Genomic DNA, 115,343 nt, shown 5'->3' on the forward strand with positions numbered 1-115,343 from the left:
CTACGACGCAGCAAGGCCGTTGTGGTGCGTGAGCGGCACGTCGTCGTGGCACGCAAGCGGGGCATGTCGTCGTGACCGCGAGCGGCATGCCGTCGTGGCGCGGGAGCGGCGATGCTGTCGTGGCGCGTAAGCGGCATCTCGTCGTGGCCCGCGAGCGGCAACGCGGTCCTGGCGGATAAGCGGCATTGTCGTCGTGGCCCAGGGCTGGAACCCCGGCGCCCGCTCGTGCTCGGCGGGCGGAATCGCACCGCCCCCACCCGATGATCGTCGGTTTGCCGGGGATCGGTGCCGGATGTGGCACCGAAGACCGGCAGAACGGTGATCATGGGCGTGGCAGCGGCCCGGCTACCCCGCGATCGGAGCCACCGTCGCACCGGTCAGCGCCTCCAGATCCGCCGGCGCCAGCTCGATCTCCAGCCCCCGCCGCCCACCCGAGCAGTAGATCGTCGGGAACTCCCGGGCCGACGCGTCGAGCACCGTCGGCAGGCGCTTGCGCTGCCCCAGCGGCGAGATCCCGCCCGCGACGTAGCCGGTGGCGCGTTCGGCGTCGGACACCTCGGCCATGACGGCCTTCTTCCCGCCCGCGGCCGCGGCGAGCGCCTTGAGGTCCAGCTGCGCGGACACCGGCACGATCCCGACGGTCATCGTCCCGTCGACCAGCGCGACGAGTGTCTTGAACACCCGCTGCGGGTCCTGGCCCATCAGCTCGGCGGCCTCCTCGCCGTAGCCGGCGCCGTCGGAGTGGGTGTAGGTGTGCAGCCGGTGCTCGACCTTCCGCTTCGTCAGCAGCGCCGTCGCCGGAGTTCCCTTGCCCGCCATGGCGCGAACGTACCCGGCCATGGCACGGACCTGCCCGCCTACGGCGCGGACCTGCCCGCCCACGGCGCGGACGTACCCGGGAATGCCGGGCGGCCCCACGTCGTTGGCGGGGACGTGAGCACAGCAGTGGTGGAGGCCCCCCGGGTGTCCGGATCGGGCCGCGTGCGGCGGCGCCCGGTACCCTCCGACGGGTCCGCCGCGCCGGTGAGCCGCATCGGCGCGCGGCCGTCGTCACTGGAGAGGGGACCCTTGTCGGACCAGCCGGAACAGCCGGAGCCGGATCAGGCCGCGCAGCCGGACGGCGCCGCACAGCCGGACGCCGAGGTGCTCGAGGCAGGCCCCGCCGACGAGGAGGGCAACCGCGCGCCCGAGGACGAGAGCGTCGAGGAGCGCACCGCCCGCTTCGAGCGGGACGCGATGCCGCTGCTCGACCAGCTCTACGGCGCCGCCCTGCGGATGACGCGCAACCCGGCGGACGCCGAGGACCTCGTGCAGGAGACGTTCCTGAAGGCCTACTCGGCGTTCGGCACGTTCCGCCGCGGCACGAACCTCAAGGCGTGGCTGTACCGGATCCTCACGAACACCTACATCAACGGCTACCGCAAGCGTCAGCGCCAGCCCGTGCAGTCGCCCACCGACGAGATCACGGACTACCAGCTGGCCCAGGCCGGTGAGCACAGCTCCACCGGGCTGCGCTCCGCCGAGGTGGAGGCCATGGACGCGCTGCCCGACAGCGACGTCAAGGAGGCGCTGCAGGCGCTGCCCGAGGACTTCCGGATGGCCGTGTACCTCGCCGACGTCGAGGGCTTCGCCTACAAGGAGATCGCCGAGATCATGGGGACGCCGATCGGCACCGTGATGTCGCGGCTCCACCGCGGCCGCCGCCAGCTGCGCGACACGCTCACCGACGTGGCGCGCGACCGTGGGTTCTCCCGCGGTGGCGCCGATGGCACCGACGGCGCCGAGAAGGCCGCCGACCAGGAGGTGACGGCATCGTGAGCGCCGACGACGCTCCGCTCGAGCAGAACCCGATGATCGAGCAGCGGGCCGACCGGGCCGGTTGCCGGGAGGTACTCGCCGAGGTCTGGCTGTTCCTGGACCGCGAGTGCGACCCGGACCGTCGCCGCGTCCTGCAGCAGCATCTCGACGAGTGCGCACCGTGCCTGTCCGAGTACGGCATCGACGAGAAGCTCAAGGCCCTGCTCGCCCGCAAGTGCGGCGGCGAGGCGGCGCCGGAGTCGCTGCGCGACCGGCTGCGTTCGCAGATCCGCTCCGCGGTGCTGGAGCAGGCCCAGGTGACCGTGGAGTCCGGGCCGGACGGCACGACCGTCTCCGTCGCGCACGAGCGCACCGAGGTGCGCCACTACGAGCGCTGAGCACCGGCTCACGCAGCACGCGACGACCTACACACGAGGAACGGGCGGGGACCGCAGCTGCGGTCCCCGCCCGTTCTCGTGTCCCGGACGACCGGGTCAGGCGACTCAGGTGTTCGGCTTCTTGCCGTGGTTCGCCTTGTTCTTCGCACGGTCGCGACGCTTGCGGGCACGCTTCGACATGATCGGCCCTCCTCTCCTGCTGGTCGGGGACGTTCCGCGGGGAACCCGCGGGAGCTCGTGTCCGTCGATTCTCGCATGTGGTGGGATGGGCGACCGTGACCACGCTCAGCGAGCTGCTCGCCGAACACACGACCATGGACGGCGACACCGCCGACCACCTCCAGCGAGTGGTCGGGGAGTGGCAGCTGCTGGCCGACATGTCGTTCGCGGACTTCCTGCTCTGGGTGCCGCTCGACGATCTCCACGCGAGCGGGGACAGCGGCCGCGCGTCGACCGCGCAGTTCCTCTGCGTCGCCCAGGCCCGCCCGACCACCGCGCCCACCGCGCACCCGGACGACGTCGTCGGCCGCCGCGCCGCGACCGTCGAGGTCGGGCAGCTGCGCCGGGCGGTCCAGGAGGGCCGCATCTGCCGCGACGACGACCCGCGCTGGCACCTGGAGGTCCCGGTCCGCCGGGAGACGATCCCGGTGCGCTACCGCGGCCGCACCGTCGCGGTGCTCTCCCGCGACACCAACCTCTCGACGCCGCGGGTGCCGTCGCCGCTGGAGATCGCCTACCTGGGCAGCGCGTCGGACCTGTGCCAGATGATCGTCGACGGCACGTTCCCGCCGCAGTCCGGCCCGCCCGGCTCGGCCGAGGGCAGCCCGCGGGCCGGGGACGGGCTCGTCCGGCTCGACGTGCACGGCAACGTCGCCTACGCCAGCCCGAACGCGCTGTCGGCCTACCACCGCATGGGCCACGCCAGCGACGTCGCCGGCGCCGACCTCACGACCGTCACCAAGGCACTGGTGCTCGACCCGTTCGACGCCAAGGAGGTCGCCGTCCGGATCGCCGACGCGCTGGAGGGCACGCCGTCGAGCCGGATGGAGGTCAAGGGCCGCCGGGCGACGATGCTGGTCAGGGCGCTGCCGCTGCGCCCGCGCGGGGACGCCGCAGGCGCGCTGGTGCTGGTCCGCGACGTCACCGACCTGCGCCGCCGCGACGCCGCCCTGCTCAGCAAGGACGCGACGATCCGGGAGATCCATCACCGGGTCAAGAACAACCTGCAGACGGTCGCGGCGCTGCTGCGCCTGCAGGGCCGCCGCAGCGAGTACCCCGAGACCAGCCGGGCGCTGGAGGAGGCCGTCCGCCGGGTCACCTCGATCGCTCTGGTGCACGAGGCGCTGGCGTACTCCGTGGCCGAGAACGTCGCGCTCGACGAGCTGCTGCCCAAGGTGCTGCCCGCGATCCGCGACGGCGCCACCACCGAGGCGAAGGCCCGGGTCCGGGTCGAGACCGGGTTCGGGTCGCTGCCTGCGGAGAAGGCGACCCCGCTGGTGCTGGTCCTGGCCGAGCTCGTGCACAACGCTCTCGCCCACGCCTACGACCCCGGCGTCGCGGGGGAGGTCGTGGTCAGCCCGAACCGGTCGGCCAAGCGCCTCGAGGTCTCGGTCGCCGACGACGGGCACGGCATGCCGCCGGAGTTCGACTTCGAGAAGTCCAAGGGGCTGGGCCTGCAGATCGTGCGGACCCTGCTGACCTCGGAGCTGGAGGCGACCATCTCGGTGACCGACCGGGAGACCGGCGGGACCGTCGCGCTCATCTCGGTGCCGCTCAGCGGCGGCTGAACCGCTGGTCGGCGGCGAATGGTGGCTGACCGTGGTGCACACCAGGACGAACGGTGACCCTCGGTGACCCGGGGCACGGGAAGGTCGATGAACGGCAGGGGATACGCTCTGAGCGTGACCGTCGATCCCGGTGCCGTGGTCGCGCCGACACCGTCGGAGACGGTCATCGCCGGGGTGGCAGATCACCCCGGACACACCTCGGGCCCGTGGCCGGTGGCGTCCGGCTACGGGCCCGAGGTCGGGGAGCTATCGAAGTGGAGCCGCGCAGGCGGCCCGGAGTTGCCGAGTACGAACGACTCAGGCGGTGCGGGCGCGCGGACGCGAGCCGCGGCGCTTCAGGGCGCGACGCTCGTCCTCGCTCATGCCGCCCCACACACCGGCGTCCTGGCCGGACTCCAGTGCCCACTGGAGGCAGGACTCGGTGACGGGGCAGCGCCGGCATACGCTCTTGGCCTCGGCGATCTGCATCAGGGCGGGGCCGCTGGTGCCGACCGGGAAGAACAGCTCCGGGTCCTCGTCGCGGCAGATCGCGTCGTGACGCCAGTCCATGGTTGCTTACTCCTCGTGCTGCGCGATCGGGGTCGCGCCGATCGTCATGTTTCGTCCGTGTTACGGAGCTTGTGAATACTTTCACGAGCTCCGGCGATGCTCAATGGGTTACTGCCTGCTGGATGCGTGAGGGGCCTCATAGGCCACGCACGACGGACCGGAATCCTGAGAACCACAGGGGTCCTCGGCCGGTCCCAAGCAACCAGTGTCCCCGCACGACGCCGTTTCGGCTACTCGAAACTTTGTCGCACCGAACACTCCGGGCGGCGGTGCCCGGCGTTCCCTCGCTTGCGTAGGGACCACCTTGGATCACCGGTTTGGCCTGGTGTAAGCCCCAACGGGACCGACGGTCCGCTCACATCGGTGAATGGCGTGGTTGCTCACCCCGGCGTGTGAGTCCCGCCTCGGAACTGCGGCGAACCGTCCGTCTCACACGACGACGCGTAACGCACCGGGCACGGAGAGGAACTCCACCTCGGTTCTCTCGCCCAGGTGGTCGCCGTCGAGCTGCAGGGCCAGCGGCCGGTCGCTGCTGATCCGTACCCGGGGAACGGCGTCGTGGCGCACGATGTTCCGCCCGTGCGGGTCGCCGTCGGGGGACAGGATCTGGCGCAGCACGCTCGCGATGACCCGCGGGCCGAGCCCGGTGAGTGCGAACAGGCCCAGCCCCCCGCCGAACGACGAGCGCGGGTTGGTCCGCACCGCACGCCCGGACAGGTAGGTCCACGGGTCGGTGTTGGAGACGAACGCCAGCCGCACGTCGTGCAGCGGGGCCGCGTCGGGCAGCTCGACGGTCATCGACGGCGGCCGGCGCAGCTGGGAGACGTACTGCGCGATCGCGGTCATCGCGTACCGGCTGGGGCTGGCCTCGTGCCCGTCGGCGCGGGCCCGCTCGACGGCGGCGACGACGTCGGCGTCCCAGCCGATCCCCGCGTTGAAGGTGAACCAGCGGTCGTCGGCGTGGCCGAGGCCGACGCGGCGCTGCCGGCGGGCGGTGAGCGCGGTGAGCAGCTGCCCGGTCGCCTCCACCGGGTCGCGCGGCATGCCCAGGGCGCGGGCGAACACGTTCGCCGAGCCGCCGGGGACGACGGCGAGCATCGCGGTGGCCTCGGCGTCCGGGCGGGGCGGGCCGTGCCCGGCACCGGTCTGCGCGGCGAGCAGGCCGTTGACGACCTCGTTGACCGTGCCGTCCCCGCCGAGCGCGACGACCAGCTCGACGCCGTCGGCGACGGCCGCGGCGGTGCCCTCCGCGGCGTGCCCGCGGTAGCGGGTCTGCAGCACGTCCAGCTTCAGCTCGCTGGCCAGCGCCTTGGTCAGCACGTCCCGCCCTGCGGCGGTGGTCGACGTGGCCTGCGGGTTGACCACGAGGAGAGCGCGCACGGCGCCGAGGGTAGGCGCCGGTCCTATCCTCGGTCCTCGTGGGTGAGCCCGTGGAGGAGACGACCGGCCGGGTGCCGGCGCCGCACAACGTGCGGATCGCCGGTGCGCTCGTGGCGCTGCAGGGGGTCGTCGCCGCCGTTGTGGCGGTGGTGCTGGCGGTGCGCGCGGTGGGCGACGGCGGCCCGCGGCTGTACTACGGCCTCGCCGAGGCCGGGATGTTCCTGCTGCTCGCCGCGGCCGTCGCCGGCGTCGGGTACGGGCTGGTCCGCGGGGTGCACGGCTGCCGGAGCCCGGCGATCGTGATCGAGCTGCTGCTGTTCGGCGTGGTCTACAGCCTGCTGGGGCCGTCGCACCAGCTGGTGTGGGGGATCGTCGTCGGGCTGGTGGTGCTGGCGACGTTCCTGCTGCTGATCAGCGAGCAGTCCCGGCAGTGGTCGATGGGGGACGAGTACCCGGGTCGCCGCGGCCGTCGGGAGCCCGGTCAGCGGGAGCCCGGTTCGCGGGAGCCCGGTTCGCGAGAGCACTGAGCGGCTCGCCGGTCAGCCGGAACGTCGTCCAGCCCTCGTTGGGACCGGCACCGATCGAGCGGTAGAAGCCGATCGCGGGCTCGTTCCAGTCCAGGACGTTCCACTCCAGCCGGGCGTACCCGTGCCGGGAGCACTCCTCGGCGAGTGCGGCCAGCAGGGCCAGGCCGTGTCCGGCGCCGCGGTGCGCGGGGGAGACGTAGAGGTCCTCGAGGTGGATCCCGGCGACGCCCTCCCAGGTGGAGAACGTGCGGAACCAGATCGCCAGTCCGACCACGTGGCCGTCCGCGGTGGCCACGTGCGCCCGGGCGCTCGGGTCGCTTCCGAACAGCGCGGTGTGCAGCTGGGCCCCGGTGAGCCGGCACTCGTCGAGCGCGTGCTCGTACTCGGCCAGGTCGTACACCAGCCCGACCATGGCGGCGACGTCCGCGGGCCCGGCCGGGCGGACGGTGCTGCTCAACGGGTCACTCCTGGGGCGGCGGGCAGTTCACGTGGTCGAGGCGCGGGACGCCCCGCTCGAACCCCAGCACGGTCACCCCGGCCGGGTCCAGCTTCACGTGCACGCCCGCGGCGGGCGGCAGGCCGATCCAGCGGACGGTCAGCACCCGCGAGAAGTGGCCGTGCCCGACCAGGACGACGTCGCCGTCGCCGATCAGGCGGCGGGCCTCGGTGAGCACGGCGTCGGCGCGGGCACCGACGTCGTCGGGGGTCTCGCCGCCGGGCCACGGCCCGTCCCAGACCGTCCACCCGGGCAGCGTCTCCCGGATCTGCGGCGTGGTCAGGCCCTCGTGGGCGCCGTAGTCCCACTCGGCGAGGCGCCCGTCGACCCGGTCGACGGTGAGCCCGGCGCCGGCCGCGGTGTCGCGCGCGCGGGTGCGCGGGCTCGACAGCACGTGTGCCGGGGGCTCCGTACCGCGCAGCGCGGCCAGCCCGGCCCGGGCGCGGGCGGCGGCGCGCCGGCCGGCGTCGGTCAGGCCGATGTCGGTCGCCCCGGTGTGGCGGCCGGTGGCCGACCACTCCGTCTCCCCGTGCCTGAGCAGGAAGATGCGGCCGGGAGGCTCAGCGTCGTTGCTCCGCCCGGCAGGATTGGCGTTCGGCTGGTCAGGTGGTTCTGCCGCCATGATCGCGACGCTAGCGTGATCGGGCCCGGATCGCCTGTCCACGGAGGACGCTCCCCCTACGGCGCCGCCGCTCACCCGAGCGAGGCGTCACTTCTGTGGCCCGGCGCCGTTGTCCGGGCAACGGGTCGGCTCTACCCAGGTCGTCCGCTGCCTCAGCTCCCCGAGGAGACACATGTCCCAGTCCAGCTCCCCCCGCGCCTCCGGGCGCCTCGTGGCCCGCCTGACGACGGGCCGCACCGGCCGCCGCCTGGCAGGCGCCGGGACCGCGGTCGGCCTCGCCGTCGCCGCCGCCCTCACCGCTCCCGTCGTCGCGTCCGCGGCGCCCGGGGCCCCGGCCGGCCCCGGCGCGATCGGGCCCGGCTCGCAGATCTCCACCCCGCAGCAGGGCGGCGCCGAGCTGTGCACCGCGAACTTCGTGTTCTCCGGCAACGGCAAGACCTACCTGGGTGCGGCCGCGCACTGCATGGCGGGCGAGAACTCCTCGCAGGGCGTCGACGGCTGCAAGGAGCCCGTCATGCCCGAGGGCGTCCGGGTCGACATCGCCGGGCGGGACGGCAAGACCTACACCGGCACCGTCGCGTACAACTCGTGGAAGGTCATGCAGGACAAGGGCGAGAAGGCCCGCGACCTGTGCACCTTCAACGACCTCTCGCTCATCGAGCTGAGCCCGGAGGCCGAGAAGGCCGTCGACCCGACCGTCCCGAACTTCGGTGGCCCGACGGCGCTGGACACCGACGGCACCAAGGACGGCGAGAAGGTCTACAGCTACCAGCCGAACCAGACCGCGCCGACGCCGAACAAGCAGGGCGTCAGCCTCGGCCAGCCGGACGGCCCGCGCACCCACGTCGTGCAGACGACTCCGCCCGGCATCCCCGGTGACTCGGGTTCCGGCTTCCTCGACGCCGACGGCAAGGCCTTCGGGGTGCTGTCCAGCCTGATGGCGCCGACCAGCTCCAACGGCGTCACCGACCTGTCGAAGGCCCTGGACTACGCCGCGGCCAACGGCAAGATCGGCAAGGTCTCCCTGGTTCCGGGCAACAAGCCCTTCACCCCGGGCAACGCCAAGCTGACCAAGCTGCCCAGCGGGTCGGAGCTGCCGCAGACGCCGCTGCCGGAGCTGCAGCCGCTGCCGCTCGGCTGAGCCCGCTCCTCCTGCGCACGGCGGGCCGTCCCGATCTCCGGGGCGGCCCGCCGTCGTGTGTGCGGGCAACGGCGCGGGCTCCGGTGCGGCAGTCCAGTACGGGCGTTCTGTGCGCAGACCCACTGGCACGTCGCGGCAGCGGTGGCGCCCGAGCCGTTATGATCGTCGGCGAGTACCCGACAGCCGAGACCGTCGCGGGGGCCGCATCCGTGCCCCGTCGCAGCGGATGGCCGTCCGGCACCGAGTCCGGCCGACGACAACCCGCGGCCCCGGTGCAGCGGCAGGCGCCCGAGCCGGGCGCCTCTTCCTCTTCCTGCCGTAGGAGTTTTTCCATGACGCTCGCCCAGGACCGTGCCCGGACCGCCCCGACGACCGCTCCCGGCCACGACGAGGTGTTCTCGGCGCACGAGGGCGGCAAGCTGTCCACCGGGCTGACGGCCCCACTGGCCGACGCCCGTGACCTGGCGATCGCCTACACCCCGGGGGTGGCCGAGGTCAGCCGCGCGATCGCCGCCGACGCGGCGCTCGCCGCGCGCTACACCTGGGCGCACCGGATGGTCGCCGTGGTCAGCGACGGGACCGCGGTGCTCGGGCTCGGTGACATCGGCCCGCGCGCCGCGCTGCCGGTCATGGAGGGCAAGTCGGCGCTGTTCAAGTCCTTCGCCGGGCTGGACTCGATCCCGCTGGTGCTCGACACCACCGACGTCGACGAGATCGTCGAGACCCTGGTCCGGCTGCGTCCGACGTTCGGCGCGGTCAACCTCGAGGACGTCGCGGCCCCGCGCTGCTTCGAGCTCGAGGACCGGCTGATCGAGGCGCTGGACTGCCCGGTCATGCACGACGACCAGCACGGCACCGCGATCGTCCTGCTCGCCGCGCTGCGCGGGGCGGCCGCGGTCCAGGGTCGCCCGCTGGACTCGCTGCGGATCGTCATCTCCGGTGCCGGTGCGGCCGGGGTGGCCTGCACCCGGATCCTGCTGGCCGCCGGCGCGACCGACGTCGTGCTGCTCGACTCGCGTGGTGTCGTCGACGACGGCCGGGGCGGGGTCAAGGCCGAGCTGGCCGCGGTCACCAACCCGCGCGGGGTCACCGGCGGCGTCGCCGAGGCCCTCGACGGCGCCGACGTCTTCGTCGGGCTCTCCAGCGCGAAGCTCCCCGAGGAGCTGCTGGAGACCATGAACGACGACGCGATCGTCTTCGCCCTGTCCAACCCGGACCCCGAGGTCCACCCGGACGTCGCGCGCCGGCACGCGGCGATCGTCGCGACCGGCCGCAGCGACTTCCCGAACCAGATCAACAACGTGCTGGCCTTCCCCGGGATCTTCCGCGGGGCGCTCGACGCGCACGCCCGCCGGATCACCGACCGGATGAAGCTGGCCGCCGCCGAGGCGATCGTCGACGTCGTCGCCGACGAGCTGGCGCCGGACCGGATCGTCCCCGGCCCGTTCGACCCGCGGGTCGCCCCGGCGGTGGCCGCGGCCGTCGCGCGGGCCGCGCAGGCGTAGCGCGCGGTCGTACGTCGATCCCGGGCCGCTCGCGTATGGAGCGCCGGGCACGCGATCACGGTGCGTGCACACGCAACCTCTGCGCCGAGCGTGATCATCGCGCTGTGAGCGGTCGGGCACGCTCGGTCGTCCGTGCGGGCACCGCTCGGCCCACCAAGGGTACCCTTCGGCCGTTCTGTGAGGCGCAGATGCCGACGGAGCGCGTCCGGTGTGGCGCAATTACTCCGTTCGGCCCTGTCACGGGCCGTGAATGCTGCCTCGATCGGGCTACCATCCCGGATCGCCCGGGACGGTGGCTCGTTGTGCGGGTGTCGGAGCCGAACGGGACGGGAGGCGGGCGTGGACGAGCTGGAGCCGCGCGCGGGTGAACGCGGTGGTGTGGCGCGGGGCGTGTTCGACGACCCCACGGCCGCCCCCACGCCCGGCGCCCGCGCCGCGCACTCCGACGTGCCGCTGCCGCCGTCGCCCGCCCTGGTCTGCGACGCCGAGGGCGTCGTCCGGCACACCAACGCCGCGCTGCGCCGCCTCGCCGGCTCCGCCGACCCGACCGGGATGCGGCTGCCGCAGCTGCTCGTCGGCCCGGACTCCGACGCCCGCCTGGTCCGCGCCGACCGCAGGCTCGCCCGGGTCAAGGTCGTGCGCTGGCCGCAGGGGGACAACACGGTCGTCCTGCTGACCGCGTTCCCGGATCCGACGCCGTCGCCGGTCGGGGAGGCGCCGACGCTGGACCTGGAGCGGGCCACCCGCTCGGGTACCTGGACCTTCGACCTGCAGGCCGGGACGCTGACCCGAAGCGAGGGGCTCGTCGAGCTCTACCGCGCGCTCGGCGTCCGCCCGGACGGCCCGGAGGGCCCGGTCGAGGGCGACCAGGTCGAGCGGGTCTGCCGGATGCTGCGCCGCGACTGCGAGCAGCGCGTCCCGGAGCAGTCCGGCGGCTCCGGGCCCGCCGCTGAGCCGGCCTCCGCCTCCGGGCCGCACGCGTCGGAGATCCGGCCCGACGGCGGCGCGGTGCTGTCCTGCCGCACCCGGGTCGACCGGACCCCGGGCGGTGCGCCGCTGCGGCTGATCGGGACCGTGCAGGACGTCACCGACCGCCGCCGCGCGGACTCGCGCGCCCAGCGCTCCGGGCAGCGCTTCGCCGACCTCGTCGCCACGATCACCACCGGCGTCGCGATGCTCGACGGCCGCGGCCGCATCGTCGACGCCAACCCGGCGCTGTGCACGCTGCTCGAGGCCGACCTGGAGACGCTGCGCGGCGTTCCGGCCCGCAGCCTGTCCGCGGACCCGCAGCACGTCCGCGCCGACGGGCTGCCCGAGTGGCTGCGCGACCCGTCCGATCCCGAGCCGACGTACCGGATCGAGAACCTGCCGCTGCTGCGCGCCGACGGCACCCGGGTCTGCTGCGAGGTCGTGGTCAACGCCGCTCCCTCCGACGACGGTCGCCCGTTCTGGCTGCTCGTGATCACCGACGTCGACGAGCGCCGCCGGGCCGCGGACCTGCTGCACGAGGCGGGCACCGTCGACCCGCTGACCCGGCTGCCCAACCGCACCGGGCTCCTGGAGATCACCGACCGGCTCCTCGACGAGGGCGATCCGGACCGGGTGGCCGTGGTCTGCGGTGACATCGACGACTTCGCCCGTGTCAACACCGGCCTCGGCCACGACGCCGGGGACGCGCTGATCGTCGAGCTGGCAGGGAAGCTGCAGCGCGAGCTGCCGGTCGGCTGCACCGCGGGCCGCCTGGCAGGCGACGAGTTCGCCGTCGTCTGCACCGACGTCACAGAGGCAGGCGGTGCCCGCGGTCTCGCCGGGCTGGTCGCGGAGCTCCTGCGCGGCACCGTCACCGTCGACGGGCGGCCGGTCACGCTCACCGCGTCGGTCGGCGTCGCGACCCGGACGGCGGTTCCGGAGGGCTGCCACGGGCACGTCACCGGTGCCGACGGGCTGCTGCGCTCGGCCGAGATCGCCGTCGGGCAGGCCAAGGAGCGGGGCCGCGGCGCCATCGCCGTCGCCGACCGCGACTCGATCGCCCCGGCCTGCCGGCAGCTGGAGCTGGAGGCCGAGCTGCGCGACGCGATCGCCAACGACGCGCTGCGCCTGGAGTACCAGCCGGTCGTCGGGCCGGACGGGTCGGTGCTGTCGGCCGAGGCGCTCCTGCGCTGGTCGCACCCGACGCGCGGCGAGATCTCCCCGGGGGAGTTCCTGCCGGTGGCGCTGCGCAGCGGGCTGCAGCGGGAGCTGGACCTCTGGGTGCTCCGCACCGCCGCCCACGAGGCCGCCACCTGGCCGCGGCACGGGCAGCGGGTCGCCGTCGCGGTGAACCTGGCCGGGCTGCTGCCCGCCGACCCCGGCTTCCTCGACGACGTCGCAGGCGCCATCGCCGGGTCCGGCCTGGACTGGGACCAGCTGGTGCTGGAGCTGGTCGAGACGAGCCTGGTCGCGCTGCCCCGCCCCGCGCTCGACGCGATGGGCGAGCTGGGCAGGCGCGGCGTCCGCTTCGCCGTCGACGACTTCGGCACCGGCTACTCCTCGCTGGCCAGGCTCAAGGAGCTGCCCGCGCAGATCGTGAAGGTCGACCGCGCCTTCGTCACCGGTGTCGGCACCGACCCGGCCGACTTCGCGCTCGCCCGTGCGGTCGTCGAGGTCGCCAGGGCGATGGGCCGCGCCACCGTGGCCGAGGGCGTCGAGACCGCCGAGCAGTTCCACGTGCTGCTCCAGCTCGGGGTGAACGCGTTCCAGGGCTGGCTGTTCGCCCGCTCGCTGCGGCCCGAGGACCTGCACCGGGTGCTGCGCGGCGGGGGCCTGCCCACCCCGGTCACGACGGCGACGCCGCCCGGTGGCACCCCCGGCGCCTACTGAGCGTCCCGGGCCCGGCGCCCGCGGTCACCACCGCGCCACCGACCTGTCCGGACACCCGCCCGTGACGGGTGGAGCGGTTCGCCCGCCGACAACGGTCGCGTTAGTGTGCTCCGACCACGCGGCCGATCCGGGCCGCGTGCCGAAGGCAGGGGGAGCCGGCGATGATCGAGTTCCGGGGCGTCACGAAACGCTTCCCGGACGGGACGGTTGCGGTCGACGACCTCGACCTCGTCGCCGACCAGGGCCGCATCACGGTCTTCGTGGGCCCGTCCGGCTGCGGCAAGACCACGTCCCTGCGGATGATCAACCGGATGGTCGAGCCGACCTCGGGCGAGCTGCTCGTGGACGGGCAGGACGTGCTCGCCGCGGACCCGGCCGACCTGCGCCGCGGCATCGGCTACGTCATCCAGCAGGCCGGGCTGTTCCCGCACCGCACCATCGTCGACAACATCGCGACGGTGCCGCTGCTGCTCGGGCGGGGCAAGAAGGCCGCCCGGGACCGGGCCATGGAGCTCATGGAGATCGTCGGCCTCGACACCTCGATGGCCAAGCGGTACCCGAGCCAGCTCTCCGGCGGCCAGCAGCAGCGCGTCGGCGTCGCCCGCGCGCTCGCCGCGGACCCGCCGGTGCTGCTGATGGACGAGCCGTTCTCCGCGGTCGACCCGGTGGTGCGCGAGAGCCTGCAGGACGAGCTGCTGCGGCTGCAGTCCGAGCTCGGCAAGACCATCGTGTTCGTCACCCACGACATCGACGAGGCGATCAAGCTCGGCGACAAGGTGGCGGTGTTCCGGGTCGGCGGCAAGCTGGCCCAGTACGACGAGCCGGGCGTGCTGCTCTCCCGCCCGGTCGACGACTTCGTCGACAACTTCGTCGGCCGCGACCGCGGCTACCGCGGCCTGGGCTTCCTCACCTCCGACACCATCCCGATCGGCTCGCTGCCGGTGATCTCGGTCGGCGACCCGCTGCCGCACGACGGGTGGGCACTCGTCGTCGACACCTCGGCGAAGCCGCTGGGCTGGGTCCGGGCCGGCGAGGGGCAGGTCACCGAGGACGCCCTGGTCCCCGGCGGGTCGCTCTACACCGTCGGCTCCGGCTCGCTGCGCGGCGCGCTCGACGCCGCGCTGTCCTCGCCGTCCGGGCAGGGCGTCGCCGTCGACGACAACGGCCGCGTCGCCGGCTCGGTCACCGCCGACGCCGTGCTGGCGGCGCTGCCCGCCGCCCGCGACGAGTCCGCCGCCTAGGCCGCGCGATGAACTGGGTCTTCCGCAACTCCGACCTCGTGCTGGACCTGGTCCGTGAGCACCTGGTGCTCTCGCTGCTGCCGGTGGTGATCGGGCTGGTGCTGGCCGTGCCGCTGGGCTGGATCGCCAACCGCCGTGGCTGGCTGCGCACTCTCACGCTCAACGCGGCCGGGTTCCTCTACACGCTGCCGTCGCTGGCGCTGTTCGTGTTCCTGCCGCTGATCCTCGGCACCCGGATCCTCGACGCGGTCAACGTGGTCATCGCGATGACCGTCTACGTGCTCGCGCTGCTGGTCCGCACCGTCGCCGACGGGCTGTCCGCGGTGCCACCCCGGATCATCGACTCGGCGACGGCGATGGGCTACCGCCCGGTGTGGCGGTTCCTGACCGTCGAGCTGCCGGTCGCGATCCCGGTCATCGTCGCCGGGCTGCGGGTCGCCGCGGTCAGCTCGATCAGCCTGGTCACGGTCGGCTCGGTGATCGGGTTCGGCGGGCTCGGCAAGCTGTTCACCGAGGGCTTCCAGCGGGAGATCCCGCAGGAGACGATCACCGGGATCGTGCTGGTGCTGCTCGTCGCGCTCGTCGTGGACGGGCTCCTGGTGCTGGGCGGCCGGCTGGCCACCCCCTGGGAGCGAGCGGGGGCGCACCGATGAGCTACCTCGGCTGGCTGTTCGACGCCGCGAACTGGTCGGGCCCGGAGGGCATCCTGGTCCGGCTCGCCGAGCACCTCGGCTACACCGCCCTGACGATGATCATCGCGATGGTGATCGCGCTGCCGCTCGGCGCGTGGATCGGGCACACCGGGCGCGGTGGCGTGCTCGTCGTCGGGTTCGCGAACGCGCTGCGCGCGCTGCCCACGCTCGGCCTGCTCGTCCTGCTGTTCCTGCTGGTCGGCCTGGGCCTGCTCGGCCCGCTCATCGCGCTGATCGTGATCGCGGTGCCGCCGCTGCTGGCCGGGGCCTACTCCGGCGTGCGCAACGTGGACCCGGCGATCGTCGACGCCGCCGAGGGCATGGGCATGCGCGGCACCGAGGTCCTGACCAAGGTGGAGCTGCCCAACGCGCTGCCGCTGATCCTCGGCGGGGTCCGCAGCGCCACCCTGCAGGTCATCTCGACGGCCACCGTCGCCGCCTACGTCGGCATCGGCGGGCTCGGCCGGTTCATCATCGACGGCCTGGGCCAGCGCGACTACGGCGCCATGATCGGCGGGTCGATCCTGGTGGCGCTGCTCGCCGTCGTGGCGGACCTGGTGCTGGGCGCGCTGCAGCGGCTGATCGTGTCGCCGGGGCTGCAGCAGAAGAAGGCGCCGTCCGGGAAGCCGCGGCTGCGGGTCATCCGCGGCGGCGCCGCCGACGACCGGGCGGAGGCCGCATGAGCGTCACCCGATCCGCGACGGCCCGGCTGGTGGCCGCGCTCGTCGTCGCCGCGTTCGTGCTGACCGGCTGCGGGGGCGACCCGCTGGCCGGGGGTGCCGACACCGACCCGGACGTCGTCTCGATCGGCTCCGGCAACTTCACCGAGTCCCAGCTGCTCGCCGAGGTCTACGCCCAGGCCCTGCGCGACGCCGGTGTCCAGGTCGAGAACCCGGTCGCGATCGGCTCCCGCGAGGCGTACTTCCCGGCGCTGCAGGACGGCTCGGTCGACCTCATCCCGGACTACACCGGCGCGCTGCTCACCTACCTCGACGAGAAGGCGACCGCGACCGAGCCCGGCCCGGTCTACGCCGCGCTGGGCAAGGCGCTGCCGCCCGGGCTGGTGCTCGGCAAGCAGTCCAGCGCCGAGGACAAGGACGCCGTCGTGGTCACCCGGGAGACCGCGGACCGGCTGAAGCTGCGCACCATCGCCGACCTCGCGCCGCACTGTTCGCAGATGGTCTTCGGCGGCGGCTCGGAGTTCCGCACCCGCTCCGACGGCATCCCGGGCCTGGCCAAGAACTACGCCTGCGCGTTCAAGGAGTTCCGCACCCTGGACTCCGGTGGGGTGCTGACCGTGGCCGCGCTCGCCGGGAACGACGTGCAGGCGGCGAACCTGTTCACCACCGACCCGGCGCTGCGGGAGAAGAACCTCGTGCCGCTGGCGGACCCGAAGGAGAACTTCGCCGCGCAGAACGTCGTGCCGGTGATGTCGCAGCGCAAGGCCTCCCCGAAGGTCCGCGAGGTGCTCGACCGGGTCTCCGCGGTGCTCACCACCGACGAGCTGCTCGCGATGAACGCCGAAGCCGCCGGGCCGGACAAGCCCGCGTTGCGTACCGTCGCCTCCGACTGGCTCGCTCGCAAGAACCTGGTGAACACCTCTCCATGAAGATCTCCTCGCTGTACCGCTACCCCGTGAAGTCGATGCTCGGCGAGACCCTCGGCGCGCTGGAGCTGGACGACCACGGGGTCGTCGGCGACCGGGCTCTGGCCCTGGTCGACGCCGAGGCGGGCCGGATCGCCTCGGCCAAGCAGCCCCGGCACTGGCGGGCGCTGCTGACCTGCCGCTCCCGGGTCGACGACGGCGCGGTCACGGTGACGCTGCCCGACGGGCGCACGCTGACCGCGGACTCCGGCAGCGAGGTCGAGCAGGCGCTGTCGGCGCTGCTCGGCCGGGCGGTGACGCTCAGCGCCCGCCGCAACGACGGCGCCGTCCTCGAGCGCCCCGAACCCGACGAGGTGCTGGCCGAGGGCCTGGACGCCGAGGTCGACGCCCCGTTGCTGGAGATGGCCGCGGGGGCGCCGGGCGGGCGGTTCGTCGACCACTCGCCGGTGCACCTGATCACCACCGCGACCCTCGACGCGCTCGGGGTGGACGCGCTGCGCTACCGGCCCAACGTCGTCGTCGAGACCCCGGAGGGCACGCCGCCGTTCGTGGAGAACGACTGGATGAGCCGCCCGCTGACCCTCGGCGCCGCCACGATCGTGCCGACCCTGCCGACGCCGCGCTGCGTCCTGCCGACCCTGGAGCAGGGCGACCTGCCGCGTGACCCGTCGGCGCTGCACGGCCCGGCGAGGCGCAACCGGGTCCCGGTCGAGGGCTTCGGGGACCTGCTGCCCTGCGCCGGGCTCTACGCCCGCGTCGAGACCCCGGGTGCGGTGCGGGTCGGCGACGTGGTCACCCTCGGCTGAGCAGGCGGCTCCGGCTCAGCCCGCGGCGACGGCGGGCGCGGCCGGGAACTCCGGCAGCGTCATGGCGACGGCCGCCTGCGCGACCGGATCCACGGCGCCCGCCCCGAACCGGGCGCGGGAGCCGATCCGCTCGAGCAGCGGACGCGCCCGCAGCAGGGCGTTGCGCCGCAGCAGCTCCCAGGTCGTCGACGGGTGCACCACCGACCGTCCGTTCCCGACGAGCGCCTGGTTGACCCGCACGAACTCGCGCATCCGCCGCTCGTAGGCGGGCAGTGCCGCCGCCGCGTCCGCGTCCGGGCGGGCGGCGACCTCGGCGGCCAGGACATAGGCCCCGACCACGGCCAGGCTGGTGCCCTGCCCGCTGAGGAACGACGGCGCGTACGCGGCGTCGCCGACGAGCCCGACGCGCCCGGAGGTCCACGACGGCATCCGGATCTGGCTGACCGTGTCGAAGTAGAAGTCGTCGGCGGCGCGCATCGCCTCCAGCGTCTCCGGCACCCGCCACGCCAGCCCGCCGAACGCGTCGGCCACCATCCGCCGCTGGGCTCCGGTGTCGCGGTGGCCGGTCCACGGAGCGGGCGCGCCGAACACGAGCACGGCCACGACGTCGTCGGCCGGGCCGCCCACGCCGTAGAGGGCGACGGTGCGGCCCGGCGTGTTCGCGAGCAGCGCCTCCCGGTCGAGGCCCGCGGCGTTCGGGGCGGAGAACCCGGCGTAGCAGAGCCCGAGGTCGTGGCGGAACCGCTCCTCCGGGCCGAACGCGAGCCGCCGGACACCGGAGTGGATGCCGTCGGCCCCGACGACCAGGTCGAACGTGCGCGACGCCCCGCTCGCGAACGTGACGCGCACGCCGCCGGGTCCGTCGTCGAGGGCGGTGAGGTGGTCGTCGAAGACGTACTCGACGTCGTCGCGGGTCGCCCCCCACAGCAGCCGGGCCAGCTCCCCGCGGGGGATCTCGACGGACCGGACCGGCGACTCGCCGGCGTCGCTGGTGGCGTCCTCGCCCGGGACCTCCGCGATCGGGTGCCCGTCGGCGGCGACGAAGGAGATGCGCCGGGTGCCGGTGCGGGCGGCCTCGACCGCGCCGAGCAGCCCCATCCGCTCGACGACGTCGACCGCGACGCCGCGCAGGTCGATCGGGTAACCGCCGCCGCGGACGCCGGGGGACCGCTCCACCACGGTCACCTCGGCGCCGGCCCGGCGCAGCCACCAGGCCAGCGCGGGGCCGGCCATGCTCGCTCCGGAGATCAGGATGTGGGTCATCGGACGCTCCTCACCGTTGCTGTCATCGCACCTACTTGCCGACCGGTAAGCTACTGACCGTGCGGCAGGTCGGCAAGGGTGGGATAGGGTTCACCGGTGCCCCGAGCCGACGTCGACACCCGAGCCGAGATCCGCGCGGCGGCCGTCGACCTGTTCGCCCGGCGCGGCTACGACGCGACGAGCCTGCGGGAGATCGCCGAGCGGATCGGCGTCACCAAGGCGGCGCTCTACTACCACTACCCGTCGAAGGACGCGCTGCTCGCCGACCTCGTCGACCCGATGCTCGACGGGCTCCGGGAGCTGGCCGCCGACCTGGCCGAGCACCCCGCCCGGGTTCGTGACCTGCTGGAACGCTACTGGGACTTCTGCCTGCAGCACCGCTACGTACTACGGGTCCTGGTGCACAACGCCTCGGTCGTGGGGCACACCGGCATCGCCGGCCGGATGATCCACTGGCGGGAGGGGATCGACGCCGCGCTCGCCGGGGGAGACGCGCCGGGGGACCGGGTGCGGGCCGTCGTCGCGCTCGGCGGGCTGCAGGACGCCGTCGTCCTCTTCGGCGACGACGAGCTGCCCGGCCTGCGGGAGGCCGCCGTCGACGCCGCCGAACGGGCGCTCGGCCCGCGCTGAGCCGGGTGGCTCAGGCCAGGCGCTGGTACACGTCGGTGACCAGCAGGACCAGGAACAGCGCCGACGAGATCCCCAGCACCGCGTTCGACAGCCACCCGTTGCGACCCTGCTTCGCGACCATGTTCGTGTTCAGCAGCAGGAGCAGCGTGATCGCCAGGAACGGCATGAACACCGAGCCGAGCACCCCGTAGACCAGGGTCAGCGCGAACGGCTTGTTGAACAGCAGCAGCACCATCGGCGGGATCGTCAGCCACACCAGGTACGCGCGGAACGGCAGCGACTTCTCCGCCTGCGCCGCCTCGTAGGCACCGGCCCGGCCGGTCCCCTCGCCCCGCTCGGCGGGCGGCTCCTCGCCGGGGACGACGGCGTTGACCTCGTTCGGCCCGATCCGCACCGCCTTGCCGTGCGGCAGCCGGATCGAGCGGACCCAGTCGGTGAACAGCAGCGAGACGCCGTTCCAGACGCCCAGCAGCGAGGTGAAGGTGACGGCGAGGAACCCGACCAGGAAGACCGTCCGGACGGCGCCGCCGTAGAGCTCGCCGAGCCGGTCGGCCAGCGTGAGCAGCCCGGAGTCGGACTCGGTGAGGTTCTGGCCCAGCAGGATCGTCGAGCCGACGACGAGCATGCAGATCACGAAGATGCCGGTCATGACGTAGCCGACGGCGTTGTCCAGGCGCATCATCGACAGCCACTTCGGGCCCTTCCAGCCCTTGGCGAACAGCCAGTAGCCGTACGCGGCCATGGTGATCGTGCCGCCGACGCCGCCGATCAGGCCGAGCACGTAGACCGTCGAGCCGGACGGGAGCCGGGGGATCAGGCCGTTCGCCAGCGCACCGAGGTCCGGCCCGACGAGGAACGCCACGAACACCACGCTGGCGAACTTCACCACGACCAGGACGGTCATGACCTTCTCGAACATGTGGTAGCGCTGCAGCCACACCAGCACCAGTCCGACGACGCCGGCGAGCATCGCCCAGTACTTCACCGACAGCCCGCCGAACAGCGCGTTGAGCGGCAGCCCGACCGCGGACATGGCGGTCGCGCCGTAGACGAAGCCCCAGACCACGATGTAGGCGCCGAAGAAGATCGTCGCCCACCTGCCGAGGCGGCGCCAGCCGTCGAGCATGGTGGCGCCCGAGGCCAGGTGCCAGCGTCCGACGGCCTCGCCGAGCGCGAGCTTCACCAGCGTGCCCGCGATCGCCGACCACAGCAGCACGGTGCCGAAGCTCGCCCCGGCCACCATCGTCGCGACGAGGTCCCCGGCGCCGACGCCGGTGGCCGCGGCGAGCAGCCCCGGCCCGATCGAGCGGAGCTTCGCCGAGCCCGTCGGCGGTTCGAGGAAGTCCGTCTGCTGCTCGGGACGGGCCATCGTCAGCCTCCGCATCACACCGCCGGACCCGGCCCGGTTTCACCCGGTTCGGGGGATCGGCGGAGATTGGACCACACATGCACGGGCCGGTCCCAGTGTCGATCAGTCCCGGTGTTGATCACCGCCGCCCTGCCCGCCCCGGGCGTAGTGATCACGTTCCGGCACCGTTGCGCGGTGTCCCGGGTGGTCGCACCATGGTGTCCGCGCATCGCCGGATAGGTTCCTGCGCGGCACCCGGGACCCCGGGGCCGTGGAGCATGCACGGAGGGCGGCAATGGCGAACATCGACGAGATCCGGGCCGGGATCGGACGCGCGAACCAGCAGGCCACGGAGAGCCTCGGCGCGCTGCGGCACGCCCGGCAGGCCATCGACGAGGCCGGGTCCGCCTTCGCACAGAACATCTACGGCACCGCCCAGAACGACGCCGACGACGCCCGCGCCCGGTTCGCCGCCGCCGCGGAGAAGATCGACGAGGTGGAGCAGGCGCTGCACGTCGCCATGCAGTCCGCCGACGACGTCGCCTCCCGGCTCTGAGCGCCGCGCCCGCCTGATGCCCCGCCGCCGCGACCGGATCCGTTCCGCGTTCGACCGCTTCCACCGGGCCGCGTCCGCCGCGCTCGGGGCCGCGGAGGTGCGCCGGGACCGGGCCGCGGCGGCGCACGCGGAGGCGATGGCGGAGCTGTGGCTGCGCGAGACCGGTGACGACGCGGCCCGCCGTGACCCCGGCCTGAGCCGGGTCCTGGCCAACCCGCGGCTGGCCGGCCCGGTCGGCCGGGTTGCCGAGGACCGCGCGCACGCCTTCGACGGCTGGCAGGACGTCTCGCCGCAGCTGCTGTCCGACATCGTCACCGCGGCCGCCCCGGGCGCGGCGGGCGACGACCCGGCGACCTGGGACGACGCCACCGGCGCCGCCGAGGCCGTGTCCGGGGCGCCGCAGATGTGGGCGCTGGGCAGCGGCAGCGTCGAGGGCGGGACCCCGTTCCGGGTCGGCGTCCCGCTGCTCGACGGCGCCCACCTGCAGATCGTGTCGACGCCGCGCTCGCGCGACCGCGCCGAGACGATGGTCGAGCAGCTCGTGCTGCGGGTGCTGCGGTACTACCGGCCGGGCGTGGTGAACGTGCACGTGTGGGACGTCGGCCAGCTCGCCGGTGCGCTGCCCGGTCTGTACCCGCTGACCCGTACCGGGCTGCTCACCGTGCACGACCCGACGCGGCTGGAGGCGCTGCTCACCCAGCTCGCCGACCGGATCCGCCGGGTGCAGACCCGGGCGCTGGCCGCCGGCTGCTCGTCGCTGGCCCAGCTGGCGGAGCGGACGGGGGAGCGGCCCGAGGCGTGGATGCTCGCGGTGCTCGTCGGCAACGGCCGGGAGCTGCCGGAGGAGGAGCTGCGTCAGCTGCAGCGGGTCGCCCGCGGCGGTATCGCGGCCGGGGTGGTGCTGGTGCTGCTGGACGTGCCGGTCGCGCTGCGCCGCCCGGTGGAGGCGGTGAGCTTCGGTGACCCGCCGGGCGTCGACCCCGACGACGTGCGCGCCGCGGTGCCGGTGCACACCTCGCTGACCGGGCCGCACGTGCTCGTCGAGCCCGAGACGCCGGTCCCGCCGGACGAGGTCACCCGGATCTGCGCGGCCATCGCCGACGCGCACGAGACCTGGCGCGGGCGGCTCGGCGCGTTCGCGGACCTGCTGCCGGAGAACCGGTGGTCGCAGAGCTCGGCCGACGGGCTGGTCACCGACGTGGGCTACGCCGACGGCGTCCCCACCGAGCTGCGCCTCGACGACCACTCGCCGCACGCGCTCGTCGGCGGGCCCAGCGGGTCGGGCAAGACGAACCTGCTGCTCGGCTGGATCTGCGGGCTCGCCGCCCGGTACGGCCCGGACGAGGTCGAGCTGTACCTGCTCGACTTCAAGGAGGGCGTCTCGTTCGCCCAGTTCGCCCCGGACCCCGACGGCTTCCGCGCCGACCGGCTCCCGCAGGCCAGCCTGATCGGTGTCAACATCAACACCGACCGGGAGTTCGGGCTCGCGCTGCTGCGCCACCTGGCCGAGGTCATGCGCACCCGCGCCGAGGCCGCGCGCCGGAACGGGGCGACGAAGCTGTCCGAGCTGCGCGCCGAGCTGGCCCACCGCGGCGTCGACGGGCCGGCCGCGCGGCTGCCGCGGATCGTCGCGGTGATCGACGAGTTCCAGTTCCTGTTCAGCGGCCGCGACGCCGTCAGCGCCGAGGCCACCCGGCTGCTCGAGGACGTCGCCCGGCGCGGCCGCTCGCAGGGCGTGCACCTGGTCCTGGCCAGCCAGGACGTCTCCGGGATCGACGCGCTGTGGGGCCGGTCGGCGATCTTCGACCAGTTCGTCCTGCGGATCGCGCTGCCCCGCGCACGGCGGATCCTCGCCCAGGACAACGAGGTCGCACTGGAGATCCCGCGCTGGCACGCGGTGATCAACCACGACTCCGGCGTCGAGTACGGCAACACGGTCGTCCGGGTGCCCGAGGCCGGTTCGCCGGTGGTGCGCGACGTCCAGACCAGCGCGTTCGAGCGTTTCCCCGACGCGCCCGAGCCGGTCGTGTTCGACGGCGCCCGCGCCCCCGCGCACGACGCGCTGGTCGCCCGGATGCCCGCCGGGGACGGCGTCCCGCGGGCGCTGGTCGGTCAGTTCGTCGACGTCCACGGCACGCCCGCCGCGGCGGAGCTGCCCGACGGGCCGGGCCGCAACCTCGGCGTCATCGGGCCGGAGGCGCGGGTGGCGGTGCCGCTGCTGTGCGCGGCGCTGGAGTCCTACCTGGACGGCCTTCCGGAGGTGCTCGAGCATGGTCCCGCCGCGCCCGGGGCTCCGGCCGAGGTCGTGCTCGCGCCGCTGAGCCCGGACTCGGTGACCGCCGCCGACGACCTGGCAGGCCGGCTGACCCGGCGCGTCGACAAGGTCCGCTCCGACGGGTTCGCCGAGCGCGTCCGCGAGCTGGCCGGGGTCGTCCGCACCCGGACCGGCACCGACGCGGAGTACCCGCCGGTGGTGCTGGTCGTGTTCGGCGCGGACGTCGCCGAGGCGATGCTGGACCGGTCGGGGATGGAGGACCTGCGCGCGGTGCTGCGGCACGGCCCGGGTGTCGGGGTGCACGTGTTCGGCTGGTGGCAGGGCGCGCAGCGGCTCAAGACGCTGCTGGCGCCACCCGGTGCCGCCGTCGAGGACCTGGGTGCCTGGGTGGCGACGGGCGTGCTGGGCGCGGACCTGGTGCCGTTGCTCGGCGGGCAGCCGCTGGAGTGGACGCCGGCGCCGGGGCGCGCGCTGTTCCTGGACCGGGCGCGCAGCTCGCGCCCGCAGCTGGTGATCCTGACCGATCGGAGCGACGACCGATGAGCACCGGCCGGCCGGACGCGGAGATGCCGGACGACGGGTCGCCGGGCGGGAGCCCGGCGGGCGCGGTGGAGCGCTACCGGGAGGTCGTCGCGCAGCTGGCCGGTGCCGTCGTCACCCTGCGGGAGCGCGACGCCGAACGCGCCGACGAGCTGCGCCGCACGCTGGGCCACACCGAGCACGAGCTGCGCAGGGCCGAGGAGACGCTGACGATCGCCCGCGGGATGCACGAGCTGCGCTGGGAGTCCGCGCTGCAGGTGCTGTGGTCTGCCGAGGAGCCGGGGCGTCCGAGACCCCGCCCGGACCACCGCGCCGACCCGGCCGCGCACGCCGACCTGGAGCGCGACGCCGACACCGCCCTGGAGGAGCTGCGCGCCTCCGGTGACCGCCGCCTGTTCCGCCGCCGCCGCTGAGCCCACCCGGCCGCCCGGCCGCCCGGCCGCTCGGCCGCTCGGTCGCTGCCGGCCACCGGCGACCGCCGCCGACCTTCCCGACGACGAGAACGCTCACCGGTCCCGGGACCGCGCACCCGATCAGGTGCGCGTCCGCGGAACCGGTGAGCGTTCGCGGGACGCGGCGTCAGCCCAGCGGGACCACGCCGAGCACCAGCGCCGTCGCGAGCATGACCATCGAGCAGACCGCGGCCCGCCAGATCACCTTGCGGTGGTGGTCGGCGAGGTCGACCTTCGCCAGCGACACCAGCAGGAGCAGCGCCGGGACCAGCGGGCTGGTCATGTGCACCGGCTGCCCGACGATCGACGCGCGGGCCATCTCGACCGGCGTGATGCCGTAGTGCCCGGCCGCCTCGGTGAGGATGGGCAGGATGCCGAAGTAGAAGGCGTCGTTGGTCAGGAAGAACGTCAGCGGCATGCTCAGCACACCGGTGATCACCGCGAACCAGCTGCCGATCGACGGCGGGACGGCCGCGACGATCGCGTTCGCCATCGCGGTCACCATGCCGGTTCCCGACAGCACCCCGACCAGCACGGCGGCGGCGAACACCATCGCGACGACCGACACGATCGACGTGGCGTGCGAGGTGACGGCCTTCATCTGGTCCTCGGGCTTCGGGAAGTTCACGACCAGCGCGATCGCCGTCGCCACGACGAACACCAGTGCCAGCGGCAGCACGTCCATGCCCAGCAGCACCAGCAGCGTGACGGTCAGCGCGAGGTTGAACCAGATCAGCTTCGGGCGCAGCGTCGGGCGGTTCGGGTCGAGGAGGTCCCCGGCGTCGGGGCCGTCGGTCGAGTCCGGGCCGTCGGTCGAGTCGGGGCCGTCGGTGGAGCCGGAACCGGAGCCGGAGCCCGGGCCGGAGCCCGCCGACCCGGGGAACGGGGTGCGGGGAGCCGGGAACGAGCCCCCGCCGACACCGGCCAGCGCCGGCTCCCGCACGGTCGTCATCTCCGCCGCGACGGCCTGCAGCGACCTCCCCGACGAGGCCAGCCGCGCCCGCTCCGAGCGGCCCAGGAACCAGGCCAGCACCAGCACGGTCAGCGTGGCCAGGACCATGCCCGGCACCATCGGGTTGAACAGCTCCGACGGCGACACGTTCAGCACGGTCGCGGCGCGGACGGTCGGGCCGCCCCACGGCACGATGTTCATGACGCCGTTCGCCAGGTTCGCGACGACGGCCAGCACCACCGGGTTCATCCCGAGCCGCCGGTAGATCGGCAGCAGCGCGGAGACGGTGATGATGAACGTGGTGGACCCGTCGCCGTCGAGGGAGACGACGCCGGCGAGCACCGCGGTCAGCACGACCAGGCGGACCGGGTCGTTGCGCACCGCGCGGAGCACGAACCGGATCAGCGGGTCGAAGAGCCCGACGTCGATCATCGTCCCGAAGAACGTGATCGCGAAGAACAGCAGCACGGCGGTCGGCGCGAAGTCCTTGACCGCCGACATGATCGAGTCGACCACCCCGCCGTCGTCGGGGGCCTGGGCGAGCCCGGTGCCGACGGTCACGAGTGCGAACGTCAGCGGCACCAGTACCAGCGCCAGGATCGGCGCGAGCCGCTTCGACAGGATCAGGTACATGAAGACCGCGATCATCGCGGCCCCGAGAACGACGAGCATCGGTGCTCCTCCTCCGGTGGTGGCCGAGAGGAACGGTAGGGGCGCGCCGGCGCGGGACGATGCTTGCGGACACAGCTCACGCAGTGGACACAGCGTGCACTGTGAAAGTTGTGGTCACGGCCACAGTGGAGTCGATCGTGGCGTGCCACGGTGGTGCTGTGGCACAGCGGGTGTCACTCGTCGTCGGCGTCGTCCCGGGCGAGGAAGCTGGACAGGCGCTCGACGGCGGTCTCGAACTGCGGGTTCAGATCGACGAAGGCCCGCAGCCGGTCGGCGAGCCACTCGACGCTGACCTGCTCGTCGCCCCGCCGCTCGACGAGCTCCTCGATGCCACGGTCGGTGAAGTACACGGCGGACAGCCTAGGACACGCGCGACGGAGGTACGGGTGGGCGCAGGAGTGGTCGTCGGGACACCGCTGGCGGTGGCCCTGGTCGTGCTCGTCGCGGTGGCCGCGGCCGCGGCCGCGCTCGGCGGGACGGGGACGGCCGGAGCGTCGGCGACGGCGGTGGCACGCGCGGTGCTGCAACTCGCGGCGGTGGCACTGGTGCTACTGGCGCTGGTGCGGACGTGGTGGGGGACCGCGGCGTTCGTGCTGCTCATGGTGGCGGTGGCCGCGTGGACAGCCGGGCGGCGGCTCACCCGCGGCGGTCCGGTCGCGGCGACGGCCGCGGCCGGGGCGGCGATCGTCGCGGGTGTGGCACCGGTGCTCGCGGTGGTCCTCGGCAGCGGTGCGGTGCCGTTCACCGGGATCGCGGTCGTCCCGGTCGCCGGGATCGTGATCGGCGGGGCGATGACCGCGACCTCGCTCGCCGGCCGCCGCGCACTGGACGAGCTGACCTCGCGGCACGGCGAGCACGAGGCCGCGCTGGCGCTCGGCCTGCTGCCCCGCGACGCAGCACTGCTCGTCGTCCGCCCGTCGGCCGGGCAGGCACTGGTCCCCGCGCTGGACCAGACCCGCACGGTCGGGCTGGTGACGCTGCCGGGCGCGTTCGTCGGCGTCCTGCTGGGCAGCGGGGACCCGGTACAGGCGGCCGCGGCGCAGCTGCTGGTGCTGGCCGGGCTGCTCGCCGCGGAGACCGTCGCGGCCCTGGTGGTCGTGGAGCTGGTCGCCCGCGGCCGGGTGCGCCGCGCCCCCGAGCACGCTTGATCCTGCCGCGGCCCGCACACAGCGGAACGGCCGGGTACGGGAGGAACCCGTACCCGGCCGCCCGGTGCCATGGAGATCAGGCCGCCGTGGAGGTCAGACCGCCGTGGAGATCAGATCTTCGAGAAGGCTTTCTCGATCAGCTCGGCCTGCTCGACCTCGTGCACCTTCGACGAGCCGGCGGCCGGGGCGGCCATCCGCCGACGGGACACCCGGCTGAACCGGCCCTGCAGCTCGGGCAGCTTCTGCGGCAGCTCCAGCCCGTAGTACGGCCACGCGCCCTGGTTCGCCGGCTCCTCCTGGACCCAGCGCACCTCCTGGGCGTCGGGGTAGCGGGCGAGGATCTCGGTGATCTGCTCGAGCGGCATCGGGTAGAGCTGCTCGATGCGGACCAGCGCGGTGCCGTCGACGGAGGTGTCGCCGTTCTTGCGGCGCTTCTCCTTCGCCGCGGCGAGCTCCCAGTAGATCTTGCCGCTGCACAGCAGGATCCGGTCGACGCCGCCGACCGGACCGGACTGCTCGCGGTGCTCCGGGTCGTCGATGACCGGCCGGAAGTGGCCCTCGGTGAAGTCCGAGATCGGGCTGACGACCTGCTTGGCGCGCAGCATCCACTTGGGCGTGAACACCACCAGCGGGCGGCGGACGCCGTCGAGGGTGTGCTGACGCAGCAGGTGGAAGTAGTTCGCAGGCTCCGACGGCAGCGCGACCGTCATCGAGCCCTCCGCGCACAGCGTCAGGAAGCGCTCGATCCGCCCGGAGCTGTGGTCGGGGCCCTGGCCCTCCAGGCCGTGCGGCAGCAGCAGCACGACGTCGGAGAGCTGGCCCCACTTCGCCTCACCGGAGGAGATGAACTCGTCGATGATCGGCTGGGCGCCGTTGACGAAGTCGCCGAACTGGCCCTCCCACATCACGAGCGCGTCCGGGTTGGCGACCGAGTAGCCGTACTCGAAGCCGAGCGCGGCGAACTCCGACAGCGCCGAGTCGTACGGCAGGAAGCGGGCCTGGCCCTCGGCCAGGTTGCGCAGCGGGAAGTACTCCGCACCGGTCCGCCGGTCGATCAGCACCGAGTGCCGCTGGACGAACGTGCCGCGCCGGGAGTCCTGGCCGGACAGCCGCACGAGCCGGCCGTCGACGGCGAGCGAGCCCATCGCCAGCAGCTCGGCGAACGCCCAGTCGATGTCGCCCTCGCGGGACATCTTCGCCCGCTTGGCCAGCACCGGCTCGACGCGCTTGTGCACCCCGAAGCCCTCGGGCAGCGTGCTGTGCGCGTCGCCGATCCGGTGGACCATCTCCAGCGGGATCGCGGTGTCGAGGTCGGCCGGGACGGTCTGCTCCTGCTCGACCGACGGCGAGACGACCGGCGGGGTCTTCTCGAGCTCACGCACCTCGTTGAAGACGTGCTCGAGCTGGTTGGAGAAGTCCCGCAGGGCCTGCTCGGCCTCCTCCATGGTGATGTCACCGCGGCCGATCAGCGACTCGGTGTAGATCTTCCGGACGCTGCGCTTGCCGTCGATGATGTCGTACATCGAGGGCTGGGTCATCGAGGGGTCGTCGCCCTCGTTGTGGCCGCGGCGGCGGTAGCAGATCATGTCGATGACGACGTCGTTGTGCCAGCGCTGCCGGTACTCCACCGCCAGCTTGGCCACCCAGACGCACGCCTCGGGGTCGTCGCCGTTCACGTGGAAGACCGGCGCACCGATCATCTTCGCGACGTCGGTGCAGTACTGCGAGGAGCGCGAGTGCTCCGGCGCGGTGGTGAACCCGACCTGGTTGTTGACCACCACGTGCACGGTGCCGCCGGTGCGGTAGCCGCGCAGCAGCGCCAGGTTCAGCGTCTCGGCCACGACACCCTGACCGGCGAACGCGGCGTCGCCGTGCATCAGGACCGGCATGACCGGGAACGCGCCGTCGCCCTTGTCGATGATGTCCTGCTTGGCCCGCACGATGCCCTCGAGCACCGGGTCCACGGCCTCCAGGTGCGACGGGTTCGCCGTCAGCGACACCGTGGTCTCGCCGTCGCCGAACATCCGGAAGTACTTGCCCTCGGCGCCGAGGTGGTACTTCACGTCGCCGGAGCCGTGCGCCTGCCCCGGGTCGAGGTTGCCCTCGAACTCGCGGAAGATCTGGCTGATCGGCTTGCCGACGATGTTGGCCAGCACGTTGAGCCTGCCGCGGTGCGGCATGCCGACGACGACCTCGTCCAGCTCGTCCTCGGCGGCCTTGTCCAGCACGGCGTCGAGCAGCGGGATGACGGTCTCGCCGCCCTCCAGGGAGAACCGCTTCTGCCCGACGTACTTGGTCTGCAGGAACGTCTCGAACGCCTCGGCGGCGTTGAGCCGGGACAGGATGTACTTCTGCTCGCTCTGGTCCGGCTTGACGTGCGGCACCTCGACCCGCTCCTCGAGCCACTTGCGCTGCTCGGGGTCGGCGATGTGCATGTACTCGATGCCGATGGTCCGGCAGTACGACGCGCGGAGCAGGCCCAGCACGTCGCGCAGCTTCATGTGGCTCTTGCCGCCGAAGCCGCCGACGGCGAAGTCGCGGTCGAGGTCCCACAGCGTCAGGCCGTGCGAGAGGACGTCGAGGTCCGGGTGCCGGCGCTGGCGGTAGTTCAGTGGGTCGGTGTCGGCCATCAGGTGGCCGCGGGTCCGGTAGGACTCGATCAGCTCGAGCACCCGGGCGGTCTTGTCGACCTCGCCCTCCGGGAAGTCCTGCACCCAGCGGATCGGCTCGTAGGGCACGCGCAGCGAGGCGAAGACCTCGTCCCAGAACCCGTCCTCGCCGAGCAGCAGGCTGTGCACCCGGCGCAGGAAGTCGCCGGACTCTGCGCCCTGGATGATCCGGTGGTCGTAGGTCGAGGTCAGCGTGATGATCTTGCTGACGCCGAGCTCGGCCAGCCGCTCCTCCGACGCGCCCTGGAACGCCGCCGGGTACTCCATCGCGCCGACGCCGATGATCGTGCCCTGGCCGGGCATCAGGCGCGGCACCGAGTGGTTGGTGCCCAGCGTGCCGGGGTTGGTCAGGCTGATCGTGGTCCCGGCGAAGTCCTCGGCGGTGAGCTTGCCGTCGCGGGCCTTGCGGACGATGCCCTCGTAGGCCGCCCAGAACTGGGAGAACGACATGTTCTCGCAGCCCTTGATCGACACGACGACCAGCGAGCGGTTGCCGTCCTTGCCGGGCAGGTCGATCGCGAGGCCGAGGTTGACGTGCTCCGGGGTGACCAGGGCGGGCTTGCCCTTGTCGTCCTCGCCGAAGTGCCGGTTCATGTTCGGGAACTCGCGCAGCGCCTTGACCAGCGCGTAGCCGATCAGGTGCGTGAACGACAGCTTTCCGCCGCGGGTCCGCTTGAGGTGGTTGTTGATGACGATGCGGTTGTCGGCCATCAGCTTGGCCGGCACGGCGCGGACGCTGGTCGCGGTCGGCAGCTCCAGCGACGAGGTCATGTTCTTGGCGACGGCGTTCGCGGCGCCGCGCAGCGGGGTGGTGGTCGCGCCACCCCCGTCCTGCGCGGGCTTCGCGGCCCGGGAGCCGGCACCGGCGGCGGGCTTCGCGCCGGCCCGGTCCTGCGACCCGCCGGCGGGGGCGGTCGGGGCCGGGGCGGCCGCGGCGGCGGTACGGGCGGGCTCGGCCCGCGGCGTCACCGGCGGGGGGACCTCGCGCTGCGAGCGGGTCGTCGCCGGGCCGCGCTCGCTCACGATCTTCTGCGACGGGCCGGCGGAGGTGTCGTCCTCGCCGCCGGTGTGCTCGTCGTCCTCGGTCGCCGAGCCACGGGTGACCCCGCCGGACGAGCGGGTGGGGGCGTCGCCGTTGCTCCCCGCGGTGCCTGCGGTGTCGTCGGTGTCGGCCGGGGGGCCTGCGCCGTTCGCGGCCGCTCCGCCCGATGCCTCGGCGTCGCGCTTCTCACCGCCCCGCCCGTAGTCGGCGAAGAACTCGTGCCAGGCCGGGTCCACGGCCGAGGGGTCCTCCTGGAAGCGCTGGTACATCTCCTCGACGAGCCATTCGTTCGGGCCGAATCCGCTCGCCTGATGGGAGGTACTGCTCGATGACACTCTGCGTCAACCGCCTTGGTAGCTGCTCGAATTGTCGCGACCGCGCACCAGGTTAGTCCCCCTCGTGCTCCGGCGAACCATCTGTGGTGTACCCGTCTCGTGACCGTGCCGTGACCATGCGAGTACATCCGGCCACCGGCGGTGGTCGGGAGGGCGCTGCGGGCGGCACGGGGCGGGGCGCGCGATCAGAAGCCGGGAGGAGCACCGAGGACGTCGACGACCGACGTGCTCGTCGCGGTCTCCGCGATGACGGTGCCGACCGGCGGCCCGACGCGGGCCGGGCGGCGGACGGTGTCGCGCTCGCCGGCGTACTGGCCGTCGACCGGGGAGATCAGCAGCTCGCTGCGGACCGGGCCGTCGTCGTGGACCAGGGTCGGGCAGATCTCGCCGTCGAGGTCCGCGGTCTCGCCGACGCCGACGGCGGGCAGCCCGCGCAGCGCGTCGTAGAGCACGGTGCGCAGCTCGGCGGGCACGGCACAGGTGCGCAGGGCGTCGACGGCACTCTGGAACGGGCCGGTGTAGCCGCGCCCGGGCGGGCTGTCGTCGATCAGGCGCTGCAGCAGGGCGTCGGGGTCGCGGGGCAGTGCGGCGAGGAAGCGCGGGGTGGGGTGCGACCACGAGCCCGGGCGGGCGGCGGGGAGGTGGCCCTGCAGCTCGGCGTAGAAGTCGCCGTGGGGGGCGCGGAAGCGGCCGGTGGGCCACTGGTCGGCCAGGGCGAATCCGTGGTCGACGGCGGCGGGCCCGTCCCCGCAGAGCCAGCGCATCCGGCCGGTCATCTCGCGGTCGAGCAGCCAGTCGTCCGACGGGTCGGCCGGGGTCCACTGCTGGAGCAGGTGCTCGGAGTAGTGCACGCAGAGCTCGTCACCGGCGAAGTAGGTGCCCATCCACCACGCGTGCGTGGCGGTGTGGCGGTACTGGCCCGGGGAGATCGGCTCGTCGGAGGTCCGGATGGCCAGCTCCAGCAATGCGCGCTCCTCCTCGTCGTGCCCGGGAGCGCGAGGACTCCCGGGCCGGTGCCCGCGTACGACGTCACACATTCTGTACGACCGGATACGAGCCGTGATCCGGACCCCCTCCCGCTGCGCCGAACGGCCCAGCAGAAGGACGTCTGACCGGGTGATTCATCACGACCGTCAGGACATCCAGCTCTTGAGCCGTTCGAAGGTGTGCGGCACGTCGGCGGTCATCGGGGTCACGTGCAGGTGGGTGATCCCGCTCTCCTGCAGGGCCGCGATCCGCTCGCGGACGTGACCCTCCGGCCCGATCAGGGTGACGCGGTCGATGAAGTCGTCGGGCAGCGCCGCCATCGCCTCCTCCTTCTTCCCGTCGAGGTAGAGGTCCTGGACGAGCTTCGCCTCGGCCTCGTAGCCCTGCTTGGCGAACACCGTGTTGTAGAAGTTCTTCCCGCGGGCGCCCATGCCGCCGATGTAGAGGGCGTAGAGCCCGCGGGCGGCCTGGCGGGCCGGCTCGAAGTACTCCTCCTCGAGCGCGCAGATCCCGCCACCGGTGATCTGCAGCGGGCCGAGCTCCGGTGTCCGTTTCGCGAAGCCCGCCTCCAGCGCGGGGCCGAAGACCTCCTGGATCCTCTCCGGCAGGACGACGTGCGGGAGCCACCCGTTGGCCAGCTCGGCGGTCATCTGCAGGTTCTTCTCGCCGAGCGCGGCCACCCAGATCGGGATGTCCGCACGCTGCGGGTGGTTGATGATCTTCAACGGCTTGCCGAGCCCGGTGCCCTGGTCCTCGGGCAGCGGGATCGGGTACAGGCCGTCGTGGGTCAGCTTCTCCTCGCGTTTCCACACCGTGCGGCAGATCTCGATGATCTCCCGGGTGCGGCCGATCGGCTTGTCGTAGCGGACGCCGTGGAAACCCTCGACCACCTGCGGCCCGGATGCGCCGAGGCCCAGGTTGAACCGGCCGCCGGACAGGGCGTCGAGCCCGGCCGCGGTCATCGCGGTCAGGGTCGGCGTGCGCGAGTAGATCGGCAGGATCGCCGAGCCGATCTCGAGGCGCTCCGTCTTCGCGGCCAGGTAGCCGAGCAGTGAGACGGCGTCGAAGCTGTAGGCCTCGGCGGCCCACACGGCGTCGAGCCCGGCCCGCTCCATGTCCGTGACCGCGTCGGCGTTACGGATCGGGTCGTCGCCGTAGGGGAGCACCGTGGAGAGCTTCACAGGTACGGGTTATCCGAGTGGTTACTCGCGAGTCAAGTCCCGGCCGTGTACGCGGTCGTTCCCGCGGCGCGGGCGGAACCCGACCCGGGATAGGGGGGATTACCGCACTGTCGGGCGGGTACCCCGTCGGCTTCCATGGGGCCATGACGATCGAGGCAGCACCTCCGGCACCCTCCCGTCCGGAACGCCGCGAGAAGGCACCGATCACCGAGGGGCAGCGTCCCGTCGGTGCGGTCTTCCTGATCGGGCTGTTCGTGACCCTCCCGACGCTCGCGCTGATCGCCGCCGTCCCGCTGGCCTGGGGCTGGGGTCTCGGCTGGCTCGACATCGCGATCGCCGCGGTCTTCTACGTGATCAGCGGCCTGGGCGTCACCGTCGGCTTCCACCGCTACTTCACCCACGGCTCGTTCAAGGCGAACACGCCGCTGCGCATCGCGCTGGCGATCGCAGGCAGCCTCTCGCTGCAGGGCAGCGTGCTCGACTGGGTCGGCAACCACCGCCGCCACCACGCCTTCTCCGACAAGGAGGGCGACCCGCACTCGCCGTGGCTCTACGGCACCGGCCCGAAGGCGCTGGCCAAGGGCTTCTGGCACTCGCACTTCGGCTGGCTGTTCGACCGCGACCTGACCAACATGCAGCGCTTCGCGCCGGACCTGGTCGCCGACAAGGGCATCCGCCGTGTCGACAAGGCCTTCCCGCTGATCGTCCTGGTGAGCCTGCTCGGCCCGGCGCTGATCGGCGGCCTGGTGACCATGTCCTGGTGGGGCGCGTTCACCGCGTTCTTCTGGGCCGGCCTGGTCCGCGTCGCCCTGCTGCACCACGTCACCTGGTCGATCAACTCGATCTGCCACATCTGGGGCGAGCGCCCCTTCGCCGCCCGCGACCGGTCCGCCAACGTCTGGTGGCTCGCGGTCCTGTCCTTCGGCGAGTCCTGGCACAACCTGCACCACGCCGACCCGACCTGCGCCCGGCACGGTGTGAAGAAGGGCCAGATCGACCTCTCGGCCATCACGATCAAGGGCTTCGAGAAGCTGGGCTGGGCGACCAACGTCCGCTGGCCCACCACCCGCCGCCTGGAGAAGCTCTCCACCAAGAAGAAGCAGGAGACCGCCGCCGCGGCCTGATCCTGCAGCGATCGTCACCCACGGCCCTCGCCGTCGCCTCTCCGGAGGCGGGGCGGGGGCCGTTTCGCGTTCGGCGGGGTTCGCCGGGTGCCGGTGTGCCACCGGGCCGGGTCGCTGCCGGCGATCACCAGAGCGTCGTGACGGCGGGGAACGCGGTGAGCGTCTCGTCCGCGGTGACCAGCGGATACGACCGCCGGATGCACTGCGCGGCGATCATGCGGTCGAACGGGTCCCGGTGCTCCCACGACAACGAGCCCGCGGTCAGTGCGTCGGCGGACGTGACCGGTAGCTCGCCGGCGCCGAGCAGTGCGAGGTGGTCGGCGTAGCCGTGCACGACGGCATCGGCGCCGCCGAGATTCCCGGGCCGGGCCTTCGTCGCGATCTCCCACGCGCTCGCGGCCGAGACGAGCAGGTCGTTGCGAGGGTCCCGGATCCGGGTGAGCGTGACCTCGGGGACCCGGCCGGGGTCGAGCAGCACCCACAGCAGCACGTGCGTGTCGAGGACGAGAGCCCCGCTCACTCCCAGCGGGCCAGTTCGTCGTCGGGCAGGGGGTCGGCGAACGACTCGGGGACGGAGCCCGCGACGAAGCCGACCCGGCGCGGAGCCGGCTCACCCTGGCCAGGCCGCGACCTGCGGAAACACCCGTGGGCGCGACCGCCACCGACCACACACCCCGTGGCGGGTTCCCACACCCGAAATATCGGGTGTGCCGACCGTCCGCGGGGTGCGCCGTGCGGCGCAGGGGTGTGCGAACCGCACCGCGGTGCTCACGTGCCCGGAGCACCCCCCCGGAACGCGGCGACGCCCGGGCCGGTTCTCCGGCCGGGGCGTCGCCGGGAGTGCAGTGCCGCTGGTGCCGCCTAGGCGGTCACGGCAGATCAGACGTCGAAGCGGTCCGCCATCATGACCTTGTCCCAGGCGGCGACGAAGTCACGGACGAACTTCTCCTGCGCGTCGGCGGAGGCGTAGACCTCGGCGACGGCGCGCAGCTCGGAGTTCGAGCCGAAGACCAGGTCGGCACGGGTGCCGGTCCACTTCTTCTCGCCCTTGGCGTCGAACGCCTCGAAGGCGTTCTGGTCGCCCTCGACCGACTTCCACTCGGTCTCCATGTCCAGGAGGTTGGTGAAGAAGTCGTTGGTCAGCGTGCCCACCTTGTCGGTGAGGACGCCGGCCGGGTTGTCACCGGTGTTGGCACCGAGGACACGCAGGCCGCCGATGAGGACGGTCAGCTCCGGGGCGTGCAGGCCGAGCAGGTTCGCCCGGTCCACCAGCTTGTACTCGGCGGGGAGCTGGTGCTCCTTGCCGAGGACGTTGCGGAAGCCGTCGGTCGTCGGCTCCAGGTGCGAGAACGACTCGACGTCGGTCAGCTCCTGGGTGGTGTCGCCACGGCCCGGCGTGAACGGCACGGTGATCTCGTGCCCGCCGTCCTTGGCGGCCTTCTCCACCGCCGCGGCACCGGCCAGCACGACCAGGTCGGCGAAGGAGATCTTCTTGCCGCCGGTCAGCGAGTCGTTGATCTCGGCCTGGAGGGACTCCAGCTTCGGGATCGTGATCGCGAGGACCTGCGGGTCGTTGACCTCCCAGCTGCGCTGCGGCTCGAGGCGGATGCGGCCGCCGTTGGCGCCGCCCCGCTTGTCCGAGCTGCGGAACGACGAGGCCGCGGCCCACGCCGTCTTCACCAGCTGCGGCACGGTCAGGCCCGAGTCGAGGACCTTGGCCTTGATGGACGCGATGTCGTCGGCGTCGACCAGCGGGTGGTCGACGGCCGGGATCGGGTCCTGCCAGAGCAGCTCCTCCTGCGGGACCCACGGGCCGAGGTAGCGCTCCTTCGGGCCCATGTCGCGGTGGGTGAGCTTGTACCAGGCGCGGGCGAACGCGTCGTTGAGCTCCTCGGGGTTCTCGTGGAACCGCTTGGAGATCGGCCCGTAGATCGGGTCGTACCGCAGCGACAGGTCGGTGACCAGCATGGTCGGCTTGCGCGTCGGCTCGCCGGTCTCCGGGTCCGGGTGGGTGTTCTCGGCGTCCTTGGCGACGAACTGCCAGGCGCCGGCCGGGGACTTCTCCAGCTCCCACTCGTAGCCGAACAGGTTGGCGAAGAACCCGCTGCTCCACTGCGCCGGGGTCGAGGTCCAGATGACCTCCGGGCCGGCGGTGATGGTGTCGCGGCCCTTGCCGGTGCCGTAGTTCTGCTTCCAGCCCAGGCCCTGCTGGGTGATGTCGGCGGCCTCCGGCTCCGGGCCGACGTTGCCGTCGACGTCGGGGTTGGCGGCACCGTGGGTCTTGCCCAGGGTGTGCCCGCCGGCGATCAGCGCGACGGTCTCCTCGTCGTTCATCGCCATCCGGCCGAACGTCTCGCGGATGTCGCGGGCGGCGGCGACCGGGTCGGGCTCGCCGTTCGGGCCCTCCGGGTTGACGTAGATCAGACCCATGTTCGACGCCGCGAGCGGCTTCTCGAGCTGCCGGTCACCGGTGTAGCGGGCGTCGTTGGCGAGCCAGGTCTTCTCCGAGCCCCAGTAGACGTCCTCGTCCGGCTCCCACACGTCGGCGCGGCCGCCTGCGAAGCCGAAGGTCTTCAGGCCGGAGATCTCCAGCGCACGGGTACCGGTGAAGATCAGCAGGTCGGCCCAGGAGATCTTGCGGCCCCACTTCTGCTTCAGCGGCCAGAGCAGGCGGCGGGCCTTGTCCAGGTTGCCGTTGTCGGGCCAGCTGTTCAGCGGCGCGAAGCGCTGCATGCCGGCGCCGCCACCCCCGCGGCCGTCGTCGACGCGGTAGGTGCCGGCCGAGTGCCAGGCCATCCGGATGAACAGACCGGCGTAGCTGCCGTAGTCGGCGGGCCACCAGTCCTGCGAGGTGGTGATGACGGCGTCGACGTCGCGGGCGAGCTCGTCGAGGTCGACGGACTCGAACTCCTTCGCGTAGTCGAAGTCGGGGTCCATCGGGTCGGCGATGGCCGGGTGCTTGCGCAGGATCTTGAGGTTCAGCGCGTCCGGCCACCAGTCGAGGTTGCCGCCACCCTCGGTGGGGTGCGGGATGCGGTCGGCGCCGATCGGGCAGCCGCCCTCCTCCTCACGGTTCAGGTCCTGGGCGATGGTCTGGCTGTTCTGGTCGTCAGACACGGGCGTCCCTTCCGGGTTCGGTGGTGGTGGAGCAGTCGGGGCACCTGCCCCAGTAGACGATCTCGGCTTCGTCGATCGTGAAGCCGTTGTCGTTCGAGGCATCGAGACACGGGGCCTCGCCGACGGCGCAGTCGACGTCGGCGATCGCCCCGCAGCAGCGGCAGACCACGTGGTGGTGGTTGTCGCCGACCCGCGTCTCGTACCGCGCGACCGAGCCCGATGGCTGGATGCGCCGCACGAGACCGGCCCCGGTCAGTGCCTTCAGGACGTCGTAGACCGCCTGGTGGGACACCTCGCCGATGTCGGTCCGCACGAGGCGGATGATCGACTCGGTGTCCGCGTGCTGGTTCGCGTGCACGGCCCCCAGCACGGCGAGCCGAGGACGGGTCACGCGCAGCGAGGCTGCGCGCAACGCGTTCTCGAAGTCCGTCGCGGTCGACACGCCATCGAGCTTGCCAGCATTCTGGAATCAGTCAAGTTAGGGCGTGTCTCAGTGTGAGACGGCCCGCAACGTCACCCGGACGGGTGGGGCGCACCCCGGGCGGGAGCGCCCGGCGGCGTCGGCGAGGATGGGGCGCAGCGCGCCGGTGCGCCCGCCGGGAACCGTCACCGCGGGGTACCCGGACGCGCACGACGCCAACACCCACCAGGAGGCGGGAGGCCACGTGCAGGAGGCTGCGCCGACCGGCCCGGGGCGGATCACCGTCGAGGGCCTGGGCAAGACGTTCGGCCCGGTCGAGGCCGTGCGGGACCTGTCGTTCACCGTCGAGCCGGGCTCGGTCACCGGGTTCCTCGGCCCGAACGGCTCGGGCAAGACCACGACGCTGCGGATGATCCTCGGCCTGGTCGTCCCGACGACCGGGCGCGCGCTGATCGACGGCGTCCCGTTCTCCGGGCTGGAGTCACCGGGCCGCGTCGTCGGGGCGGTGCTCGAGGTGCAGGGCGGGCATCCGCGCCGCACCGCGCGGGCACACCTGCGGGCGCTGGCCGCCGCGGTCGACGTGCCGGACACCCGCGTCGAGGAGGTCCTCGGCCTGGTCGGGCTGACCGACGCCGCGAACCGCCACGTCGGCGGGTTCTCGCTCGGCATGCACCAGCGGCTCGCGCTGGCCGCGGCGCTGCTCGGCGACCCGCAGATCCTGGTGCTCGACGAGCCGGGCAACGGCCTGGACCCGGACGGCATCGCCTGGCTGCGGTCGTTCCTGCAGGCCTTCGCGGCGTCCGGGCGCAGCGTGCTCGTGTCCTCGCACCAGCTGGCGGAGATGGAGCTGACCGCGCAGCGCCTGGTCGTCATCGACCGCGGGCGGTGCCGCTACGACGGCACGGTCGCCGACCTGCGCGAGGGCCAGGGCGGTCGGGTGCTGGTGCGCCCGTCGGACCCGGAGAAGCTGGCCGGGGCGCTGGTCGCGGCCGGGCTGAGCGAGGTCGACGCCGTCGACGACGGGTGGCTGGCCGTGTCCGGTGCCGACGCGGTGCGGGTCGGTGACCTCGCGCTCGACGCCGGCGTCGCCGTGCACGGCATGACCGAGGAACGGGTCGGGCTGGAGCAGATGTTCCTGCGCCTGCTGTCCGGGGAGGAGGCGCGATGAGCGCACCGATGACACCGGTGACGACGAGCGCGCGGCTCGGCCCGGCGAGCCGCTGGACCGCGGTCCTGCGGGCCGAGGTCCGCCGCACGCTGTCGGTGAAGCTGTGGTGGCTGCTGCTGGTCCCGGTGGTCCTGCTGGCGATGGCGATGAGCCTGTTCGGCGGGCTGCTGTCGCTGATGGTGCCCGCCGCCACCGACACCTCGGCGCTGCTGCTGCTCGGCGGGGAGGCGTCCACGATGACCGCGACGGCGATCGTCGCGGCCGCGTTCGGGGCGCTGCTCTCGGCGGGGGAGTACCGGCACCGGACGATCACCCAGTCGTTCCTGACCGGGGCCCGGCACCAGGTGCTGGGGGCGAAGGTGGCCGTCGCGGCCGTCGTCGGCGGGTTGTACGGGCTGGTCGTCGCGATCGTCGGGCCACTGGTCGGCGGCGCGTTGTTCGCCGGCCAGCAGCTGCCGTCGACCGGGGCGCTGGCCGGGATCGGTGCGCTCGGGATCGTGGTGTGTGCGCTGTGGGGCGTGCTCGGCGTCGTGATCGGGACGCTGGTGCCGAACCAGGCCGGGGCGGTCGCGCTGACCGTCGGGTACCTGCTGATCGGGGAGAACCTGCTGGCCGCGGCGCTGCGGGTCGGGTCCAGCCGCGGGGGCGACCCGTCGTTCCTGGCGACGCTGACGCCGTACCTGCCGGGCAACGCCGGGGACCTCGCGCTCTGGCAGGCCCCGGTCGACGCCGCGGGCGAGGGCGCGGACGCGCGCTCGGTGTTGGAGTTCATGGTCGGCGTCAGCGCCCCGCCGCCGGGCTGGGTGTCGATGCTGGTGCTCGTGGCCTGGACGGTCGTCGGGGTCGCTGCTGCCGCGTACGTCGGCGGGCGGCGCGACATCACCTGAGCCGCGTATTCCCGGGAGTGGGCGGGATCCCGGCTCCGGGCGAACTGTCGGTGCCCGGGCATAGCCTGGATCCGTGCCCCGTTCCCGACCCGCTCCCACCACCACCGCACCCGCTCCGCCCGGCTGGATCCGCAGGCTGGCGCGCGCCTGCCTGCGCCACCGCGGCGTGACCGTCGGCGCGCTCGTCGCGTCGATGCTCGGGGTCGGGCTGGAGGCGCTCGGCCCGCTGCTGGTGCGCGAGGGCGTGAACGGCGCCGTCGGCGGCGACCGGTCCGTGCTGGTCCCGGTCGTGGCCGGGCTGCTGGTGCTGGGGGTGCTGAAGTTCGCCGGTGCCTTCGTGCGGCGTTACCTGGGCGGGCGGATGGCGCTCGACGTGCAGCACGACCTGCGCCGGGCGGTGCTCGCCGCGGTGCAGCGGATGGACGGCGTGCGCCAGGACCGGCTGCGCACCGGGCAGGTCGCCTCGCGGGCGATCTCGGACCTGCAGCTGGTGCAGGGCTTCCTCGCGATGGTGCCGCTGTCGGCGGGCACCGTCGTGCTGCTGGTGGTCGCGGTGGCGGCGATGCTGTGGCTGTCGCCGCTGCTCACGGTGGTCGCGCTGGTCATGCTGCCGCTGGCGTTCTTCGCGACGCGGCAGGTGCGCAGCAGGCTGTTCCCGGCCACCTGGTCGGCGCAGCAGCGGGCCGCGGAGATCGCCCAGCAGGTCGAGGAGACCGTCACCGGCGTGCGCGTCGTGAAGGGGTTCGGGCAGGAGTCCCGCGAGGTCGCCTCGATGGAGAGCCGGGCGCGGCGGCTCTACGGCGAGCGGCTGCGCGCCGCGGCGCTGACCGCCCGGCTGAACCCGGCGCTGCTCGCGCTGCCCGGCCTCGGGCAGGTCGCGGTGATCGGCGTCGGCGGCCTGATGGCGGCGAACGGCTCGATCGACATCGGCACGTTCCTGGCCTTCACCGCCTACGTCGGGATGCTCGTCGGGCCGGCCCGGCTGATCGGCGCGCTGGTGGTGACCGGGCAGCTGACCCGGGCCGCCGCCGAGCGGGTCACCGAGATCGTCGACGCCGAGCCGGAGATCGTGGACCCGGCGCACCCGCGCGTGCTGCCCGCCGGGCCGCTCGGCGTCGAGCTCGACGACGTGCGGTTCGGCTACGACGCGGGGTTCGGCGGCGACGTGGGGTTCGGCGATGACGAGGCCTCCGGTACCGGCTCCGGGGAGGCTCCGGCACTGGACGGGCTGTCGCTGCGCGTCGCGCCCGGTGAGACGGTCGCGCTGGTCGGGCCGCCCGGCTCGGGCAAGTCCACGGTCGCGCTGCTGCTCCCGCGGTTCTACGACCCGCAGTCCGGTGCGCTGCGCCTGGGCGGGATCGACCTGCGCGAGCTGCGGCTGCACGACCTGCGTGCCGAGCTGGGGGTGGTGTTCGAGGAGGCGTTCCTGTTCAGCGACACCATCCGCAACAACATCGCCTACGGCCGTCCCGACGCCACCGACGACGAGGTGCTCGCCGCCGCCGAGGCCGCGCAGGTCGCGTCGTTCGTGGCGGACCTGCCCGAGGGCTACGACACCGAGGTCGGTGAGCGCGGGCTGACCCTGTCCGGCGGGCAGCGGCAGCGGATCGCGCTGGCCCGCGCCATGCTCACCCGCCCGAGGGTGCTGGTGCTCGACGACGCGACCTCCGCCGTCGACACCGCCACCGAGGCGGCGATCCACGACACGCTGCACGAGCTGACCGCGAGCGACGAGCGGACGACGCTGCTGGTCGCCCACCGGCGCTCCACGCTGGCTCTGGCCGACCGGATCGCGGTGCTCGACGCGGGGCGGGTCGTCGATGTCGGCACGGAGGACGAGCTGCGCGGGCGGTGTCCGCTGTTCCGGGACCTGCTGGCGACCGGTCCGGCCGACCGGGTCGGCGCCGCGCCGGCCGAGGAACGGGGCACGGCCCCGGCAGCCGGAGCCCGGGGCACGGCCGGTCCGGCCGAGGTGCCCGTTCCGGACACCTGCACGGTCGACGGCGGTGGTGTCACGCCCGCGCTGTGGCCCGAGCCTGCCGGGCCGGCCGACGCCGACCGCGGCCGCACGTCGGCCGCCGGTGGCGGGCCGAACGCCTGGGCCGGTGGCGTCGGTGCCACCCCCGAGCTGATCGCTGCGGTCGACGCGCTGCCCGAGCCCACCGAGACCCCGCGGCTGCAGGGGGCGGGCCACCCCGCAGGCAGCTCCCCTCCCGCGAAGACCGGCTCCGCAGGCACCGACCCCGCAGGAACCGACCCGCGGTTCCGGCTGTCCTCGTTGCTGCGCCCGGTGCGCGCGATGCTGCTGCTCGGGATCGCGCTGATGGTCCTCGACGCGCTCGCCACCCTGGCTCTGCCGAGCATCGCCCGGTTCGCGGTCGACGCCGGCATCGTCGGCGCCGCACCGCGGGTGCTGGCGGTCGCCGCGGTCGCCGGGCTGCTGATCGTGCTGGCCGACGCCCTCGTCGTCGGGTTCCAGACGCTGGTCACCGCGCGGGCCGGGGAGAGCCTGCTCTACCTGCTGCGGCTGCGCAGCTACGCCCACCTGCAGCGCCTCGGCCTGGACTACTACGAGCGCGAGCTGTCCGGCCGGATCATGACCCGGATGACGACCGACGTGGACGCCATGTCCACGTTCCTGCAGACGGGGCTGGCCCAGGCGGTCGTGTCGGTGCTGACGATCGGCGGCGTCGCCGTCGCGCTGGTGGTCACCGACGCCGAGCTGGCGCTGGTCGCGCTCGGCTGGCTGATCCCGCTGCTGGCGCTCGCGACGCTGGCGTTCCGCAGGTTCTCCTCGCGCGCCTACGCCGACGCACGGGAGAAGGTGTCGGTGGTCAACGCCGACCTGCAGGAGAACGTCACCGGGGTCCGCGTCGCACAGGCCTACGTCCGCGAGGAGCGCAGTGCCCGCCGCTTCCGGGAGCGCTCGGACGCCTACCGCCGCGCCCGGCTGCGCGCACAGACCTGCATCGCCGTGTACTTCCCGTTCGTGGCGCTGCTGTCCGACGTCGCGTCGGCGGTGGTGCTGGGGGTCGGCACGTACCGGATCCTCGCGGGGGACCTCACGCCCGGCGTGCTGACCGCGTTCCTGCTGTACCTGACGCTGTTCTTCGGCCCGGTGCAGCAGCTGTCCCAGGTGTTCGACGGCTACCAGCAGGCCCGGGTGGGCCTGGACCGGATCTCGGACCTGCTGCGCACCCCGACGTCGGTGCCCGACCACCCGTCGGACCCGGTGGCGGTACCGGCCCGGCTGCGCGGCGACGTCGAGCTCGACCACGTGTCGTTCCGCTACTCCGGCGCCGGCGCCGCCGCCCTCGACGACGTGTCGCTGCGCGTCCCGGCCGGGGAGACCGTCGCGCTGGTCGGCGCCACCGGCGCCGGGAAGTCCACGCTGATCAAGCTCCTGGCCCGGTTCTACGACGCCGGCGAGGGCGGCGTCCGCGTCGACGGCGTCGACGTGCGGCGCTACCCGCTGGAGGGCTACCGGTCCCGGCTCGGTGTCGTCCCGCAGGAGGCACACCTGTTCACCGGCGACGTCGCCTCCAACATCGCCTACGGCCGCCCGGACGCGCCGCCGGAGCGGATCGAGGCCGCCGCCCGTGCGGTCGGGGCGCTGGATCTGGTGCGCTCGCTGCCCGCCGGGTTCCGGACATCGGTCGGTGAGCGCGGCCAGGGCCTCTCGGCCGGTCAGCGGCAGCTCGTGGCGCTGGCCCGCGCCGAGCTCGTCGACCCGGACCTGCTGATCCTCGACGAGGCCACCGCGGCGCTGGACCCGGCGACCGAGGCGACCGTGCTGGAGGCGGGGGAGAAGGTGGCACAGCGGCGGACGTCGTTCGTCGTCGCGCACCGGCTGCAGACCGCCCGGCGGGCGGACCGGATCGTCCTGCTGGCCGGGGGCCGGATCGTCGAGGAGGGCACCCACGACGAGCTGATGCGTGCCGGTGGGCGTTACGCGGCGCTGTGGGAGGCGGGCGAGCTGGCTCCGGAGCCGGACAGCCCGCTGACGCCCCAGGGCTGAGCTGAGCCCGGCGCCCGGGGCGACGGGAAGAGCCCGGGCGCCGGGACGACTCGGGCGAGGCGCCGGGACGGCGTCAGGCGAGCAGGCGTTCCACCCGGGCGGCGACGGCGCCGCGGCGCGGGTCGTCCGGGTCGAGCAGCTCCAGCAGCTTCTCGTGCGCCTCGAGGTCGTCGGCACCGAGCGGGTGCCCGGTGAAGCGGTGCAGCAGCCCGGCGTCGCCGGAGGCGAGCACGGCGTGCCGCAGCCCGGCGGTCAGCTCGTCGCGCAGCTCGCGTACGGCCGGGGCCTCGGAGCGGGGCAGCAGCTCGCCGTGGCAGGCGTCGAGCGCGTCGGCGGTGCGGCCCTCGCGCAGCGCGTCGCGGACCTGCAGGAAGTCGGCGTCGGGCACGGCGGCGAGCCGGTAGGGGCGGGTCTGCAGCAGCTCGGTGCCGAGCGAGGACCGCAGCCGGTGGATCTCGCCGCGCACCGTGGTGGGGTTGCCCTCGTCGCCGTAGAGCATGAGCGTGAGCTGCTCGCCGGACAGGCCGTCCGGGTGCAGCGCGAGCGCGGTGAGGATCTCCGCCGGGCGCAGGGTCGCGGCGGCCTCCTCGCCGTCGACGGTGATCCGGGGCCCGGCGCCGCCGGTGAACCGCAGGCCCAGCGTGGTCGCGCCTGCGGAGGCGACGACGCGCCCGCGGCGCCGCGACGGTGGCACCAGCAGGTAGCCCTCGCCGAGCTCCTCGACGGCCATCTCGCGGCCGTCGCCGAGGTCGACCCGGTCGCTGCCCGCGACCAGCCGGATCCGCTCGGGGAACCGGCCGTAGGGCTCGCTGGCGATCACCCGCCCGGACGGCGACAGCAGAGCGCTCTCCACGCCGCGCAGCTTCGCCAGGTGCGGCATGTTCTTCACCCGCAGCCGCTCGTCGGCGATGGCCAGGCGCACGCGCAGCTGGTTCTCCGCGAGGTGCGCGGTCGCGGTGACCAGCTGCACCAGCGCCGGGTGCACGGTGTGCAGCGGCCCGGAGATGTCGATGGCGCCGATCGTGTCGCCGGTGTCCGGGTCGTGCACCGGGGCCGCGACACAGGTCCAGTCGTGGAAGGTCCGCACCAGGTGCTCGGCGGAGTGGATGCGCACCGGCTCGTCGACGGCCAGCGCGGTGCCCATCGCGTTGGTGCCGATGGCGTCCTCGCTCCAGCGGGTGCCCTCCATCAGGCCGACGTCGTCGGCGGAGTGCAGCAGGCCGTGCGCGCCGTCGCGCCAGAGGATGTGCCCGTCGGCGTCGGTGACGAGCATGACGTGCATGGCCTCGTCGGCGATGCTCACCAGGGTGGTGCGCAGCAGCGGCAGCACCCCGTGCAGCGGGTGGTCCTCGCGGATCGAGGTGACCTCGTCGGCGTCGTAGACGACCGGGGGCAGCCGGCTCTCCGGGTCGATCCGGGCGGCGAGGCTGCGCTGCCAGGAGTCCGACACCACCGAGCGAGGAGAGCCGGTCCGCCCGCCGGAGCCGAGGTCGTCGTCGTAGATGCGGCGCAGGCGTACGGAGTCCGCGACGAGCTCGTCGGCGGACGGCGATCCTTCGGCATCGAACATGAACGCCTCCGTCCCACGGCCCGGGCGCCCACAGCCCGGGCGCCCGGCCCTGGTCGTCTCCGGCCCCGCACCGTCGCGGGGTGTCCTCGCCCGGAGCCACCCGGGCCCTGGGGCACGGGAAGTGTCCCGGGCCGCCGGCCCCGTGCCGTCACGGGTCCACCACCCGGGGTCACCGGGGCCTCCGATCATACGCACGCGGAGCGCAACGTGCGGGCAACGTCACGATTCCTACGGTGCCACCGGATCGCCACGGCGGCGGTCGGCCGCTACACCCTCCGGAGGACAGCGATGACGCTCGAAGCCGTTCGTCAGGCGACGACCACACCGCGCACCTCGGGGTCGTCCCCCTCGGCCCGGGGATCCGACGGGGCCGACGTCGTACGGCGGGCGGCCCGGGTCCTGGTCGTGGACTCCGAGCCGGTCGTGCGGCACGGGCTGCGCGCGCTGCTCACCGCGGAGCCGGACCTCGCGCCGGCCGGTGAGGCCGCCTCCCCGCGCGACGCGCTGATGGCCGCCGAGCGCACCCGCCCGGACGTGATCGTCGTCGACATCGAGTTCGCCCGCGACGACCGGCCCGGCACCGACCTGGTCCGGGCGCTGCTGGAGCGCTGTCGCGGCGCCAGGATCCTCGTGCTGACCGGCTGCCGCGACCGCGAGTCGATGATGCGCACCGTCCGCCTCGGGGTGCACGGCTACCTGCGCAAGGGTGCGGACACCACCGAGATCGTCCGTGCCGTGCGCGCCGTGCTGCGCGGCGAGGGCGTGTTCGACCCGGGCACCGGGGCCGCGGGACCGCTGCAGGTCCTGCGCGAGCCGGACCCCGCCCCGGCCGCGGCGACCGCCGACCTCTGCAAGACCTCGCTGCTGACCGACCGGGAGAACCAGGTGCTGCGGCTGCTCGCGGTGGGCCTGTCGAACCGGGAGATCGGCACCCGGCTGCGGATCTCCGAGGCCACCGTGAAGTTCCACGTGCGGAACCTGCGCGACAAGCTCGAGGTCCGCCGTCGTACCGAGATCGTCTACACCGCCGCGCGGCAGGGCATCGTCTAGCCCTCGCGACACCGGCCCGCCGGGCCGGGGTGCGGAAGTGGTCCCGCCCCGGTCCGTGCCCCTCCCTGATCGACGGCACCGATCCACGCCCCGTGATCCACCGCCCGTGATCCACGCGGTCTGCACCTCGTTCACCTGAGGGCCATGTTCTCCTCACCCGTACGGAGGACAGGGCTGATGGGATGCGCTGAACCGGACACACCGAGCGAACCGCTCACCCGGCGCGTACCCACCACAGGAGGACGACCGTGGCCCCGTGCTGCCCCGACCAGGCCCCCGGCGAGACCGGGACACCCACCCTCACCCTGCTCGACCGCGTCCGCGGCTCCCACGCCCGGCAGGGGCTGACCTGTCGCTACAAGTGCGGCGACGCGTGCGCGAAGCCGGAACCGAACCCGTCGTCGAACGGGTACTTCGGTGACGTCCTGCAGTCGGTGCTCGACCGGCGGGGCGTGCTGCGCGCCGGTGCCGTGCTGGGCCTGACCGCCGGTGCGGCGTCGCTGCCCGCGACCGCCGCCGCGGCGCCCGCACACCCGCTCGGTGCCGACGCCGCCGCTCCGGCGGCGCCCGGGAAGCCGGGGACCCCGCCGCGGGGCCTGCGCTACGAGACCGTCGCCCCGAACCTCGACGACGCCGTGCGCGTCCCGCGCGGCTACGCGGACAACGTCGTCGTCCGCTGGGGTGACCCGCTCTTCCCGGACGCCCCCGAGTTCGACTACGACAAGCAGACCGCGGCCGCGCAGGAGCGCCAGTTCGGCTACAACAACGACTTCTGCGGCCTGCTGCCGCTCGGCCGCGACCGCTGGATCATGTACTCCAACAACGAGTACACGATCGAGCCGCTGATGTTCCGCGGCTACGACGAGGACGCCCCGACCGACGAGCAGATCCGCATCGGCATGGCCGCACACGGCGGCAGCCTCGTCGAGGTGCGGCGCGACCCGCGCAGCGGCGAGCTGCACCACGACCGCGCCGGGAAGCTCAACCGGCGGATCACCGCCACCACCGAGTTCACCCTGGCCGGGCCGGCCGCCGGGTCGGAGTTCGTGAAGACGAGTGCCGACCCGGACGGGCGCACCGTGCGGGGCATGGTCGGCAACTGCTCCGGCGGCGTGACGCCGTGGGGCACGTTCCTGTCCGGCGAGGAGAACTTCAACGGCTACTTCGCCTCCGGCGCGATCGACGCCCGCGCGAAGCGCTACGGCTTCGAGGAGGGCCCGTCCGAACGCAAGTGGGAGCGGCTGGACCCCCGCTGGGACCGGGCGAAGGAGCCGAACGAGGGGAACCGGTTCGGCTACGTCGTGGAGATCGACCCGATGAACCCGTCGGCGCGGCCGGTGAAGCACACCGCGCTCGGCCGGTTCAAGCACGAGGGCGCCACCATCCGGCTCACCCGCGACGGCCGCCCGGTCGTCTACCTCGGCGACGACGAGCGCTTCGACTACGTCTACAAGTTCGTGTCCGACAAGGCGATGAAGAAGGGGAACAGCCGGGCGGCCCGCGAGCACAACGCCACGCTGCTCGACTCCGGCACGCTCTACGTCGCCACGTTCACCGGCGACAGCCCCGCCGCGGAGATCACCGGGGACGGGAAGCTGCCGCGCGACGGGCAGTTCGACGGCGGCGGGGTGTGGAAGCCCCTGGCGTCGACGACGAAGTCCCACGTGCCGGGGATGAGCGTCGCCGAGGTCTTCGTGTTCACCCGCGAGGCGGCGGACAAGGTCGGCGCGACCAAGATGGACCGGCCGGAGGACATCGAGCCGAACCCGCGGACCGGCACCGTCTACATCGCCTGCACCAACAACTCCGACCGCGGCAAGGCGGGCAAGGCCGGCGCGGACGAGGCGAACCCGCGCAACGCGAACAAGCACGGCCACGTCATCGAGCTGACCGAGCGCGGCCACGACCCGGCGTCGACCCGGTTCGGCTGGGACATCCTGCTGGTCTGCGGCGCGCCCGACGACCCGTCGACCTACTTCGGTGGCTACGACAAGTCACAGGTCAGCCCGATCACCTCGCCGGACAACCTGGCGTTCGACTGCTACGGCAACCTGTGGATCGCCACCGACTCCACCCAGGCCCTGAAGATCAACGACGGGCTCTACGGCGTCGTGCTCGACGGCCCGCAGCGCGGCTCGACGCGGCTGTTCGCCAGCGTGCCGCTCGGCTCGGAGTGCTGCGGCCCGGTCGTCGAGGAGACGTTCGTGCTGGTGTCGGTGCAGCACCCGGGCGACGTCGACGGCGCGTCGGCGGACCAGCCGGCGTCGCACTGGCCGGACGGCGGTGCGTCCCAGCCGCGGCCGGCGGTCGTCGCGATCCGGCACGTGCCCGACGGCCGACCCGCCCGGATCGGCGTCTGAGGCCCCGCCCACGGCGATGATCAGCACGCTTCCGCACCGGACGGCGCGGAAGCGTGCTGATCAACCGTCCGGGATCAGGGGTTGCGGTGCCGGCCCGCGGCGGGCGCCGTACCCGCCGCTGCTCCGGCCGGTACCGAGCCTGCGGAGACGGCACCGGACCCGGCTGCGTCGTTCCCGGTGGTCCCGGAGCCGTTCATGCCCTGCGCCTGCTCGGCGACCTCCCGGGTCACGCACGGCCACGCGGCACTGACTCCGGTGGCGTCCCGGCACTCCGTGCAGAAACCCTGCGCGTCGGGCACGTGCTCGTTCAGGGTCCGCTCGAGCAGATCGGGCATCTCGGACAGGATGTTCGCGAGCGCCAAGACTCCACACCTCCAGGTCGATTCCGCGGCACGCTAGTAGCGGGCCTCACCGTGAGTCACCGGGGGTCCCCACCGGGGCGGACGGGCCGACGCCCGGACAGCGGGCCCGTGACCTGCACGAGAACCGCTCGACGCAGCGTGACGGCGATCGGCCACCGGTGCGCCTGGCGCGGTGACAGGTCGCCGTCGCGATCTCGTCAGCTCTCCGGGATCTCGCGGGCGATCTCGTCCAGCCACAGCGTCGCCGACATGTCCGACGGCGCCCGCCAGTCCCCGCGTGGGGACAGCGCGCCACCGGCGGAGACTTTCGGCCCGTTCGGCAGCGCGGACCGCTTGAACTGGGCGAACTGGAAGAACCGCTTCGCGAAGACCTGCAGCCAGTGGCGGATCTCGGCCGGGGAGTAGGCAGGGCGCTCGTCGTCGGGGAAGCCGGGCTGCCAGGCGCCGGCGTCGGCATCGGACCAGGCGTGCCCGGCGAGGAACGCGATCCGCGACGGGCGGAAGCCGTAGCGCAGCGTGTACCAGAGGGTGAAGTCCTGCAGCGCGTACGGGCCGACGGTGGCCTGGCTGGACTGGACCTCGGCCGTGCCGTCCGAGGGCACCAGCTCCGGGGTGATCTCGGTGTCGAGCACGGAGCGCAACACCGAGGAGACGTCGTCGTCGAACTGGTGCGAAGAGATCACCCAGCGGATGAGGTGCTGCATCAGCGTCTTCGGGACACCGCCGTTGACGTTGTAATGCGACATCTGGTCGCCGACGCCGTAGGTCGACCAGCCGAGCGCGATCTCCGACAGGTCGCCGGTGCCGAGCACGATCCCGCCGTGCAGGTTCGCCAGCCGGAACAGGTAGTCGGTGCGCAGCCCGGCCTGGACGTTCTCGAAGGTCACGTCGTAGACGGGCTCGCCGCGCCCGAACGGGTGGCCGATCCCGGTGAGCATCGTGCGCGCGGTGCCGGTGATGTCGATCGTCGCGAAGCTGACGCCCAGCGCCTCGGACAGTGCGACGGCGTTGCCGCGGGTGTGATCCGACGTGGCGAACCCCGGCATCGTGTACGCCAGGATGTCGGTGCGCGGGCGGCCCATCCGGTCCATCGCCCGGGCCGCGACGATCAGCGCGTGCGTGGAGTCCAGCCCGCCGGACACCCCGATGACGACCTTCGGCTGCCCGATCGCGCGCAGCCGCTGCTCCAGCCCGGCCACCTGGATCGAGTAGGCCTCGTAGCAGTCCTGCTCCAGGCGCTCCGGGTCGGCGGGCACGAACGGGAAGCGCTCGACGGTGCGGCGCAGCCCCAGGTCCCCGCCGGGTGGGTCGAGCCGGAAGGAGATCGTCCGGAAGCCGTCGGTGCGGGCGGCGTGCGTCCGCCGGTTGTCGTCGAACGTGCCCTGCCGTCGGCGCTCGGCGACCAGCAGGTCCAGGTCGACGTCGGCGACGGCGCGGCGCGCACCCTGCGGGAACCGGTCGGACTCGGCGAGCAGCGTGCCCACCTCGTAGATCATGGTCTGGCCGTCCCATGCGACGTCGGTGGTCGACTCGCCCTCGCCGGCGGCGGCGTAGACGTAGGCGGCCAGGCAGCGCGCGGACTGCGAGCGGCACAGCAGTCGCCGCTCGTCGGCGCGGCCCACGGTGATCGGCGATCCCGAGGCGTTGACCAGCACCGTCGCCCCCGCCAGCGCGGCCTCCGACGACGGCGGCACCGGCACCCAGAAGTCCTCGCAGACCTCGGCGTGCAGCACGAAGCCGGGCAGGTCGGTCGCGGCGAACAGCAGGTCGGTGCCGAACGGGTACGCGGTGCCGCCGAGGGTGATCGTGGCGTCGCGGACGTCGTCGCCCGCGGCGATCTGGCGGTGCTCGTAGAACTCCCGGTAGGTCGGCAGGTACGACTTCGGCGCGACTCCGAGGACCGCGCCGCGGTGCAGGACGACGACGCAGTTGTGGATCCGGTTGCGGTGCCGCAGCGGTGCCCCGACCACCAGCACCGGCAGCAGGTCCGCGGTCGCCTCGGCCAGCGCGAGCAGCTCGGTCTCGACGGCGTCGAGCAGTGTGTCCTGCAGCAGGACGTCCTCGATCGAGTAGCCCGACAGCGTCAGCTCGGGGAACACGACCAGCCCGACGCCGTCGTCGTGGCAGGCGCGCGCGGTCTCGAGTACCGCGGCGGCGTTCGCGGCCGGGTCGGCGAGCGTGGTGTGCAGCGTCGCCGCGGCCGTCCGCAGGAAACGCTGCCGGTACAGGGAACGGAAGTCCACGGCGATCATTCTGACCGACGGGACGGTGCCACGGCCGGATCGGTGCTGCGGCGCTACGGATCCGGGCGCGGCAGTACCCGCGGCGCGACCGGTGGGCCCGGCACGAGCCGCGTCCCGGCGGGTGGCGGCGCGGGCGGCGCCAGCGGCGGCGGGAGGTGGCGGCCCAGCCACGCGACCAGGTCGGGCAGCTGGGCGCGGACGGCGTTCTGGTTGTGCCCGCCGCCGGGGTAGACGTGCTCGTCGAGGGTGACCGGCGGGCCCGCGGCGGCATGCAGCCGGGCCAGCGCGGCGCGCTCGTCGGGCTCGTCGGCACCGGCCGTGGCGAGCACCGCCAGCGGTGCGGGGTGGTCACGCAGCAGCACCGAGGCGTCGTTCGCGGCGGCCAGGTCCTGGCGGCCGGCGAACAGCTCACCGGTGACGACGTCGTCGGGGGTGCGGTCGTAGCCGCTCTGGCTGACCGCGGCGCCGTAGGTCTCCGGGTGGCGCAGCGCCAGGTCCAGCGCGCAGTAGCCTCCCGACGACCACCCGGCGAGCGCGGTGGCGGTCCGGTCGTCGCGCAGCCGCAGCAGCGCACGCGCCCGGTCCAGGACGTCGCCGGACAGGTAGGTGTCGTCGGCCGGGCCGTGCTCGGCGTCGACGCACTCCTGGTCGTGGCCGAACCGCGGCTCGCCGTTGATGTCCGGGACGATGAGTACGACCGGCGGGATGCGGTGTGCGGCGATGGCGGCGTCGAGCACGTCGGGCACCCGGAACAGGGCCGCGACCTCGCGCGGCTCGCCGGGGAATCCGGGCAGCCACTCGACGACCGGGAACCGCCACGCCGGATGCTCGGTGTAGCCGGCGGGCAGGTAGACGTCGGCGTCGCGGGTGATGCCCGAGCGCGGCCCGTCGATCGTGAGGTGCAGCGTCGAGCCGAGGCCCTGCGCGGAGCGCTGCGCGACCAGCGGCAGCGTCCCGGCGAGCCCGGCGCCGTCCGGGCCGATGTCGGCCACCGAGCCCTCGCCCGGGTTCGGCGAGGACCCGACCAGCGACCCGACGGTCGGGAAGAACCCGCCGAGCAGGTTCGCGCCGGTGAAGCAGGCCGCCAGCACCGACAGCACCGCGACGACACCGGTGACCGGCCGCGTCCACCGCCGGTCCCAGCACCAGCCGACCGCCGCGACCGCGAGGACGGCGACGACCGCGGGCACGACCACCGCGGCGGCGACGTCGAGCCGCAGCTGCGACGCGTGGATCACGGCGCCACCGCCCTCACCGCCGCAGCAGCCGCTGCAGCGCAGGCGGCCGGCCGCCGAAGCCCTCGGCCTCCAGCACCACGAACAGGATCCGGGGCAGGTCGCGCACCGCAGGGAACAGCACGTACCGCGGGAACCACTCCGGACGGAACTTCGCGTTGAACCGGTACAACGAGTCGATCTGCCACCAGCGCGACGCGATCCGCAGCAGCCGCGCCCAGCCCCGGGCCACCGGCCCGGCCCCGATCCGCTCGCCGCGCTCCAGCGCGGAGCGGAACACCGCGAAGTTCAGCGACACCCGCGCCACCCCGAGGTCCTTCGCCGCCGCCATCAGCTCGGCGATCATCAGCTCGTTGATGCCGTTGTCGGCGTCCGGGGCGCGCAGCATCAGGTCCAGCGAGAGCCCGTCCGGGCCCCACGGGACGAGCTGCAGCAGCCCGGCCGGTTCGTCGTCGCGCCGGGCGGTGACCAGCACGGCGTCCGGGTCGGCGCGGTCGGCGACCCGCGACGACGCCATCGAGAAGCCGCGCTCGTCCTCCCCGCCACGCCAGCGGTGCGCGCGGTCGGCGATCCGGGCGCGCTCGTCGTCGTCGCAGTCGCGCAGCCGCCGCACCTCGACGGTGCAGCCGAGCCGCTGCATCCGGTTCACCGTCTGCCGGACCCCGCGCATCGCCCGCCCGCTCAGCCCGAACGACGCCGTCTCGATCACGGCCTCGTCGCCCAGCTCCAGCGCGTCGAGCCCGGCCTTCGCCCACGCCGTCGCGCCGCGCTCGGAACACCCCAGCACCGCGGGTGACCAGCCGTAGCGGGTGCACTGCTCCAGGAACACCTCGATCGCGCCGGGCCAGGCGCCGATGTCGCCGATCGGGTCGCCGGAGGCCAGCGCGACCCCGGCCAGCACCCGGTAGGAGACCGCGGACTTGCCGCCGTGGGAGAACACCGCGGCCTTGTCGCGGCGCAGCGCGAAGTAGCCGAGCGAGTCGCCGTCGCGCTGTGCCAGCAGGCGCCGCAGCCGGTCGGCGTCGTCCAGGGTCTGCGACGGCCGCGGCTCCGGGGAACGCAGCAGGTGGTAGCCCGCGACGACCGCGGCGACGATCCCGAAGGTCAGCCCGACGGTGGCGGTGAGGTCGTCGAGCCAACCGGCGCGGGCCCCGAACACGACCGGCCCGCTCACCCCGATCAGCGACAGCGCCGCGTGCGCGGCCTCGGTCGCCGCCGACGGGGCCTCGAGCAGCCGCCGCGGGTTGAGCAGCAACAACAGCCACACGATCAGGAACCCGGACAGCCCGAACTGCACCAGCGACCGCACCGACCGCCCGAGCCCGCCGGGGTCCTGCCGCGCGACGAAGTAGCGACGGCAGAGCAGCAGCCCGGCCAGCAGGACGGCGGCCGCCACCGCGGCGACGAGCCCGCGGTGCTGGTCGACCAGGTGCAGCACGTTGACCCCGAGCAGCACGGTCGTCGTGCCGGTGGCCACCCACCACGCGCGTTGCTTGCGCCGCCGCAGTCCGGCGGCGAGCAGCAGCAGCCCGACACCGGCCACGGTGGTCAGCACCAGCCCGGCCAGGCCGACGCCTGCGGGCAGCCCGAGCGAACTGCGCAGCTCGCTGCCGAACACCCGCCGGCCGGCGGGGAGGACGGCGGAGGCGACGGTCAGCAGCCCGACGATCCGGGCCGCCCAGACGATCGCGCGGACGGCGGCGGCCTCGGCGAGCCTGCGGCGCCGCGCCTCGGGGTCGGGACGCGGATGCCCGGTGGACCGGCGCCGGGGGCCGGCGGGATCGGTGTTCCCGTCCTGCTCGGTGCGCCCGTCCCGTCCGTCCTGCTCGGTGCGCTGCTCGTCGTCGGCGGTCTCAGACCCCGCCACGTGGTCCTCCTGCATCGGTGGTCCCGGCGCCGACGACGTACTCGTCCGCACCGGGGAGAGTGTTGCGGTCACCGGCCGCGACCGGGCCGGGGAGGTGCCTTCCGAGCCAGTCCAGCTCGGCGGCCGTTGCTCCGTCCGGTGCCGCGCCGGCGGACACGGTCAGCCGGTCGACGGTGACCGCACGGCCGGACGGTATCCCGCCCGGTGGTGCCCGGTCCTCGCTCGTCCCGGTGGCCGTGCCGGTCACGTCCAGTACGGCTGCCGGAGCGGGTCCCGGCCCGGGTGCGGCGCCGCACCCCGCCCCCGCGACGACGGCGGCGCCGCCCCACCCGGCCGGGCACCCTGCGTGCCCGTCCCCGGCGACCGCCCACGCCGCCCGTTCGTCCCGCAGCCGCAGGTGCCCGGCCGCGGCGGCGCGGCGCAGTGCGCCGGCGTCCGGCGGGTGCCCGGGCGGGAGGAGCAGCAGGACGGCGGCGGGGATCCGCCCGGCCGTCACCGCGGCGTCGGCGGCGTCCGACGGGTCGCTCCGCCCGGTCCACGCGATCACCGGGTAGGTGAGCGCCGCGGCGTCGGGGGAGTCGTAGCCGGGCGGCAGGTGCACGGGGACGACGGCGCCGCTCCCGGTGTGCAGCACGGTGTCCCGCGACCGCCCGGCGATCGTGTCCCGCACCGGGGCCGCGGGGCCCGCGGCGGTCGCGCCGTCGCCGGTCAGCGAGCCGACGGTGGGGTAGAAGCCGAACCACGAGTTGACCGCGACGGCGGCCGCGAGGACACCTGCCGCCGTCGCCGTCAGCAGGGTGAGGGCGCGGCCGGTGCGGCGCGCCCGCCACCGGTTCCAGCCCCCGACGAGCAGCACCAGGGTGAGCGCCAGCGCCCCGGTCGTCACCGCGACGGCGGTGACCGACCCGAGCGGAAGCCCCGTCCCGGTGCGCACCTGCACACGATCCCACCGGACCGTCGGCGCCGAGGGGCCGGGCCGGTCCGTGCCCGAATGTCCGCTGTGGTCCCGAGCGCGTCCGGATCACCGTTCGGGCCGGAAGTCGAGCCCACGTGGCGCAGTTCCCAAACGTGCACGTTCGGGTGCGTTTTCCGTGGCTTCCGACGCGATGTCCGTGACCGTCCGGCGTCATGCGTTGCTCTGTTCCAGGTAATCCTCTGCGCTGAACGAGTGACGACACCTGGAGTCACGCATGCCTGAGCCGAGAGTGAGCACCCTGTGGTGTCCGCTACGGCGCGACGGTCGCTGGACCGGGACGCGCAGAGATCCACCGCACCAGACGCACGGAGGACGAGAAGGCATGACGATCTCGAAGGAACAGACGCAGGACCTCATCGGGCGCCAGGCGGTCGACTCGCAGGGCGACAAGATCGGCAAGATCGGCCAGGTCTACCTCGACGAGCGCACCGGCGCTCCGACCTGGGCCACGGTGAACACGGGCCTGTTCGGTACCAAGGAGAGCTTCGTCCCCCTCCAGGGCGCCGCCGTGAAGAGCGACGACGTGGCGCTGTCCGTCACCAAGTCCGCGGTCAAGGACGCCCCGCACGTCGGTCGCTCCGACGAGCGCCTGACCGGCTCCGAGGAGGACGAGCTCCGCCGCCACTACGGCGTCGGCCAGCCCGTCTCCGGCGACGCCACCACCGGCACGACCGGCACCACGGACACGACCGGCACCGCCGGTACCGCGGGCACCGCCGGTACTGCGGGCACCGCTGCCGCCGGCACCGCCGCGGCCGGGACCGCCGCCGGCACCACCGGCAAGCACGACGCCTCCGGCGACGCCAAGCACGCGGCGGCGACCACGGGCACCGCGGGTACGGCGGGCACTGCCGGCACTGCGGGCACCGCCGGTACCGCCGGCACGGCGGGCACCGCCGGAACCACGCGTTCGGGCAGCGACGACGACACCATCGTCCGTCACGAGGAGCGCCTGCGCGTCGGCACCGAGGCCGAGGAGACCGGCAAGGTCACCCTGCGCAAGTACGTCGTGACCGAGAACCAGACGGTCACCGTGCCGGTCAGCCACGAGGAGGTCCGGGTCGAGCGTGAGCCGATCGCCGAGGGTGAGCGCACCTCCGGCGGCATCGGCGAGGGCAAGATCGGCGAGGAGACCCACGAGGTCACCCTGCACGCCGAGAAGCCGGTCGTGGAGAAGACCACCGAGGCCGTCGAGAAGGTGCGCCTCGACAAGCGCACGGTCACCGAGGACGAGCAGGTCTCGGGCACCGTGCGCAAGGAGGAGATCGAGCTCGACGACTCCGGCAACGTCCTCGACAAGGACAAGCGCGACCGTCGCTGACCTGCGACCGGGTAACACCTGAGCACGACCTCCGGCGCGTCACCGGCGCCCGCGCATCCCGCGCTGGGCCCGGTGCCGCGCCGGACTCATGCCCGGGGCGGGACGGGCACCGGCCGGTCGGCCGACAGCAGCGCCAGCGCGGTGCGCAGCGCCCCGGCCGCCTCGGCGACGGCCAGCCGCGGCCGCACCCCGACACCCAGTGACGTCGCGAACCCGTGGGTGAGCTCCGGGTGCCGGCGCAGCGTCGCGGGCACCCCGGCCTCGCGCATCCGCTCCACCAGCTCCTCGCCCTCGTCGCGCAGCGGGTCGAACCCGGCCGTCGCCACGTAGGCCGGCGGCATCCCGGTCAGGTCCTCCTCGGCGATCCGGAGCCGCGGGTCCTCGCGCAGCGCGTCCGGGACGTACCAGCCGACCATCGTGTCCAGGGCCTCGGTGGTGAGGAAGTAGCCCTCGCCGAAGATCTCCCGCGAGCGCGTGCGCCCGTCGACGTGGGTGCACGGGAAGAACGCCAGCACGAACACCGGCCCGTGCGGGTGCCCGTCGGCGGGGCGGGTGGTCTCGCGCGCCACGGTCAGCGCGAGGCTGCCGCCCGCGGAGTCCCCGCCGATCGCGATCCGGCCCGGCGACGCGCCGAAGTCCTCCGCGTGCTCGGCGACGTGGGTGAACGCGGCCAGGCAGTCGTCGACGGCGGCCGGGAACGGGTGCTCCGGCGCGAGCCGGTAGTCGATCGCCAGTACCCGCACGCCGGCGTCGGCGGCCAGCGCAGCACACAGGTTGTCGTGGGTGTCCAGGTCACCGGCGACGAAGCCACCGCCGTGCAGGTAGACCAGCAGCCCGGTCTCGCCCGCGGCGACGCCGTCGCGCAGGACCGGGTCGGGCACGTAGAGCCGGGCACGCAGCTCGCCGGTGGCGCCGGGGACCGCACGCTCCTCGGTGCGCACCCCGGCCTCGGGCGGGCCCGCCATGACGAGGTCGGCGAACGCCTGGCCCGCGCGCAGCTCCTCCACCGCGGGGACCGGGCCGGGTGAGCGCGGGGACAGCAGCCGGCGCAGGAACTGCACGTCGAGGTCGAGCTCCTGGCCGTCCACGCGGTCGGGTGGTCCCGCGACCACCCGCTTCATCCGGTCCGGCAGGGCGAGCACGGCACGCAGCGCTCCCCGGGCCATCCGCACCCGTCGATCCATGTTGTTTCCTTTCGCAACGTTCTCTCCTCCGATAGTGGCACCGGGTGTCGAAAAGTGCTGCTGGTCTTGAGGCGGTTCACACCGCGGTATCCGGATCGGTGCAGGTCGGCGACGGTGCGTGCCCCGGCGGGCGCACTCGGTGCTCGGGCGGGCCTCGACGTGCAGACCCGTGTCGTCCACGACCTCCGACGGCCGCTGCGGGACTAGGCTCGGCGCATGGCCGGCGACGTGCAGCTCCGACAGCTGGAGTACCTGGTGGCCCTCGCCCGCGAACGCCATTTCGGACGCGCGGCCGAGGCCTGCCACGCCAGCCAGTCGACGCTGTCCGCGGCGCTGCGCGCGCTGGAGCGCCAGCTCGGCGTCACCATCGTCCAGCGCGACCGCCGGTTCCAGGGCTTCACCGACGAGGGCGAACGCGTCGTCGGGTGGGCGCACCGGATCCTCGCCGAGCGCGACGCGCTGCGCACCGACCTGGACCGGATGCGTGGCGGGCTCACCGCCACCGTCCGGATCGGGGCGATCCCCACCGCCGTCCCCGCGACGGCGACGCTGACCCGGGCCTGGGCCGCGGCGCACCCGGAGGCACGGACCCGGATCGAGGTGCTGTCCGCGAGCGAGATCGCGCGCCGGCTCGCCGAGTTCGAGCTCGACGTCGGACTGACCTATCTGGACCCGGGCGTCGGGCGGCACGCGCTGCGGCTCTACCGCGAGGACTACCTGCTGTGCACTCCGGACCGCCCGGACCTGCCCGACGACGGCGAGCCGCTGCGCTGGTCGGAGCTGGACGGGCTGCGGCTGTGCGCGCTGACCCGCGGCATGCGCAACCGCGAGATCATCGACGGGATACTGCACGAGGCCGGGGTGGACGCCCGGGTCGGCGTCGAGTCCGACACCGTCGCCGCGCTCTACGCGCACCTGGCCAGCGGGGACTGGTCGGCGGTCATCGCGCACACCTGGCTGCGCGGGTTCGGGCTGCCGAAGGGGATGCGGGCGGTGCCGCTGGCCGACCCGGGCCCGCGGCCACCCGTCGGGCTGGTGCTGGGGGAGGCCGGGCCCGCCTCGCACGTGGCGAAGGCGTTCCTCACCGCGATCGAGGACTCCGAGGTGACCGGCGAGCTGGCCGACGAGCCGGTGAGCTGACCGGCTCACACGACACCGGCCCCGCCCGCAGCACACGTCGTGTGCCACGGACGGGGCCGGTGCGGGTGTTCCCGGTGTGGTGCGGACCTACTGCGGCAGCCGCTCGGCCGCCAGCAGGGCGAGCCGGTCCAGACCCTCCCCGCCGTCGTCGGCGTGCGCCCGCAGGGCCGCCTTCATGCGCGGGTCCCAGTACTTCTGCAGGTGCCCGGCGATCGCCTCGGCCGCGTCGTCCTCCGGGCGGTGCCGGAAGTGCAGCGCGATGTCGTTCACCATCCGCACGCAGGCGGGCTCGGTGTGCCCGGTGTGCTCGTCGGGCCGGGTGTCGATCCCGGTGTCCTCGGACATCGGCCTCACCCGTCCAGCACGACGTGGTCCTCGGCCTCGCGCTGCGCCACCGAGGTGGGCACCGGCGAGACCTGCACCGCCGTGACCTTGTACTCCGGGCAGTTCGTCGCCCAGTCCGACTGGTCGGTGGTCACCACGTTCGCGCCCGTCACCGGGTGGTGGAACGTCGTGTAGCAGACCCCGACCGGCATCCGCTCCGACACCTTCGCCTTCAGCGTCGTGTGCCCGACGCGGCTGGCGAGGGTGACCATGTCGCCGTCGGTGACGCCGCGGACCTCGGCGTCGTGCGGGTGCAGCTCCAGCACGTCCTCCGGGTGCCAGGCCACGTTCGCCGTCCGCCGCGTCTGCGCGCCGACGTTGTAGTGCGCCAGGATCCGGCCGGTGGTGAGGATCAGCGGGAACCGGCGGCTGCTGCGCTCCCGGGTCGGCACGTACGGCGTCACCTGCAGCTTGCCCTTGCCGCGCACGAACTCCTCGGTGTGCATGACCGGGGTGCCCTCGGGCGCCGCGTCGTTGCAGGGCCACTGCACGCTGCCGAGATCGTCGAGCCTGGCGAAGGAGACCCCGGCGAACGTGGGCGTGGTCAGCGCGATCTCGTCCATGATCTGCGACGCGTCGTCGTAGTGCATGGGGTAGCCCATCGCCTGCGCGATCTCGCAGACGATCTGCCACTCCTGCTTGCCGGTCCGCGCGGGCGACACCGGGCGCACCCGGTTGATCCGCCGCTCGGCGTTGGTGAACGTGCCGTCCTTCTCCAGGAACGACGTGCCGGGCAGCAGCACGTGCGCGAACTTCGCCGTCTCGTTGACGAACAGGTCCTGCACGACGACGAGCTCCATCGCCGCCAGCGCGGCGTGCACGTGCCCGGTGTTCGGGTCGGACTGCGCGATGTCCTCGCCCTGCACGAACAGCGCCCGGAACGACCCGTCGAGCGCGGCGTCGAACATGTTCGGGATCCGCAGGCCCGGCTCGTCGAGCAGCTCGGTGGCCCACAGCTGCTCGTAGACCGCCCGCGCGCCGTCGTCGGAGACGTGCCGGTAGCCGGGGAACTCGTGCGGGAACGAACCCATGTCGCAGGAGCCCTGCACGTTGTTCTGGCCGCGCAGCGGGTTGACCCCGACGCCCCTGCGACCGATGTTGCCGGTCGCCATCGCGAGGTTCGCCAGGCCCATCACCATCGTGGAGCCCTGGCTGTGCTCGGTGACGCCGAGTCCGTAGTAGATCGCGCCGTTGCGGGCGCCCGCGTAGAGCCGGGTGGCCTCGCGCAGCTCCCCGGCGTCCACCCCGGTGATCGTCTCGACGGCCTCGGGGGAGTTCTCCTGCAGGGAGATGAACTCCTTCCAGGCCTCGACGTCCTCGCAGCGCTCGGCCAGGAACTCCTCGTCGATCAGGCCCTCGGTGACCGCGACGTGGGCCATCGCGTTGACCACCGCGACGTTGGTGCCGGGCTTGAGCGGCAGGTGGTACGCGGCCTCGATGTGCGGCGACCGGACCAGGTCGATCCGCCGCGGGTCGATGACGATCAGCTTCGCGCCGTTGCGCAGCCGCCGCTTCATCCGCGACCCGAACACCGGGTGCCCGTCGGTCGGGTTCGCGCCGATCACCACGATCACGTCGGCCTCGTCGACCGAGGAGAAGTCCTGGGTGCCCGCGGACTCGCCGAAGGTCTGCTTCAGCCCGTAGCCCGTCGGGGAGTGGCAGACGCGTGCGCAGGTGTCGACGTTGTTGTTGCCGAACGCCGCCCGCACCATCTTCTGGACGACGTAGACCTCCTCGTTCGTCGTCCGCGACGAGATGATCGCGCCGATCGAGCCGCGGCCGTGCTCCTCGCGGATCTCCAGCAGCCGGCGCGCGGTGTGCGCGATGGCCTCGTCCCAGCTCACCTCGCGCCAGTCGTCGGCGATCGAGTCGCGGACCATCGGGGCCATGACCCGGTCCGGGTGGCTGGCGTAGCCGAACGCGAAGCGGCCCTTCACGCAGCTGTGGCCCTCGTTCGCGCCGCCGTCCTTGTACGGCACCATCCGGACGAGCTCGCTGCCGCGCAGCTCGGCCTTGAACGAGCAGCCCACCCCGCAGTACGCGCAGGTGGTGATCACCGAGCGGGTCGGCAGGCCGAGCTCGACGACGCTCTTCTCCTGCAGCGTCGCCGTCGGGCAGGCCTGCACGCAGGCCCCGCAGGACACGCACTCGGACTCCAGGAAGGAGCCACCGGCGCTCGCCGCGATCTTCGTGTCGAAGCCGCGGCCCTCCAGGGTCAGCGCGAGCGTGCCCTGCACCTCGTCACAGGCCCGCACGCAGCGCGCGCAGGCGATGCACTTGGAGGCGTCGAAGTCGAAGTACGGGTTGGACGAGTCGGTGGGCGCGTCGAGGTGGTTCTCGCCCTCGAAGCCGTAGCGGACCTCGCGCAGCCCGGTCACCCCGGCCATGTCCTGCAGCTCGCAGTCGCCGTTGGCCGAGCAGGTCAGGCAGTCCAGCGGGTGGTCGGAGATGTAGAGCTCCATCACCCCGCGCCGCAGCTCGCCGAGCTGCTCGGTCTGGGTGTGGACCTCCATCCCGTCGCGCACCGGCGTGGTGCACGACGCGGGCGTGCCCCGCGCGCCGTCGATCTCGACGACGCACAGCCTGCAGGACCCGTAGGCCTCCAGGCTGTCGGTGGCGCACAGCGACGGGATGTCGATGCCGGCCTCGCGGGCCGCACGCATCACCGAGGTCTCCGGCGGCACGGTGACCGGAATGCCGTCCACGGTGAGGGTGACGGTCGCGTCGCCGGGGCGGGCGGGCGTGCCGAAGTCGGGCTCCTGGATCAGTGTCATCGCCGGAAGTCCTCCTCGAAGTGGGCCAGCGCGCTCTGCACCGGCATCGGGGTCAGGCCGCCCATCGCGCACAGCGAGCCCTTGGTCATGAGGTTGCAGAGGTCGTTGAGCACCACCAGGTTCTTGTCGCGGTCCCGCCCGGCGATGATCTTGTCGATGGTCTCGACGCCGCGGGTCGCACCGACCCGGCACGGCGTGCACTTGCCGCAGGACTCCTCGGCGCAGAACTCCATCGCGAACCGCGCCATGTGCGCCATGTCCACGGTGTCGTCGAAGACGACGATGCCGCCGTGCCCGAGCATCGCGTCGGACTCGGCCATCTCCTCGTAGCCGGTCGCCACGTCCAGCTTCGATGCCGGCAGGTAGGCCCCGAGCGGGCCGCCGATCTGCACGGCGCGCACCGGCCGGCCGCTGCGCGTCCCGCCGCCGAGGTCCTCGACGAGCTCGCGCAGCGGGATCCCGAACGCGGTCTCGACGACGCCGCCGCGGGCGATGTTGCCGCCGAGCTGGAACACGCTGGTGCCGCGCGAGCGCCCGATGCCGTGCTCGGCGTAGGCGTCGCCGCCGTCGGCGAGGACGGCGGGCACGCTGGCCAGCGAGATCACGTTGTTGACGACCGTCGGTTTCCCGAACAGTCCCTCCAGCGCGGGGATCGGCGGTTTCGCCCGGACCATCCCGCGCTTGCCCTCGAGGCTCTCCAGCATCGAGGTCTCCTCGCCGCAGATGTAGGCGCCGGCGCCGATCCGCAGGTGGAGGTCGAACGACAGCGACGAGCCGTGCACCGACTCGCCCAGCCAGCCGCGGGCGTAGGCGACCTCGATCGCGCTGGACAGGATCGCGGCCGCGTCCGGGTACTCCGAGCGCAGGTAGATGTAGCCCTCGCTCGCGCCGACCGCGTGCGCGGCGATCGTCATGCCCTCGATGAGGGTGAACGGGTCGCCCTCCATCAGCATCCGGTCGGCGAAGGTGCCGCTGTCGCCCTCGTCGGCGTTGCAGCACACGAACTTCAGCGGGCCCTCGGCCTCGTGCACGGTCTTCCACTTGATGCCCGTGGGGAAGCCCGCGCCGCCGCGGCCGCGGAGCCCGGACGTCGTCACCTCCTCGACGACGTCGGCGGGGGAGAGGTCGAGCGCCCGGCGCAGCCCCCGCTGCCCGCCGTGCGCCAGGTGGTCCTCGGCCGAGAGCGGGTCCACGACACCGACCCGGGCGAACGTGACCCGGGACTGCGCGCGCATCCACGGCAGCTCGTCCACGGGCCCGAGAGCCAGCGGGTGACCGTCGGGATCGTCGAGGATCGCCTGCACGTCGTCCGGCCCGACCGGGCCGAATCCGATACGGCCGTCCTCGGTGGCGATCTCGAGGAGTGGCTCCAGCCAGAGCATCCCGCGCGAGCCGTTGCGGACCACCCGGACGCCGGGGATCCCGGCGAGCTTCTCCGCCACTGCGTCTGCGCCGACCGACCGGGCGGCGGTGTCCCGAGGGACGTACACGGTGCGCGTCATGTCTGTGCCTCCGGCGTCTGTGTCTCCGGAGTTCGGGCCTCGCGCAGCAGCGAGGTGAGCCGGCCGACGTCGAAGCGGCCGTGCGTGGTGCGGCCGACCTGCACCGACGGGCCGAGGGCGCAGTTGCCCAGGCACATGACCTCGTCGAGGGTCACCGCGCCGTCGTCGGTGGTGTCACCGAGCCCGACGCCGAGCACCAGCTCGGCCCGCGTGACGAGGTCGTTCGCACCGACGGCCTGGCAGGCCTCGGCGCGGCAGATCTTCACCGTCGTCCGGCCGGGCGGCGTCGTGCGGAAGTCCCGGTAGAACGAGATCGTGCCGTGCACCTCGGCCTCGGAGAGGTTCAGCTCGTCGGCCAGTACCGGGATCACCCGGGGGTCGACGTGGCCGTACTCCTCGACCAGGGCGTGCAGGATCGGGAGCAGCGGGCCGCGCTGGTCACGGAATCCCGTGACCAGCGCCCGCACCCGCTGCTCGAGGTCGGTCACTACTCCGGATGTCATACCGGATCACCGTCCGTTCGTGTGGTGGGAAGGACGTGCAACGAGTGGGGCGGCCGACCCCCTGTGAAGTTGTGCGTGCCGTGCCGGGCCGGTCGTCGCCGACCGGCCCGGCAGGTTCACTGGCCCAGGACGTCGATCCCGGGCAGCGGCTTGCCCTCCAGGTACTCCAGCGAGGCGCCACCGCCGGTGGAGATGTGCGAGAAGCCGTCCTCGGGAAGCCCGAGCAGCCGCACCGCGGCCGCGGAGTCCCCGCCGCCGACGACCGAGAACGACTCGGAGTCGACGATCGCCTGCGCGACCCCGCGTGTGCCGTCGGCGAACGGGGCCATCTCGAACACGCCCATCGGGCCGTTCCAGAACACCGTCGCGGCCTGCCCGACGATCCGGGAGAACTCCTCGACCGAGTCCGGCCCGATGTCCAGGCCCAGCCAGCCGTCCGGGATCGCGTCGGCCGGGACGACCTTGCGCGCGGCGTCGGCGGAGAACGCGTCGGCCACGACCACGTCGACCGGCAGGACGATCTTCCCGGACTCCAGGAGCTGGGTGCAGGTCTCGACCTGGTCGGACTCCAGCAGCGAGGCGCCGACGGAGTAGCCGCGGGCGGCGAGGAAGGTGAAGCACATTCCGCCGCCGACGAGCAGGGTGTCCACCCGCGGCAGCAGCGCCTCGATCACCGCGAGCTTGTCCGACACCTTCGACCCGCCGAGCACGACGACGTAGGGCCGCGCCGGTGAGCCGGTCAGGTCCTGCAGCACGCCGACCTCGTCGGAGACGAGCCCGCCTGCGTAGGACGGCAGCAGCGCGGCGACGTCGTAGACCGAGGCCTGCTTGCGGTGCACGACCCCGAACCCGTCGGAGACGAACGCGCCGTCCTCCCCGGCCAGGGCGGCCAGCTCGCCGGCGAACGCCTCGCGCTCGGCGGCGTCCTTGCTGGTCTCACGCGGGTCGAATCGGATGTTCTCCAGCAGCACGACATCGCCGTCGGACAGGCCCGCGACGGCCTGCTGCGCGGCGTCGCCGTGCTCGGCCAGCGCGACGTCGGTGCCCAGCAGCTCGCCGAGCCGCGTGGCGACCGGGGCGAGCGAGAACTGCGCGTTGTCCTGTCCGGGCTTCGGCCGCCCGAGGTGCGCGGTCACGACCACCCGCGCGCCGGCGTCGCGCAGTGCCGCGATGGTCGGGACGGACGCGCGGATGCGGCCGTCGTCGGTGATCCTGTCGCCGTCGAGCGGGACGTTCAGGTCGGACCGCACGAGCACGGTCCGGCCGGCGACGCCCTCGTCGACCAGGGTCTGCACGGTACGCATCGCGGGCCTCAGAGCGACGCGCCGACGAGCGCGGTCAGGTCGGCCAGACGCGAGGAGTAGCCCCACTCGTTGTCGTACCAGCCGACGATCTTCACCTGGTTGCCGGTGACCTTCGTGAGCGCCGCGTCGAAGATGCACGAGTGCGGGTCGGTCACGATGTCCGACGACACGATCGGGTCCTCGGAGTACTTCAGGATCCCCTTCATCGGGCCCTCGGCGGCGGCCTTCATCGCGGCCTTCACCTCGTCCGCGGAGACCTCGCGGGCCACCTCGGCGGTGAGGTCGGTGATCGAGCCGGTCGGTACCGGTACCCGCAGCGCGTAGCCGTCGAGCTTGCCCTTCAGATGCGGCAGGACCAGCGAGATCGCCTTCGCCGCACCGGTGGAGGTGGGCACGATGTTCAGCGCGGCGGCGCGGGCGCGGCGCGGGTCCTTGTGCGGGCCGTCCTGTAGGTTCTGGTCCTGGGTGTAGGCGTGGATCGTGGTCATCAGGCCACGCTCGACACCGGCGAGGTCGTCGAGGACCTTCGTCATCGGGGCCAGGCAGTTCGTGGTGCAGGACGCGTTGGACACGATGGTCTGGGTGCCGTCGTAGTCGCCGTCGTTGACGCCCATGACCACGGTCAGGTCCTCGTCGGTGGCGGGCGCGGAGATGACGACCTTCTTGGCCCCGGCGTCGAGGTGCTTGGCCGCGGCGTCGCGCTTGGTGAAGATCCCGGTCGACTCGACGACGACGTCGACGCCGAGGTCCTTCCAGGGCAGCTCGGCCGGGTCCTTGACCGCGAGGCCCTTGAAGCCCTTGCCGTCGACGAGGATCTCGTCGCCGGAGGTGGTGACCTCGCCGGGCAGCCTGCCGAGGATCGAGTCGTACTTGAGCAGGTGCGCGAGCGTCTCGTTGTCGGTGATGTCGTTGACGCCCACGATCTCGATGCCGGTGTCCCCGGCGCGGCGGCGGGCGTCGACCGCCCGCCAGAAGTTCCGGCCGATCCGGCCGAATCCGTTCACTCCGACGCGAATGGTCACGGCGGGCTCCCCTCGTTGGGTGGTGGTCAGCTGCTCGGTGCCGCTGGTGTGGTCCGGTGCGGCTCAGGGGCTCCGCTGCGCGGCGAACTCGTCGTGCAGCGCGCGCAGCCGGGCGGCGTCCAGTGGTGGCGGGCCGGTGTAGCCGTCGAGCACGGCGGCGGCGCCGGTGAAGTCCTGGCCGCGGGTGTAGCCGTTGGTGACGACGACCGTCGCGAGCCCGGCGGCGACCGCGGCCTGCGTGCCGACGCCGGAGTCCTCGACGGCCGTCGCCTCCGCGGCCGGGACCCCGAGCCGCTCCAGCGCGGTCAGGTAGGCCTCCGGGTCCGGCTTGAGCTCGGTGACGTCGTCGCCGGTCACGACGACCTCGATCGGCACCCCGGGCAGGACCTGCTCCAGCAGCGGGTCCACCCAGGACCGGCGCCCGGTCGTCGCGACCGCGACCCGGATGCCGGCCACCACCAGGGTGTCGACGAAGTCCTGCAGCCCGGGACGCGGCCCGATCGAGCCCGCCCGGATGTGCTCGACGAACAGCCCGGTCTTGGTGCGGTGGACCTCCGCGGCGATCCGGTCGGCCTCCTCGGCGTCGAGGCCGTGCTCGGTCAGGTCCGCGGCGATCCGCCGCCGTCCACCGGTGATCTCGAGCAGGCGCCCGTACTTCTCGACGCTCCACTCCAGGTCGAGGCCGTGCCGGACGAAGGCCTCGTTGAACGCCGGCCGGTGGCCGTCGCGCTCGGTGTCGGCGAGGGTCCCGTCGACGTCGAACACGACGGCCTTCAGCTCCGGGGCCACGGGCTACCCCTCCCGGCCGAGCGCACGCAGCGCCGCGTCGGCGACGGCGTCACCGGTCAGGCCCAGGTGGGCCGCGACCTCGGCGCCCTTGCCGCTCTCGCCGAACCGCTCCAGCCCGACGACGACGTCGCGTGGCCCGGCGAGGGCCTGCCAGCCGGTCGGGACCCCGGCCTCGACCCACACGACCGGGACCTCGGGTCGGGGGTAGGAGCCGTCGGCGAGTGCGGCGGCGAAGCGTTCCCGCCACGGCACCGACACCACGCGGGCGGCGACACCGCGCTCGGCGAGTGTCGCGGCGGCGTCGAGCGCGGCCGCGACCTCCGAGCCGCTCGCCGTCAGCACGACCTCCGGGGCGGCGCCGTCGAGCGGCTCGGCGGCGGTGCGTGCCCCGTGGTCGCGGACGTCGTCGAGCCCCTCGCGGCCCAGGCCGGGCAGGTCCTGGCGGCTCAGCACCAGCGCGGTCGGACCGTCCAGGTTGGTCGCGGCGAGATCCCAGGCCAGGTCGGACTCCGCGGCGTCGGCCGGGCGGAGCACGGTCAGGCCGGGGATCAGCCGCAGCGACTCGGTGTGCTCGACGGGCTGGTGGGTGGGGCCGTCCTCGCCGACGTGCACCGAGTCGTGGGTGAACACGTAGACGACCGGCACCCCCATCAGCGCCGACAGCCGCAGCGACGGCCGCAGGTAGTCGGAGAACACCAGGAACGTGGAGCCGAACGGGCGGAGCCCGCCGTGCAGCGCCAGCCCGTTCAGCGCGGCGGCCATGCCGTGCTCGCGGATGCCGAAGTGGATGGTGCGGCCCTCGAAGTGGCCGGGGCCGACGTCGCCGCCGGGGATGGCGGTGTTGGTCGAGCCTGCGAGGTCCGCGGACCCGCCGACGAGCGCCGGGTAGACCTCGGCGAGCGCGTTCAGCGCGGCACCGGCGGCCTTGCGGGTCGCGATCGGCTTCTCCTGCTCGGCGCGCTCGGCGAGACCGGTCGGCTCCGGCGGGGCCGGGACGCGATCGAGCGGGAAGTCCGCGGCCAGCTGCGGCTCGGCGTCGGCGAACGCGGCGTAGGTGCGCTCCCACTCCTTGCGCTCGGCGGTCCAGCGCCGCTGCAGCTCCGAGATCGTGCCGCGCACCTCGTTGGGCACGTGGAACGGGGTCTCGGGCCAGTCGAACCGCGAGCGCATCTCGGCGAGCTGGTCCGGTCCCAGCGGGCTGCCGTGCGCCTTCGGGGTGCCGGCGAACTCGGGGGCGCCGTAGCCGATCGTGGTGCGGATGGCGACGAAGGTGGGGCGGCCGTCGTCGCGGGCGGCCTCGGTGAGCGCGGCGTCGATCTCGTCGAGGTCGTTGCCGTCGGCGACGCGCAGGGTGCGCCAGCCGTAGGACCGGAACCGGGCCTCGACGTCGTCGCTGCAGGCCGAGGAGGCGTGGCCGTCGATGGTGATGTCGTTGTCGTCGAACAGCACGACCAGGCGGCCGAGCCCGAGGCGCCCGGCCAGCGAGGCGGCCTCGTGGCTGATGCCCTCCATCAGGCAGCCGTCCCCGGCCAGCGCCCACGTGCGGTGCCCGACGACCTCGCGGCCGTCGGTGTTGAGCCGCGCGGCCAGCATCCGCTCGGCCAGCGCCAGGCCGACGGCGTTCGCGATGCCCTGCCCGAGCGGCCCGGTGGTGGTCTCGACCCCGACGGTGTGCCCGAACTCCGGGTGCCCGGGGGTGCGCGAGCCGAGCCGGCGGAAGTTCTGCAGCTCCTCGACCGGCAGGTCGTAGCCGGTCAGGTGCAGCAGTGAGTACAGCAGCGCCGAGCCGTGGCCCGCGGAGAGCACGAAGCGGTCGCGGTCGGGCCAGTTCGGGGCCGACGGATCGTGGCGCAGGTGCCGCGACCACAGCGTCCAGGCGGTGGGGGCGGCACCGAGCGGGAGCCCGGGGTGGCCGCTGTTGGCGGCCTGCACGGCGTCGGCGGACAGGAAGCGCAGGGTGTCGACGGCGAGCTGGTCGGTGTCGCTGTGGTCGCGGCCGTCGCCGGGCCCGACGCCGGTCTCCTCCGGGGTGGTGGTCCCGGTCGTCATGCGATCGCCTCCGTGGCAGCGGCACGCAGCGCGGCCGCGCGGTCGGTCATGGTCTCGCCCTGCTTCGGGAACAGCGCGGAGCCTGCGCAGAACACCCGGGCCCCGGCGCGCGCGGCGGCGCCGATCGTCTTCGGCCCGATGCCGCCGTCGACCTCCAGCTCGATGTCGAGCCCGCGGGAGTCGATCTCTGCGCGGGCTGCGGCGATCTTGGGCTCCATGCTCGCGATGTAGGCCTGCCCGCCGAAGCCGGGGTTCACCGTCATCACCAGCAGCAGGTCGGTCAGGTCGAGGACGTTGGTGACCGCGTCCAGCGGCGTCGCCGGGTTCAGCGCGACACCGGCACGGGCGCCGAGCTCGTGGATCCGGCCGAGCGTGCGGTGCAGGTGCTTGCACGTCTCGGCGTGCACGATCACCAGCTCGCAGCCGGCGTCGACCCAGGTGTCGAGCAGCGGATCGGGGTCCTCGACCATCAGGTGGGCCTCGAAGCCCATCTGCACCCGCGGCCTGCACGCCTTGATGACGTCGGCTCCGAACGTCAGGTTCGGCACGAAGCGGCCGTCCATCACGTCCCACTGGATGCGGTCGACACCGGCCTTCTCGATCTCCTGGACCGCGTGGCCCAGCTCGGAGAAGTCCGCCGGCAGGACCGATGCGACCAGCATCGGGGCGTCTCCCTGCGCCATCGCAGTACCTCCTGGCTCGTCCCGGAACCGCCGACGCTAGGCGGCCCCGCTGGGGTTCTCGTCCCCCTCGCCGGGGATCCGGTGGGGGAGTGGACGGACCGACCCGCCGTAGGTCGGTGGATCGGTTCGTCCGGACACGTCGGCCGCCTAGGCTCCCGGTCATGGGAACGCCGGAACACGGGCCGATCCGCGTGGTGCTCGTCGACGACCACGAGATGGTCATCGAGGGACTCAAGGCGATGCTCGGCGCCTACCGCAGCCGGGTGCGGGTGGTGGGTGTGGCCGTCGGCGTCGACAGTGCGTTGTCGGTGGTGGCGGGCCTGCAGCCCGACGTGGTGCTGTGCGACGTGCAGATGCAGGGCTCCAGCGGGCTGGACCTGTGCCGGCTGCTGCACGAGCGCGACCCGCAGCGCAAGGTCGTGCTGCTCTCGGTCTACGACGACGAGCAGTACCTGTTCCAGGCCCTGCGGGCCGGTGCGGCGGGCTACCTGCTGAAGAAGATCACCGGCGAGGAGCTGGTGATGCAGATCGAGCGGGCGCACGCCGGCGACGTGGTGATCGAGGCCGGGCTGGCGTCCCGGGCGGTCGACACCGCCGCCCGCGTCCAGCGCGACGAGTACTGGCCCGGTGCGCGCCAGGGGCTCACCCAGCGGGAGAGCGAGATCCTGTCGTTCATGGTGTCCGGGCTGTCGAACCGGGCGATCGCCACCCGGCTGCTGATCGGCGACGAGACGGTGAAGAGCCACCTGCGCTCGATCTACCGCAAGCTCGACGTCCGGGACCGCACCGGCGCGGTCGCCACCGCCCTGCGGGAGGGCATCTTCCGCTGAGCCCGCTGAGTCCGCTGTGCCGCTGACCCGCCTGGTCGGCGCCACCCGGCCCGGTGGTCACGGCCGGGCGGCGCCGGGTCGGGGGTCAGGCCGGCTGACGGGTGCGGACCGCGGCGGCGTTGGCGGCCACCCGGTCCGAGAGCGCCTTCTGGCCTGCCTCGACGAGCGAGGAGTCGCCGTGCCAGGCGGCCAGGGCCGGGTCGACCAGCGCCCGGCCGAAGGAGAACGTCAGCGGCCACGGGGTGTCGTGGCGCTGCATGGCCTCGAGGTTGGCCGTCGCCCGCTCCGGGGACTGCCCGCCGGACAGGAACGCGACGCCCGCGAGCTCGTCGGGCCAGGCCCGCAGCACCTCGACGGTGGCCTCGGCGACCTGGTCCGGAGTGGACTCGTCGGCGGCGTCCTTGCCCTCGATGATCATGTTGGGCTTGAGGACGATGCCGGCCAGGTCCACGTTCAGCAGCGCCAGCTCCTCGCGGACCGCCTCGTGCACCTTCGCCGTCGCCGCGGCGCAGTCCTGGATCGAGTGCGACCCGTCCATGAGCACCTCGGGCTCGACGATCGGCACGATCCCGGCCGCCTGGCAGGCCGCCGCGTAGCGGGCGAGTGCGTTGGCGTTGCTGCGGATCGCGCCGTCGCTGGGCAGCCCCTCCCCGGCGTCGATCACGTACACCGCGCGCCACTTGGCGAACGCGGCGCCGATCTCGGCGTAGTGCTCGAGCCGGCCGGCCAGGCCGTCGAGGCCCTCGGTGACCGTCTCGCCCGGCAGACCCGGACACGGCTTGGCGCCGGTGTCGACCTTGATGCCGGGCAGGATGCCCAGGTTGTTCACGGCCTCGGCGAAGGCGGTGCCGTCGTCGAAGGTCTGCCCGAGCGTCTCGTCGCAGAAGATGATCCCCGAGGCCCCGTCGGAGAGGCCCTGTGCGCTGGAGAGCAGCACGCGGTACCGGCGCCGGTTCTCCGCGGTGGCCTCGACACCGGCCTTCTCCAGGCGGCTCGACATCGTCCCGATGCTCTCGTCCGCGGCGAGGATGCCCTTGCCGGGGGCCACCATCCGTGCCGCGATGTCCCTGCACGAACCCATGTCCTGCTCCCTCCGTCGCGAGTCTTCCGGCCGACCCTAGGTGCTGGGGGAAGTGGCCGTCCTCACCCTGTTCGGGGAGGCGTTCGGGGAGGCCGGGACTTGAGAAAAAACTCAAGTGTTCGCGACGAAGTTTCGATGGACGCCGTCCAATGTGATGCGCACCATTACCGGCATGTCGAATCGATGGAACGCCGGAGTCATCCCCTACGCCGAGATGGGCTACTGGCAGCCGGACTACGTGCCGAAGGACAGCGACGTCCTCTGCACCTTCCGCATCACCCCGCAGGAGGGGGTGCCGCCGGAGGAGGCAGGGGCCGCGGTCGCAGGCGAGTCGAGCACGGCTACCTGGACGGTCGTCTGGACCGACCGTCTCACCGCCCACGAGCACTACCAGGCGAAGTGTTACAAGGTCGAGGCGGTGCCGAACTCGCCGGGCCAGTACATCGCCTGGATCGCGTACGACATCGACCTCTTCGAGGAGGGGTCGATCGCCAACCTGACCAGCTCGATCATCGGTAACGTGTTCGGGTTCAAGCCCCTCAAGGCCCTGCGCCTGGAGGACATGCGGATCCCGACCGCCTACGTGAAGACCTTCCAGGGTCCCGCGCACGGCATCGTCATGGAGCGCGAGTACCTCAACAAGTACGGCCGCCCGCTCCTGGGCGCGACGACCAAGCCGAAGCTGGGCCTGTCGGCCCGCAACTACGGCCGCGTGGTCTACGAGGCGCTCAAGGGCGGCCTCGACTTCACCAAGGACGACGAGAACATCAACTCGCAGCCGTTCATGCGGTGGCGCGACCGGTTCCTGTTCGTCATGGAGGCGGTCAACAAGGCGCAGGCCGCGACCGGTGAGCTCAAGGGTCACTACCTGAACGTGACCGCCGGGACGATGGAGGAGATGTACGAGCGGGCGAACTTCGCCAAGGAGCTCGGCTCGGTCATTGTCATGATCGACCTGACGGTCGGTTACACCGCGATCCAGTCGATGGCGAACTGGGCCCGCGCCAACGGCGTCATCCTGCACCTGCACCGCGCCGGCCACGGCACGTTCACCCGGCAGAAGACGCACGGCGTCAGCTTCCGTGTGCTCGCCAAGTGGATGCGCCTCGCCGGTGTCGACCACATCCACGCGGGCACCGTCGTCGGCAAGCTGGAGGGTGACCCGAACACCACCGCCGGCTTCTACGAGATCCTGCGCGACGACCACGTCGACGCCGACCCGACCAAGGGCCTGTACTTCGACCAGGACTGGCAGTCGCTCGCCCCGGTCTTCCCGGTGGCCTCCGGCGGTATCCACGCCGGCCAGATGCACCAGCTGCTGCACCTGCTGGGCGAGGACACCGTCCTGCAGTTCGGCGGCGGCACGATCGGCCACCCGATGGGCATCGCCGCGGGCGCCGAGGCGAACCGCGTCGCGCTCGAGGCCATGATCAAGGCTCGCAACGAGGGCGTGGACTACTACAAGGAGGGTGAGGACATCCTCAAGAAGGCCGCGCAGAAGAACCGCGCCCTCGACATGGCCCTGTCCACCTGGGGCGACATCACCTTCAACTACGAGTCGACCGACACCGCCGACGTCGTCGCGACCCCGACCAGCGTCTGAGGAGCCTGACATGCGCGTGACCCAGGGGACTTTCTCCTACCTGCCCGATTTCACCGACGCGGAGATCTCGAAGCAGATCGAGTACTGCCTCGACAACGAGTGGCCGCTGTCGGTCGAGTTCACCGACGACCCGCACCCCCGCAACGTCTACTGGGAGATGTGGGGCCTGCCGATGTTCGACCTCAAGGACCCCGCCGGCGTCCTGCAGGAGGTCAACGCCTGCCGTGAGGCGTACCCGCAGCACTACGTGCGGCTCAACGCCTACGACGCCCGCCTCGGCCGCCAGACGATCGCGCTGTCGTTCATCGTGCAGCGTCCGTCCGAGGAGCCCGGCTTCAACCTCGAGCGCCAGGAGTCCGACGACCGCCGGCTGCGCTACACCACGCGGGCCTACGCCACCGACAAGCCGGCCGGCCAGCGCTACCAGGAGGGCTGATCGGCGTGTCCGAAGGCACTCCGTTCGGCGGGTACCGGCCGAACCAGAGTTCCGAGCCGGAGCCCGAGGAGGAAGTCGAGTACCTGCCGGCGGAGTCCGTGGTCGACCTGGCCGAGGCGCGCCGTGAGGCCGGTATCGACGAGGTGCTCGAGAAGCTCAACGAGGAACTGGTCGGCCTCGAACCGGTGAAGACCCGGATCGAGGAGATCGCCGCCCTGCTGCTGGTCGACCGTATGCGCGAGAAGTACGGCATCGAGGCACGGCGTCCGACCCTGCACATGTGCTTCACCGGCAACCCGGGTACGGGCAAGACGACCGTCGCACTGCGGATGGCCGACCTGCTCCACCGGCTGGGATACCTGCGCAAGGGGCACCTGGTCAGCGTCACCCGGGACGACCTCGTCGGGGAGTACGTCGGGCACACCGCGCCGAAGACCAAGGAGGTGGTCAAGCGTGCGATGGGCGGGGTCCTGTTCATCGACGAGGCCTACTACCTCTACAAGGTCGAGAACGAGCGGGACTACGGCGCGGAGTCCATCGAGATCCTGTTGCAGGTCATGGAGAACAACCGGGACGACCTGGTCGTGATCCTGGCAGGCTACGCGGACAAGATGGACACCTTCTTCGCCGCCAACCCCGGTATGCAGAGCCGCATCGCCCACCACATCACGTTCCCGGACTACTCGGTCCCGGAGCTGGAGGAGATCGCGGTGATGATGGCCGGGGAGCTGTCCTACACCTTCTCCGAGGAGGCGCAGACGGTGCTCCACGAGTACCTCGAGCGCCGCGTGGGACAACCGTGGTTCGCCAACGCGCGCAGCGTGCGCAACGCGCTGGAGCGGGCTCGGTTGCGGCAGGCACGTAGGCTCGTCGACCACGACACCAAGGTCGACCTGAAGGCCCTCACCACCATCGAGGCCGAGGACCTGAAGGGCAGCCGGGTGTTCAACGAGGGAGCCGAGAGCGGGACGGTGCGGTCGGCCTAGGCCGGCCCCGCGTCCCCAGCACGAACAGGGACCGACGACGAGGTGACCACCAACGCCAGGCTGCGTGCGCTGGTCGAGCTGGCCGAGACCGGCTCGGTGCGGCGTGCGGCCGAGCGGCTGGTGGTCACCGAGTCGTCGGTCTCGTCGTCGGTGACCGCACTCGCGGCCGAGGTGGGCGCCGCACTCGTCGTCCGCTCCGGGCGCGGGGTGCGGCTCACCCCGGCCGGTGAGCGCTACGCCGAGTACGCCCGCCGGATCCTCGGCCTGCACGCCGAGGCCGTCCTGTCCGCCCGCTCGGAGACCGACCCCGAGCACGGCGAGGTCCGGATCGGCGCCGTCACCACCGCCGGGGAGTTCCTGGTCCCGCAGATGCTGGCGTCGTTCCGTGACGAGCACCCCGACGTGGTCCTGCGGCTCGAGGTCGCCCCGCGCGGGATGGTCTGGCCGATGCTGGACCGGCACGAGGTGGACCTCGTCGTCGCCGGCCGTCCGTCGGAGCACATGACCGACGCGCGGGTGCGGGCGCTGAGCCCGAACGAGCTCGTCGTCGTCGGGAGCCCGGTGCTGCGCGACGGGTTCGACCCGGCCCGGATCACCTGGCTGCAGCGCGAGCCGGCGTCGGGCATGCGGGCCACCTGCAACGCCGTGCACGAACAGCTCGGCATCACCCCGCCGCAGATGGTGCTCGGCTCGAACGGGGCCGTCGTCGCCGCGGCGGTCGCCGGGCTCGGCGTCACCCTGGTGTCCCGGCAGGCGGTGCACCGCGAGCTCGGCTCCGGTGCGCTCGCCGAGATGCCCGTCGAGGGTCTGCCGCTGTCCCGGCCGTGGCACATGGTCAGCCAGCCGCGGCCGACGGCGTCGACCCGGCTGCTCATCGAGCACGTCCTCGGCGTCCCCGAGCTGGGCTGGTCGGCGCACACCGGTCGCTGACCGGCGCCGCTCCCGCACCGCGTTTCACCCGGCCTCCGGCCACAAACCCCCTGCCGCCCCCACACAGGGGGGATGCCGCATCAGCCGCGCGCGGACAGGGTCGACATCAGGCTGCCGCGCCGCCGGGGCATCCGTTCGCCGGCGCGCGCCACGCATACCCAGGAGGGACGCCCATGCTCGCCGACCACACCACCCTCGCCCAGTTCCTGATCGAGGAGCGCCGCCGGCACCCCGGAGCGGGCGGAGACCTGAACTGGCTCGTGCTCGACGTGGCGGTGGCGTGCAAGGCCGTGGCGAACCAGGTCGCCCAGGGGGCACTGCGCGACGGCCTCGGCCGCATCGACAACACCAACGTCCAGGGCGAGGTGCAGTACAAGCTCGACGTCGCCGCGAACGACCTGTTCATCAGCACCACCGAGCGGTCAGGGCGGCTCGCCGGGCTCGGCTCCGAGGAGCTCGAGGACCCCTACATCCCGCCCGCCGAGTACGGCCGCGGCAAGTACCTGCTGGTCTTCGACCCGCTGGACGGCTCGTCGAACATCGACGTCAACGTCTCGGTCGGCAGCATCTTCTCGATCCTGCGCGCACCCACCCCGGGTGAGCAGGCGCAGCCGGAGGACTTCCTGCAGCCCGGCACCGAGCAGGTCTGTGCCGGCTACGCGCTCTACGGCCCGTCGACGATGCTGGTGCTGACGATGGGCCGCGGCGTCTTCGGCTTCACCCTCGACCCGGCGCTGGGCGAGTTCATCCTGACCCACGAGTCGATGACGGTGCCGGCGGAGACCAGCGAGTACGCGATCAACTCCTCGAACCGCCGGTTCTGGGAGCCCGCCGTCCGCCGCTACGTCGACGAGTGCCTGGCCGGCCAGGACGGCCCGCGCGGGCGCGACTTCAACATGCGCTGGATCGCCTCGCTGGTGGCCGAGACGCACCGGATCCTCACCCGCGGCGGGGTGTTCCTGTACCCGCGCGACACCAAGGACCCGTCGAAGCCGGGCCGGCTGCGGCTGCTCTACGAGGCCAACCCCGTCTCGATGATCATCGAGCAGGCCGGTGGCGCCGCGATCACCGGCGACGAGCGGATCCTCGAGATCGACCCCGACGGCCTGCACCAGCGGGTGCCGTTCATCTTCGGCTCCGCCGAGGAGGTCGAGCGGATCGCGCACTACCACCGCGAGTTCAACGACCAGGAGTACGACTCCCCGCTGCTCAAGCAGCGCGGGCTGTTCCGCGTCGGCGGCGGCTACTGAGCCACCCGGCCGCACTCCACCGGTTCCACCGCTCCACCGAGATCCCGCCGTACGTCCTGCAGGAGGTTCGACCATGTCACGCAAGCACCCCATCGTCTCGGTGACCGGCTCGTCGGGGGCGGGAACGACGTCGGTGATGCGCACGTTCCAGCAGATCTTCCGGCGGGAGGGCATCGAGGCCGCCTACATCGAGGGCGACAGCTTCCACCGCTACGACCGCGCCGAGATGAAGGTCCAGATGGCCGACGCCGCCGCGCGCGGCGACCACTCGTTCAGCCACTTCGGACCCGAGGCGAACCTGTTCGAGGAGCTCGCCGACACGTTCAAGACCTACGGCGAGACCGGCACCGGCAAGGTCCGCAAGTACCTCCACGACCACACCGAGGCCAAGCCCTACGACCAGGAGCCCGGCACGTTCACGCCATGGGAGTCGATCCCGGAGAGCTCGGACCTGCTGTTCTACGAGGGACTGCACGGCGCGGTGGTGACCGACGAGGTCGACGTCGCCCAGTACGCCGACCTCAAGATCGGCGTCGTGCCGGTGATCAACCTGGAGTGGATGCAGAAGCTGCACCGGGACAAGACTGCCCGCGGCTACACCAACGAGGCCGTCACCGAGACGATCCTGCGGCGGATGCCGGACTACGTGCACTACATGTGCTCGCAGTTCACCCACACCGACGTGAACTTCCAGCGGGTGCCGATGGTGGACACGTCGAACCCGTTCATCGCGCGGACCATTCCGACCGCGGACGAGTCGATGCTGATCATCCGGTTCCGGGACCCGCACGGCATCGACTTCCCCTATCTGCTGTCGATGCTGCGCGACTCGTTCATGTCGCGGCCGAACACGATCTGCTGTCCCGGCGGGAAGATGGACCTCGCCATGCAGATGATCTTCACGCCGATGATCATGCGGCTGATCCACCAGAGCAGGGGCAACGGGCGGAGCTGACGCCCGTCCCGTCCCACGACGCCGGGGTTCCGGTCGTCGCCGCCTGCCCCGGCAGCCGGCGCGGCCCGGGCCCCGGCGTTCTGCTGTGCCGCCGGGACGGAGTCTTGCTGCCGAGGGGTACGGCAGGGTCGTTCGATCATGCCGCGACCGCCCTCACGTACCCCTCGGCGCCGGTGGGCTCAGACGACGCAGAACTCGTTGCCCTCGGGGTCGGCCAGGACCACGTGGTCGAGCTCCCCGCCGATCGCGTGCTCGCCCACCACACTCGCACCGATCGCCGTCAGGCGGAGCACCTCGGCGCGGATGCGCTCACCGCGCAGCGCCGCCGGGGCCGACCGCCCGCCGCTCACCTTCAGGTCCAGGTGCAGCCGGTTCTTGCCCTGCTTGCGCTCCGGGACGCGCAGGAACCCGATCCCGGGGGCGACGCCGGCCGGGTCGACGAGCGCGGCGCCGTCGTCCCGCTCGTCGGCGGGGACGCCGCAGGCGGCGAACCAGTCCTCCCAGGAGGCGAAGCCGTCGGGGGCCGGGGCGTCGACGTAGCCCAGCGCCGCGCGCCAGAACGCGGCGACGACGGCGGGGGAGACGCAGTCGACCGTGAGCGCCCAGGTCGTGGTCATACCGCTCACGGTAGGGCCCCGGCACGTGCGAACGCCCCCGTCGTGCCGCCGGGGAGGCGGTGCGACGGGGGCGTTCGCAGGTAGTTCGCGGTGCGGTGACCCTCAGCCGAACAGGGCCGGGATCTTCATGAGCAGCTGCTCCAGGCCGTAGGCGAAGGGCACGACGACCCAGAGCCAGGGCAGGACGGCCAGGACCGGCGAGACGGTGGTCGGCTGGTGGTGCTCGGCGTGCTGGTCGGCGGTCGCGGTCATGACGTCTTCACCCCTTCGGCGGAACGGACGGTGGCCTCGGCGGGCTCGTGGAAACGCGGGTTGACCGGGCGGATGAGCTCGTTGGCCACGAACCCGATCGCCAGCAGCACGATGACGATCATGAACGCCGGGGTGTAGCGGGCCGGGCCCTGCACGCCCTGGGCGATCTCGGCGTCGGCGACGGCGTTGACGATCAGCGGGCCGAGGACACCGGCGGTGGACCAGGCGGTCAGCAGCCGGCCGTGGATCGCGCCGACCTGGTAGGTGCCGAACAGGTCACGCAGGTAGGCCGGCACGGTCGCGAACCCGGCGCCGTAGAACGACAGGATCAGGATCGTGCAGATCAGGAACAGCACCTTGTTGCTGTTGGTGGTCAGCGTGATCGTCAGGTAGAGCAGCGCGCCGACGCCCAGGTAGAGCCGGTACATGTTCTTGCGGCCCGCCCAGTCCGACGTCGTCGACCACAGGATGCGGCCGAGCGAGTTGGCCAGCGACAGCATCGCGACGAACCCGGCCGCGGCCGCGGCGAGCGCCGTCGGCGAGGTGGCGCCACCCGGGAAGAAGTCCTTGAAGATCGGTGCGGCCCGCTCCAGGATCCCGATCCCCGCGGTGACGTTGAAGCACAGCACCACCCAGAGCAGCCAGAACTGCGGCGTCTTGATCGCGTTGTTCGCCGAGACGTGGCCCGGGGCGACGACCTTGCCCTTGGCCTTGGCGGACTCCGGGTCCCAGCCGGCCGGGCGCCAGTCGTCGGCGGGCACCCGGATGAGCAGCCAGCCCACCGACATGAAGACCGCGTAGATGACGCCCATGATCAGGAAGGTGCGGGCGATGCCGTCGACGTCCGGGCTCTGGCCGGTCGCACCGTTGGCCCCCAGCAGCTGCTGGGTCAGTGGCGACGCGATCAGCGCGCCACCACCGAAGCCCATGATCGCGATGCCGGTGGACAGGCCGGGGCGGTCCGGGAACCACTTCATCAGCGTCGACACCGGCGAGATGTAGCCGATGCCGAGCCCGATGCCGCCGATGATGCCGTAGCCGATGACCAGCATCCAGTACTGGCGCAGGTACAGGCCGAGCGCGGAGACGAGGAAGCCGGTCACGAAGCACGCGGTGGCGACGACCATCGCCCACCGCGGGCCGTTGGTGTCGACCTTCGTGCCGAACACGGCCGCGGACAGGCCCAGCATGATGATGCCCAGGGTGAACGGCAGTGCGCTCATCACGCCGGAGATCTGCATGCCCGCCTCGAGCGGGGACTTGAACACGCTCCAGGCGTAGGCCTGCCCGATGGCCAGGTGGATGGAGAGGGCCGCCGGCGGCACGAGCCACCGGCTCCAGCCCGGTCGGGCGACGATCCGTCGCCTCTCCAGGAATCCTGCGGTCATTGCACGACCTCCCGAGAAGTCGGGCGCACACCTCTCGGGGCGGGCGACCTGTACGGAAACGAATCGGGCCGAGAACCCGTGTACCGGCGGGCGGGAGCCCGACGGGGTGCACCGGCCGTGCGGTCGAGGGTCACTCGTTCGAGTGACCTGCTCATCCCCCCGGTCGGGGAGCGCCCGGGGGAGAAATGTACGTTTCGCGCGAGTTGTGCCGGTGCGTGGCCGTGCTGCTGTCTACGTGTTGCTGCTGTGGCGTGGTGCGGTGGAGGTGGTGGTCGGCTGTGCAGCGAAGACCGTCAGGCGTCGAACCCGGTGTCCCGGGCCGCGGCGACGGCACCCTCGCGGTCGGTGACGGCGAGCTTGCGGTAGATCGAGCGCAGGTGGACGTCGACGGTCTCGTCGTCCACCGAGAGGCGGTGCGCGACGCCGTGCGCGGACAGGCCGGTCACGGTCATCGAGAGGACCTCGCTCTCGCGGTGGGTGAGGCCCTGCCGCATTCCGGGCCAGACCTCGTCGCTGAGCCGGGTCGCGGCGTGCTGCAGGGTCCGCCCGGCCAGGGACGGGTCGATCACGGTCTCGCCGTCGCGGACGGCCTCGAGCTGGTCCGCCAGCTCGGCACCGCCGATCCGCTTCAGCAGGTACCCGGCCGCGCCGGCTTGCACCGCGGAGAACAGGTGGCACTCCTCGTCGTGGTCGGTGAGCAGGACGACCCGGCACGCGGACAGCCGCTCGTGGAGCCGGCGGGTGAGCTCGAGCCCGCAGATCTGGTGCGAGCTGACGTCGCAGAGCACGACGTCGGGCCGGAGCCCGGCGACGAGCTCGATCGTCGCGTCGGAGTCGGACAGGAACTCCTCGGCGGTGCTGCGCCCGGTCGAGGAACCGACCACCTGCACGCGGTCGTGGTGCGGTGCGAGCATGGCCCGGATACCGGCGACGACCATCTCGTGGTCGTCGACCACCACCACGCGGACGGGCCCTCGTGGGGACGGCCGTCGGACGTGCGTGCCGGCCGGGCCGGGCGAACGGGAACCGAGTACGGCCGTCACAGGCGCCTCCTTGCGCTGGTGTGATGTAAGCAACATCTGAAGCAATGGTGGCGAGCTGCGCAGGGACGGACAAGGCCGCTCCGGCGTCACGTTGACGATGATGTGATCGGGATCATCGATCAGTGCTGGTCGGGGCGTCGGAATCGTGATCGTCGGTCCGGGTTGTCGCGTGGCGGCGGTCAACAAATTCGTGTACGCGCAACTCCGCTGGGCGAGCACGTGTGACGGTGGGTCACTGCGCAGGGCTGTGCGCTGGGCTGATCCGGTTCCGGGGGCGTTGTGGAGAGTGCGGCCGATCCGCGGTGGTGCGCCGGTGCGGGCCGGCTCGGAGCCGCGTGACCGGGACGGGCGATCAGGCGTCGCAGCACACCGTGTCGGCACGTGGCACACGCTGCAGCGTGTGCTGCGCACGGAGACGGTGTGCTGCGGCGGCCCTGGAACGACGAAAGGCCCGAACCCAGCTGGGTTCGGGCCTTGTCGTGTGGGTGCCCCCGGCAGGATTCGAACCTGCGCTCCCGCCTCCGGAGGGCGGTGCTCTATCCCCTGAGCTACGGGGGCCGTGCGATGGGTGAAACCCTAGCCTACGGCCCCCACCCGACGCGCACGGGGTACCGGGCGATCACCGGTGGGGCGTCACTGGTGCGCCCACCACTCGTAGGACCGGTAGTCCGGGTACGGCGCGAGGAACGGCTGCTCGGGGCGGGTCGTCACGCGGACCTCGGGGCCGGTGACCAGTTCGCCGGGCAGCACGAACGACGACTGCCGCCACGGCGTCGCGCGCGGCAGCACCCAGGTCCCGGCCTCGCGCCCGTCCGCCTCGACGACGAGTGCGCGGGTCCGGTCGCCCTCCACCGGCGCGTCCGCGCCGAGCCGGCCGGTGAGCGTCACCGGGCGCCCGGGCGTCAGGCCGCGCAGCGTGAAGCTCTCACCACCGACGACGCGTCGTCCGGCGTCGGCGACCATCCGGTCCGGCGCAGGGGCGCGGTCGAGCGTGCTGAGCGGCTGCAGCCCCAGCACCGGCGGCGCCGGCGCCCAGCCGTGTGCGGTCTCGTCGGCCATGTCGCCGACGCCGACGTGGTCGCGCAGCGTCCCGGGTACCGGCAGGTCCGGGCGCTCGGGGTCACCGGTGACGGTCCAGTCGGCCCGCCAGATGCTCACCCGGTCGCAGTCGAGGTCGATCTGGCAGGTCTGCGGTGCGGCCGGTGAGATCGGCCGCGGCGGCGCGACCAGCTGGAACGTGGTGACCGGCTGCGTGCCGAGCAGCCCGGAGCGGCCGAGGTCGGACACCGGAGCGCCGCCCCAGCGGTCGAAGATCGCGAACCAGCCGGGGCGGTCCTGCGGCGGCAGCCGGCGCAGCGCGTCGTAGAGGGTGCCGGGGCCGTTGCGCGACGGGGCGGCGAGCCCGTTCGTCGTGAGCCCCACGAGGTCGACGGTGCGGTGCCCGCCGAACCAGGCCGCGGCGCCGACGTCGTTGACCGCGACGACCTCGCCCGGCGGTACGTGCGTGGCGATCCAGCGCGCGACGCTGACCGGTCCCTCCCGCATCGCCGACGCCTGCTGGCCCAGCCGCAGCGCCCAGGTCGGCGTCGCGAGCAGGGTGAACAGCAGCCCGACGCCGAGCACGCCGTGCAGCACCAGCCGCCCGCGCTCGGGCCCGGCGAGCTCGGCGAGCGCGGCCACGCCGAGCACCGCGAGCAGCACGAACAGCGGCAGGAACGGCTGCAGGTAGCGCAGGTCCTGCCACTGCGCGGTGGTGAGCGTGCCGACCCCGAGCAGCACCCCGGCGAGGGCGGCGCCGAGCGCCACGGCGAGCGTGCGCTGCCGGCGCAGGCCGAGCGCGACCAGGCCGAGCACGGCGAACGCGAGCGTCCCCGGCGGCAGCACGTCCTGCCCGCTGATCCCGGACAGCCCGGCGACGATCGCCTGGACGTTGTGCAGCGTGTGGTCGGCGACCTCGAGCGGCTGGCGGAGCAGGCCCTCGTGCAGCCAGGACTTGGCCTGCACCCCGTTGGCCTCGCTCGTCCCCGTCGCGAGGTACTGCACCGCGGCCTGACCGGCTCCGGCGACCAGCGGCAGCAGTGCGAGGCCTGCCGAGCGCACCGCGTCCGGGCGGAGCAGGCGCCCGGCGACCGCGGCCCGTCCGAGCGTCCACAGCATCGCGGCCACCAGCGCGGCTGCGGTGATCAGTCCCTCCGGGCGGGTCAGTGCGAGCAGTACCCCGGCCAGCGGGGTCACCAGGAACCGGGCCGTCGGCCGCTCCCGCACGAACGCCAGCACCGACCCGGTCAGCAGGAGCGCGAGCAGGCCCACCTCCATGCCGCTGGCCGCGCCCCACAGCAGTGGCCCGGACACCGCGGTGAGCGCACCCGCCCAGATCCCGGCCGTGCGTCCGGCCAGCTCGCGGCCGAGTACCGCGGTGAACGCCGTCGCCACGGCGATGCACACCGCGCCGAAGAACACGGCGAACCCGAGCAGCCCGTGGAAGCCGACGGCGTAGGCGATACCGAGCAGCACGACGTAGAGCACGCTGGACGCGCCGGTGGAGACCGGTTCACCCGGCAGGTAGCGGAACGGCTCGCCCGAACCGACCTGGCGCGCGTACTGCATGTGGATGTAGACGTCGTCGAGCGGCGGGACGAGATGCCCACCGTTGTAGCGCAGCGAGACGCCGACGAACACCGCCGTGAGCAGCAGCGACAGCGCCCCGCACAGCAGCGGGACCGGGTCGGTGCGGCGCAGCGGGGCCCACCACCGCGAGGCCCGCGGGTCGGTGGAGGCGGCGACGGCCATGCGTCCTCCGGTTCGGTGGTCCCGCCGGTGGTGCGCGGGAGGCCGCGCCGGACCGGAGGGAAACGGCGCGGTCACCGTACGCGTCCGGTCGGTGCCCGGCCGTACGGCTCGGCGGTCCGGCCGCCACGAATCGCCGACCGTGTGCCGGGGCGCCCGTAACCTGCATGAAGGTGGCCCGGGCCACCTTCTAGAATCCGGGTGGTGAATCCCGACGTGCTCGCCGTCCTGGTCCGTGACGTCGCGCGGGACGTGCTGACCCGACGCGACCTGGACGCCTCCGCGCTGCCCGAGGACGCGGGCGTCGAGCGTCCCCGCAACCCCGAGCACGGCGACTACGCGACCAACGTCGCGCTGCGCACCGCGAAGAAGGCCGGGGTGAACCCGCGCGAGCTGGCCGGCTGGATCTGCGAGGAGCTCGCGACCCGCGACGGCATCGACTCCGCCGAGATCGCAGGCCCCGGCTTCATCAACCTGCGCCTCGCCGCGGACGCCCAGGGCGCGATCGTCGGCGAGGTGCTGGCCGCGGGCGAGACCTACGGCACCGGCGAGGACTACGCCGGCCGCAACGTGAACCTGGAGTTCGTCTCCGCCAACCCGACCGGCCCGCTGCACCTGGGCGGCACCCGGTGGGCCGCCGTCGGCGACGCGCTGGGCCGGGTGCTGTCCGCGCGCGGCGCCAAGGTCACCCGCGAGTACTACTTCAACGACGCCGGCGCGCAGATCGACCGCTTCGTGTCCTCGCTGGTCGCCGCGGCCAAGGGCGAGCCCGCCCCGGAGGACGGCTACGGCGGCGACTACATCGCCGAGATCGCCCAGCGGGTCGTCGCGGCCGAGCCCGGCGTGCTGGAGCTGCCCGATGCGGAGCGGGACGAGACGTTCCGCCGCGTCGGCGTCGGCTTCATGTTCGAGGAGATCAAGGCCCGGCTCGCCGAGTTCGGCACCGAGTTCGACGTCTGGTTCCACGAGCAGTCGCTGCACGACTCGGGCGCGGTGGAGAGCTGCGTCGCCGCGCTCAAGGAGAACGGCTCGCTCTACGAGGCCGACGGGGCCTGGTGGCTGCGCTCCACCGAGCACGGCGACGACAAGGACCGCGTCGTCATCAAGTCCGACGGCCGCCCCGCCTACATCGCCGGCGACATCGCCTACCTGCGCGACAAGCGGGCGCGTGGCTTCGACCTGTGCATCTACATGCTCGGCGCCGACCACCACGGCTACATCGCGCGGCTCAAGGCCGCCGCGGCCGCGTTCGGCGACGACCCGGCCGTGGTCGAGGTGCTGATCGGGCAGCTGGTGAACCTGGTCAAGGACGGCACGCCGGTCCGGATGAGCAAGCGGGCGGGCACCGTGGTGACCATGGAGGACCTGGTCGACGCGGTCGGCGTCGACGCGGCCCGCTACTCGCTGATCCGCTCCTCGGTCGACTCGAGCCTGGACATCGACCTGGACCTGCTGGCGTCGCGGACGAGCGAGAACCCGGTGTTCTACGTCCAGTACGCGCACGCCCGGCTGTCGTCGCTGGCCCGCAACGCCGCCGACCTCGGCGTCACCCCGGGCGAGGACTTCGGCCTGCTCACCCACGACCGCGAGGGCGACCTGATCCGCACGCTCGGCGAGTTCGGCGAGGTCGTCCGCTCGGCGGCCGAGCTGCGCGAGCCGCACCGCGTCGCGCGGTACCTGGAGGCCCTGGCCGGGGCGTACCACAAGTTCTACGACTCCTGCCGCGTCCTGCCCATGGGCGACGAGGAGGTCACCGACCTGCACCGGGCCCGGCTCGCGCTCTGCGTGGCCGCCCGTCAGGTCCTGGCCAACGGCCTCGCCCTGCTGGGTGTCTCGGCACCGGAACGGATGTGACATGAGGGCCCACCCCGCCGGACCGCTGCACGCCGGCATCACCCCCGCCCCCGAGTCCGCAGGCCCGCGCCCCACCTGCGCGGCCGAGCTCGACCAGCTCGCGCCGGCCGTCTGGCCGCGCAACGCCGTGCGCGGTGACGACGGCGTCCTGCGCATCGCCGGCGTCGACGTCCGCGACCTCGCCCGGGAGCACGGCACCCCGCTGTTCGTGCTCGACGAGGACGACTTCCGGTCCCGCTGCGCGGAGTTCGCCGCCGCCTTCGGCGCGTCCGCGGTGCACTACGCGGCCAAGGCGTTCCTGTGCACCGAGGTCGCCCGCTGGGTCGCCCAGGAGGGCCTCTCGCTGGACGTCTGCTCCGGCGGCGAGCTCGCCGTCGCGCTGCGCGCAGAGTTCCCGCCCGAGCGGATCGCGTTGCACGGCAACAACAAGTCCGTCGAGGAGCTGGCCGCGGCGGTCGACGCCGGTGTCGGCGGGATCGTGCTCGACAGCTTCGACGAGATCGCCCGCCTGGAGGCCGTCGCGGCCGAGCGCGGGGTCACCGCCCCGGTGCTGATCCGGCTGACCGTCGGCGTCGAGGCGCACACCCACGAGTACATCGCCACCGCGCACGAGGACCAGAAGTTCGGTTTCTCCATCGCCGCGGACTCCTACGCCGACGTCGCCGCCGCCGACGGGAAGTCCAGCGCCGCGCTGGAGGCCGGCCGCCGGGTGATGGCCGCGCGGCACCTGGAGCTGGTCGGACTGCACAGCCACATCGGCTCGCAGATCTTCGAGACCGAGGGCTTCGAGGCGGCCGCCCGCCGGGTGGTGAAGGTCCTCGCCGACCTGCACCGCGAGCACGGCGACGAGCGGCTCGCGTCGGTGCGCACCCTGGACCTGGGCGGCGGCATCGGCATCGCCTACAAGCCCGCCGAGACGCCGCTGTCGATGCCGGCGCTGGCCGAGGAGCTGCGCGCGATCGTCAAGCGCGAGTGCGCCGCGGCCGGGCTGGACGCGCCGGGTGTCGCCGTCGAGCCGGGGCGGGCCATCGCCGGCCCGGGCACCGTCACGCTCTACGAGGTCGGGACGATCAAGGACGTGCCGCTCGGCGGGTACTCGCGGCGCTACGTCAGCGTCGACGGCGGCATGAGCGACAACATCCGCACCTCCCTCTACGACGCCGAGTACGACGTCCGCCTGGTCTCGCGCTCCTCGGTGCGCGACTCCGTACCCGGTGGCGACGAGGCCGTTCTGTCCCGGGTGGTCGGCAAGCACTGCGAGTCGGGTGACATCGTGGTGCGCGACTGCTGGCTCCCGGCCGACCTCGCGCCGGGTGACCTGCTGGCGGTCGCGGCGACCGGGGCGTACTGCTACGCGATGGCGTCCGGTTACAACCGGCTGCCCCGCCCGGCCGTCGTCGCGGTGCGTGACGGGTCCGACCGGACCCTGCTGCGCCGCGAGACCGTCGACGACCAGTTCCGGTTCGAGGTGTGAACCGCGCCCCACGAGGGTGAGCACACGCCCACCGGGCCCCGGCACGTACCGGGTGAGAACGGCCACCCGGCACGTCCGGGACCGGCCTGACCAGGAATGATCGGCGCCCGACGAGACGGCGCCGGACGCGAGGAGGGCACGTGACGAGGGGCGAGAGCTCCGCGGACGCGGCGGACGGGCCCCGCGCCGTGCGGGTCGCACTGCTGGGTTGCGGAACGGTCGGCACCGAGGTGGTGCGGCTGATCACCGAGCAGGCCGGGGACCTGACGGCACGGGTCGGAGCGCCCGTCGAGCTGGCGGGGGTCGCCGTGCGGCGCCCGCACAAGCACCCGTGGCTGACCGAGAACTTCGGCGAGCTGGTGACCACCGACGCGGCCGCACTGGTCGCGCGGGACGACGTGGACGTCGTCGTCGAGGTCATCGGCGGGATCGAGCCGGTGCGGACGTGGCTGCTGGAGGCGCTGAAGTCCGGCAAGTCGGTGATCACCGCGAACAAGGCGCTGCTGGCCGAGGACGGACCGACGCTGGCCGAGGCGGCCGACGCCTCCGGCGCGGACCTGTACTACGAGGCCTCGGTCGCCGGGGCGATCCCGCTGCTGCGGCCGCTGCGCGAGTCGCTGGCCGGGGACCGGATCACCCGGGTCGCGGGCATCGTGAACGGCACCTCGAACTTCATCCTCTCGGCGATGGCGACCGGCGGGGCCTCCTACGCCGACGCGCTGGAGGAGGCGACCCGGCTCGGGTACGCCGAGGCCGACCCGAGCGCCGACGTCGACGGCTACGACGCCGCGTCGAAGGCCGCGATCCTCGCGACCCTGGCCTTCCACACCCGCATCACCGCCTCCGACGTGCACCGCGAGGGCATGCGCGAGGTCAGCGCGGCCGACGTCGCCGCGGCGCGCCGGCTGGGCTGCACGATCAAGCTGCTGGCGATCTGCGAGCGCGTCGTCGCCGAGGACGGCAGCGAGTCGGTCTCGGCGCGCGTCTACCCGGCGATGGTCCCGGACTCGCACCCGCTGGCCCGGGTCGACGACGCGTTCAACGCGGTGTTCGTCGAGGCCGAGGCCGCCGGGCAGCTGATGTTCTACGGCCAGGGCGCCGGCGGCGCCCCCACCGCGTCGGCGATCCTCGGCGACCTGGTCGCGGTGGCCCGCAACCGGGTCGGCGGCGGCCGCGGGCCGCGCGAGTCGGCGTACGCGAGCCTGCCGGTGCGCCCGATCGGCGAGGTGCCCACCCGGTACCACGTCGACCTGGAGGTCGCCGACCGCGAGGGCGTGCTGGCCGCGATCGCCGGCGCATTCGCCGACCACGGCGTCTCGATCGCCGCGGTCCGCCAGACCGGCGGGGTGTCCGGCTCGGTCGACCGTGCGGACGGCTCGGAGCACACTCAGGCCCGGCTGACCGTCGTGACGCACTCGGCGCCGGAGGCGGCGCTGTCGGCGACGGTGTCGAAGCTGCTGGACAAGGAGATGGTCCTCGGGGTGCCCGGGGTGCTGCGTGTCGAGGGCCTGGGCCGCGCGGTCAGTGCGCTCGGCATGGGCGAATGAGTTCTCGTGAACGACAGGGGAGTGGGTCCGGCATGACCGGCAGCGTCCAGAACGTCCGCGGGCCTGCCGCGGGGAGTGCGGCACCGGTGACGCAGGTCCCGGGTGCCGTCGCACCGCCGCCGCCCGGGCACTGGCCGGGGGTCATCGAGGCCTACCGCAGCCGGATGCCGGTCCAGCCGGACTGGACGATCGTGACGCTCGGTGAGGGCGGCACGCCGCTGCTCCCGGCGCCGCGGCTCTCCGAGCGGACCGGCTGCCAGGTCTACCTCAAGGTCGACGGGGCCAACCCGACCGGCTCGTTCAAGGACCGGGGCATGACGATGGCGGTCACCGCCGCGCTCGCCGACGGCCAGCAGAGCGTGCTGTGCGCCTCCACCGGCAACACCTCCGCCTCGGCCGCGGCGTACGCCACCCGCGCAGGCATGACGTGTGCGGTGCTCGTGCCCAGCGGCAAGATCGCGCTGGGCAAGCTCGCCCAGGCTGTCGCGCACGGTGCGCGGATCCTGCAGATCGACGGCAACTTCGACGACTGCCTGGAGCTGGCGCGCAAGACGACCGCCGACTACCCGGCGATCGCGCTGGTCAACTCGGTGAACCCGACCCGGATCGCCGGGCAGGCGTCCGCGGCGTACGAGATCTGCGACCAGCTCGGGCGTGCGCCCGACATCCACTGCCTGCCGGTCGGCAACGCAGGCAACATCACCGCCTACTGGCAGGGCTACCGCGGCTACGCCGCCGACGGGATCATCGCCGACCTGCCGCGGATGTTCGGCTTCCAGGCCGCCGGCGCGGCGCCGCTGGTCAACGGCGCCCCGGTGCGCGACCCGGAGACCGTCGCGACCGCGATCCGGATCGGCGCCCCGGCGTCGTGGAAGTCGGCGGTCACCGCGCGTGACGACTCGAACGGCAAGTTCGCGGCCGTCACCGACGAGGAGATCCTCGCCGCGTACCGGCTGCTCTCCGCCGAGGAGGCGGTGTTCGTGGAGCCGGCCTCGGCGGCGAGCGTCGCCGGGCTGCTGCAGTCCTCCGCGGACGGCTCGCTGCCGTCGGGCTCGCTGGTGGTCTGCACGGTCACCGGGCACGGCCTCAAGGACCCGGACACCGCGCTGACCACCGCGCCGGAGCCGGAGATCGTCCCGATCGACCCGGGCGCGGTCGCCGCCGCGCTCGAGCTCGCCTGATGGGGCTCCCGACGCGCGTCCGCGTCCGGGTCCCGGGCTCCACGGCGAACCTCGGGCCGGGCTTCGACTGCCTCGGCATGGCGCTGGGCCTCTACGACGAGATCGAGCTGGAGGCGCTCACCACCCCCGGTGTCGCCGTCGAGGTGGCGGGGGAGGGCGCGACGCACGTGGCCCGCGACGAGCGCCACCTGGTGCTGCGTGCCGCGCAGCGGGCGTTCGCCGCGTTCGGCGAGCCCGCACCCGCCGGACTACGGCTGAGCTGCACGAACGCCGTTCCGCACTCGCGCGGGCTGGGCAGCTCCGCGGCCGCAGCGGTGGCCGGGGCGACCGCCGCGGCGGTGCTCGCCGGGCGCGACCCGGAGCTGGAGCGCGACACGCTGCTGCAGCTCGCGGCCGGGATGGAGGGCCACGCCGACAACGCCGCGGCCAGCCTGCTCGGCGGGTTCGTCGTCGCCTGGGACACCGGCTCCGGGGACGCGAAGCGCTTCCACGCCGAGCGCCTCGACGTGCACCCCGACGTGCACCCGATCGCGTTCGTGGCCGGCACCGAGTCGGCGACGAAGACCACGCGCGGGCTGCTGCCCGCCGAGGTCCCGCTGGCCGACGCCGCGTTCACCGGGAGCCGCTGCGCTCTCGGGGTGCTGGCGCTGACCCGGCGCCCGGACCTGCTCATGACCGCGACCGAGGACGTGCTGCACCAGCCCTACCGGCGCCCGGCGTACCCGTCGTCGCTGGCGCTGGTGGAGGCGCTGCGCGAGCGCGGCGTGCCCGCCGCGATCTCCGGCGCAGGCCCGACCGTCCTGGCGCTGACCTGCGACGGAGCCGTCCCGGACGGGGTCGCGGCCGAGGGCTTCACGGTCCTGGAGCTGCCGGTGGACACCGCGGGCGTGCGTGTCGAGGTCCTCTGAGGCGTGTGCCGGTCCTGCGCCGTCGAAGCCGGGCGCACCCCGTGGGTGTGACGACCGGCTCCGGCGCGCCGGGCGGGGGGTTGTTGCCCGCCCGCAGGCTTCGGTCTAGTCTCTGCCCTGCATGGTGATTCCATGCGGCGTCGGCGTAGTGTGATGGCTCGGCAGATCCGATTCCGGCAACGACCGGATGACGACGCCCGCTCGCCCGATCTCCTCTCGGTCCGTTCTCGGACCACTCCGGACGGGCGGCCCACCCGCGACGTCGTCGTAGGACTCCATCTGTGAATGCTGCCGGTGCGGGGTCTCCGCACCGGTCGAGCGTGTGACATCCCCTGACCTGGACAGGACAACCGGGTCGGTCAGGAAGGAACTTCGTGAGCGAGACCGATCTCGCCGGTACCGGGACCGCTTCGACCGAGGCGGCACCGCGCCGTCGCGGCGGGCTGTCCGGCATGGTGCTGGCCGAGCTGCGCCAGCTGGCCACCGAGCTGAACGTCCCGGACATCTCCGGGATGCGGAAGGGCGACCTCATCGCCGCGATCAAGGAACGGCAGGGCGGCGCGTCGACGCCGGCCCGCAAGCCGCGGTCGGCCGCGTCCGAGCAGGGCACCTCCGGTGACTCCGCCGGCACCGACGCCTCGCAGCTCTCCCTCTCCGGCACCGAGGCCTCCGCCTCCGACGCGGGGGGCTCCGCCCACGCCGCGTCGAACGGTGGCGCGTCGAACGGGAGCGCCGCGAGCGCCTCGACCGGGGCCGCACCGGCCACCACCGGGGCCCCGACCTCGCCGAACACCGGGTCCGACGCCGGATCCGACGCCGAGGACACCGCGCCGCGCCGTCGTCGCCGCGCCGCCTCGCGCCCGGCCGGAGCCCCCGCCGCCGGTGGCGCCGCCGAGGCCGGGACCACCTCGCCCGAGCAGGCCGAGAAGGCCGTCGAGCAGGCGCTGGAGCGCAACCTCGACAAGGGCTCCGACACCGGCCCGGACAAGCCGCAGCAGGACTCGGACGGGCCCCAGCAGGACAGGGGCGACCGCGACGCCGAGCAGGGCCGCCGCAACGGCGGCGACCGCGGTGACCGGGGCGGTCGCGACAACGGCCGGGACAACAACTCCGAGGGCCAGGACGGTGGCCGGCGTGGTCGTACCCGCCGCCGCGGCCAGGGCGACGACGGCTCCGACAACCGCCCGGACAACAAGGGCGACAACAAGCCCGACAACCGGGGCGACAACAAGGCCGACACCAACGGCCAGGCCCGCACCGACAACGGCCAGGACGAGGCCCAGGGCGAGCGCCGCCGCAACAAGGGCGGCAACAACGGCGGCAACAACAACGGCGCCGACAACAACGACGGCGGCGGCCGCAACAACAACGACGGTCAGGGCGGCGGGCGCAACCGCAACCGCAACGACCGGAACAACAACGACGACAACGGCGGCGGGCGGAACAACAACCGCAACGACCGCAACAACAACGACGACACCGACGACGACGGTGACGGCCGCGGCCGTCGCGGCCGCCGGTTCCGGGACCGTCGTCGTGGCCGGGACCGTGACGGGCGCGGCGGTGGCGGCGGCAACGTCGACACCGAGATCCGCGACGACGACGTCCTGCTGCCGGTCGCCGGCATCGTCGACATCCTGGACAACTACGCGTTCGTGCGGACGACCGGCTACCTGTCCGGCCCGACCGACGTCTACGTCTCGATGTCGATGGTCCGCAAGAACGGCCTGCGCCGCGGTGACGCGATCACCGGTGCGGTCCGCCAGCCCCGCGAGGGCGAGCAGTCGCGGCAGAAGTTCAACCCGCTGGTGCGGGTCGACACGATCAACGGCCGCGAGCCCGACGCCACGCGTCAGCGGCCGGAGTTCACCAAGCTGACGCCGCTCTACCCGAACGAGCGCCTCCGCCTGGAGACCGAGCCGACCCAGCTGACCAGCCGGGTGATCGACCTGGTCATGCCGGTCGGCAAGGGCCAGCGCGCGCTGATCGTGTCCCCGCCGAAGGCCGGTAAGACCACGATCATGCAGTCGATCGCCAACGCGATCACGACGAACAACCCCGAGTGCCACCTCATGGTCGTCCTCGTCGACGAGCGGCCGGAGGAGGTCACCGACATGCAGCGGTCGGTGAAGGGCGAGGTCATCGCCTCGACCTTCGACCGCCCGCCGTCGGACCACACCGCCGTCGCCGAGCTCTCCATCGAGCGGGCGAAGCGGCTGGTCGAGATGGGGCACGACGTCGTCGTCCTGCTGGACAACATCACCCGCCTCGGCCGCGCCTACAACCTGGCCGCGCCTGCGTCGGGCCGGATCCTGTCCGGTGGTGTCGACTCGACCGCGCTGTACCCGCCGAAGCGCTTCCTCGGCGCGGCGCGCAACATCGAGGACGGCGGCTCGCTGACCATCTTCGCGACCGCGCTGGTCGAGACCGGGTCGACGATGGACACGGTGATCTTCGAGGAGTTCAAGGGCACGGGTAACGCCGAGCTCAAGCTCGACCGCAAGATCGCCGACAAGCGCGTCTTCCCGGCCATCGACATCGGCGACAGCGGCACCCGCAAGGAAGAGCTGCTGATGTCGCCGGACGAGCACGCCGTCATGGTGAAGCTCCGCCGGATCCTCGCCGCGCTGGACGACCAGCAGGCGATCGACCTGGTGCTGTCCCGGCTGAAGAAGACCAAGACCAACATCGAGTTCCTGATGCAGGTCGCGAAGAACGCGCCCGGCACCCAGGACGAGGACTGACTCCTAGCGACGTAGCGATGTCCGTCGAGGCCCCGGTGGGAATGCCACCGGGGCCTCGGTGGTTCAATGGAGCGTCGGCTTCGGCTCCGGTTCACCCTGTGCGGCGCGTGTCGCGACCAGGGACCCGGCGGCCATCGAGAGGAGAATTCCATGCGTGAGGGCACTCACCCCCAGTACCGTGAGACCCAGGTCACCTGTGGTTGCGGCAACCAGTTCACCACCCGCAGCACCAAGGACAACGGCGCCATCACCGTCGAGGTCTGCTCGGCCTGCCACCCGTTCTACACGGGCAAGCAGAAGATCCTGGACTCCGGTGGTCGCGTGGCCCGCTTCGAGGCCCGCTACGGCAAGCGTCCCGCGCGCTCGGGCAAGTAGCTCCCGTCACGGCGCCCGTCCCCTCGCACCGCGAGGGGGCGGGCGCCGTTTCGCGTTCCACCGGGTTTCCGCGAGGGTTCTCGCACCGCCCGCGCCGCCCGCACCGCACGTTCCGCAGGAAGAAGGACCCGTCATGGCCCCGGCCCCCTCGGTCGCCGCACTGCTCGACGAGCACGCCGAGCTGGAGCAGCGCCTCGCCGACCCCGAGGTGCTCGGCGACCAGGTGCAGGCCCGCAAGCTCGGCCGCCGCTACGCCGAGCTCGGCCCGGTCGTGACCTGCGCGCACGACCTCGCCCAGGCCCGCGACGACCGGGACGCCGCCCGCGAGCTCGCCTCGGAGGACCGGGCGTTCGCCGCCGAGGCCGACGCGCTGGACGGGCGCGTGGTCGAGCTGGAGAAGCGGCTCACCGAGCTGCTGGTGCCGCGCGACCCGCACGACTCCGACGACGTCGTCATGGAGGTCAAGTCCGGGGAGGGCGGCGAGGAGTCCGCGCTGTTCGCCGGGGACCTCGTGCGGATGTACACCCGCTACGCCGAGACCCGTGGCTGGAAGGTCGAGGTCCTGGGCGCGACGCCGTCGGACCTCGGCGGGTACAAGGACGTCACGCTCTCGGTGCGCGGCAAGGACCCGGCCCGCGGCGGGGTGTGGGCGTCGCTGAAGTTCGAGGGCGGCGTGCACCGCGTGCAGCGGGTGCCGGTCACCGAGTCCCAGGGCCGCATCCACACCTCCGCCGCCGGCGTCCTGGTGTTCCCCGACGCCGACGACACCCCGGACGTCGAGATCGACGACAAGGACCTGCGCGTCGACGTCTTCCGCGCCTCCGGGCACGGCGGGCAGAGCGTCAACACCACCGACTCCGCGGTCCGGATCACCCACCTGCCCACCGGGATCGTCGTGAGCTGCCAGAACGAGCGCTCCCAGCTGCAGAACAAGGCCCGCGCGATGGACGTCCTGCGGGTGCGGCTGCAGGCGAAGGCCGAGGCCGAGGCGGCCGAGGCGGCATCGGAGCAGCGGCGCTCGCAGGTCCGCACGGTCGACCGCTCCGAGCGGATCCGCACCTACAACTTTCCGGAGAACCGGATCTCCGACCACCGGGTGGGGTTCAAGGCGCACAACCTGTCCACCGTCCTCGACGGGCACCTCGACGACGTCCTCGCCGCGCTGACCGCGGCCGAGCGCGCCGAGGCCATGGCCGGGGGCGAGCAGGACGCAGGCGCCGTCCGGTGAGCAGGCTGCCGCTGCGCGTCGCGCTCGCCGAGGCCGAGCGCACGCTGGCCGCGGCCGGGGTCGCCTCCCCGCGGGTCGACGTCGAGCTGCTGGCCGCGCACGTGCTCGGCCGCTCCCGCGGGGCACTGCTGATGTCCCCGCTCGTCGACCCGGGCGACGTCGCCCGCATCCAGCAGCTGGTGAAGCGGCGCGCGACCCGGGAACCGTTGCAGCACATACTCGGCACCGCGGTGCTCGGGCCCGCAGAGGTCGCCGTCGGGCCGGGGGTGTTCACCCCGCGCCCGGAGACCGAGCTGCTGCTGGAGTGGGGGCTGGCGGCGATCCGCGAGGTCACGACGCCGGTCGTGCTCGACCTGTGCACCGGGTCCGGGGCGCTGGCGCTGGCGTTCGCGCTGTCCCGCCCGGACGCCACCGTGCACGCCGTCGAGGCCGACCCGGACGCGCTGGCCTGGACCCGGCGCAACCTCGACGCGCACGTCGCCGCCGGGGGACGCCCGGTGCACCTGCACCCCGCGGACGTGCGCTGGCCGAACCTGCTCGTGGAGCTGGAGGCGCGGGTGGACCTGGTGGTGTGCAACCCGCCGTACGTCCCGGACGACACCGCGGTCCCGGCCGAGGTCGAGCTGTACGACCCGCCCGGTGCGGTGTTCGGCGGCCCGGACGGCACCGCGATCATCCAGGCCGTCGTCCGCGGGGCGACCGGCTGGCTGCGCCACGGCGGGGCGCTGGCCATCGAGCACGACGACACCCACGGTGAGACCGTGCCCGCGCTGCTGCGCCGTCGGCGGACCCTCACCGACGTCGTCGAGCACGACGACCTGACCGGCCGCCCGCGGTTCGTCACCGCCCGGCGCACGGCCCGCACGACGACGGCCGGCTGAGCCGGTCGTATATTCGCCGCGTGAGCGCACCGCAGACCCAGCCGCTGTTCGACTGCGGCGTCCCGGACGAGCGCACCCGCGGTCTCGCCGCCGCCGCGCGCGCCGTGCGGGGCGGCCGGCTCGTCGTCATGCCGACCGACACCGTCTACGGCATCGGCTGCGACGCCTTCTCCGGCTCGGCCGTGCGGGACCTGCTCGCGGCGAAGCGGCGCGGGCCGGACATGCCCGTCGGCGTGCTCGTCGGGTCGTGGACGACGATCGACGGCCTGGTCACCGCCGTCCCGGCGTCGGCGCGGGCGCTGATCGAGGCGTTCTGGCCCGGTGAGCTGTCGCTGGTGCTCGAGCACGCGCCGTCGCTGGCCTGGGACCTGGGCAGCACCCGCGGCACGGTGATGCTGCGGATGCCGCTGCACCCGGTCGCGCTGGAGCTGCTGCGCGAGGTCGGCCCGATGGCCGTGAGCAGCGCGAACACCTCGGGCAACCCGCCGGCGTCGACGGTCACCGAGGCGATCACGATGCTGGCCTCGAGCGTCGAGGTCTACCTCGACGGCGGCCCGTCCGGAGAGGCCGTCGCGTCGACGATCGTGGACCTCACCGGCCCGCGGCCGCGGCTGCTGCGTGAGGGCACCGTGACCGCCGAGCAGGTCGCCGAGGTCACCGGCCAGGACGTCGACCGCGCCTGATCCCCACCGGGTACGGGGAGCCCATCGGTGGATCACGGTGCCGCCGGTGGATCACGGTGTGACAGCCGTTCCAGTGGCGCAGCCAGGGGATGCGGGGCCGGGTAGCGTGTCCCGGCGTGAGTGAACAGACCTTCTGGGGCCCGGACTTCACAGCACTTCAGCAGCAGGATCCCGAGATCGCGGGAGTCGTGCTGGAGGAGCTGGACCGCCTGCGCGGCGGCCTGCAGCTGATCGCGAGCGAGAACCTGACCAGCCCTGCGGTGCTGGCCGCGCTCGGGTCGACGCTGTCCAACAAGTACGCGGAGGGCTATCCCGGCCGCCGCTACTACGGCGGCTGCGGGGTCGTCGACGAGGCGGAGAACATCGGCAACGCCCGCGCCAAGGAGCTCTTCGGCGCCGAGTACGCCAACCTCCAGCCGCACTCCGGTGCGAGCGCCAACCTCGCCGCGTACGCCGCCTTCGCCAAGCCCGGCGACACCGTGCTCGCGATGGACCTCAAGCAGGGTGGGCACCTCACGCACGGCGCGAAGGTCAACTTCTCCGGCCTGTGGTTCAACGCCGTGTCCTACACCGTCCGCGAGGACACCGAGCTCATCGACTACGACCAGGTCCGCGACCTGGCCAAGCAGCACCAGCCGAAGATCATCATCGCGGGTGCGACCGCGTACCCGCGCCTGATCGACTTCAAGGTCTTCCGCGAGATCGCCGACGAGGTCGGCGCCAAGCTCATGGTCGACGCCGCGCACTTCATCGGCCTCGTCGCCGGCCAGGCGATCCCGTCGCCGGTGCCCTACGCCGACGTCGTCACCGCCACCACGCACAAGGTCCTGCGCGGCCCGCGCGGCGGCATGATCCTCTGCAAGGAGGAGCACGCGAAGGCGATCGACAAGGCCGTCTTCCCGTTCTCCCAGGGCGGCCCGCTGATGCACGCGGTCGCCGCCAAGGCCGTCGCGATGAAGGAGGCGGCGCAGCCGGAGTACCAGGCCTACGCCCGTCAGGTCATCGCGAACGCGCAGGCGCTCGCCACGAGCCTCGAGTCCGAGGGCATGCGTGCGGTGTCCGGTGGCACCGACAACCACCTGGCGCTGATGGACCTGCGGCCGATCGGCGTCACCGGTGCCGAGGCCGAGACCCGCTGCGACCGCGCAGGCATCACGCTGAACAAGAACGCCATCCCGTACGACCCGGCGCCGCCGATGAAGCCGTCCGGCATCCGGGTCGGCTCGCCGAGCGTCACGACGCAGGGGATGACCGAGGCCGACATGGCCGAGGTCGGCGCGCTGCTGGCCCGCGCGGTCAAGGCCGAGCACGACACCACGGCCGGTGACGCGGAGCTCGCGAACGTCGCCGAGGCGGTCACCGCGCTCGTCGGGAAGCACCCGGCCTACCCTCGGGGGTGACACGGCCGTACGGACGACGGCCCTGACCGACCCGAGAGTCGCCGAGGGGTGCCGGTGGACCAGCTGAGCTTCGGACTCCCGATCCGGGAGTACCTGCTCGTCGGGCTGGTCTCTGCCGTGGTGACGCTGCTGCTCACCGGCCCGGTACGCATGCTGGCGCTCAAGGCCGGGGCCGTCGCCTGGCCGCGGGGGCGGGACGTGCACGTCACGCCCACCCCGCGGTGGGGTGGCCTCGCGATGTTCGGCGGGGTGCTCGCCGGGCTCGTGCTGGCGCTGCAGCTGCCCGCGCTGCGGCTGGCCTACTTCGAAGGATCGACCGAGGTCTTCGGGACGGTCATCGCCACCGCGCTGATGGTCGGCGTCGGGATGCTCGACGACCGCTACGACCTCGACGCCGTCACCAAGTTCGCCGCCCAGGTGACCGCGGGCGGGCTGCTGGTGCTCTACGGCGTGCAGTGGGCGGTGCTCTGGATTCCGCTCGGCGGGGGAGGCACGGGGATCTCCGGGTCGTGGCTGATCCTCGGCCAGTCCCAGGCGGTGCTGATGACCGTGCTGGTGACGGTCGCACTGGTCAACGCCATGAACTTCGTCGACGGCCTGGACGGGCTCGCCGCGGGCATCGGCATGATCACCGCGCTGGCGACGACGGTGTTCTGCATCGGGCTGCTGCACGAGAACGGCAACGACACCAGCGCCTACTCCCCGGCGCTGATCGCGGTCGTGCTGGCGGGGGCGTGCCTGGGCTTCCTGCCGCACAACTTCAACCCGGCCCGGATCTTCATGGGCGACACCGGGTCCATGCTGGTCGGCGTCATGCTGTCCGCGGCGACGACGAGCGCCTCGACCCGGATCACGTTCGGTGCCGGCCCGGGGGACATCCTGGCGCTGGTCGCGCCGGTGATCGTGCTGGTCGGGATCGTGTTCATCCCGCTGCTGGACCTGCTGCTCGCGGTCGTGCGCCGGACGCGGGCGGGGACCAGCCCGTTCAGCCCGGACAAGATGCACCTGCACCACCGGCTGCTGCAGGTCGGGCACAGTCACCGCCGCGCGGTGCTGCTGGTCTACCTGTGGGTCGCGGTGCTGGCGTTCGGTGCCGTCGCGCTGGCGCTGCTGCCGCAGACCGGCCTGGTGCTGACGGTGATGGTGATCGCCCTCGGCATCGCCTTCGTCGCCTCGACGGTGCCGCACTGGTCGCGGATGCGGACGGCGGCGGCAGGGGACGGCACGCCGGGTGCCGGTGCGCGGGGGACCGGCCCGAACCCGCTCCCGGCGGCAGGGGACGCGAGTCCCGCCAACCGCTCCGGCCCGTCGGCTCCGCCCCCGGGGCGTGCGGGTCAGGACGGTCCGCCGGCGCAGGGCCGACGTGGTGGGCCGCCGACCGGCCGGTCCGAGCCGTGGGACGTGGGCCGGCGCCGCCGGCCCGCACCGGAGCGGACCACAGCGGACCGGGACGCGGCCGACCGGAGGCCGGGCTCCCGGCCGGCTCCCGCCGACCCCGGCGCCGGCGTGACCAGGCCGATGCGGACCGGGGAGACGGGCCGCCCGGCCGGACCGCCCGCTGCCGGACCGCCTGCCGCTGGGTCGCCTGCTCCCGGGCCGCCTGCCGCCGGACCGCCTGCCGCCGGACCGCCTGCTGCCGGGCCGCCTGCTGCCGGGCCGCCGGCAGCACCCCGGGGTGGCCGGAACACCTCAGCTGCTGAGGCATCTCGGCGGCCGGACCCGTCCACAGTGCCGCCTGCGCCGTCCGCCCCGTCCGCACCGCCTTCGCCGCCCCGCCCCGACCGGAACGGCTCAGCCGCTGAGGCGTCCGAGCAGCCCACCGTTCCCACCCCGCCGCAGCGTCGGCCGGACCGCGGCGGCGGAGCGGCCTGACCGCTCGACCCCGGTGGGACCGGCGCCACCGCCCACCCCGCTACCGTGGAGGCCGGTGCCGGAGCGGCACCGCCGACACCACCGAGGAGCGACGACGGCGATGTGGAGCTGGGCGGGCTCGGAACGCGGGCGCTACGACGGGCCCGCCGTCGGCCAGGAACAGGCACTGCGCCGGCTGTCGAGCTCGATGGCCCGCGGGGCCGGGCTGACCGGGGTGGCCGCGTCGCTGGTCTGTGTGGTCGTCGCCCTGCTCGTCGCCGGGATCGCCGGTCTCTACGGCGCCGCGGCCGGTGCCGTGCTCGGCACGGGGTCGGCACTGCTCACCCCGCTGCTGGTCCGCCGTACCGCCGCACTGGCACCACAGTTCGTGATGCTGGCGTCGTTCGTCGGCCTGATCACCAAGATGATCGTGCTGCTGATGGTGCTCTTCACCCTGGGCGGTGCGGAATGGCTGGACCGGATGTCGCTGGCCGTGACCATGCTCGTGGTGCTGATCACCACGAGCGCCGCGGAGTCCTGGGCCGGCTACAAGGTGCGGGTGCTGGTCGGCGTCGACCCGTCCGCTCCCGGCGCGTAGACACCCTCCGACCTGCGGCATCCGGTTCATCCGATCAGTCCGGAACCGCGGTTCGGCGGTGGACTCGACGGCCCGGCGCGGCGTGTGCCCTCTACCGCATCCGCATTACGTCCGCATGACACGCGCCGGGGACCCGGCGGGGGGTTCGTCCTCTCCCGAGGGTGAAGCTGCTGGTCGCGCGGGTTCCCAACCCCCGACATCGTGTAGAAGTATGGCTGATAGCATCCGCCACGTAGGCGATGTGGGTGACTTCCGGCGTTTCGGCCCGGACGCCCGGAGACCGTTCGCCTCGAGGCACCTTGCAGGCGATCCCCCGCTCCGCACGGACGTGGAGCGGGAGCACCGGAAGGACCCCCATTGGTCGAGCACGCACTCGCGGCCGAGGAGTTCACGCCCCCCGGCGTCGGCCTGTTCAACTATCCGCCGATCTTCGGCGACGTCACCAAGCCGATGGTGCTGGTCGTGCTCTCCGCGATCATCGTCATCGCGGTGTTCACGCTCGGGACGCGCAAGCTCTCGATCGTGCCGGGCCGGGCTCAGTTCGCCCTCGAGTCCTTCTACAACATCCCGCGGAACACGATGGCCCGTGACCAGATCGGGTCGGCCGAGTTCCGCAAGTACATCCCGCTGATCCTCGGGCTCTTCAGCTTCATCCTGGTGAACAACCTGTTCGGGATCATCCCGTTCCTGCAATTCCCCACGATGTCGCGGATCGGGTTCCCGATCGCGCTGGCGATCTTCGTCTACTGCTTCTACCACTACGCGGGGTTCAAGAAGCACGGCTTCGCCGGCTACATCAAGCACGCGGCGCTGCCGCCGGGAGTCCCGGTCTTCATCGCGCCGCTGATCGTCGTGATCGAGCTGCTGCAGAAGTTCCTGGTGCAGCCGCTCTCGCTGGCACTGCGTGTGTTCGCCGCCATGTTCGCCGGCCACCTGATCCTCGCGCTGACCGCGGTCGGTGCGGAGTTCCTGCTGAGCCTCGGCGGCGCGATGGTGATCCCGGCGCCGGTCGTGTTCGTCGCCGGTATCGCGTTCACGTTCCTCGAGGCGTTGGTCCAGGTCATCCAGGCCTTCGTCTTCGCGCTGCTCGCCGCCGTCTTCGTCGGCGCGGCGATCGCCGAGGAGCACTAGGCCACCCGACCCCGGCGCTTCCGGGCGCCGACCCGATAATCCGCCGGTACGCACCGGCCCGAGTCACCGAACGAGCCGCACCCCGCGGACCGACGGAAGGAAACCCGAAAGTGACCACTGAGGTTCTCGCCCAGGCCGCCGACATCAACAAGGGCCTCGCGGCCATCGGTTACGGCACCTCCGCGATCGGCGCCGCGATCGGCGTGGGTCTGATCTGGGCGGCCGTCATCAACGGCACCGCCCGCCAGCCGGAGGCCCGTGGCCAGCTGATGAGCATCGGCTGGACCACCTTCGTGCTCGCCGAGCTCCTGGCCCTGATCGGCCTGGTCGTCTTCTTCATCGCTCAGTAAGACGGCCAGGACCACATCCATGCCGGTCCGTAAACCGGCGGCCATGTCAGGGAAGGACACACGGTGGATCGACTGATTCTCGCCGCCGAGGAACAACCGCTGCCGATCATCCCGCACCTCAGCGAGCTGATCCTCGGCATCGTCGCGTTCGCGGTCCTGCTCTTCGTGCTCTGGAAGTTCGCGGTTCCGCGCTTCGAGCAGCTGTACGAGGAGCGGACCGACGCGATCGAGGGCGGGCTCAAGCGGGCCCAGGAGGCCCAGGAGCAGGCGGACCGGCTCAAGAAGCAGTACGAGGAGCAGCTGGCCGGCCTCCGGGCCGAGGCGGCACGCATCCGCGACGACGCCCGCGCCGAGGGGCAGCAGATCAAGGCCGAGCTGCGCGCCGAGGCCGAGGCCGAGGCGGCCCGCATCAAGGCCCAGGGCGAGGAGCAGGTCGCGGCGTCCCGCGACGCGGCCGAGCGCTCGCTGCGCGGTGAGGTCGGCGGCCTGTCCGTCCAGCTCGCCGAGCGCCTGCTGGGCCGTCAGCTCTCCAGCGACTCGGCCCGTTCCGACACCATCGACTCGTTCCTCGCCGAGCTCGGCGGATCGACTCGGCGGAGCGGAGCGAACTGATGGGTGTCCTGCACCCCGCCACCCGGGAGTCCCTCGCGTCGGTCAACGCCGACCTGGACCGCTACGCCGACGCCGCCCCGGCCCGCGAGCTGACCGCGACCGCCGACGAGCTGTTCTCGGTGGCGCGGTTCCTCGACGGCGAGCGGCGCGTGCGCGGTCTGCTCGCGGACTCGACGACGGACGAGGAGTCGCGGGTCGCGCTCGTGCGCGATCTGTTCGGCACCCGGCTGTCGCAGCCGACCGTCGAGCTGCTGACGTCGATGACGCGGCGCCGCTGGTCGACGCCGCGTGACCTCGTCCGGGCCACCGAGACGCTCGCCCGCCAGGCGACCCTGGCGATCGCGGAGAAGAACGGCTCGCTCGACGAGGTCGAGGACCAGCTCTTCCGCTTCGGCCGCATCCTCGGCCGGGAGCCGGAGCTGAGCTCGATGCTCGCCGACACCAACCGGCCCGTCGAGGGCCGGGTGCAGCTGCTCGACGACGTCCTCGGCGACAAGACCTACCCGGTGACCGCCACCCTGCTCCGGCAGACCGTGCGGATGCCGCGCGGCCGGCACCTCGACGTCGTCGCCGAGGAGCTCGCCGAGCTCGCGGCGGCCCGCCGGAACCGCTCGGTGGCCAACGTCCGTACCCCCGTCGCGCTGACCCCCCAGCAGGAGGAGCAGCTCGCCGACACCCTCGGCCGGATGTACGGCCGCCCGATCTCCCTGCAGGTCGAGCTCGACCGGAGCCTCCTCGGTGGCCTGGTCGTGCAGGTCGGCGGCGAGGTCATCGACGGCAGTGTGGCGGGCAAGCTGGCCGCCGCACGCCGATCCCTGCCCAGCTGACCTGCTGAGACCCGGAACGCCAGAGATGGCGGCACGATCTCAGACCCGTTCGAGAGAAGGAACGACGCAGCCATGACAGAGCTGACGATCTCCTCCGAGGAGATCCGGAGTGCGATCTCCAGCTACGTCTCGTCGCTGGAGAGCGACACGACCCGGCGCGAGGTCGGGACCGTGATCGACACCGGTGACGGCATCGCCCACATCGAGGGCCTGCCCTCGGCCATGACCAACGAGCTGCTCGAGTTCGAGGGCGGCGTCCGTGGCGTCGCGCTGAACCTCGAGCAGAACGAGATCGGTGCGGTCATCCTCGGTGACTACACCGGTATCGAGGAGGGCCAGCAGGTCACCCGCACCGGCGAGGTGCTGTCGGTGCCGGTCGGCGAGGGCTACCTCGGCCGGGTCGTCGACCCGCTGGGCAACCCGATCGACGGCCGCGGCGACATCCAGAGCGACGCCCGCCGCGTCCTCGAGCTGCAGGCCGCCGGCGTGATGGACCGCCAGGAGGTCAAGCAGCCGCTGCAGACCGGCATCAAGGCGATCGACGCCATGACGCCGATCGGCCGCGGCCAGCGCCAGCTGGTGATCGGCGACCGCAAGACCGGCAAGACCGCGGTCTGCGTCGACACGATCATCAACCAGAAGCAGAACTGGGACACCGGGGACCCGGAGCAGCAGGTCCGCTGCATCTACGTCGCCATCGGCCAGAAGGGCTCCACGATCGCCGGTGTCCGGCAGTCGCTGGAGGACGCCGGCGCGCTGGAGTACACGACGATCGTCGCCGCCCCGGCGTCGGACCCGGCCGGCTACAAGTGGCTCGCCCCCTACACCGGCTCGGCCATCGGCCAGCACTGGATGTACCAGGGCAAGCACGTCCTGATCGTGTTCGACGACCTGTCGAAGCAGGCCGAGGCCTACCGCGCGATCTCGCTGCTGCTGCGCCGCCCGCCGGGCCGTGAGGCCTACCCGGGCGACGTCTTCTACCTGCACTCGCGTCTGCTCGAGCGCTGCGCGAAGCTCTCGAAGGACCTCGGCAGCGGCTCGATGACCGGTCTGCCGATCATCGAGACCAAGGCGAACGACGTGTCGGCCTACATCCCGACCAACGTCATCTCGATCACCGACGGCCAGGTCTTCCTCGAGTCCGACCTGTTCAACCAGGGCGTCCGGCCGGCGATCAACGTCGGTATCTCGGTCTCCCGCGTCGGTGGCTCCGCGCAGATCAAGGCGATGAAGTCGGTCGCAGGCTCGCTGCGCCTGGACCTGTCGCAGTACCGCGAGCTGGAGGCCTTCGCCGCCTTCGGCTCCGACCTCGACGCCGCGTCGGCCGCCTCGCTGGGCCGCGGTGAGCGCCTGGTCGAGCTGCTCAAGCAGGGCCAGTACGCGCCGGTCGCGGTGCAGGACCAGGTCGTCGCGATCTGGCTGGGCACCACCGGCAAGCTGGACAACGTCCCGGTCGCCGACGTCAGCCGGTTCGAGAACGAGTTCCGCGAGTACACCCGCCGTCACCTGCAGGGCGTCCTGGACGAGATCAAGGACACCGGCAAGCTCTCCGACGACGCCACCGAGCGTCTGGAGAAGGGCGTCGAGTCGTTCAAGCGCGACGAGTTCTCCACCTCCGACGGCTCGTCGATCGCCGACGAGAAGGTCGCGGACGAGGACGCCGAGGCGCTGAACGAGGAGGAGCTGGGCCGGGACAGCGTCACCGTCGCCCGTCCCGCTCCGTCGAAGAGCTGAGGCGGGAGTCCTAGATGGCGGCACAGATCCGGGTGCTGCGCCGGCGTATCCGGTCGACGCAGTCCATCAAGAAGATCACCCGTTCCCAGGAGCTGATCGCGACCTCGCGGATCGCGAAGGCCCGGGCCCGGGTGGAGGAGTCGCGTCCGTACGCGGAGCTGATGACCAGCACGCTCTCGGAGCTGGCCACCAACTCCGCGCTGGACCACCCGCTGCTCGTCGAGCGCGAGAACCCGCAGCGGGCCGCGGTCCTGGTCGTGACCAGTGACCGCGGCCAGTGCGGCGGCTACAACGCCAACGTGCTCAAGGAGGCCGAGCGCCTGCAGAACCTGCTCCGTGAGCAGGGCAAGGAGCCGGTGCTGTACGTGATCGGCCGCAAGGGGATCTCGTACTACAAGTTCCGCAAGCGCGAGGTCGAGCAGTCCTGGAGCGGCTTCTCCGAGCAGCCCGGGTACGAGCACGCGGCGGACGTGGCGAAGACCCTCGTGACGGCCTTCATGGCCGGCGAGGAGGACGCCGAGGTCCCCGAGGGCGTCACCCCGGTGGACGAGCTGCACCTGGTCTACACGAGCTTCAAGAACATGATCACCCAGGTCCCGACCGCCCGGCGGATGGCTCCGCTGGAGGTCGAGTACGACGGCGGCGAGTCCGCCGCGGCGGACCTGGAGGGCGAGACCGGGCCCGAGGCCCGGGCGCAGCAGGGTTCGGACTCCGGGCCGAAGTCGCTCTACGACTTCGAGCCGGACCCGGACACGCTGTTCGACGCGCTGCTGCCGAAGTACATCGGGGCCCGCCTCTACGCGGCCCTGCTGGAGTCGGCGGCGTCGGAGTCGGCGAACCGGCAGCGGGCCATGAAGGCCGCGACGGACAACGCCAACGAACTGATCCGTAGTCTGACGCTGCAGGCCAACCAGGCCCGTCAGGCGCAGATCACCCAGGAGATCAGCGAGATCGTCGGTGGTGTCGACGCCCTCGCGAGTACCGGAAGTGAGAGCTGATGACCGCAACGACCGAAGGCACCGGGGGCGCCGTCCCGGCCGGTGCGCCGAACTCCGTCACCGGGCGTGTCGTCCAGGTGCTCGGGCCGGTCATCGACATCGAGTTCCCGCGGGGATCGGTGCCGGACCTGTACAACGCGCTGACCCTGGACGTCGACCTCTCCGGTGACCGCCGGAAGCTGACCCTGGAGGTCGCCCAGCACCTGGGCGACAACCTGGTCCGTTCGATCTCCATGCAGCCGACCGACGGCGTCGTGCGCGGCCAGGAGGTCACCGACCTCGGCCGTCCGATCTCGGTGCCGGTGGGCGACCAGGTCAAGGGGCACGTGTTCAACGCGCTCGGCGACTGCCTGGACGACCCGAACCTGCAGTTCTCCGGCGACCTGCGCTCGATCCACCAGAAGGCGCCGCGGTTCGACCAGCTCGAGGGCAAGACCGAGATGCTGGAGACCGGCATCAAGGTCCTCGACCTGATGACGCCCTACGTCGTCGGCGGAAAGATCGGTCTGTTCGGTGGTGCCGGTGTCGGCAAGACCGTGCTGATCCAGGAGATGATCCAGCGCGTCGCGCTGAACTTCGGTGGTACCTCGGTGTTCGCCGGTGTCGGTGAGCGCACCCGTGAGGGCAACGACCTCATCACGGAGATGACTGAGTCGGGCGTCATGAAGAACACCGCCCTGGTGTTCGGCCAGATGGACGAGCCGCCGGGCACCCGTATGCGCGTCGCGCTCTCCGCGCTGACCATGGCGGAGTACTTCCGGGACGCGCAGGACCAGGACGTCCTGCTGTTCATCGACAACATCTTCCGGTTCACCCAGGCCGGCCAGGAGGTCTCCACCCTGCTGGGCCGGATGCCGTCCGCGGTGGGGTACCAGCCGACGCTGGCCGACGAGATGGGTGAGCTGCAGGAGCGGATCACCTCGACCCGCGGCCGCTCGATCACCTCGATGCAGGCGATCTACGTGCCGGCGGACGACTACACCGACCCGGCGCCGGCGACCACGTTCGCCCACCTGGACGCGACCACCGAGCTCTCCCGGCCGATCTCCCAGAAGGGGATCTACCCGGCGGTGGACCCGCTGACCTCGACCTCGCGGATCCTCGACCCGCAGTACGTCGGCGAGGAGCACTTCCGCGTCGCCAACGAGGTCAAGCGGATCCTGCAGAAGTACAACGACCTGCAGGACATCATCGCGATCCTCGGTATCGACGAGCTGTCCGAGGAGGACAAGCAGCTGGTCGGCCGGGCCCGCCGGATCGAGCGGTTCCTGTCCCAGAACCTCCTGGTCGCCGAGCAGTTCACCGGCCAGAAGGGGTCGACGGTCCCGCTGAAGGAGACCATCGAGGCCTTCGACCGGATCGCCAAGGGCGACTTCGACGAGGTCCCCGAGCAGGCGTTCTTCCTCTGCGGTGGCCTCGACGACCTGGAGAAGAACCGCAAGAAGCTCGAGCAGCAGAGCTGAGGTTCGTCTGATGCCTGCTGAGATGACCGTTGAGCTGGTCTCGGTCGAACGACGCCTGTGGTCGGGCGACGCGCGCTTCGTGCTCGCCCGCACCACGGTCGGCGAGGTCGGCGTGCTGCCCGGCCACCAGCCGATGCTGGCCCAGCTCGAGGAGGCCGGGGTGATCCGCATCGACGGCACCGACGGCTCGTCGCACACCATCGCGGTGCACGGCGGGTTCCTGTCGGTGTCGGCCGAGCGGGTCTCGATCCTGGCCGAGTTCGCCGAGATGGCGAACGAGATCGACACCGCCCGGGCGCGTCGCGCACTCGACGGTGCCGACGACTCCGAGGAGGGTCGCGCGGCCAAGGCCCGGGCCGAGGTCCGCCTCCGCGCGGCCGACGCCGGATAGGACGACCTGAGTGGGCGCAGCAGTGGAGCCGATCGCGACGATCGTGTGTGTTCTGCTGCTGTGCCTGGCCGCATCCCTGGTGTGGCTGGCCGTACGACGCGTGCGGCTGATGCGTGGCGGCGGCGTGGACCTGTGTCTGCGCCGCCGTTTCGCTGTCACGGACTGGCACTTCGGTGTCGGCCGTTACGAGGGTGAGCGGTTCGCCTGGTACCGGCTCACCAGTTTCCGGATCGGCGCGACGATCGTGCTCGACCGCGCCCACCTCGAGATCGTCGACCGGCGCCCGCCGTTCCGCTCCGAGGAGTTCGCCATCCCGACCGCGGTCGAGGTCCTGCGCTGCCGCGGGCGCGACGCCGGCGGGCGCGAGTCCGACGTCGAGCTGGCGATGTCCTCAGACGTCCGGACCGGGTTCCTGGCCTGGCTGGAGTCGACGCCGCCGGGGCGCCACCCCGGCTTCCGCGAGGCCTCCTGAGCGGGCTCAGCTCTCCGCGGAGCCGGCGTCCGGGGCGCCGTGCGGGCCGCCCGGCTGCCACAGCACGTCGCCGTCGGGGTTCGCGACCCGGCCCAGGATGAACAGCAGGTCCGAGAGCCGGTTCAGGTACTGCGCGGTGAGCGGGTTCGTGCGCTCCGGATCGGTGTCGAGCAGCTCCCACACCGACCGCTCGGCGCGCCGCGTCACGGTCCGGGCGACGTGCAGGTACGCCGCACCCGGGGTGCCGCCGGGCAGGATGAACGAGTTCAGCTTCGGCAGCTCCGGGTTGAACTCGTCGCACCAGCCTTCGAGCCGCGTCACGTAGCCCTCGGTGATCCGCAGCGGCGGGTACTCCGGGTCCGGCACGATCGGGGCGCAGAGGTCCGCGCCGACGTCGAACAGGTCGTTCTGGATCTGGCGCAACGGGTCCAGCACCCGCTCGGCCAGGCCGCCGACGGTCACCGCGACGCCGATCGCGGCGTTGGTCTCGTCGGTGTCGGCGTAGGCCGCCAGCCGCGCGTCGGTCTTGCGGACCCGGCTGAAGTCACCGAGCGCCGTGGTCCCGTCGTCACCGGTCTTCGTGTAGATCCGCGTCAGGTGTACCGCCACCCCGACAGGCTAGGCGGAGCGCCGCCGCGGTCACCAGACGACGTGCTGCGCCGGACGGTGGAACCCGCCCGACCCGCCCGGGGTGTGCCACGGGACACCCGGGCCCGCCCGTTACCGTCTCCGGCGTGGTGGAGCATTTCGCGGTCCGCGGTGGAGCCCGGCTGTCCGGGTCCGTGGACGTCGTCGGGGCCAAGAACAGCGTGCTCAAGCTGATGGCTGCGGCACTGCTGGCCGAGGGCCGTACGACGCTGGAGAACTGCCCGGAGATCCTCGACGTGCCGCTGATGGCCGACGTCCTGCGCAGCCTCGGCTGCACGGTGGCGATCGAGGGCTCGACGGTGCACATCGACGTCCCGGCCGATCCCGGGGCCGAGGCCGACTACCGATCGGTGTCGAAGCTGCGCGCGTCGGTGTGCGTGCTGGGCCCGCTGGTGGCCCGCTGCCGGCGCGCGGTCGTCCCGCTGCCCGGCGGCGACGCGATCGGCTCCCGGCCGCTGGACATGCACCAGGCGGGGCTGCGCAAGCTCGGTGCGACCACCGACATCGTGCACGGCAGCGTCACGGCCTCGGCCGGGGACCTGCACGGCGCGCAGATCTGGCTGGACTTCCCCAGCGTCGGCGCGACCGAGAACATCCTGATGGCCGCGGTGCTCGCCAACGGCAGCACGGTGATCGACAACGCGGCGCGCGAGCCGGAGATCGTCGATCTCTGCGTGATGCTGCAGCAGATGGGCGCCAAGCTCGAGGGCGTCGGATCGTCGACGCTGACCGTGCACGGCGTCACCGGCCTGCAGCCGACCACACACCGGGTGATCGGCGACCGGATCGTCGGCGCGACCTGGGCGTTCGCCGCGGCGATGACCCAGGGCGAGGTCACCGTGCGCGGGGTGGACCCGCACCACATCGACCTGGTGCTCGACAAGCTGGGCAGCGCCGGTGCGCAGATCACCACCGGCGACGACGAGTTCTCCGTCGCGATGCCGCACCGTCCGCACGCCGTCGACTTCGTGACGCTGCCCTACCCGGGCTTCGCGACCGACCTGCAGCCGATGGCGATCGCGCTCTCCGCCGTCGCCGACGGCACCTCGATGATCACCGAGAACGTGTTCGAGGCCCGGTTCCGCTTCGTCGACGAGATGGTGCGTCTCGGCGCCGATGCCCGCACCGACGGCCACCACGCGGTGATCCGCGGGCGCGAGGAGCTCTCCAGCGCCCCGGTGTGGGCCAGTGACATCCGCGCCGGTGCCGGTCTGGTGCTCGCGGGGCTGTGCGCGGAGGGGACCACCGAGGTCTGGGACGTCGCGCACATCGACCGCGGCTACCCGCGGTTCGTGGAGAACCTGTCCGCGCTGGGTGCGGACATCCGCCGGGTGGCCGGCGAGCCGGACCGGTAGCCCGGCGCCGCGGATCTCGGCCGCGGCCCTCAACCGCGGACCTCAGCTGCGCCCGTCGCGGTGCAGGACGACCTTGGCGTCCTTCACGTCGTCGGGGAACACGAGCAGGGCGTGCGCGCCGTCGTCGGTACGGGCGACGGTCGCGCGGATGCCCTCGGCACGCAGCCGGTCGCGCAGCACCGTCGCCGCCTCCGCGCCCGGGACGCGGGAGACCTCGGTGAGCAGCCCGGTCGCGACCGGGTCGTCGGGGTCGTCGGTCGGGATGCGCACGTTGCGCTGATGCCCGAACGTCCAGCGCAGCAGGAGCGCGAGCACGCCGAGGGTCACCAGTACGCCGAGCACCTCGCCCAGCCGCGGGACCACCTCGACGCTCATCCCACGATCGTCGCAAACAGCGTTGCCGCGTGCAGCGGTCCGGCGCCGTCGTGTGCTGTCGTCTGCTGCGGCCCGGCGTCCCGGCCACGGCTCTGCTCACCTGCCGCCGCCCACCGGCGCGGACCCACCTGTCGGCCAGGGTGAACCGATCAAGTGCCCGGTTTCCCGCGCGATTCGCGTACTTTGCCACGCACAGCGGTGTGACGAGCGACGACTCCGGTACGGAGATCGGCTACCCGTCAGTAGTATCCCCGCCACAGAGCTGAACGTCGCCGGCTGGACGCCGCCGATGGGCCTGTACCGACTGTGCCGACGACGACGCGGAGGTGTCCGGTGCCGTACCCGACCGATCGTGAACGCGACCGACCGTGGGTCATCCGCACCTATGCCGGGCACTCCTCGGCCGAGGCGACCAACGAGCTCTACCGGCGGAACCTGGCCAAGGGGCAGACCGGCCTCTCGGTCGCGTTCGACCTGCCGACCCAGACCGGCTACGACCCCGACGACGAGCTGGCCAAGGGCGAGGTGGGCAAGGTCGGCGTGCCGGTCAGCCATATCGGCGACATGCGGACCCTGTTCGCGGGCATCCCGATCGCCGAGGCCAACACCTCGATGACGATCAACGCGCCGGCCATGTGGCTGCTCTCGCTGTACGTGGCCGTCGCCGAGGAGCAGGCCGAGGCCGAGGGTCTCGACTACGCCGACGTGCGCGCCAAGCTCGCAGGGACGACGCAGAACGACATCGTCAAGGAGTACCTGTCGCGGGGCACCTACGTGTTCCCGCCCGGGCCCAGCCTGCGCCTGATCACCGACATGGTCGCGTGGTCGGTCACCGAGATCCCCAAGTGGAACCCGATCAACATCTGCAGCTACCACCTGCAGGAGGCCGGGGCGACGCCGCAGCAGGAGCTGGCGTACGCGCTGTCCACGGCGATCGCGGTGCTCGACTCGGTGCGCGACTCCGGGCAGGTGCCCCCGGAGAAGTTCGGCGACGTCGTCGGGCGCATCTCGTTCTTCGTCAACGCCGGGCTCCGGTTCGTCGAGGAGATGTGCAAGATGCGGGCGCTCGGACGCCTGTGGGACGAGATCACCCGCGAGCGCTACGGCATCGAGAACCCCAAGCAGCGGCGCCTGCGCTACGGCGTCCAGGTCAACTCGCTGGGCCTGACCGAGGCGCAGCCGGAGAACAACGTCCAGCGCATCGTGCTGGAGATGCTCGCGGTCACGCTGTCCAAGGACGCCCGTGCACGCGCGGTCCAGCTGCCGGCGTGGAACGAGGCGCTCGGCCTGCCGCGGCCGTGGGACCAGCAGTGGGCGCTGCGGATGCAGCAGGTGCTGGCCTACGAGACCGACCTGCTGGAGTACGAGGACATCTTCGACGGCTCGCACGTCGTCGAGGCGAAGGTCGCCGACCTGGTCGAGGGGGCCCGCGCCGAGATCGACCGGGTGCAGGAGATGGGCGGCGCGGTCGCGGCCGTCGAGTCCGGCTACATGAAGGGTGAGCTGGTCAGCTCGCTGGCTGAGCGGCGCCGCCGGCTCGAGTCCGGCGAGGAGACCGTGGTCGGGGTCAACAAGTTCGACACGACCGAGCCCAGCCCGCTGCAGGCCGAGGGCGCCGGGGCGATCTTCACCGTCGACCCGGCGACCGAGCAGTCCGCGATCGACGCCGTCCGTGCCTGGCGGGCCGACCGGGACGCCGCTGCCGTCGAGGAGTCGCTGCGCGCGCTGCGCGACGCGGCGAAGACCGACCAGAACCTCATGCAGATCTCGATCGACTGCGCCAAGGCCGGCGTGACGACCGGCGAGTGGGCCGGCGCGCTGCGCGAGGTGTTCGGCGAGTTCCGCGCCCCCACCGGTGTCGCCTCGGCGTCGGCGTCCGGGGAGGCGGCGACCGAGATCTCCGAGGTGCGGGAGAAGGTCCGCAGCACCGGCGACGAGATGGGCCAGCGGCTGCGGCTGCTGGTCGGCAAGCCGGGGCTCGACGGGCACTCCAACGGTGCCGAGCAGGTCGCCGTCCGGGCCCGCGACGTCGGCTTCGAGGTCGTCTACCAGGGGATCCGCCTGACGCCGTCGCAGATCGTCGCCGCCGCGGTGCAGGAAGGCGTGCACGCCGTCGGGCTGTCGGTGCTCTCCGGCTCGCACCTGGAGGTCGTGCCGGCCGTGGTGCGTGGGCTGCGCGACGCCGGAGCCGGGGACGTGCCGGTCGTCGTCGGCGGGATCATCCCGCCTGAGGACGAGAAGGCGCTGCGCGAGGGCGGGGTCGCCGCGGTGTTCACGCCGAAGAACTTCCGGCTGACCGAGATGATGGGCGAGATCGTCGCCCTGATCCGGGAGGCGCAGGGTCTCGACTGAGGCAGGCGGTGCCGGGCGGCGCACCCCGTCCGGCACCATCGGTCGGGTGAGCGAGATCGAAGTGCGTCCGGCGATCCCGGGCGACATCGACGACGTCCTCGCGCTGTGGGCCGAGGCGGCAGAGAACGCCGACCGCCCGGTGGACCGGCACGAGGCGGTCGCCCGGCTGCTGGAGCGGGACCCCGAGGCGTTGCTGCTCGCGGTGGACCCCCGGGGCGCGGTCGTCGGGACCGTGATCGCGGGCTGGGACGGCTGGCGCGCGCACCTGTACCGGCTGGCGGTACACCCCGGGCGCCGTCGGCAGGGGATCGCGACGACGTTGCTCGACGCGGCCGCCGACCGGCTCGTCGCCCTCGGTGCGATGCGGCTGGACGCGATGGTCCTCGAGGGCAACGCCGACGGGCAGCGGCTCTGGGAGCGGGCCGGCTTCGTCCGCCAGGACGGGTGGCGGCGCTGGGTGCGGTGAACCATCAGCCCCTGCCGGGAGCACCGTGGAAAGTGGATCGGTAGCCGGTCGGTGAGGTGGCGAGCCGGTCGCGCAGGTGCCGGCGCAGCGACGCGGCGGTGGCGAACCCCGCCTCCCGGGCGACGTCGTCGACCCCCAGGTCGGTGCGTTCGAGCAGGTCGCGGGCCCGTTCCACCCGTTGCAGGGTGATCCAGCGGCCGGGGGAGACGCCGACCTCGTCGCGGAAGCGGCGGGTGAAGGTGCGGACGCTCATGGCCTCCTGCGCCGCCAGCTCGGCCAGACTCACCGGCCGGTCGAGGTGCGTGAGCGCCCAGGCCCGTGCCCGGGTGGTCGACGAGCCGGACGGCTCCGGGATCGCCCGGCGGACGAACTGCGCCTGGCCACCCTCACGGTAGGCGGGCACGACGGCCTCGGCGGCCACCTCGTTGGCGACGGCGGCGCCGTGGTCGGTGCGGATCAGGTGCAGGCAGAGGTCGATGCCCGCGGCCTCCCCGGCGGAGGTGAGGACCCGGCCCTCGTCGACGAACAGCACGTTCGGGTCCAGCGTGACCGCGGGGAACCGGCGGCGGAACCGGTCGGCCGAGTTCCAGTGCGTCGTCGCCCGACGGCCGTCGAGGAGGCCGAGCTCGGCGAGGACGAACGCGCCGGTGCAGATCGACGCGATCCGGGTGGCCGGGTCGAGCCGGGTGAACGCCTCCCGCAGCTCGGCCGGTACGGGGCCACCGGGCCCGTAGTCCTCCTTCGCCGCGGGGACGACGACGGTGCCGGCTGTCGCGAA

Annotated in this window: 98 protein-coding genes and 1 tRNA gene (1 of these 99 cut by a window edge); 57 read left to right on the forward strand and 42 right to left on the reverse strand. The window is 72.9% G+C overall.

The features are described 5' to 3' along the window. Positions 1-345 precede the first annotated feature (345 nt). The gene (ybaK, locus tag ACLE50_RS04325; protein ID WP_410942269.1) at positions 346-819 is read right to left on the reverse strand and encodes a Cys-tRNA(Pro) deacylase; all 474 of its coding nucleotides are present in this window, start codon (positions 817-819) and stop codon (positions 346-348) included. Between the two features lie 324 nt (positions 820-1,143). Between ybaK and ACLE50_RS04330 the strand changes: the two genes are divergently transcribed. Continuing rightward, on the forward strand, positions 1,144-1,818 hold the full coding sequence (locus tag ACLE50_RS04330) for a sigma-70 family RNA polymerase sigma factor (protein WP_410942270.1): 675 nt from the start codon (positions 1,144-1,146) through the stop codon (positions 1,816-1,818). A 32-nt stretch (positions 1,819-1,850) separates the two neighbouring features. Then, positions 1,851-2,195: a mycothiol system anti-sigma-R factor gene (gene rsrA / locus ACLE50_RS04335; RefSeq protein WP_410942271.1), complete on the forward strand. Its 345-nt coding sequence runs from the start codon at positions 1,851-1,853 to the stop codon at positions 2,193-2,195. A gap of 105 nt (positions 2,196-2,300) precedes the next feature. Here rsrA and ACLE50_RS04340 read toward each other — a convergent pair whose 3' ends face one another. Further along, the gene (locus tag ACLE50_RS04340; protein ID WP_370589081.1) at positions 2,301-2,375 is read right to left on the reverse strand and encodes a 50S ribosomal protein bL37; all 75 of its coding nucleotides are present in this window, start codon (positions 2,373-2,375) and stop codon (positions 2,301-2,303) included. Positions 2,376-2,470: 95 nt separating this feature from the next. On the opposite strand from ACLE50_RS04340, the gene ACLE50_RS04345 reads away from it, so the two are divergent. Further along, positions 2,471-3,982, forward strand: coding sequence for a sensor histidine kinase (locus tag ACLE50_RS04345; protein ID WP_410942020.1), 1,512 nt, complete (start codon positions 2,471-2,473; stop codon positions 3,980-3,982). Positions 3,983-4,279: 297 nt separating this feature from the next. On the opposite strand, the gene ACLE50_RS04350 is transcribed toward ACLE50_RS04345, so the two are convergent. Then, a complete protein-coding gene (locus ACLE50_RS04350) occupies positions 4,280-4,531 on the reverse strand; it encodes a WhiB family transcriptional regulator (protein WP_093340802.1) in 252 nt (83 codons plus the stop codon). Between the two features lie 429 nt (positions 4,532-4,960). Next, complete coding sequence (locus ACLE50_RS04355) at positions 4,961-5,911, reverse strand: diacylglycerol/lipid kinase family protein (RefSeq protein WP_410942021.1); 951 nt, start codon at positions 5,909-5,911, stop codon at positions 4,961-4,963. Positions 5,912-5,949: 38 nt separating this feature from the next. Here ACLE50_RS04355 and ACLE50_RS04360 point away from each other — a divergent pair, with 38 nt between their 5' ends. Continuing rightward, positions 5,950-6,438 carry a hypothetical protein gene (locus ACLE50_RS04360; protein WP_410942022.1) on the forward strand — a complete coding sequence of 163 codons (489 nt, stop codon included), beginning with the start codon at positions 5,950-5,952 and terminating at the stop codon, positions 6,436-6,438. Here ACLE50_RS04360 and ACLE50_RS04365 read toward each other — a convergent pair. Continuing rightward, positions 6,323-6,895, reverse strand: a complete 573-nt coding sequence (locus ACLE50_RS04365; RefSeq protein ID WP_410942023.1) for a GNAT family N-acetyltransferase — start codon at positions 6,893-6,895, stop codon at positions 6,323-6,325. The genes ACLE50_RS04360 and ACLE50_RS04365 overlap by 116 nt on opposite strands. A gap of 4 nt (positions 6,896-6,899) precedes the next feature. Beyond that, on the reverse strand, positions 6,900-7,556 hold the full coding sequence (locus tag ACLE50_RS04370) for a histidine phosphatase family protein (protein WP_410942024.1): 657 nt from the start codon (positions 7,554-7,556) through the stop codon (positions 6,900-6,902). Positions 7,557-7,728: 172 nt separating this feature from the next. On the opposite strand from ACLE50_RS04370, the gene ACLE50_RS04375 reads away from it, so the two are divergent. From ACLE50_RS04375 to ACLE50_RS04410, 8 genes are all read left to right on the forward strand, one after another. Next, positions 7,729-8,697, forward strand: coding sequence for a trypsin-like peptidase domain-containing protein (locus ACLE50_RS04375; protein ID WP_410942025.1), 969 nt, complete (start codon positions 7,729-7,731; stop codon positions 8,695-8,697). A gap of 332 nt (positions 8,698-9,029) precedes the next feature. Continuing rightward, the gene (locus ACLE50_RS04380; protein WP_410942026.1) at positions 9,030-10,202 is read left to right on the forward strand and encodes an NAD(P)-dependent malic enzyme; all 1,173 of its coding nucleotides are present in this window, start codon (positions 9,030-9,032) and stop codon (positions 10,200-10,202) included. Positions 10,203-10,541: 339 nt separating this feature from the next. Beyond that, entirely contained in the window at positions 10,542-13,061 is a 2,520-nt protein-coding gene (locus ACLE50_RS04385) for a putative bifunctional diguanylate cyclase/phosphodiesterase (RefSeq protein ID WP_410942027.1), read from the forward strand. Between the two features lie 161 nt (positions 13,062-13,222). Beyond that, positions 13,223-14,302, forward strand: a complete 1,080-nt coding sequence (locus ACLE50_RS04390) for an ABC transporter ATP-binding protein (protein ID WP_410942028.1) — start codon at positions 13,223-13,225, stop codon at positions 14,300-14,302. A gap of 8 nt (positions 14,303-14,310) precedes the next feature. After that, positions 14,311-14,955: an ABC transporter permease gene (locus ACLE50_RS04395; protein ID WP_410942029.1), complete on the forward strand. Its 645-nt coding sequence runs from the start codon at positions 14,311-14,313 to the stop codon at positions 14,953-14,955. Further along, positions 14,952-15,677 carry an ABC transporter permease gene (locus ACLE50_RS04400; protein WP_410942030.1) on the forward strand — a complete coding sequence of 242 codons (726 nt, stop codon included), beginning with the start codon at positions 14,952-14,954 and terminating at the stop codon, positions 15,675-15,677. The genes ACLE50_RS04395 and ACLE50_RS04400 overlap by 4 nt, the downstream gene beginning before the upstream one ends. Next, positions 15,674-16,603, forward strand: a complete 930-nt coding sequence (locus ACLE50_RS04405; RefSeq protein WP_410942031.1) for an ABC transporter substrate-binding protein — start codon at positions 15,674-15,676, stop codon at positions 16,601-16,603. Before ACLE50_RS04400 ends, ACLE50_RS04405 begins: the two co-directional genes overlap by 4 nt. Further along, positions 16,600-17,406, forward strand: a complete 807-nt coding sequence (locus ACLE50_RS04410) for an MOSC domain-containing protein (protein WP_410942032.1) — start codon at positions 16,600-16,602, stop codon at positions 17,404-17,406. Before ACLE50_RS04405 ends, ACLE50_RS04410 begins: the two co-directional genes overlap by 4 nt. 15 nt (positions 17,407-17,421) lie before the next feature. Here the strand turns inward: ACLE50_RS04410 and ACLE50_RS04415 are convergent, their stop codons facing one another. Beyond that, positions 17,422-18,669 (reverse strand): FAD-dependent monooxygenase, encoded by a 1,248-nt coding sequence (locus tag ACLE50_RS04415; RefSeq protein ID WP_410942033.1) that lies wholly within the window; start codon positions 18,667-18,669, stop codon positions 17,422-17,424. A 96-nt stretch (positions 18,670-18,765) separates the two neighbouring features. Between ACLE50_RS04415 and ACLE50_RS04420 the strand changes: the two genes are divergently transcribed. After that, positions 18,766-19,299: a TetR/AcrR family transcriptional regulator gene (locus tag ACLE50_RS04420; protein WP_410942034.1), complete on the forward strand. Its 534-nt coding sequence runs from the start codon at positions 18,766-18,768 to the stop codon at positions 19,297-19,299. A gap of 10 nt (positions 19,300-19,309) precedes the next feature. On the opposite strand, the gene ACLE50_RS04425 is transcribed toward ACLE50_RS04420, so the two are convergent. Then, complete coding sequence (locus ACLE50_RS04425; protein ID WP_410942035.1) at positions 19,310-20,668, reverse strand: Nramp family divalent metal transporter; 1,359 nt, start codon at positions 20,666-20,668, stop codon at positions 19,310-19,312. Between the two features lie 274 nt (positions 20,669-20,942). On the opposite strand from ACLE50_RS04425, the gene ACLE50_RS04430 reads away from it, so the two are divergent. The 3 genes from ACLE50_RS04430 to ACLE50_RS04440 are packed head-to-tail and all read left to right on the forward strand — an operon-like array spanning position 20,943 to position 24,431. Continuing rightward, positions 20,943-21,203: a hypothetical protein gene (locus ACLE50_RS04430; protein ID WP_410942036.1), complete on the forward strand. Its 261-nt coding sequence runs from the start codon at positions 20,943-20,945 to the stop codon at positions 21,201-21,203. A 16-nt stretch (positions 21,204-21,219) separates the two neighbouring features. Further along, positions 21,220-24,021, forward strand: a complete 2,802-nt coding sequence (locus ACLE50_RS04435) for an FtsK/SpoIIIE domain-containing protein (protein WP_410942037.1) — start codon at positions 21,220-21,222, stop codon at positions 24,019-24,021. Next, positions 24,018-24,431 carry a hypothetical protein gene (locus ACLE50_RS04440; RefSeq protein WP_410942038.1) on the forward strand — a complete coding sequence of 138 codons (414 nt, stop codon included), beginning with the start codon at positions 24,018-24,020 and terminating at the stop codon, positions 24,429-24,431. The genes ACLE50_RS04435 and ACLE50_RS04440 overlap by 4 nt, the downstream gene beginning before the upstream one ends. A 166-nt stretch (positions 24,432-24,597) precedes the next feature. On the opposite strand, the gene ACLE50_RS04445 is transcribed toward ACLE50_RS04440, so the two are convergent. Both ACLE50_RS04445 and ACLE50_RS04450 read right to left on the reverse strand, forming a co-directional pair. Next, positions 24,598-26,187: a CitMHS family transporter gene (locus ACLE50_RS04445; protein WP_410942272.1), complete on the reverse strand. Its 1,590-nt coding sequence runs from the start codon at positions 26,185-26,187 to the stop codon at positions 24,598-24,600. 80 nt (positions 26,188-26,267) lie between these two features. Further along, on the reverse strand, positions 26,268-26,444 hold the full coding sequence (locus ACLE50_RS04450; RefSeq protein ID WP_410942039.1) for a DUF6104 family protein: 177 nt from the start codon (positions 26,442-26,444) through the stop codon (positions 26,268-26,270). A 36-nt stretch (positions 26,445-26,480) separates the two neighbouring features. On the opposite strand from ACLE50_RS04450, the gene ACLE50_RS04455 reads away from it, so the two are divergent. Beyond that, positions 26,481-27,242 carry an ABC transporter permease gene (locus ACLE50_RS04455; RefSeq protein ID WP_410942040.1) on the forward strand — a complete coding sequence of 254 codons (762 nt, stop codon included), beginning with the start codon at positions 26,481-26,483 and terminating at the stop codon, positions 27,240-27,242. A gap of 110 nt (positions 27,243-27,352) precedes the next feature. Here ACLE50_RS04455 and ACLE50_RS04460 read toward each other — a convergent pair whose 3' ends face one another. The 3 genes from ACLE50_RS04460 to ACLE50_RS04470 all read right to left on the reverse strand — a co-directional run bounded on the left by ACLE50_RS04460 (position 27,353) and on the right by ACLE50_RS04470 (position 33,456). Further along, complete coding sequence (locus tag ACLE50_RS04460; protein ID WP_410942041.1) at positions 27,353-31,288, reverse strand: multifunctional oxoglutarate decarboxylase/oxoglutarate dehydrogenase thiamine pyrophosphate-binding subunit/dihydrolipoyllysine-residue succinyltransferase subunit; 3,936 nt, start codon at positions 31,286-31,288, stop codon at positions 27,353-27,355. Between the two features lie 185 nt (positions 31,289-31,473). After that, the gene (locus ACLE50_RS04465; RefSeq protein WP_410942042.1) at positions 31,474-32,253 is read right to left on the reverse strand and encodes a hypothetical protein; all 780 of its coding nucleotides are present in this window, start codon (positions 32,251-32,253) and stop codon (positions 31,474-31,476) included. Positions 32,254-32,421: 168 nt separating this feature from the next. Further along, on the reverse strand, positions 32,422-33,456 hold the full coding sequence (locus ACLE50_RS04470; RefSeq protein ID WP_410942043.1) for an LLM class F420-dependent oxidoreductase: 1,035 nt from the start codon (positions 33,454-33,456) through the stop codon (positions 32,422-32,424). Positions 33,457-33,599: 143 nt separating this feature from the next. Between ACLE50_RS04470 and ACLE50_RS04475 the strand changes: the two genes are divergently transcribed. Beyond that, positions 33,600-34,580 carry an acyl-CoA desaturase gene (locus ACLE50_RS04475; RefSeq protein WP_410942044.1) on the forward strand — a complete coding sequence of 327 codons (981 nt, stop codon included), beginning with the start codon at positions 33,600-33,602 and terminating at the stop codon, positions 34,578-34,580. 124 nt (positions 34,581-34,704) lie between these two features. Here the strand turns inward: ACLE50_RS04475 and ACLE50_RS04480 are convergent, their stop codons facing one another. The 3 genes from ACLE50_RS04480 to ACLE50_RS04490 all read right to left on the reverse strand — a co-directional run bounded on the left by ACLE50_RS04480 (position 34,705) and on the right by ACLE50_RS04490 (position 38,139). Next, the gene (locus ACLE50_RS04480; RefSeq protein WP_410942045.1) at positions 34,705-35,100 is read right to left on the reverse strand and encodes a type II toxin-antitoxin system VapC family toxin; all 396 of its coding nucleotides are present in this window, start codon (positions 35,098-35,100) and stop codon (positions 34,705-34,707) included. 359 nt (positions 35,101-35,459) lie between these two features. Next, positions 35,460-37,697, reverse strand: coding sequence for a catalase/peroxidase HPI (katG, locus tag ACLE50_RS04485; protein WP_410942046.1), 2,238 nt, complete (start codon positions 37,695-37,697; stop codon positions 35,460-35,462). Next, positions 37,690-38,139, reverse strand: a complete 450-nt coding sequence (locus ACLE50_RS04490; RefSeq protein ID WP_410942047.1) for a Fur family transcriptional regulator — start codon at positions 38,137-38,139, stop codon at positions 37,690-37,692. The genes katG and ACLE50_RS04490 overlap by 8 nt, the downstream gene beginning before the upstream one ends. Positions 38,140-38,182: 43 nt before the next feature. On the opposite strand from ACLE50_RS04490, the gene ACLE50_RS04495 reads away from it, so the two are divergent. From ACLE50_RS04495 to ACLE50_RS04505, 3 genes are all read left to right on the forward strand, one after another. After that, the gene (locus tag ACLE50_RS04495; protein WP_410942048.1) at positions 38,183-39,286 is read left to right on the forward strand and encodes an ATP-binding cassette domain-containing protein; all 1,104 of its coding nucleotides are present in this window, start codon (positions 38,183-38,185) and stop codon (positions 39,284-39,286) included. After that, a complete protein-coding gene (locus ACLE50_RS04500) occupies positions 39,283-40,173 on the forward strand; it encodes a hypothetical protein (RefSeq protein ID WP_410942049.1) in 891 nt (296 codons plus the stop codon). The genes ACLE50_RS04495 and ACLE50_RS04500 overlap by 4 nt, the downstream gene beginning before the upstream one ends. A 73-nt stretch (positions 40,174-40,246) precedes the next feature. Further along, a complete protein-coding gene (locus ACLE50_RS04505) occupies positions 40,247-44,191 on the forward strand; it encodes an ABC transporter ATP-binding protein (protein WP_410942050.1) in 3,945 nt (1,314 codons plus the stop codon). Positions 44,192-44,264: 73 nt separating this feature from the next. Here the strand turns inward: ACLE50_RS04505 and ACLE50_RS04510 are convergent, their stop codons facing one another. After that, positions 44,265-45,761, reverse strand: a complete 1,497-nt coding sequence (locus tag ACLE50_RS04510; RefSeq protein WP_410942051.1) for a GAF domain-containing protein — start codon at positions 45,759-45,761, stop codon at positions 44,265-44,267. A 288-nt stretch (positions 45,762-46,049) separates the two neighbouring features. Here ACLE50_RS04510 and ACLE50_RS04515 point away from each other — a divergent pair, with 288 nt between their 5' ends. Continuing rightward, positions 46,050-46,811 carry a LuxR C-terminal-related transcriptional regulator gene (locus ACLE50_RS04515; protein ID WP_410942052.1) on the forward strand — a complete coding sequence of 254 codons (762 nt, stop codon included), beginning with the start codon at positions 46,050-46,052 and terminating at the stop codon, positions 46,809-46,811. Positions 46,812-47,116: 305 nt separating this feature from the next. Further along, positions 47,117-49,171 carry a PhoX family protein gene (locus ACLE50_RS04520; protein ID WP_410942273.1) on the forward strand — a complete coding sequence of 685 codons (2,055 nt, stop codon included), beginning with the start codon at positions 47,117-47,119 and terminating at the stop codon, positions 49,169-49,171. Positions 49,172-49,245: 74 nt separating this feature from the next. Here ACLE50_RS04520 and ACLE50_RS04525 read toward each other — a convergent pair whose 3' ends face one another. The 5 genes from ACLE50_RS04525 to ACLE50_RS04545 all read right to left on the reverse strand — a co-directional run bounded on the left by ACLE50_RS04525 (position 49,246) and on the right by ACLE50_RS04545 (position 55,812). Continuing rightward, positions 49,246-49,533, reverse strand: coding sequence for a hypothetical protein (locus ACLE50_RS04525; protein WP_410942053.1), 288 nt, complete (start codon positions 49,531-49,533; stop codon positions 49,246-49,248). A gap of 197 nt (positions 49,534-49,730) precedes the next feature. Beyond that, complete coding sequence (locus tag ACLE50_RS04530) at positions 49,731-51,785, reverse strand: NAD(+) synthase (RefSeq protein WP_410942054.1); 2,055 nt, start codon at positions 51,783-51,785, stop codon at positions 49,731-49,733. A 44-nt stretch (positions 51,786-51,829) separates the two neighbouring features. Next, on the reverse strand, positions 51,830-53,014 hold the full coding sequence (locus ACLE50_RS04535; protein ID WP_410942055.1) for an alpha/beta hydrolase: 1,185 nt from the start codon (positions 53,012-53,014) through the stop codon (positions 51,830-51,832). Positions 53,015-53,027: 13 nt separating this feature from the next. Next, positions 53,028-54,878, reverse strand: a complete 1,851-nt coding sequence (locus tag ACLE50_RS04540; protein ID WP_410942056.1) for a phosphatidylglycerol lysyltransferase domain-containing protein — start codon at positions 54,876-54,878, stop codon at positions 53,028-53,030. Then, complete coding sequence (locus ACLE50_RS04545) at positions 54,865-55,812, reverse strand: hypothetical protein (RefSeq protein ID WP_410942057.1); 948 nt, start codon at positions 55,810-55,812, stop codon at positions 54,865-54,867. Before ACLE50_RS04545 ends, ACLE50_RS04540 begins: the two co-directional genes overlap by 14 nt. Positions 55,813-56,176: 364 nt before the next feature. Here ACLE50_RS04545 and ACLE50_RS04550 point away from each other — a divergent pair, with 364 nt between their 5' ends. Further along, positions 56,177-57,175 (forward strand): DUF2382 domain-containing protein, encoded by a 999-nt coding sequence (locus tag ACLE50_RS04550; protein WP_410942058.1) that lies wholly within the window; start codon positions 56,177-56,179, stop codon positions 57,173-57,175. Between the two features lie 86 nt (positions 57,176-57,261). Here the strand turns inward: ACLE50_RS04550 and ACLE50_RS04555 are convergent, their stop codons facing one another. Next, positions 57,262-58,359, reverse strand: coding sequence for an alpha/beta hydrolase (locus tag ACLE50_RS04555; protein ID WP_410942059.1), 1,098 nt, complete (start codon positions 58,357-58,359; stop codon positions 57,262-57,264). A gap of 216 nt (positions 58,360-58,575) precedes the next feature. Here ACLE50_RS04555 and ACLE50_RS04560 point away from each other — a divergent pair, with 216 nt between their 5' ends. After that, complete coding sequence (locus ACLE50_RS04560) at positions 58,576-59,499, forward strand: LysR family transcriptional regulator (protein WP_410942060.1); 924 nt, start codon at positions 58,576-58,578, stop codon at positions 59,497-59,499. Positions 59,500-59,586: 87 nt separating this feature from the next. On the opposite strand, the gene ACLE50_RS04565 is transcribed toward ACLE50_RS04560, so the two are convergent. The 9 genes from ACLE50_RS04565 to rpe form a co-directional block, all read right to left on the reverse strand. Beyond that, positions 59,587-59,844 (reverse strand): formate dehydrogenase subunit delta, encoded by a 258-nt coding sequence (locus tag ACLE50_RS04565; RefSeq protein WP_410942061.1) that lies wholly within the window; start codon positions 59,842-59,844, stop codon positions 59,587-59,589. Between the two features lie 5 nt (positions 59,845-59,849). After that, positions 59,850-62,657: a formate dehydrogenase subunit alpha gene (fdhF, locus tag ACLE50_RS04570; RefSeq protein WP_410942062.1), complete on the reverse strand. Its 2,808-nt coding sequence runs from the start codon at positions 62,655-62,657 to the stop codon at positions 59,850-59,852. After that, positions 62,654-64,159: a formate dehydrogenase beta subunit gene (locus tag ACLE50_RS04575; RefSeq protein WP_410942063.1), complete on the reverse strand. Its 1,506-nt coding sequence runs from the start codon at positions 64,157-64,159 to the stop codon at positions 62,654-62,656. Before ACLE50_RS04575 ends, fdhF begins: the two co-directional genes overlap by 4 nt. Then, positions 64,156-64,662: an NAD(P)H-dependent oxidoreductase subunit E gene (locus ACLE50_RS04580; protein ID WP_410942064.1), complete on the reverse strand. Its 507-nt coding sequence runs from the start codon at positions 64,660-64,662 to the stop codon at positions 64,156-64,158. Before ACLE50_RS04580 ends, ACLE50_RS04575 begins: the two co-directional genes overlap by 4 nt. Positions 64,663-64,778: 116 nt before the next feature. After that, positions 64,779-65,966, reverse strand: a complete 1,188-nt coding sequence (locus ACLE50_RS04585) for a phosphoglycerate kinase (protein ID WP_410942065.1) — start codon at positions 65,964-65,966, stop codon at positions 64,779-64,781. A gap of 8 nt (positions 65,967-65,974) precedes the next feature. Next, positions 65,975-66,988 (reverse strand): type I glyceraldehyde-3-phosphate dehydrogenase, encoded by a 1,014-nt coding sequence (gap, locus tag ACLE50_RS04590; protein WP_410942066.1) that lies wholly within the window; start codon positions 66,986-66,988, stop codon positions 65,975-65,977. Positions 66,989-67,051: 63 nt separating this feature from the next. Beyond that, positions 67,052-67,777 (reverse strand): HAD-IA family hydrolase, encoded by a 726-nt coding sequence (locus ACLE50_RS04595; protein ID WP_410942067.1) that lies wholly within the window; start codon positions 67,775-67,777, stop codon positions 67,052-67,054. A 3-nt stretch (positions 67,778-67,780) separates the two neighbouring features. Beyond that, the gene (tkt, locus tag ACLE50_RS04600; RefSeq protein WP_410942068.1) at positions 67,781-69,826 is read right to left on the reverse strand and encodes a transketolase; all 2,046 of its coding nucleotides are present in this window, start codon (positions 69,824-69,826) and stop codon (positions 67,781-67,783) included. Further along, entirely contained in the window at positions 69,823-70,509 is a 687-nt protein-coding gene (gene rpe / locus ACLE50_RS04605; RefSeq protein ID WP_410942069.1) for a ribulose-phosphate 3-epimerase, read from the reverse strand. The genes tkt and rpe overlap by 4 nt, the downstream gene beginning before the upstream one ends. Before the next feature lie 161 nt (positions 70,510-70,670). Here rpe and ACLE50_RS04610 point away from each other — a divergent pair, with 161 nt between their 5' ends. Further along, the gene (locus ACLE50_RS04610; protein WP_410942070.1) at positions 70,671-71,339 is read left to right on the forward strand and encodes a response regulator; all 669 of its coding nucleotides are present in this window, start codon (positions 70,671-70,673) and stop codon (positions 71,337-71,339) included. An 85-nt stretch (positions 71,340-71,424) separates the two neighbouring features. On the opposite strand, the gene ACLE50_RS04615 is transcribed toward ACLE50_RS04610, so the two are convergent. Then, on the reverse strand, positions 71,425-72,420 hold the full coding sequence (locus tag ACLE50_RS04615; RefSeq protein WP_410942071.1) for a class I fructose-bisphosphate aldolase: 996 nt from the start codon (positions 72,418-72,420) through the stop codon (positions 71,425-71,427). A gap of 172 nt (positions 72,421-72,592) precedes the next feature. Between ACLE50_RS04615 and ACLE50_RS04620 the strand changes: the two genes are divergently transcribed. From ACLE50_RS04620 to ACLE50_RS04645, 6 genes are all read left to right on the forward strand, one after another. Next, the gene (locus ACLE50_RS04620; protein WP_410942072.1) at positions 72,593-74,023 is read left to right on the forward strand and encodes a form I ribulose bisphosphate carboxylase large subunit; all 1,431 of its coding nucleotides are present in this window, start codon (positions 72,593-72,595) and stop codon (positions 74,021-74,023) included. A gap of 10 nt (positions 74,024-74,033) precedes the next feature. Next, positions 74,034-74,459 (forward strand): ribulose bisphosphate carboxylase small subunit, encoded by a 426-nt coding sequence (locus tag ACLE50_RS04625; RefSeq protein ID WP_410942073.1) that lies wholly within the window; start codon positions 74,034-74,036, stop codon positions 74,457-74,459. A gap of 5 nt (positions 74,460-74,464) precedes the next feature. Continuing rightward, positions 74,465-75,445: a CbbX protein gene (cbbX, locus tag ACLE50_RS04630; RefSeq protein ID WP_410942074.1), complete on the forward strand. Its 981-nt coding sequence runs from the start codon at positions 74,465-74,467 to the stop codon at positions 75,443-75,445. Between the two features lie 42 nt (positions 75,446-75,487). Beyond that, positions 75,488-76,375 (forward strand): LysR family transcriptional regulator, encoded by an 888-nt coding sequence (locus ACLE50_RS04635; protein ID WP_410942075.1) that lies wholly within the window; start codon positions 75,488-75,490, stop codon positions 76,373-76,375. A 173-nt stretch (positions 76,376-76,548) separates the two neighbouring features. Next, on the forward strand, positions 76,549-77,625 hold the full coding sequence (locus ACLE50_RS04640) for a class 1 fructose-bisphosphatase (RefSeq protein WP_410942076.1): 1,077 nt from the start codon (positions 76,549-76,551) through the stop codon (positions 77,623-77,625). Between the two features lie 73 nt (positions 77,626-77,698). Then, complete coding sequence (locus tag ACLE50_RS04645; RefSeq protein WP_410942077.1) at positions 77,699-78,580, forward strand: phosphoribulokinase; 882 nt, start codon at positions 77,699-77,701, stop codon at positions 78,578-78,580. A 179-nt stretch (positions 78,581-78,759) separates the two neighbouring features. Here the strand turns inward: ACLE50_RS04645 and ACLE50_RS04650 are convergent, their stop codons facing one another. From ACLE50_RS04650 to ACLE50_RS04675, 6 genes are all read right to left on the reverse strand, one after another. Then, a complete protein-coding gene (locus ACLE50_RS04650) occupies positions 78,760-79,197 on the reverse strand; it encodes a VOC family protein (RefSeq protein WP_410942078.1) in 438 nt (145 codons plus the stop codon). 102 nt (positions 79,198-79,299) lie between these two features. Next, positions 79,300-79,449, reverse strand: coding sequence for an MFS transporter small subunit (locus ACLE50_RS04655; protein ID WP_410942079.1), 150 nt, complete (start codon positions 79,447-79,449; stop codon positions 79,300-79,302). Next, positions 79,446-80,837 carry an OFA family MFS transporter gene (locus ACLE50_RS04660; protein WP_410942080.1) on the reverse strand — a complete coding sequence of 464 codons (1,392 nt, stop codon included), beginning with the start codon at positions 80,835-80,837 and terminating at the stop codon, positions 79,446-79,448. The genes ACLE50_RS04655 and ACLE50_RS04660 overlap by 4 nt, the downstream gene beginning before the upstream one ends. A gap of 293 nt (positions 80,838-81,130) precedes the next feature. Then, positions 81,131-81,799 (reverse strand): response regulator, encoded by a 669-nt coding sequence (locus ACLE50_RS04665; protein WP_410942081.1) that lies wholly within the window; start codon positions 81,797-81,799, stop codon positions 81,131-81,133. A gap of 567 nt (positions 81,800-82,366) precedes the next feature. Continuing rightward, positions 82,367-82,438: transfer RNA gene (locus ACLE50_RS04670), tRNA-Arg, on the reverse strand. Positions 82,439-82,513: 75 nt separating this feature from the next. Beyond that, positions 82,514-84,670: a hypothetical protein gene (locus ACLE50_RS04675; RefSeq protein WP_410942082.1), complete on the reverse strand. Its 2,157-nt coding sequence runs from the start codon at positions 84,668-84,670 to the stop codon at positions 82,514-82,516. A gap of 201 nt (positions 84,671-84,871) precedes the next feature. Here ACLE50_RS04675 and argS point away from each other — a divergent pair, with 201 nt between their 5' ends. From argS to ACLE50_RS04785, 22 genes are all read left to right on the forward strand, one after another. Beyond that, positions 84,872-86,521 (forward strand): arginine--tRNA ligase, encoded by a 1,650-nt coding sequence (gene argS, locus ACLE50_RS04680; RefSeq protein ID WP_410942083.1) that lies wholly within the window; start codon positions 84,872-84,874, stop codon positions 86,519-86,521. A gap of 1 nt (position 86,522) precedes the next feature. After that, positions 86,523-87,995 (forward strand): diaminopimelate decarboxylase, encoded by a 1,473-nt coding sequence (gene lysA / locus ACLE50_RS04685; protein ID WP_410942084.1) that lies wholly within the window; start codon positions 86,523-86,525, stop codon positions 87,993-87,995. A 140-nt stretch (positions 87,996-88,135) separates the two neighbouring features. Then, positions 88,136-89,542, forward strand: a complete 1,407-nt coding sequence (locus tag ACLE50_RS04690) for a homoserine dehydrogenase (protein WP_410942085.1) — start codon at positions 88,136-88,138, stop codon at positions 89,540-89,542. A gap of 164 nt (positions 89,543-89,706) precedes the next feature. Continuing rightward, positions 89,707-90,723, forward strand: coding sequence for a threonine synthase (gene thrC / locus ACLE50_RS04695; protein WP_410942274.1), 1,017 nt, complete (start codon positions 89,707-89,709; stop codon positions 90,721-90,723). Further along, positions 90,723-91,631: a homoserine kinase gene (thrB, locus tag ACLE50_RS04700; protein ID WP_410942086.1), complete on the forward strand. Its 909-nt coding sequence runs from the start codon at positions 90,723-90,725 to the stop codon at positions 91,629-91,631. The genes thrC and thrB overlap by 1 nt, the downstream gene beginning before the upstream one ends. A gap of 374 nt (positions 91,632-92,005) precedes the next feature. Beyond that, positions 92,006-94,375, forward strand: a complete 2,370-nt coding sequence (rho, locus tag ACLE50_RS04705; RefSeq protein WP_410942087.1) for a transcription termination factor Rho — start codon at positions 92,006-92,008, stop codon at positions 94,373-94,375. 150 nt (positions 94,376-94,525) lie between these two features. Next, on the forward strand, positions 94,526-94,750 hold the full coding sequence (rpmE, locus tag ACLE50_RS04710) for a 50S ribosomal protein L31 (protein ID WP_410942088.1): 225 nt from the start codon (positions 94,526-94,528) through the stop codon (positions 94,748-94,750). Between the two features lie 133 nt (positions 94,751-94,883). Beyond that, positions 94,884-95,978, forward strand: a complete 1,095-nt coding sequence (gene prfA, locus ACLE50_RS04715; protein WP_410942089.1) for a peptide chain release factor 1 — start codon at positions 94,884-94,886, stop codon at positions 95,976-95,978. Beyond that, the gene (prmC, locus tag ACLE50_RS04720; protein ID WP_410942090.1) at positions 95,975-96,859 is read left to right on the forward strand and encodes a peptide chain release factor N(5)-glutamine methyltransferase; all 885 of its coding nucleotides are present in this window, start codon (positions 95,975-95,977) and stop codon (positions 96,857-96,859) included. The genes prfA and prmC overlap by 4 nt, the downstream gene beginning before the upstream one ends. Before the next feature lie 20 nt (positions 96,860-96,879). Beyond that, complete coding sequence (locus tag ACLE50_RS04725) at positions 96,880-97,542, forward strand: L-threonylcarbamoyladenylate synthase (protein WP_410942091.1); 663 nt, start codon at positions 96,880-96,882, stop codon at positions 97,540-97,542. 116 nt (positions 97,543-97,658) lie between these two features. Further along, a complete protein-coding gene (locus ACLE50_RS04730; RefSeq protein ID WP_458788547.1) occupies positions 97,659-98,942 on the forward strand; it encodes a serine hydroxymethyltransferase in 1,284 nt (427 codons plus the stop codon). 54 nt (positions 98,943-98,996) lie between these two features. Further along, positions 98,997-100,814 (forward strand): hypothetical protein, encoded by a 1,818-nt coding sequence (locus ACLE50_RS04735; RefSeq protein ID WP_410942093.1) that lies wholly within the window; start codon positions 98,997-98,999, stop codon positions 100,812-100,814. A 100-nt stretch (positions 100,815-100,914) separates the two neighbouring features. Next, positions 100,915-101,391, forward strand: a complete 477-nt coding sequence (locus ACLE50_RS04740) for a hypothetical protein (RefSeq protein WP_410942094.1) — start codon at positions 100,915-100,917, stop codon at positions 101,389-101,391. 357 nt (positions 101,392-101,748) lie between these two features. Further along, positions 101,749-102,522 (forward strand): F0F1 ATP synthase subunit A, encoded by a 774-nt coding sequence (gene atpB, locus ACLE50_RS04745; protein ID WP_410942095.1) that lies wholly within the window; start codon positions 101,749-101,751, stop codon positions 102,520-102,522. A 110-nt stretch (positions 102,523-102,632) separates the two neighbouring features. Further along, positions 102,633-102,872: an ATP synthase subunit c family protein gene (locus ACLE50_RS04750; protein ID WP_410942096.1), complete on the forward strand. Its 240-nt coding sequence runs from the start codon at positions 102,633-102,635 to the stop codon at positions 102,870-102,872. 63 nt (positions 102,873-102,935) lie between these two features. Continuing rightward, a complete protein-coding gene (locus tag ACLE50_RS04755) occupies positions 102,936-103,484 on the forward strand; it encodes a F0F1 ATP synthase subunit B (RefSeq protein ID WP_410942097.1) in 549 nt (182 codons plus the stop codon). Next, positions 103,484-104,311 (forward strand): F0F1 ATP synthase subunit delta, encoded by an 828-nt coding sequence (locus ACLE50_RS04760; protein ID WP_410942098.1) that lies wholly within the window; start codon positions 103,484-103,486, stop codon positions 104,309-104,311. The genes ACLE50_RS04755 and ACLE50_RS04760 overlap by 1 nt, the downstream gene beginning before the upstream one ends. Before the next feature lie 72 nt (positions 104,312-104,383). Then, positions 104,384-106,045: a F0F1 ATP synthase subunit alpha gene (gene atpA, locus ACLE50_RS04765; protein ID WP_410942099.1), complete on the forward strand. Its 1,662-nt coding sequence runs from the start codon at positions 104,384-104,386 to the stop codon at positions 106,043-106,045. A gap of 14 nt (positions 106,046-106,059) precedes the next feature. Next, entirely contained in the window at positions 106,060-107,043 is a 984-nt protein-coding gene (locus ACLE50_RS04770) for a F0F1 ATP synthase subunit gamma (protein WP_410942100.1), read from the forward strand. Continuing rightward, on the forward strand, positions 107,043-108,506 hold the full coding sequence (gene atpD / locus ACLE50_RS04775; RefSeq protein WP_410942101.1) for a F0F1 ATP synthase subunit beta: 1,464 nt from the start codon (positions 107,043-107,045) through the stop codon (positions 108,504-108,506). The genes ACLE50_RS04770 and atpD overlap by 1 nt, the downstream gene beginning before the upstream one ends. Before the next feature lie 22 nt (positions 108,507-108,528). Next, a complete protein-coding gene (locus ACLE50_RS04780) occupies positions 108,529-108,897 on the forward strand; it encodes a F0F1 ATP synthase subunit epsilon (RefSeq protein WP_410942275.1) in 369 nt (122 codons plus the stop codon). A gap of 10 nt (positions 108,898-108,907) precedes the next feature. After that, positions 108,908-109,369 carry a DUF2550 domain-containing protein gene (locus ACLE50_RS04785; RefSeq protein WP_410942102.1) on the forward strand — a complete coding sequence of 154 codons (462 nt, stop codon included), beginning with the start codon at positions 108,908-108,910 and terminating at the stop codon, positions 109,367-109,369. 6 nt (positions 109,370-109,375) lie between these two features. Here the strand turns inward: ACLE50_RS04785 and ACLE50_RS04790 are convergent, their stop codons facing one another. Continuing rightward, the gene (locus tag ACLE50_RS04790; RefSeq protein WP_410942103.1) at positions 109,376-109,978 is read right to left on the reverse strand and encodes a cob(I)yrinic acid a,c-diamide adenosyltransferase; all 603 of its coding nucleotides are present in this window, start codon (positions 109,976-109,978) and stop codon (positions 109,376-109,378) included. A 125-nt stretch (positions 109,979-110,103) separates the two neighbouring features. On the opposite strand from ACLE50_RS04790, the gene murA reads away from it, so the two are divergent. Further along, positions 110,104-111,372: a UDP-N-acetylglucosamine 1-carboxyvinyltransferase gene (gene murA, locus ACLE50_RS04795; RefSeq protein WP_410942104.1), complete on the forward strand. Its 1,269-nt coding sequence runs from the start codon at positions 110,104-110,106 to the stop codon at positions 111,370-111,372. 42 nt (positions 111,373-111,414) lie between these two features. Here murA and ACLE50_RS04800 read toward each other — a convergent pair whose 3' ends face one another. Next, positions 111,415-111,747: a hypothetical protein gene (locus tag ACLE50_RS04800; protein WP_410942105.1), complete on the reverse strand. Its 333-nt coding sequence runs from the start codon at positions 111,745-111,747 to the stop codon at positions 111,415-111,417. Between the two features lie 333 nt (positions 111,748-112,080). On the opposite strand from ACLE50_RS04800, the gene ACLE50_RS04805 reads away from it, so the two are divergent. Continuing rightward, positions 112,081-114,099 (forward strand): protein meaA, encoded by a 2,019-nt coding sequence (locus tag ACLE50_RS04805; protein WP_410942106.1) that lies wholly within the window; start codon positions 112,081-112,083, stop codon positions 114,097-114,099. A gap of 46 nt (positions 114,100-114,145) precedes the next feature. After that, a complete protein-coding gene (locus tag ACLE50_RS04810; protein ID WP_410942107.1) occupies positions 114,146-114,565 on the forward strand; it encodes a GNAT family N-acetyltransferase in 420 nt (139 codons plus the stop codon). 4 nt (positions 114,566-114,569) lie between these two features. Here the strand turns inward: ACLE50_RS04810 and ACLE50_RS04815 are convergent, their stop codons facing one another. Beyond that, positions 114,570-115,343, reverse strand: partial view of a GlxA family transcriptional regulator gene (locus ACLE50_RS04815; RefSeq protein ID WP_410942108.1) — the 3' portion only. It continues 210 nt past the right edge of the window; 774 of the gene's 984 nt are visible here — the last part of the coding sequence; the start codon falls outside the window, past its right edge; its stop codon occupies positions 114,570-114,572.

This window comes from Pseudonocardia phyllosphaerae (assembly GCF_046546475.1).
Taxonomy (GTDB): Bacteria; Actinomycetota; Actinomycetes; order Mycobacteriales; family Pseudonocardiaceae; genus Pseudonocardia; species Pseudonocardia phyllosphaerae.

What these genes read in the sequence shown, in the direction of transcription:
- ACLE50_RS04440 (WP_410942038.1), top strand. Translation starts at nt 24,018, where the DNA reads ATGAGCACCGGCCGGCCGGACGCGGAGATGCCGGACGACGGGTCGCCG.
- tkt (WP_410942068.1), bottom strand. Translation starts at nt 69,826, where the DNA reads ATGACGACCGGGACCACCACCCCGGAGGAGACCGGCGTCGGGCCCGGC.
- ACLE50_RS04640 (WP_410942076.1), top strand. Translation starts at nt 76,549, where the DNA reads ATGCTCGCCGACCACACCACCCTCGCCCAGTTCCTGATCGAGGAGCGC.
- ACLE50_RS04580 (WP_410942064.1), bottom strand. Translation starts at nt 64,662, where the DNA reads ATGACATCCGGAGTAGTGACCGACCTCGAGCAGCGGGTGCGGGCGCTG.
- ACLE50_RS04625 (WP_410942073.1), top strand. Translation starts at nt 74,034, where the DNA reads ATGCGCGTGACCCAGGGGACTTTCTCCTACCTGCCCGATTTCACCGAC.
- ACLE50_RS04650 (WP_410942078.1), bottom strand. Translation starts at nt 79,197, where the DNA reads ATGACCACGACCTGGGCGCTCACGGTCGACTGCGTCTCCCCCGCCGTC.
- ACLE50_RS04435 (WP_410942037.1), top strand. Translation starts at nt 21,220, where the DNA reads ATGCCCCGCCGCCGCGACCGGATCCGTTCCGCGTTCGACCGCTTCCAC.
- ACLE50_RS04760 (WP_410942098.1), top strand. Translation starts at nt 103,484, where the DNA reads ATGGGTGTCCTGCACCCCGCCACCCGGGAGTCCCTCGCGTCGGTCAAC.
- lysA (WP_410942084.1), top strand. Translation starts at nt 86,523, where the DNA reads ATGAGGGCCCACCCCGCCGGACCGCTGCACGCCGGCATCACCCCCGCC.
- ACLE50_RS04410 (WP_410942032.1), top strand. Translation starts at nt 16,600, where the DNA reads ATGAAGATCTCCTCGCTGTACCGCTACCCCGTGAAGTCGATGCTCGGC.
- ACLE50_RS04350 (WP_093340802.1), bottom strand. Translation starts at nt 4,531, where the DNA reads ATGGACTGGCGTCACGACGCGATCTGCCGCGACGAGGACCCGGAGCTG.
- ACLE50_RS04430 (WP_410942036.1), top strand. Translation starts at nt 20,943, where the DNA reads ATGGCGAACATCGACGAGATCCGGGCCGGGATCGGACGCGCGAACCAG.
- ACLE50_RS04565 (WP_410942061.1), bottom strand. Translation starts at nt 59,844, where the DNA reads ATGTCCGAGGACACCGGGATCGACACCCGGCCCGACGAGCACACCGGG.
- ACLE50_RS04660 (WP_410942080.1), bottom strand. Translation starts at nt 80,837, where the DNA reads ATGACCGCAGGATTCCTGGAGAGGCGACGGATCGTCGCCCGACCGGGC.
- ACLE50_RS04515 (WP_410942052.1), top strand. Translation starts at nt 46,050, where the DNA reads ATGACGCTCGAAGCCGTTCGTCAGGCGACGACCACACCGCGCACCTCG.
- ACLE50_RS04395 (WP_410942029.1), top strand. Translation starts at nt 14,311, where the DNA reads ATGAACTGGGTCTTCCGCAACTCCGACCTCGTGCTGGACCTGGTCCGT.
- ACLE50_RS04380 (WP_410942026.1), top strand. Translation starts at nt 9,030, where the DNA reads ATGACGCTCGCCCAGGACCGTGCCCGGACCGCCCCGACGACCGCTCCC.
- ACLE50_RS04770 (WP_410942100.1), top strand. Translation starts at nt 106,060, where the DNA reads ATGGCGGCACAGATCCGGGTGCTGCGCCGGCGTATCCGGTCGACGCAG.
- thrB (WP_410942086.1), top strand. Translation starts at nt 90,723, where the DNA reads ATGGGGCTCCCGACGCGCGTCCGCGTCCGGGTCCCGGGCTCCACGGCG.
- rpmE (WP_410942088.1), top strand. Translation starts at nt 94,526, where the DNA reads ATGCGTGAGGGCACTCACCCCCAGTACCGTGAGACCCAGGTCACCTGT.
- ACLE50_RS04620 (WP_410942072.1), top strand. Translation starts at nt 72,593, where the DNA reads ATGTCGAATCGATGGAACGCCGGAGTCATCCCCTACGCCGAGATGGGC.
- ACLE50_RS04425 (WP_410942035.1), bottom strand. Translation starts at nt 20,668, where the DNA reads ATGGCCCGTCCCGAGCAGCAGACGGACTTCCTCGAACCGCCGACGGGC.
- ACLE50_RS04415 (WP_410942033.1), bottom strand. Translation starts at nt 18,669, where the DNA reads ATGACCCACATCCTGATCTCCGGAGCGAGCATGGCCGGCCCCGCGCTG.
- ACLE50_RS04390 (WP_410942028.1), top strand. Translation starts at nt 13,223, where the DNA reads ATGATCGAGTTCCGGGGCGTCACGAAACGCTTCCCGGACGGGACGGTT.
- ACLE50_RS04375 (WP_410942025.1), top strand. Translation starts at nt 7,729, where the DNA reads ATGTCCCAGTCCAGCTCCCCCCGCGCCTCCGGGCGCCTCGTGGCCCGC.
- ACLE50_RS04585 (WP_410942065.1), bottom strand. Translation starts at nt 65,966, where the DNA reads ATGCGTACCGTGCAGACCCTGGTCGACGAGGGCGTCGCCGGCCGGACC.
- ACLE50_RS04550 (WP_410942058.1), top strand. Translation starts at nt 56,177, where the DNA reads ATGACGATCTCGAAGGAACAGACGCAGGACCTCATCGGGCGCCAGGCG.
- ACLE50_RS04510 (WP_410942051.1), bottom strand. Translation starts at nt 45,761, where the DNA reads ATGTTCGATGCCGAAGGATCGCCGTCCGCCGACGAGCTCGTCGCGGAC.
- ACLE50_RS04575 (WP_410942063.1), bottom strand. Translation starts at nt 64,159, where the DNA reads ATGACGCGCACCGTGTACGTCCCTCGGGACACCGCCGCCCGGTCGGTC.
- ACLE50_RS04475 (WP_410942044.1), top strand. Translation starts at nt 33,600, where the DNA reads ATGACGATCGAGGCAGCACCTCCGGCACCCTCCCGTCCGGAACGCCGC.
- ACLE50_RS04400 (WP_410942030.1), top strand. Translation starts at nt 14,952, where the DNA reads ATGAGCTACCTCGGCTGGCTGTTCGACGCCGCGAACTGGTCGGGCCCG.
- rpe (WP_410942069.1), bottom strand. Translation starts at nt 70,509, where the DNA reads ATGGCGCAGGGAGACGCCCCGATGCTGGTCGCATCGGTCCTGCCGGCG.
- atpA (WP_410942099.1), top strand. Translation starts at nt 104,384, where the DNA reads ATGACAGAGCTGACGATCTCCTCCGAGGAGATCCGGAGTGCGATCTCC.
- ACLE50_RS04615 (WP_410942071.1), bottom strand. Translation starts at nt 72,420, where the DNA reads ATGGGTTCGTGCAGGGACATCGCGGCACGGATGGTGGCCCCCGGCAAG.
- prfA (WP_410942089.1), top strand. Translation starts at nt 94,884, where the DNA reads ATGGCCCCGGCCCCCTCGGTCGCCGCACTGCTCGACGAGCACGCCGAG.
- ACLE50_RS04655 (WP_410942079.1), bottom strand. Translation starts at nt 79,449, where the DNA reads ATGACCGCGACCGCCGACCAGCACGCCGAGCACCACCAGCCGACCACC.
- ACLE50_RS04560 (WP_410942060.1), top strand. Translation starts at nt 58,576, where the DNA reads ATGGCCGGCGACGTGCAGCTCCGACAGCTGGAGTACCTGGTGGCCCTC.
- rsrA (WP_410942271.1), top strand. Translation starts at nt 1,851, where the DNA reads ATGATCGAGCAGCGGGCCGACCGGGCCGGTTGCCGGGAGGTACTCGCC.
- ACLE50_RS04645 (WP_410942077.1), top strand. Translation starts at nt 77,699, where the DNA reads ATGTCACGCAAGCACCCCATCGTCTCGGTGACCGGCTCGTCGGGGGCG.
- ACLE50_RS04405 (WP_410942031.1), top strand. Translation starts at nt 15,674, where the DNA reads ATGAGCGTCACCCGATCCGCGACGGCCCGGCTGGTGGCCGCGCTCGTC.
- ybaK (WP_410942269.1), bottom strand. Translation starts at nt 819, where the DNA reads ATGGCGGGCAAGGGAACTCCGGCGACGGCGCTGCTGACGAAGCGGAAG.
- ACLE50_RS04530 (WP_410942054.1), bottom strand. Translation starts at nt 51,785, where the DNA reads ATGATCGCCGTGGACTTCCGTTCCCTGTACCGGCAGCGTTTCCTGCGG.
- atpD (WP_410942101.1), top strand. Translation starts at nt 107,043, where the DNA reads ATGACCGCAACGACCGAAGGCACCGGGGGCGCCGTCCCGGCCGGTGCG.
- fdhF (WP_410942062.1), bottom strand. Translation starts at nt 62,657, where the DNA reads ATGACACTGATCCAGGAGCCCGACTTCGGCACGCCCGCCCGCCCCGGC.
- ACLE50_RS04370 (WP_410942024.1), bottom strand. Translation starts at nt 7,556, where the DNA reads ATGGCGGCAGAACCACCTGACCAGCCGAACGCCAATCCTGCCGGGCGG.
- ACLE50_RS04800 (WP_410942105.1), bottom strand. Translation starts at nt 111,747, where the DNA reads ATGAGCGTCGAGGTGGTCCCGCGGCTGGGCGAGGTGCTCGGCGTACTG.
- ACLE50_RS04780 (WP_410942275.1), top strand. Translation starts at nt 108,529, where the DNA reads ATGACCGTTGAGCTGGTCTCGGTCGAACGACGCCTGTGGTCGGGCGAC.
- ACLE50_RS04610 (WP_410942070.1), top strand. Translation starts at nt 70,671, where the DNA reads ATGGGAACGCCGGAACACGGGCCGATCCGCGTGGTGCTCGTCGACGAC.
- thrC (WP_410942274.1), top strand. Translation starts at nt 89,707, where the DNA reads ATGCCGGTCCAGCCGGACTGGACGATCGTGACGCTCGGTGAGGGCGGC.
- ACLE50_RS04500 (WP_410942049.1), top strand. Translation starts at nt 39,283, where the DNA reads ATGAGCGCACCGATGACACCGGTGACGACGAGCGCGCGGCTCGGCCCG.
- ACLE50_RS04675 (WP_410942082.1), bottom strand. Translation starts at nt 84,670, where the DNA reads ATGGCCGTCGCCGCCTCCACCGACCCGCGGGCCTCGCGGTGGTGGGCC.
- ACLE50_RS04740 (WP_410942094.1), top strand. Translation starts at nt 100,915, where the DNA reads ATGTGGAGCTGGGCGGGCTCGGAACGCGGGCGCTACGACGGGCCCGCC.
- ACLE50_RS04555 (WP_410942059.1), bottom strand. Translation starts at nt 58,359, where the DNA reads ATGGATCGACGGGTGCGGATGGCCCGGGGAGCGCTGCGTGCCGTGCTC.